Genomic DNA, 86,773 nt, shown 5'->3' on the forward strand with positions numbered 1-86,773 from the left:
GTGTGGGTGGGTTTCAGCCCCGGCCGACGACGGCCGGGGCTTTCGCATATCCAGAGGCGTATCCAGAGGGCAGGGGCAGGGGCAGGGGCGGCGTCACAAGGCACGGTGGGTGGGGTCCAGCGACGGTGGGGGTCTCAGGGGTGGCCGGTGGACCAGGCCGATGCCGAGGCCGACCTGAGGCCGACCATGCTGGGCGTGAGCGTCGGGGGAGCGGAGCGGGCGGGAGGGAGGACCGCAGCGAAGGCCCAGCGGAGCGGGCTTCGCGAGGACCGGACCTTCCGGCCAGCGCAGTGACCGACCCCAACCCACACCACGACCCCCCACCCACACACACCATGAGTTCCCCGCACACACATCACGAGGCCCCCACACACCACGAGGCCCCGCGCCATCACGCGTCCTAACGGCCCGGCCGCCCCGCGTCCCCGCGTCCCCACGTCCCATGAACACCCCGCGGCGAGACCGCGCAGATTGACGCTCACGCGGCCTACTGCCTTGTGAAAGGGCGGGTGTGGGTTCCCGTACGCTGAGGGTCGTGGAATATCGAGCCGTCGAGCAAGCGATCATGGCACGGGGAGTGGAGTGGGATTTCAGCCCCACTCTTGACCGGATCACCGCGCTGATGGAGATCCTCGGAGATCCCCAGAACTCGTACAAGGTCGTTCACATCGCGGGCACCAATGGGAAGACGAGCACCGCGCGGATGGTCGAGGCTCTCCTGCGCGAGCGTAACCTGCGGGTGGGCCGCTACACGAGCCCTCATCTGCAGTCGATGCGCGAGCGGATCGTGATTGACGGCGAGCCCCTTTCGGAGGAGCGGTTCGCCGAGGTGTACGAGGACATCGCCCCCTACCTGGAGATGATCGACGCCAAGGTGGGCAGGCTGAGCTTCTTCGAGGTGCTGACGGGGATGGCGTACGCGGCGTTCGCGGACGCTCCCGTGGACGTCGCGGTGGTAGAGACCGGCATGGGCGGCACCTGGGACGCGACGAACGTCGCGGACGGGACGGTCGCGGTCGTCACGCCCATCTCGCTGGATCACACCGACTACTTGGGGCCGGACGTCGCGACCATCGCCGGTGAGAAGGCCGGAATCATCAAGCCCAAGGCGACGGCCGTGCTGGCGCAGCAACCGCTGCCCGCCGCCGAGGTGCTGATGCGGCGGGCGGCGGAGGTCGGCGCGGTGGTGGCCCGCGAGGGGCTGGAGTTCGGCGTGCTGCATCGCGAACTGGCCATGGGCGGCCAGATGCTCCAGCTCAAGGGCCTGAAGGGTGTGTACGAGGAAGTGTTCCTGCCGTTGTACGGCGCACACCAGGCGGGCAACGCGGCCGGCGCCCTGGCCGCCGTGGAGGCGCTGACGGCCGGTGACGACCCGCTGGGCGAGGAGGTCGTACGGCCGGCGTTCGCCCAGGTGAAGAGCCCGGGGCGGCTGGAGGTCGTACGGCGTGGCCCGACCGTCCTGATCGACGCGGCACACAATCCCGCGGGCATGGAGGCGTCGGTCGAGGCCATGACCGAGGCGTTCGGGTTCACCAGGCTCGTCGCGGTGGTGGCCGTGATGGCGGACAAGGACGTGGACACGATCCTGGACCTGCTGGAACCGGTGGCAGAGGAGATCGTGGTCACCTGTAACTCCTCATCGCGCTCGCTGAGCCCGGACGATCTGGCGGCCCGCGCGGAGGCGGTCTTCGGCCCGGATCGCGTCCATGTGGAGGACCGGCTCGACGACGCCATCGACACGGGCGTCGCGCTGGCGGACCAGGGCGACGAGCTGGGCTCCGGTGTCCTCATCACCGGTTCGGTCGTGACCGCGGGAGACGCGCGCATCCTCCTCAAGGTCGCGAAATGAGCAGCGGCGTGTTCGAGGTCACCCCCGGCATGCGCCGGCTCTGCGCGAGCGTCCTCGGGATGCAGGCGATCGTCGTGGCGCTCATCAGCCCGGTCGCGATCACCATCAATCATGTGTCCGCCCCGCTCGCGCTGACCGTCGGGCTCGGGCTCGCCGTCCTGTGCGTGGTGGTCGTCGGCATGCTGAAACGCCCTTCCGCGTACATCGCGGGCACTGTGCTTGAAGTCCTGACGATCGCCACAGGATTCCTCGTCCCGGTCATGTTCTTCCTCGGGGTGATCTTCGCGGCCCTGTGGATAACTGCCATCTTCGTCGCTCGCCGTGTCGAAGGGACGACGAAGCGCTAAAGTCGGCAACCATGGCCGTCCCTCCCGTACCGCAGGCTCGGACCGCCGCGCCGGTCCGCGCCGTGCGCGTCCCTCTGCTGGTCGACGTCGTCATCGGGCTGCTCACCCTGGTGGCCCTTCCTCTGGCGCTCGTCGCCATTCCGAACACGATCTCCGTCGTGGCGGCGCTGCTGCCGCCGGGCGTGTCGCAGGTCGACATGATCCGCGCGCACGGCCTGGCGCTGCCCGCCATGCTGGTGACCGTGCCGCTCGCCGCGGTCGCGGTACGCAGGTTCCGCGCGGCCCCGATCCTCGTGGCGGGGCTCACGCTGCTCGCGCTCGCCGACGTCGCCGGGGGGTACACCGACACCGTCGCGCTGGTCGGCGTGCTGCGCGTGCTCCACGGAGTCGGCGCGGGCATGCTCGTGCCGGCCACGCTCGTCGCGGTCGCGGAGCGTTCCCGGCGCCGGGTGCTGCTGCCGATCTGGGCGGGCGCGCTCGCCGCCTCGTTGCTCACGGCCCAGGCGCTCGCCCTGTGGGCGATCCGCGACGTGACCTCCTGGCAGGTCACCCTCCAGCCGTACCCGCTGCTGACCGGAGTGGCGCTGGCCCTCGCCGCGGCGTACCTGGTGCTCTGGATGATCTCCGGTGACGGCGGGACGCAGGCGGAGGGGGAGATCCTGCCCGCGAGCCGGCCGACGTCGGCCGAGCGCGGGCGGCTCGCGCTGGCCATCGTGCCGGCGGCGGCCATCGCGGTGCTGGGCGTGGGGATCACCTTCGACTGGCCGCCGCGCCTGGTCGTCGCCGCCGCGGCGCTCGCCGTCGTGGCGATGCTGGGCCTCGCGGCGCTCGGCACGTTCGAGGGGCAGGGCGGCCGTACGCTCGCCTTCGTCAACGTCGCGGTCGGGCTGGTGGTGCTGCCGACGGCCGCGCAGATGACCTACATCGAGCTCGGCGGCCCACTGGGCGGCCCCGGCCTCAAGGGCCTGTGGGTGCCGTTCCTGGTGGCCGCGCTGACCGCGCTCGTGGCCGCCGTCCTCGCAGGCCGGGTGCCGGACACGTTCACGGAACGGATGACGGCCCTCGGTCTCGCGGCCGTCGTCGCGGGACTGTGCGCGACCTGGCTGCTGGTCCCGGCACCGTCCGGCACGCCGCTGGTGGTGCCGTTCGTGCTGCTGGCCGCGGGGTCGGCGGTCGCGTTGGTCGGCGCGTTCCGCACGGCGGGTCTGGGCTCGGCGATGCTGGGTCTGTCGCTGTGCTTCCCGGCCGTGCTCGCGGGCTTCCTGCTCGGCACCGGCATCCAGGTGAACCGGCTGCGCGACGCCGCCGAGACCGCGGGAGGCAACGGGAACGCCCTGGTCGAGGGGTTCATCGACGCGCTGCACATGTGGGCGCAGATCGGCGGTTTCGTCGTGGTCGGAGTGATCGTGCTCTCCGCCGTCCTGACCCGGAGGGCCGCCGCGCCGGGGGATGGTCCGGTGGTGATCCCCGCGCCGACGCCGTCTCCGGAGGAGGACGACGGCACCCCCGGGGACCCGGGGCCCGCCCGCTGACGACGCCGGCCGGCACCGCCGCGCCGGCGAGACCCGGCCTCGCCCGATCGGAGCGGCGTTCGCGGACCGGTAAGCTGCCGTTGCGTACGGAGCTCCCCAGCCGGAGCTCCCAGATGCTTGACGGGTGCGCCCGCGACCTGCACGGGTCACCGTACGGCGAGCACGACGCCACGTGAGCCTCAGCAACGACCTTAGGAGAACAGACCGTGTCCGAGCGTACGCTTGTCCTGATCAAGCCCGACGGGGTCCGTCGCGGCCTCGTCGGGGACGTCATCGGCCGCATCGAGCGCAAGGGCCTCAAGATCGTGGCGATGGACCTGCGCACGCTCGACGCCGAGACGGCCAAGGCCCACTACGCCGAGCACTCCGAGCGCCCGTTCTTCGGCGAGCTGGTGGAGTTCATCACCGGCGGCCCGCTGGTCGCGATGGTGCTCGAGGGTCCCCGGGCCGTCGAGGCGTTCCGCGCCCTGGCCGGCCTGACCGACCCGGTGAAGTCCGCGCCCGGCACCATCCGCGGCGACCACGCCCTGGAGATCGGCGAGAACGTCGTCCACGGTTCCGATTCGCCGGAGTCCGCCGCCCGGGAAATCAAGATTTTCTTTCCGGACCGTTTCTAGCCCTTGCCACACGAGAGGCCCCGGTTTAAACCGGGGCCTCTCGTGTTTTTCCAGGTGGTGACCGAGCTTAGGCGGGGGGAGGCCGGTTTTTCCGGGGGCTTGAGAGCGCGATGTGCCCAGTGATGAGCACGTGCCGTTACGATTCGAATGCGATGCGTCATCCCGCACACCCGCTGAACCCGGTAACCGCTAACCACCTGAAGGAAGGCTTCCTTCCGCATGGGCAGCAAGCTGACATTCCTGGGCCGTGACATGGCTGTCGACCTTGGCACGGCGAACACTCTCGTCTACGTCCGAGGGCGCGGCATCGTCCTGAACGAGCCGTCCGTCGTCGCCATCAACGTCACGACTGGAAAGATCGTGGCAGTTGGAATAGAAGCGAAGCGGATGATCGGGCGGACGCCCGGAAACATCGTCGCGATCCGTCCCCTGCGGGACGGTGTCATCGCGGATTTCGATGTGACCGAGCGGATGCTGCGGTACTTCATCCAGAAGATCCACAAACGCCGCCACTTCGTGCGTCCGCGCATCATCGTGGCCGTGCCGAGTGGCATCACCGCGGTGGAGCAACGCGCGGTGAAGGAAGCGGGCTATCAGGCAGGGGCCCGCCGCGTGTACATCATCGAGGAACCGATGGCGGCCGCGATCGGGGCCGGCCTGCCGGTCCACGAGCCGACCGGGAACATGGTCGTCGACATCGGCGGCGGCACCACCGAGGTGGCCATCATCTCGATGGGCGGCATCGTGACCAGCCAGTCGATCCGCGTCGGGGGTGACGAACTCGACCAGGCGGTCATCGCCTTCGCGAAGAAGGAGTACTCCCTGATGCTCGGGGAGCGCACGGCGGAGGAGGTCAAGATCGCCGTCGGGTCCGCGTGCGTCACGGGGGAGGACTTCCACGCCGAGGTGCGCGGCCGCGACCTGGTCAGCGGCCTGCCGAAGACGGTCGTCATCAGCGCCGAGGAGATCCGCCGGTCGATCGCCGAGCCGGTCAACGCGGTAGTGGACGCCGTGAAGTCGACGCTGGACAAGTGCCCGCCGGAGCTCTCCGGCGACCTCATGGACCGGGGCATCGCCGTGACCGGTGGCGGCGCCCTGCTGCGCGGCATGGTCGACCGGTTGCGCGAGGAGACCGGCATGCCGGTCCATCTGGCCGAGAACGCGCTCGACTCGGTCGCGCTCGGCTCCGGGCGGTGCGTGGAGGACTTCGAAGCCCTCCAGCAGGTGCTCGTGCCGGAGCCCCGCAACTAAGGAGCGTCATGAGAGACACCCGCCGCGCCCGTCTCATGCTCGGACTCCTCCTCGCCGTGGCGCTGATCCTCATCACCGTGGATCACCGGGCCGGGAACGACCACGTCCTCGGCCCGGTGCGCGGCTTCGTGGGCGCCGTGTTCGGGAAGGCCGAACGCGTCGGCGCCGCCGTGACCCGCCCGATCACCGGATTCGTCGGCATGCTGCGCGACGCGCCCTCGGCCCGCCGTGTCATCACCGACCTGCGCAAGGAGAACGCGCGGCTGCGGGACGAGGTGTCGGCGCAGCGGCTCGACCGGGCGCGGGCCGAGAAACTGGACCGCATGCTCGGGCTGGCGGGGCTCGGCCGCTACCGCGTGGTCGGGGCGCAGGTCGTCGCGCGGCGTACGGTGGCGGGGTTCGAGGACACGGTCGAGATCGACGCCGGCACCGCCGACGGGATCCGGCCCGACATGACGGTGCTGAGCGACGTGGGACTGGTCGGCCGCATCGTCCAGGCGGGCCCGGCCAGCTCGACGGTGGCCCTGCTGACCGACCCGGCCCTGTCGGCGGGGGCGCGGCTGGAAGGCGGCAACGAGCTCGGTGTCGTGAGCGGCCTCGGCGAGGCGGGCGGAGGCGGCAACCTCGTCAGGTTCCGCCTGCTCGACTCCACCGTGCCGATCGGCGTGGGCCGCCGGATCGTCTCGTTCGGTTCGCAGCAGAGCAGGCCGTACGTGCCGGGCGTGCCGATCGGCGTGGTCGAGCGGGTGGACAACACGCCGGGTGAGGTGACCAGGACGGCCTACGCGAGGCCCTTCACCGACTTCTCCGCACTGGACGTCGTCGGCGTGGTGATCGCGGCGCCGAAGCGTGATCCGCGCGACGCGGTGCTGCCGCCGAAGCCGCAGCCGCCGAAACCGGCGCGCGAGGACCGGCAGCGGCGCGGCGACGAGGGTCGCGGGCAGGGCCGCGCGTCGCTGGAGGCCGAGTGGGGGCTCGGCGACCGGGGCCGCGGCACGGGCGAGGGCAGGCCCGAGGCGGCGCAGGAGCGGCGCGGCCGGCACGGCACGCAGGCCGTGGACGGGGAGGTACAGGAGCCGGCCGTACAGGAGCCGCGCGCGGGGCGGGAGACGGACTCCGCAACGGCGCCTCGGCACGAGCCCCGGGAGAACGACGGTGCCGTGGCCGACGACGGCCGCGGCGGGAGGAACTGAACGATGGCCCGCAACCTCATCGCCGCGCTGTCGCTGTTCGTCGCCCTGGTCCTGCAGGTCAGTTTGGTGAACAGGCTGCTGTTCTCGTGGGCGCCGGACCTGGTGCTCCTGACGGTCGCCGCACTCGCGACCAGACGCGGGCCCGTGCCCGGTGCGGTGATCGGCTTCTGCGGAGGGCTCGCCTACGACCTGCTGCCGCCCTCCAACCACACACTGGGCGAGTACGCACTGGTCCTGTGCTTCCTGGGCTACGCGGCCGGCCGTGTGGGAGAGCGCCTGCCGCTGCCCGCGGTGGCGGCGTGCGCCGTGATCGCGCCCGGCATGGTGGCCGGTCTGGGCGCGCTGCTCGGCGCCCCGGGGATCACGTGGCCGGTGCTGGCCACGGCCTGGCCCCGGGCCGCGATCTGCAATCTCGTGGCCGCTCCGCTGGTGCTCCGGGCGGTCAAGGTCATGCACGGCGGCCATCGGAGGCGCGCGGGCGGTGGCGAGCTCGTGCCGAGCTGGAGACGGGGGACGGCATGACACGTTTGCGGGGGCGCCTGCTCGTCCTGCAGGTGCTGGTCATCGCCATGATCGTGGTGCTCGTCGTCCGGCTGTGGCAGGTCCAGGTGGTGCAGGGGTCGCGGTTCGTCACGGTCGCGACCGAGACGCGCACCCGCGAGGTGCGGGTCCCCGCCCTGCGGGGGGCGATCCTCGACTCCTCCGGCCGCCCGCTCGTGCGCAACCGTACGACGCTGGTGGTCTCCGTGGACCGCGGCCGGCTGGAGCGGATGCGGGACGGCGGCGACGCGGTGCTCCGTCGCCTGTCCGCCGTGCTGAAGGTGCCGCTGTCGAAGCTGAAGCAGGAGATCCGGGCATGCGGGCCCGGCGTCAGCCGCCCGTGCTGGCCCGGCTCGCCGTACACGCCGATCCCGGTGGCCAACAACGTCAACCCCCGGGCGGCGCTGCAGATTCTGGAACGCCAGGAGGACTTTCCGGGCGTCACGGCCGACATCCAGGCGCTCCGCGACTATCCGAACGGCAAGGACGCCGCCCAGCTCCTCGGCTACCTGCAGCCGGTGACGCAGAGCGAGCTGGAGAAGCGGGAGGGTCTCAAGGCCAACTACTCGGGTGTCGACCTCACCGGCCGCGACGGGCTGGAGCGGACCTACGACTCGGCCCTGCGCGGCGCACCCGGCCTGCGCAACGTCCAGGTCGACCGGATGGGCAAGGTCATCACGGTCAACCAGCAGTCCGACCCGGTTCCCGGCGACATCCTGGTGACCAGCATCGACGCCAACGTGCAGCGCATCGTCGAAAAGTCGCTCGACCAGGCCATGCAGGAGGTGCCGAACTCGGACGGCGCCGCCGGTGTGGTGCTCGACGTGAAGACCGGCCGCGTGATCGCGATGGCCAGCCGGCCGACGTACGACCCCAAGGTCTGGACGGGCGGCATCGCGGAGAAGGACTACCGACGCTTGCTGTCGGACAAGTCGGGCAAGCCGCTGGTGTCGCGCGCGATCGCCGGCGAGTACGCCCCGGGCTCGACTTTCAAGATCAGCTCGGCGTCGGCGATGGTCGCCGACGGTCAGCCGCTGCACGGCACCTACCAGTGCCCGGGTGCCTACACCGTCGAGGGCCGGTCGTACCCCAACGCGGGCGGCATGAGTCTCGGCGCGATCTCGCTGCACGAGGCGCTGGTCAAGTCGTGCGACACCGTGTTCTACCGGGCCGGGTACGAGGAGTGGCTGCGCGACGGCGGCAAGACGCCCAAGTCCAAGGTCAAGGAGCCGATGCCGAACATGGCGAAGGCCTACGGCTTCGGCCGCCGTACGGGCATCGACCTGCCGGGCGAGTCCGCGGGGCGCATCCCCACCCGGGGGTGGAAGCGCGACCTGTGGAACTCCACCAAGGACGAGATGTGCAGGCGGGCCAAGACCGGCTACCCGGAGATGAAGGACCAGAGCCGGGCCGCGTTCGCCAAGCGGCTGGCCCACGAGAACTGCGTGGAGGGCGCGATCTTCCACGCCTACGAGGCGGTCAACCTCTCGATCGGCCAGGGTGACGTGCTCGTCACCCCCCTCCAGCTCGCCCGGGCGTACGCGGCGCTGCTCGGCGACGGCAACGTGCGCAGCCCGCGGATCGGCTGGGCGCTGATGCGTCCGGACGGCACGCTGAAGCAGGAGATCCCGGTCCCAGTCGAGGGACACCTGCCGGTCAACGACGAGACGCGCGAGTACATCCGCAAGGCGCTCAGCGAGGTGCCCTCGGACGGCACGGCGGCGGGCGCGTTCCGCGGCTTCCCGTTCAACATCGTCAAGATCGGCGGCAAGACCGGTACGGCCGAGGTCTACGGCAAGGAGGACACGTCGTGGTTCGCGTCCTTCGCGCCCGCGGACAATCCGCGGCTGGTCACCGTGGTCATGGTGGCGCAGGGCGGCTTCGGCGCCTCGACCGCCGCGCCCGCCGTGCGGCGCATCTGGGAGGGCATCTTCGGCCTGAGCAAGGGGGACAACGGCAAGCCGGTCAAGCCGGCGCTTCCGGACGGCAAACCGGTGACGCGGCTGCCGGCCATCAGCCGCGACAACACGCAGTGAGGCGGGCCTGCCATGACTGAGGCCATCGGAATACGGCGGAGGTCGTTCGCGAGCCGGGTCGTCGGGCGGGGATCGGTCGTCTGGCGGATGGACTGGTTGCTGTTCGGGGCGGTGGTCGCGCTGAGCGCGATCGGCACGCTGCTGGTGTGGTCGGCCACCCGCACCTGGTCGTCGATCGAGCCGACGGGCATGGTCAAGAAGCACGTGCTCAACCTGCTCATCGGTCTGGCTCTCTACAGTGCGGTCGCGGTGACCGACTACCGCTGGCTTCGCACGTACGCGCCGGTCCTGTACGGCATCGCCGTCATCGGGCTGATCCTGGTCATCAGCCCGATGGGGTCGACGATCAACGGCCACCACTCGTGGATCCTGCTGGGCGGGGGCTTCGCCCTGCAGCCGGCCGAGCTGATGAAGCCGGCGCTGGTGGTGATACTGGCGCGGCTGCTGGCCCCGACGTCGGAGAAGGGGAAGACCAAGGACCGGCCGAGGGCCGCCGGTCTCGCGCTGTCCGTCGCGGCGGCGGGCGTCGCGGCGGCGCTGGTCATGCTGCAGCCCGACCTCGGCACCACCATGGTGCTGATGACGACGACCGGTGCGATCATCGTCTTCTCCGGGATACGCAAGCGCTGGGTCGTGGCCGGGGTGCTGCTCACGGGCCTCGGGGCGGTGGCCGTGTGGTCGCTGGGGCTGCTCAAGCCGTACCAGGTGGCCCGGTTCACCGCGCTCATCGACCCGTCCAGCGACCCGCGCGGCGTGGGGTACAACAGCACCCAGGCGCTGGTGGCGATCGGGTCGGGCGAGGTGTTCGGCAAGGGCCTGTTCCACGGCGGCCAGACCACGGGACGGTTCGTGCCCGAGCAGCACACCGACTTCATCTTCACCGTCGCGGGCGAGGAACTCGGTTTCGTCGGGTCGGTCACCGTGGTCGCCCTGCTCGGCGTGGTGCTGCTGCGCGGCGCGCGGATCGCCCGGATGTGCGGCGACCGGTTCAGCGCGCTCGTCTCGGCCGGCATCGTCGCGTGGCTGGCCTTCCAGACGCTCGTCAACGTCGGCATGACGATCGGCATCATGCCGATCACCGGTGTGCCGCTGCCGTTCGTCTCCTACGGCGGCACCGCGACGTTCGCGAACATGACGGCGATCGCCATCCTGCAGGCGATCCATCTGAGATCGCGACCGGTCTGACGTTCTCCGCGTTCCCCGTGTTCCCCGCATGAGAGCCGTCCGCAGGGTGCCGGATCCCCGCTCTCACTGGTGCCCGCACCGCGCGGCGAACACCATGGGAACGGAACAGGTTCGGGGGCTGAACGAACCCTTACGGAGGAACGGTGACTCCGGACGACGAGGCGCGGGAACGCCAGCGTGCCCTAGACCTGCTGCGCACGGCCTTCCCCGACTACCGGATCGTGTACGGCGGCGGGAGGTGGGCCGCCGCGGCCGCGGGCGACCCGCCGACGGTGTGGTTCGCCGAGACGCCGGCGAGCCTGTGCGGCCAGCTCTTCACGGCCCAGCTGCGCAGCGGCGGCACCATCACTCCTCTCCGCTCGGTGGAGAGGGACTCGCAGTGCGCGAGGTGACCGGTTCGTGACATGTACGGCGTTAGCGTGCGGGTGTCACCACTGGGAGAGCCGATGACGACACCCTCACGCGGCGGGGACCGGTCCGCCATCCAGATCGCCGGCGGCATCCGCGAGCGGACCCTCGCCGCTCTCGGTGAGCCGCCGACGACCGCGGTCTTCCACCAGATCGCCGACGAGATCCACCTGTGCTGCCCGCGGCTGGCCCGTTTCAAGTGCCTGCGGCTGGCGTACGGGTGGACGGTGGAGGAGGCGATCGAGCGCTTCCACGCGATGTGCGACCGCGAGCAGATCAAGCGCAGGGGACTGAGCGAGCGGTCCTGGCGGGAGTGGGAGGCCGGGGCGCGGCCCGACCGCGACTACACCGACCTGCTGTGCCGCCTGTTCGAGACGGGCCCGGTGCAGCTCGGGTTCGCCAAGGACTACACGCCGCCGGAGATGCGCGGCCCCGAGGCCTGGCGGCGGCGTACCGCGCCCGACCTGATCAGCGCCGCCGCCCGGGAGGCGAGCGAGCACGCCGAGCGGGTGGAGACGAGCGAGATCGGCGACAGCGCGCTCGAACGGCTGCGCACGCAGGTGATCTGGTTGTCCCGCCGGTACGTCTGGGAGGCGCCGCTGCCGCTGTTCGTGGAGATGCGGGCGCTGCAGGAGCAGACCCGCAGGGCGCTGGAGCGGCGCGTCCACCCGGCCCAGGCCGGCGAGCTGTTCTTCCTGGCCGGGACGTTGTGCGGGCTGATGGCCAACGCGAGCATGGACATGGGCCGCCGGGTGCCCGCCGACGACCTCGCCCGCGCGGCGTGGACGTACGGCAGGATCGCCGGGCACCGGTCCCTCATGGGCTGGGCCCGCGGCATGCAGGCGTCGGTCGCGCTGTGGGACCGGCGGTACGAGGACGCGGCGGGCTACGCCGAGGACGGCCTCACCCACCTGCACCGGGGCCAGGGCGGCGCGCGGCTGCACATGCTGCGGGCGCGGGCGGGCGCGATGCTCGGCCGGACCCGCGAGGTGGAGGACGACCTGCTCAAGGCGGCGGACGCCCGCGAGGCGGGCACCGGGGACGAGCTGCACGACGGGTTCGCCGGGGAGTTCGCCTTCCGGCCCGCCAAGCAGGCCTACTACACGGCGGTCACGCACCTGCACCTCGGACAGGCGGGCCGGGCGATCGAGCAGGCCCGCGCCGCGCTCGGCCTGTACGCGCGGGAGGACCGCCAGAACCGGTCGTACGGCTGCGAGGCGATGGCCGGGGCGCACCTGGCCGTCGCGCACCTGATGGAGGACGACCCCGGTGGGGCCGAGCAGGCCCTGACGCCGCTGCTGGCCCTGCCGCCGGAGCGCAGGATCGACAGCCTGGCCGAGACCCTGCAGTCCACGGTGCTGACCTGCACTCCGATGGTGCGGGGAGAGCTCGCCGAGCGGCTGGAGGCGTTCTGCGCGACCGGCCTGCCCCAGTCGGCCGCCCGGGCGCTGCCCGAGGCGCCGTCCGAGGCGCCGTCCGAGGCACTGGGCGGCGAGGAGGATCCGCGATGAGTGTCTCCACCGTCGCCGGCACCCCGCCCGCGCTCGCGGAGGCGTGCCGTCGGGCCGGGCTCAGCGCCGACGGCGCACGGTTGCTGCGCAGCTTCGCCAACGTGGTCTACCACCTGCCGGGCGAGGGGGTCGTCGTCCGCCTGGCGGAGGCCGGCACCCCCGGCAAGTACGACCGGCTGGTCACCTCGCTCAAGGTCACGCGCTGGCTGCACGAGCAGGGTTTCCCCGTCACGCTGCCGCTCGACGTGCGCCAGCCGCTGGCCGTCGAGGGCTGTCTGGCGACCTTCTGGCACTACGAGGACGGCGCGGACGACGGCGATCCGGTTCCGCTCGGCCGGCTGCTGCGGTGGCTGCACTCCCTGCCGCCGGTCCCGTTCGCGCTGCCGACCTATGATCCCTTCGGCCGCGTACGGCGGGCCGTACGGGCGAGCCTCGTGCTGGACGGCGAGGAGCGCGAGTGGCTGCTGGACCGGTGCGCGGCGCTGGAGGAGGCCTACTACGAGCGCGTCGAGTTCGCCCTGCCGTACGGGCTGGTGCACGGCGACGCGCACCGGGGCAACCTGATCCGCACCGCGGGCCGGATCCTGCTGTGCGACTGGGACTCGGTCAGCGCCGGGCCGCGCGAGGTCGACCTGGTGCCCACCCTGCAGGGCACCAGGTTCGGCCTGTCCGACGCCCAGCGGGACGGTTTCGCCCGCGCGTACGGATGCGACGTCAGGGACTGGCCGGGCTATCCGGTGCTGCGCGACATCCGGGAGCTCCAGACGCTGACGGCCGTGCTGCGCATCGGGCACCGCGACGACCGCGCGCACGCGGAGCTGCGCCACCGCCTGGCCTCGCTGCGCGCGGGCGACGACCGGATCTGGCACCCCTTCTGAGGCTGGAAGATCCGCAGGGGACACTCCCGGGAGCCGATACCCTGGAGGCATGTCTGTCGAGTCGTTGTTTCCCCGCCTGGAGCCGCTGCTGCCCAAGGTGCAGAAGCCGATCCAGTACGTCGGGGGCGAGCTGAACTCGACGGTCAAGGACTGGGACGAGGCGACCGTCCGGTGGGCCCTGATGTACCCGGACGCCTACGAGGTCGGCCTGCCCAACCAGGGGGTGCAGATCCTCTACGAGATCCTCAACGAGCTGCCCGAGACGCTGGCGGAGCGCACCTACGCGGTGTGGCCCGACCTCGAGGCGCTCATGCGGTCCGAGGGCGTCCCGCAGTTCACCGTGGACGGCCACCGGCCGGTTCGCGCGTTCGACGTCCTCGGGGTGTCGTTCGCCACCGAGCTCGGCTACACGAACCTCCTCACCGCGCTCGACCTCGCGGGGATCCCGCTGGAGGCGGTGGACCGCACCGACGAGGATCCGATCGTGCTGGCGGGCGGCCACGCCGCGTTCAACCCGGAGCCCATCGCCGACTTCCTCGACGCCGCCGTGCTCGGCGACGGCGAGCAGATCGCCATCGCGATCTCCGAGGTGTTGCGCGAGTGGAAGGCCGAGGGCTCGCCCGGCGGCCGTGACGAACTGCTGCTGCGCCTCGCCTCCACGGGCGGGGTGTACGTCCCGAAGTTCTATGACGTCGAGTACCACCCGGACGGCCGCATCAAGCGCGTCGTCCCCAACCGCGACGGCGTGCCGACGCGCGTGTTCAAGCACACGGTCATGGACCTCGACGAGTGGCCGTACCCGAAGAAACCGCTGGTCCCGCTCGCCGAGACCGTGCACGAGCGGTTCAGCGTCGAGATCTTCCGGGGCTGCACCCGGGGCTGCCGCTTCTGCCAGGCGGGGATGATCACCCGTCCGGTCCGGGAGCGGTCGATCACCACGATCGGCGACATGGTCGAGGCGGGGATCAGGGAGTCCGGCTTCAGCGAGGTCGGGCTGCTGTCGCTGTCCAGCGCCGACCACTCCGAGATCGCCGACGTCACCAGGGGTCTCGCCGACCGCTACGAGGGCAGCCAGGTCGGCCTGTCCCTGCCGTCCACCCGGGTCGACGCGTTCAACATCGACCTGGCGAACGAGCTGTCCCGCAACGGCCGCCGTTCCGGGCTCACGTTCGCGCCGGAGGGCGGGTCCGAGCGGATGCGCAAGGTGATCAACAAGATGGTCACCGAGGAGGACCTGATCCGCACGGTCACCACCGCCTACTCCAACGGGTGGCGGCAGGTGAAGCTCTACTTCATGTGCGGGCTCCCGACGGAGGAGGACGAGGACGTCCTCGGCATCGCCGACCTGGCCAAGAAGGTCATCAAGGCGGGCCGTGACGCGACGGGTTCGCGTGACATCCGCTGCACGGTCTCCATCGGCGGGTTCGTGCCCAAGCCGCACACGCCGTTCCAGTGGGCCGCCCAGTGCGACCACGAGACGGTGGACCGCCGGCTGCGCGCGCTGCGCGACGCCCTGCGCTCCGACAAGGAGTACGGCAGGGCCATCGGCTACCGCTACCACGACGGCAAGCCGTCGATCGTGGAGGGGCTGCTGTCGCGGGGCGACCGCCGGGTGGGCAGGGTCATCCGCGCCGTCTGGGAGGACGGCGGCCGGTTCGACGGCTGGAGCGAGCACTTCTCGTTCGAGCGGTGGATGGCGGCGGCGGACCGTGCCCTCGCCGACGAGCCTGTCGACGTGGACTGGTACACGACGCGCGAGCGGGACGAGCACGAGGTGCTGCCCTGGGACCACCTCGACGCCGGTCTCGACCGCGAGTGGCTCTGGCAGGACTGGCAGGACGCGCTGGGCGACGTGGAGGTCGAGGACTGCCGCTGGACGCCCTGCTACGACTGCGGCGTCTGCCCCACGATGGGGACGGAGATCCAGATCGGCCCCACGGGCAGAAAACTGCTGCCACTCACCGTGATCTGACGCTCACGGCCTATCCTGAAAGACGATCGACCGACACCGGAAGGACGACGGAACTCTGAAACCCGTTCCCGACGGGCCCGCGCCCGAACCCACGGTGCAGCGACTGCGTGTGCGCTACGCCAAGCGGGGCCGCCTGCGCTTCACCAGCCACCGCGACATCTCCCGCGCCGTCGAAAGGGCGGTGCGGCGAGCCGGCATCCCGGTGGCCTACAGCGCGGGCTTCAGCCCCCACCCGAAGATCTCCTACGCCGGCGCCGCCCCCACCGGAGTGGCGAGCGAGGCCGAGTACCTCGAGATCGGGGTGAACCGGCCGTGTGACCCGCGGCGGGTTCACGACGACCTCGACGCCTCGCTGCCGCCGGGACTGGACGTGCTCGACGTGGTGGAGGCGCGGGACGGGAACCTGGCCGACCGGCTGGAGGGCTCGATGTGGGAGCTGCGGCTCCCCGGAGCCGATCCGGGCGAGGCCGAGCGGGCGGTGAAGGAGTTCCTGGCGGCCGGCCGGGTGGAGGTCGAGCGCCTGACCAAGAAGGGAATGCGGCGATTCGACGCCCGCCAGGCGGTGCGTTCGCTCGCCGTAGTGGAGGGGCCGGGAATTACGGCAGGTCAGGAGACCGTTCAACCGTGTGTCATACTTCGTATGGTTGTTCGGCACGAAACACCTGCCGTCCGGCCCGATGACGTGCTCATGGGTCTGCGTCTCGTGGCAGGCTTCGCGCCGCCGTCACCCGCAGCGGTGACCAGGCTGGCGCAGGGGCCGCTCGACGCGACCGGTGAGCCCGCCGACCCGTTCGCCTTCGACCGGGCAGGCGGAGACCGATAAGACTTGCCGCCGAGGCGCCGACAGGAAGCCCGGCGGACCGCGAGAGACGAGAGCCTTCGCGCGGCGCGGCAACGTGCCCGGAGGCTGACGGGAGAGCGCCCGCATGCTCGACAACGAGCCCACTGACGGGGCTGTGAGCCTTGACGGTGATACGACAACAGAAGAACGCGGCCAGGCCGGGGGAGACGCGGTTTCCTCCGGTCCGTCCGGCGTGTCCGCGACGCCGCGCCGCCGGTCGGCGAGCCGGCCGGCCGGGCCCCCGCCCGAGCCGGACGACCTGCCGCCGCCGGTGACCACGGTGGTCGCCGCCGACGTCCCGGTGACCGCCGAGCCCGCCGACGAGACCTCCGCGCCGCCCGCGCAGGAGGAGCCGGTCGCGCAGGAGGAGCCGGTCGTGAAGGAGCGGCCCAAGCGGGTCACCCGCCGCCGCACCAAGACCGCCGAGGCACAGGTCACGGAGACAGCGGTCACCGAGACGGCCGCCGAGACACCGGCCGCCGAGACGGCCGTTCCGGAGGCGGCGACCGGGGACGACGAGCCGGCCGCGCCGGCCCGGCGTCGCCGCAGCCGCAAGAGGACCGAGGAGACCGAGCCGTCCCCGCAGCCGGAGCAGGCGGAGAAGACGGCGCAGGCCGAGGACACGCCACAGGCCGAGGAACCCGCCGCCCCCCGGCGGCGCCGCCGCGCCCGCGCGGAAGAGCCGACGCCGGAACGATCCAGGGCGATGCACGCCGCCGAGGCCGAGGTCGCCGCCGCGCTCGGGCTCAACCTCCCCGACGAGGAACCGCTGGACGACGAGCCGCTCGACATCGAGGACATCGACATCGAGGAGGACGGCGGGCGGCCGGACGTGGTGGCCGACCCCTTCGGGCTGTCGGCGCCGCAGCCGTCCGTGCCCTCGGTGACCTTCCAGGCGCCGTCGGCGCTGTTCCAGCCGATCTTCCAGGCTCCCGACCCGTTCGCGGTGCCCGCGCAGAGGCCCGCGTCGCCCGCCGCAGAGCCGGTGCCGGCGGAGGACGAGGAAGCCGAGGAGGCGGAGGAGGCGACCGAGTCCGGCGACGACGAGTCCGAGGCCGACGGCGGCACCCGCAGGCGGCGCCGTCGTCGCGGCGGACGCGGCCGGGGCGCCCGCACCAGGGACACCGAGGACGGCGAGGAGTCCGAGGACGAGGGCGAGGAGCCGCAGGCCGCGTCGGGCGACGAGGAGGACCGCGAGCAGGCGGAGGACGACTCCGAGGGCCAGACCGGCACCCGGCGCCGTCGCCGTCGTCGCCGCCGCGGCACAGAGGAGGCCGAACTGGCCCCCGACGACCCGCCGAACACCGTCGTCCGCATCCGGGCGCCCCGCGCCACCAGGTCCACCTCGGTCGACGAGGTCCAGGGCGTACGGGGATCGACCCGGCTGGAGGCGAAGAAGCAGCGCCGCCGCGAGGGCCGCGAGCTGGGCCGCCGCCGTCCGCCGATCATCACCGAGTCGGAGTTCCTGGCCCGGCGCGAGTCGGTCGAGCGGATCATGGTCGTGCGCCGCCAGGGCGGCCGCACCCAGATCGCGGTGCTCGAGGACGGCGTCCTCGTCGAGCACTACGTCGACCGTGAGTCGAGCCAGTCGTACGTCGGCAACGTCTACCTCGGCAAGGTCCAGAACGTGCTGCCCTCCATGGAGGCGGCGTTCGTGGACATCGGCAAGGGCCGCAACGCCGTGCTGTACGCCGGCGAGGTGAACTTCGACACCGCGGGGCTGGAGGGCCAGCCCAAGCGGATCGAGGCGGCGCTGAAGTCCGGGCAGTCGGTGCTCGTCCAGGTCACCAAGGACCCGATCGGCCACAAGGGCGCCAGGCTGACCTCCCAGGTCAGCCTCCCCGGCCGCTACCTGGTCTACGTGCCGGACGGCTCGATGACCGGCATCAGCCGCAAGCTCCCCGACAAGGAGCGGGCCCGGCTCAAGCAGATCCTGCGCAAGGTCATGCCGGAGAACGCGGGCGTCATCGTGCGCACCGCGGCGGAGGGCGCCTCGGAGGAGGAGCTCAGCCGCGACGTGGCCCGGCTGTCGGCCCAGTGGGAGAACATCCAGCGCAAGGCCAAGTCGGCCAGCCCGCCGGAACTGCTGTCCGGGGAGCCCGACCTGACCGTCCGGGTGGTCCGCGACGTCTTCAACGAGGACTTCAGCTCCCTGGTCGTCGAGGGCGACGAGGCGTGGACGACGGTGGACGAGTACGTCCGCTACGTCGCCCCGCACCTGGCCGAGCGCCTGACGAAGTGGGATGAGGAGACCGACGCCTTCTCCGCCTACCGGATCGACGAGCAGATCGCCAAGGCGATGGAGCGCAAGGTGTGGCTGCCGTCCGGCGGCTCGCTGGTGATCGACCGGACCGAGGCGATGACGGTCGTCGACGTCAACACCGGTAAGTTCACCGGGCAGGGCGGCAACCTCGAGGAGACCGTCACCCGCAACAACCTGGAGGCGGCCGAGGAGATCGTCCGTCAGCTCAGGCTGCGGGACATCGGCGGCATCATCGTGATCGACTTCATCGACATGGTGCTGGAGAGCAACCGCGACCTGGTGCTCCGGCGACTGCTGGAGTGCCTGGCGCGGGACCGGACCAAGCACCAGGTGGCCGAGGTCACCTCGCTGGGTCTGGTGCAGATGACGCGTAAGCGGGTCGGCCAAGGCCTGCTGGAGGCGTTCTCCACGCCGTGCGACTGCTGCCACGGGCGCGGGATCATCGTGTCGACCGAGCCGGTCGAGGCGAAGCCCGAGCCGCGTGGCACGCAGGGCAAGATGGCCGTCGAGAAGGCGGTGGCCGAGAAGCTGGCGGCCAACGAGGGATCGGTGGCCGCGGCGTCGGGCTCGGCACGCGAGAGCGTCACCGACGCCATCGACGCCGATCCCACCAACTCCGACGAGGGCGACGGCTCCGCGCCGGCTTCCCGGGGACGGCGACGTTCCCGCAGGAAGACGGCGGAGTAACGACTTCGTCACCCGGCGATCCGCTCGGTTCGACCTGGGTACCGGATATCCGGTACCCTAGGCAACCGGTGCGCCCGGTGTCGGCGTGCCTGGCTTCGCGCGCCTGCCCGGATCGCCGGTCGTGTAATCGACAGCAGCTGGATGCGGGGCGCGGCATCTCAGCATTTAGCCAGTAGAAGGGTTCCGCGGTGTACGCGATCGTTCGTTGCGGCGGCAGGCAGCAGAAGGTCTCCGTCGGGGACGTCCTCGAGGTGGACAAGGTCGCCGGCGAGGTTGGCTCCTCGGTGTCGCTGCCGGCGGTGCTCGTCGTCAACGACGGCGATGTCACCACCGACGCAGCCACGCTTTCCCGGTTCCAGGTGACCGCCGAGATTCTCGGCGAGACCAAGGGGCCGAAGATCCGGATTCTGAAGTACAAGAACAAGACCGGATACAAGAAGCGCCAGGGTCACCGTCAGCGGTACACCCAGGTCAAGGTCACCGGCATCAACCCCGGACAGTAGTTTCCCGGGGGACGACCCCCGCTTACCCCCGAAAGGGAGTGAATCATGGCACACAAGAAGGGCGCTTCGTCCACCCGGAACGGCCGTGACTCGAACGCTCAGCGCCTCGGTGTGAAGCGTTTCGGCGGTCAGCTGGTGAACGCGGGCGAGATCATCGTCCGTCAGCGCGGCACGCACTTCCACCCCGGCGACAACGTCGGCCGTGGTGGCGACGACACGCTGTTCGCCCTGGCCACCGGCCGGGTGCAGTTCGGCACCAAGCGCGGTCGCCGCGCGGTGAGCATCGTCCCGGCCGCGGAGTAGATCCGCCCCGGACACCAGTAAGCAGCGCGATGAGGCGGATCGAGCATTCGGTCCGCCTCATTCGTTTTTCATACGGCAGTTAGGGGGAGCGGCTGATGGCCGACTTCGTGGACCACGTCGTCCTGCACATCAAGGCGGGTGACGGGGGCAACGGCTGCGCCTCCATCCACCGGGAGAAGTTCAAGCCGCTGGGCGGGCCCGACGGCGGCAACGGCGGACGCGGTGGCGACGTCCTCCTGGAGGTGGATCCCAACACGTCCACCCTGCTGGAGTACCACCACCGGCCGCACCGCCGCGGGGGCAACGGCAAGCAGGGCATGGGCTCCAACCGGGACGGCGCCAACGGGGAGGACATCGTCCTTCCGGTGCCCAACGGCACGGTCGTGAAGGACGCCAGGACCGGCGAGGTGCTGGTCGACCTGATCGGAGCCGGCACCCGGTACGTCGCCGCGCAGGGCGGCTTCGGCGGTCTCGGCAACGCCGCGCTCGCCAACGCCAAGCGCAAGGCCCCGGGTTTCGCGCTGCTCGGCGAGCCGGGCGACGAGGCCGAGATCGTGCTCGAACTCAAGACGGTCGCCGACGTGGCGCTGGTCGGGTTCCCCAACGCGGGCAAGTCGTCCCTGATCGCGGCGCTCTCCGCGGCCCGGCCCAAGATCGCCGACTATCCGTTCACGACGCTCATCCCCAACCTCGGCGTGGTGACGGCGGGCGAGACCGTCTTCACGGTCGCCGACGTGCCGGGGCTCATCCCGGGGGCGTCCGAGGGCCGGGGTCTCGGCCACGAGTTCCTGCGGCACGTCGAGCGCTGCTCGACGATCGTGCACGTGCTCGACTGCGCGACGATCGAGCCCGGGCGCGACCCGGTCACCGACTACGAGGTGATCGAGGCCGAGCTCGCGGCGTACGGGACGCTGCAGGACCGGCCGCGGCTGGTCGCGCTGAACAAGGTGGACGTGCCCGACGGCCGGGACCTGGCCGACATCGTCACGCCCATGCTGGAGGAGCGCGGCCTGCGCGTCTTCGAGATCTCCGCGGCCAGCCACGAGGGCCTGCGGCCCCTGGCGTTCGCGATGGCGGAGATGGTGGCGGCGGCCCGGGCGCAGGCCCCGGTCGAGGAGCCCACGCGGCTGGTCATCCGGCCCAGGCAGCTCGGCGAGACCGGCTTCTCGGTGCGGCGCGTCGACGAGAACCGCTTCCAGGTGACCGGCGAGAAGCCCGAGCGGTGGATCCGGCAGACCGACTTCTCCAACGACGAGGCCGTCGGCTACCTGGCCGACCGCCTCGAACGGCTCGGGGTCGAGGAGGAGCTGATCAAGGCCGGTGCGGCGGCCGGCGCCGAGGTGATCATCGGCCCGATGGAGGGCGGCTACGTCTTCGACTGGCAGCCGTCGCAGGGCACGGAGGCGACCATGGGCCCGCGCGGCACCGACGCGAGGCTCGGCTGATCGGGGAGACGGCGTGACAGGCAGGGAACGGATCCGCGAGGCCGCGCGGCTGGTGGTCAAGGTGGGGTCGTCGTCGCTGACGACGTCCCGCGGCACGATCGACGTCGACCGGGTGGACGCGCTGGTCGACGTGCTGGCGGCCCGGCGCAAGACCGGCACGCAGATCGTGCTCGTGTCGTCCGGCGCGATCGCCGCCGGGCTGGGGCCGTTGGGGCTGCGCGACCGGCCAAAGGACCTGGCGACCCAGCAGGCGGCCGCCTCGGTCGGGCAGGGCGTGCTGGTCGCCCGCTACACCTCCTCCTTCGCCAGGTACGGCCTGCGGGTGGGGCAGGTGCTGCTGACGGCCGACGACATGATGCGCCGCATCCACCACCGCAACGCCCAGCGGGCGCTGGCCCGGCTGCTGGAGCTCGGCATCGTGCCCGTCGTGAACGAGAACGACACGGTGGCCACCGACGAGATCCGGTTCGGGGACAACGACCGGCTCGCGGCGCTGGTGGCCCACCTCACCCACGCCGACGGGCTGGTGCTGCTGTCGGACGTCGACGCGTTGTACGACGGCGACCCGCGCAAGGACGGCGCCACCCGCATCGCCGAGGTCCGCGGGCCCGAGGACCTGGAAGGCGTCGAGCTGGGCACCTCCGGCCGGGTCGGCACCGGCGGCATGATCACCAAGGTGGAGGCGGCCCGCATCGCGACCGGGGCGGGCGTCCCGGTGGTGCTCACCGCGGCGGCGCACGCGGCGCAGGCGCTCGCGGGGACCGACATCGGCACCTGCTTCCACCCGGGGGGCCGGCACCCCGGCACCCGGCTGCTGTGGCTCGCCCACGCCACGACCGGCCGGGGCCGCCTGCACCTGGACGCCGGCGCGGTCGAGGCCGTGGTCGGGCGGCGCAAGTCGCTGCTGCCCGCGGGCGTCGTGAAGGTCGAGGGCGACTTCGCCGCGGGCGACCCGGTCGACCTGTGCGCGCCGTCGGGGGCCGTCGTCGCCCGGGGTCTGGTCAACTATGACGCGGGGGAGATCCCCGACCTGCTCGGCCGCTCCACCCGGGAGCTGGCCAGCACACTCGGCCCGGAGTACGAGCGCGAGCTGATCCACCGGGACGACATCGTGATATTGGAGCCTGTTCACCACCACAAGTGACGGAGCGCGAGGCAATGTCTGAGGCAGAGGAATTTCTGAAGGTCGCGCGGGCGGCGCGGGACGCCGCGACGGTGCTCGCGCCGATGCCGCGCGCGCCGAAGGACGCGGCGCTGCGGGCCGTGGCCGACGCCCTTGAGGCCGCCACGGACGAGATCGTCGCGGCCAACGCCGCGGACGTGGACCGGGCCAGGGAGAACGGCACCTCGGAGGCGATGATCGACCGGCTGCGGCTCGACGCCGACCGGATCGCCACGATCGCCGCCGCCGTCCGTCAGGTGGCGGACCTGCCCGACCCGGTCGGCGAGGTCGTGCGCGGCGGCACGCTGCCCAACGGCCTGGAGCTGCGTCAGGTGCGGGTGCCCCTCGGCGTCATCGGCATCATCTACGAGGGCCGGCCCAACGTGACCGTGGACGCGGCCGCGCTGTGCCTCAAGAGCGGCAACGGCGTGCTGCTGCGCGGGTCGTCCAGCGCGTACTCCTCCAACACGGCGCTGGTGCGCGTCATGCAGCAGGCGCTGGCGGCGACCGAGGTGCCGGCGGACGCCGTGCAGCTCGTGCCGGGCCAGACCCGCGAGTCGGTCAAGCACCTGATGCGCGCCCGCGGCCTGGTCGACGTGCTGATCCCGCGCGGCGGCGCCTCGCTGATCAACAGCGTGGTCGAGGAGTCGACCGTGCCGGTCATCGAGACCGGAGTGGGCAACTGCCACGTGTACGTGGACGCCGACGCCGACATCGACACCGCTCTCAAGATCCTCGTGAACGCCAAGGCGCAGCGGCCCTCGGTGTGCAACGCGGCCGAGACGCTCCTCGTGCACTCCGCCATCGCCGACGAGTTCGTCCCGAAGGCGCTGACGGCGCTGAAGGACGCGGGCGTCACCGTCCACGGGGACGAGCGGGTGCGAGCCTACGGCGCCGACGTCGTGGCCGCCACCGAGGAGGACTTCACCACCGAGTACCTCTCCCTCGACATCGCCGCCGCCGTGGTCGACTCGCTGGACGACGCCGTCGCGCACATCCGCAGGTACGGCTCGGCCCACACCGACGCCATCGTGACCCGTTCCCAGCAGGCCGCCCGCAGGTTCGTGGCGACCGTGGACTCGGCGGCGGTCGCGGTGAACGCCTCGACCCGCTTCACCGACGGCGGGGAGTTCGGCTTCGGGGCGGAGATCGGCATCTCCACCCAGAAGCTGCACGCCCGCGGCCCGATGGGGCTGCCGGAGCTCACCTCCACGAAGTGGATCTACACCGGCGAGGGTCACATCCGCGGGTGACGCTCAGACGCGCGTGAGCACGGGACGCGAGCCGAGGCCCGCGTCCCTGGCCCGCAGTGCGGCGTCCACCCGGCTCGGCGCCTCCAGCTTCGTCAGCACGTTGCTCACGTGGTTGCGCACGGTCTTGGTGGCCAGGCACAGCTCGCGGGCGATCTCGGCGTTGGACCTGCCGTCGGCCAGCCGCTCCAGGATCTCGTGCTCCCTTTGGGTGAGGCCGGGAAACGGGCTGCGGGGCGGCGGCGTGGTGAGACGGTCCAGGAGCCGGGGCGCCAGCCCGCCGCCGAAGACCATCTGCCCGAGGGCCACGGACCGGACCGCCGCCGCGATCTCCGCGGGCTTCGAGTCCTTCAGCAGGTAGCCGTACGCGCCGGCGCGCAGCGCGCCCAGGAAGCCCGCCTCCCCGTCGTCGTCGCCCAGCGCGAGCACCCGTACGGCGGGGCAGCGGCGGCGCAGGGAGTCGAGCCCGTCCAGCATGGCCAGGTCGACCAGCAGCACCCGCGGCGACAGCCGTACGCACAGGCGGAGGGCGTCGAGGTCGTCGCAGGCGGTGCCGGCGACGGAGAGGCCGTCCGCCTGCGCGGCTTCCTGCTGCAGGGCGAACCGGATCCCCTCGACGAACAGGGGGTGGTCGTCGGCGATCACGACGGTGATCGCGCCGGAGGAGTCAGTCATCGTTTATCTGTCTTCGTCTCGCCGATGGGGAGCGCGGCCCTGCGGTCCGGCCGTGGTCGTCGTGGACAGACTGCCGGGGCGGGCTTGTGAGCCGGTTGGCAACGGCTTGTATGCGGCATCGACGGCGCGCCTCCGCCGATTCGGGCGGCCGGACCGCTATGGTTGGCGCTCCTATGGCTGGACGTCTCGGGCGGGTCGGCCCCTACACGCTGCAGGAGCGGCTGGGCCGGGGTGGCATGGGTGAGGTGTACCTCGCCGTCGGCCGCCGGGGCGACCGCGTCGCGGTGAAGATGCTCCGCGACCCCATAGAGAACGATCCGGACGCCCGGTTACGCCTCGAACGCGAGGTCCGGGCGCTGCGCCGGGTGGAGAGTCCGTACGTCGCCCAGGTGCTCGACGCCGACCTGTCCGGCGACCGGCCGTACCTCGTGATGGAGTACATCGAGGGGGAGAACCTCCTCGACGCCGTACGTCGGCGCGGGCCGCTGCAGGAGTCCAGGCTCATCGCGCTGGCGCATGGCCTCGCGGCCGCGCTGGCGATCATCCACGCGGCCGGGGTCGTGCATCGCGACGTCAAGCCGGCCAACGTCCTGCTGGGCGAGGACGGGCCGGTGCTGATCGATTTCGGCATCGCCCAGGTGCTCGACGCGACGCGGGTCACGATGACCGGCACGTTCCTCGGCACGCCCGGCTACTGCGCGCCCGAGGTGTTCTCGGACGAGACGGTGGGGGAGCCTGCCGACGTCCACGGCTGGGCCGCCACCGTGGCGTTCGCCGCCACCGGACGGCCGACCTTCGGGCGGGGCACGGCGGAGTCGCAGATGTACGCCGTGCTGAACGGCAAGGCCGATCTCGTGGGGGTCCCCGCGGCCCTGCTGCCGCTGGTGCGCGCGGCGCTGCACCGCGACCCGGCGCGCCGTCCCACCGCCGCCCTGCTCGCCGACCGCCTGTCCCGGCTCGCCCGGGTCAGCGAGACGTCCACCGCCGAGCGCGTCGCCGACAGGGTCGCCGACAAGGTCGGGGCGGAGGCTGTCGCGCGGGTCCGCGCGGAGGCGCCCGCGCGTACGGCGGCGGGAAAGACCGCGGAGCCGGCGGCCAAGGGCCAGGCCGCGGAACGTCCACGTGGGCGCGGCGGGACGGGTACGCAGGCCCGGCCCACCGGCGGCCGTGCGGACACGCACGCGCCCGAGGGGGCGCTCGGCATCCCCACGGGGAACGCGGCCCTGGTCCTGGTCGCCCTGCTGGCCGTCCCGTGCGTGGTGGCGTCGGTGGTCTACCCGCTCGCGACCTTCGCGATCACGGCGGCCTTCGCCGTGGTGACCAGGGCCGTGTGGACCAGCCACTGGCTGGTGCGCAGCCGCAGACCCGGCCGCGCCCGCGCACTCCTGCGCGCGCTGGCGTTCCCGCTCACGCTGGCGGGTTCGCTGCTGTCGGCCGTCGCGTGGCCGGGGCTGCCCGCCGCCGCGGCGGCGTTCGCGGCGCTGTGGGCGGGCTCTGGGGCGCGGCTGGAGCCGGAGTGGTGGACGCGGCCGGTGCCCGTCACGATCGCCGGCGTCGCGTTCGGCGTCGTCAGCGGCGCGATCATCGGCCGGGAGATCGAGCGCGCGGGAGCGGCCATTCCCGGCCTGCGGCGGGAGGGCCTGCGCGCGCTCGCCGTCCTGGGCGGTTTCGTCGCGCTCTGCGCGGCGGCCGTGCGCGTCGTGGCCTTCTTCTTCTGACGGTCGCGGGCAGGCCGCGGGCGCGTCCCGGGGTCAGTTCTCGCGGCGGGCGAAGCGGTTGAAGATGCGCTCGCCGGCGTTGACCGCGCCCTCGGCGACGTCGCGCAGCACGCCGATGAACGGGTCCTGCGACTGGGCCCAGGACTCGCGGTAGGAGTTGGCCGCAGCCTTGATCTCTTCGGTGATCCTGGCGTTGGCGTCGTCCTCCCGCCGGGGGTAGTCGCCCGCGATGATGCGCTCGTACTCGCCGCTGCGACGCCACCGGTCGAGCTCGGCGACCCGGGTCACCGCGAACGGGTGGGTCGTGCCGAGCATGTTGAGGACCTTCAGCAGGCCGTCCCGCACGTCGCCGGCGGTGTCGTACTCCCTGGCCTGGTCGAGGAACGCCTCGATGTTCATCTCGTGCAGGCGCGAGCCGCCGGCGAGCTTCATGAGCGCCCGCAGCGCGGCGTCGGGGTCCTGCCCGGCGAGCAGGCCGCCGCGGTCGGCGGACATCTCCGCCTTGCGCTGCCATTCCTCCAGGGCGGCGACGATGACCCGCAGGCCGATGTAGCCGAGCGGGATCCAGGCGACCCGCGTGGCCAGGCGGGTCAGGATCGCGAGCATCGTGCCGTAGACGGCGTGGCCCGACAGGATGTGCGAGGTCTCGTGGCCGATGACGAAGCGCAGCTCCTCGTCGTCCATCAGGTCGAGCAGACCCGTCGAGACGATGATGAACGGCTCGTCGAAACCGATCGCCATCGCGTACGCCTTCGGGTCCTGCTGCACGTAGATCTCGGGGATCTTGTGCAGGTCGAGGATGTAGGCGCTGTCGCGGCCCATGTCGTGCAGGGCGCGGAACTGGGTGTCGGTGGTGCGCACCGCGGAGGCCAGGAACATCAGACGGAGCCGGCGCTCGCTGAACAGGCCGGACGTGCGCTTGAGCACCGCGTCGAATCCGGACAGCGAACGCATCGCGACCAGGGCGGAACGGTCGGCGGGATGCTCGTAGGCTCGTGAGCTGATGCCGGTCAGCTGCACGCGGTTGCGATCGGGAGTGGTCATGTCCCGCATGCTATGTCTCACGGGCCGGACGCGCGCGGGACGCCGTGAGGAGCCCGGGCCGTCAGGCCAGGGGCCGGTTCCGGATGTGGTCCGGTAGGCGCGTTATCGTCCGTGCATGCGAAACGGGACGGCGATCCGGCGACTGGGCGTGATGGGCGGGACCTTCGACCCGATCCACCACGGCCACCTGGTGGCGGCCAGCGAGGTGGCCCACCACTTCGATCTCGACGAGGTGGTGTTCGTCCCGACCGGCCGGCCCTGGCAGAAGGCCGAGCAGACCGTGTCCTCGACCGAGGACCGCTACCTGATGACGGTGATCGCCACCGCCTCGAATCCCCGCTTCTCGGTCAGCAGGGTGGACATCGACCGGCCCGGCCCGACGTACACGATCGACACGTTGCGGGACATCGCCGCGGTGTACGGCCCGGAGGTGGAGCTGTACTTCATCACCGGTGCCGACGCGCTCGCGCAGATCCTCAGCTGGCGCGACGTCGACGAGCTGTTCACCATCGCGCACTTCGTCGGCTGCACGCGGCCCGGCCACACGCTGCAGGACCCCGGCCTGCCGGCGGGCAAGGTCAGCCTGGTCGAGATCCCGGCCCTGGCGATCTCCTCCTCGGAGTGCCGCGACCGGGTGGCCGCCGGGGAGCCCATCTGGTATCTGGTCCCCGACGGCATCGTGCAGTACATCAACAAGCGCCATCTGTACCGCGATCCGGAGTCCTGACGGCTCGCCGCCGTTCCCGCAGGCCGTACGTCGCGGCGAGCGCGCCGGCGAGCGCCGCCGCGTACAGCACCGGACGGTAGGAGGTCAGGGCCAGGAGCCCGGCGCCGAGCGCCATCCCCACAGCGGTCGGGACGAACAGCACGGTGTTGGCGGTGGCGGACACCGTGGCCAGCAGGTCGCGGGGTGTGATCCGCTGCACGGCGGTGAAGGCGGCGACCAGCACCCAGGGCAGGCCCAGCCCGGACAGCAGGCTCGCCGCCGCCACGACGGGCTCCCAGGGGGCGGCGCGCAGTGCCACCGAGACGGCGAAGAGAAGCCCTCCGGCGGCGGACAGCCGCGCCTCCCCGGCCCGGCGCAGCACCGGGCCCGCGATCAGGCCGCCGAGGACGGTGCCGCCGCCCTGGATCGCGGACAGCACACCGGTGAAGCCCGGTTCCCGGTGCAGGCCGTGGTCGACCACGGCGAAGACGGCCGCGCCGTTGACGCCGGAGGCCAGCATCAGCACCGCGCCGGACAGCACGAGGCGGCGCAGGAGCGGGTCGCCGAACAGGAAGCGCGCCCCGTCCGCCGTCCGGGCCGCCCAGCCGCGCGTCGCAGGGGCGCGCGACCCAGCTGTGCCCGGCAGGCGCAGTGAGCCCAGCAGCCAGGCGCCGGCCGCGAAGGTGGCCGCGTCGAGCGCGACCACCGCGTCGCCGCCCGCGACGGTGAACAATCCGGCGCCGAGCAGGGGCGCGGCGAGTCGGGTGCCCTCCGACGCGCTCATGCGCAGCCCGTTGACCGCGGGCAGCAGCGCCTCCGGCACGGCCGCGGGCAGGACGGCCGCCTCCGCCGCGTCGAGCAGGACGAAGCTCACGCCGTACAGCACCAGCACCGCGAACAGCAGCCAGACCTGCGCGGGGGAACGGACCAGGAAGAGCAGGCAGAGCGTCGCGCCCATCACGACGTTCGTCCAGATCAGCACGGGCCGGGCGCCGAGGAGGTCGACCAGCGCGCCGAGGGCCGGCCCGGCCGCCGTCGGCGCCCAGAAGCAGAAGGCGGCGAGACCGGCGAGGCTGTCCGACCCGGTCAGCGACTTCACCCAGATGCCCGCGACCAGGGACATGGCCATGGTGCCGAAACCGGAGACCACGACGGCGCTCAGGTAGCGGCGGGCGTTGCGGTCGGCGAGAGCGGCTTTCACGACGATCGATGATCGCCGCAAGCAACCCCCAAGTCAATGCTTGGGGGTTGTGATGGTGTTTACTTTCCGCCATGACGGAGGCGGATCCCAAGCTCAGGGCGCTCGCGCATCCGGTGCGGCTGCGCATGCTCTCTCTGATGTGGGGCGCGCCCATGTCGGCGGCCGAACTGTCCCGTGAGCTGGGCATCTCGCACGCCCTCGCCAGCCACCACCTGCGCTGCCTGGACGACGCCGGGCTGACCGAACTCGCCGACGTACGGGTTCGGCGCGGCGGCCGGGAGCGCCGCTACCGGGCGGCGGGAGGCACGCCGCTGACCGAGCAGCGGGACGATTTCCCGCTGCTCGCCGAGGCGCTGGCGCGATCGCTGTGCGAACGTGCCGGGCGGCGGCGCGCGGACGAGGAGGGGGTGACGGCCGACGCCGAGCTGTGGGTCGAGCCCGAGCTGTGGCACGACGTCCGCGGCAGGATTCTCGCCGCGATCGTCGATCTGCACGAGGGCGCGGCGGCCCCCCGCACGCCGGGCACCATCCGGGTCGGCGCCACTGTCGCGGTCTTCCCTCTGGTGGAATCCACGGGCTCCGGAGGACGTTGAAATCCTGATCCCGGGCATAACACCGGAATCGACAGGGTGTGCCGGTAGGGTCTTGGCCGGGAAAGCCGGTTGTGGGGGACACGTCGACTGTGCACCCTGGAAAGAGCCCGTCAACGGAGGACAGAACCGAATCGTGACAGCATCCGAGAGATCGATCCAGCTCGTGCGGGTGGCGGCCGAGGCCGCCGCCGAGAAGCTGGCCGACGACATCATCGCCTACGACGTGAGCGAACAGCTCGTCATCACCGACGCCTTCCTCCTCTGCTCCGCCTCCAACGACCGCCAGGTCCGCGCGGTCGTCGACGAGATCGAGGAGCGCCTGCGCGTCGAGGCCGACGCCAAGCCCGTACGCCGTGAGGGCGAGCGGGAGGGCCGCTGGGTCCTGCTCGACTACCTCGACATCGTGGTGCACGTGCAGCACGAGGAAGACCGCAACTTCTACGCGCTGGAGCGCCTGTGGAAGGACTGCCCGTCCATCGAACTGCCGGAGAGCGTCAAGCGCGTGGCCGAGCAGCGCGGGCACGGAGCGGCCCGGTGACGAACGCCATCATCGGGGCGGCGCGATGAGCCGTCGCGTCGTCTGCCTGCGGCACGGGCAGACGCTGTGGAACGTCGAGAAGCGCTTCCAGGGGCACACCGACATCGCGTTGGACGAGACCGGCATCGCGCAGGCGGCCCGGGCGGCCTCCCTGCTCGCGGCGCTGCGGCCCACCATGCTGGTCTCCTCCGACCTGCGGCGTGCCTACGACACCGCGTCGGCCCTCGGCCGGCTCACCGGACTCGACGTCGCCGTGGACAAGGATCTGCGCGAGCGCGGCGGCGGCGAGTGGGAGGGCCTGACCCGCGACGAGATCAGGGCGGGCTGGCCGGTCGAGTACGAGGCGTGGGAGGCCCCGGGCGGCGAGGACGTGGCGCACGTCGCCGACCGCGTCGCCGACGCGGTCGGGCGCTGGGCGTCCCGCCTCGACGAGAACGGCCTGCTGGTCATCGCCTCGCACGGCGCCGCGCTGCGGCTCGGCATCTGCCGGCTGCTCGGGCTGCCGCAGGAGCTGTGGTCCGCGCTCGGCAGCCTGGGCAACTGCTCGTGGTCGGTCCTGGAGGAGGGCCGCCGCGGCTGGCGCCTGCTGGAGCACAACGCCGGCACGCTGCCGGAGCCGATCAGCAGCGACGACAGCCCGGCCGCCACCGCCGACGCCTGATACGGGTGTGACCGGTGACAATTAGGTAAACGGAAGGGCATACCTATATGCTCTCCGAGCGCCGCGCCGGGAGCACCCGGAGCGGTGGCAAGGGGCTATAGCGCAGCTGGTAGCGCACCTCCATGGCATGGAGGGGGTCTGGGGTTCGAGTCCCCATAGCTCCACACACCATGGCTGGAACTTTCAGGCCCGTCTCTCGCATGACCTGCGCTCCCGCCCAGCGCCTCACCGTGGACGTTGACTCACCTCTGGCCGCCGTCTGACTCTTCCGGCGTGAGACGTCACAGTGCCCTCCTCCTCGCGGCCGCCGTGGTGGGCTCGACCGTCACGGCCCCCGCCCCGGCGCACGCGGCGGCGTGGGAGACGGTCGTCGACACCGGCTCGTTCGCCGGCTACTCCGCCCTGGAGTCGGAGTGGAAGTACCTGTATCCGTGGGGGTCCGACCACAACGGCTCCGCCCGGATGTACGGCTCGTCCAGCGACCACAACCACATCTCCCTGTCCGGCGGGGTGCTGACGCTGACGGCCACCAGGATCACCTGGGACGAGGGCACGAGCACCGCCAACCCGCATCCGGCGATCCACTACCACTCCGGCGCGATCCACGCCCGGGACCAGGTCGTGGTGAACGACCAGTTCCCCAACTGGGAGGTCAAGGGAGACTTCCAGGCGCCGTCGTCCCGGGGGACCTGGCCGGCGTTCTGGCTCACCGGGGTGAACAGCTGGCCGCCCGAGAGCGACATCCTGGAGTTCAAGGGCGACAGCCGCAACTGGTTCAACACGTTCCGTACCTCGTCCGACGTGGACAGCACGGTCGTGGGCGTGTCGTCCCCCGGTTCCTGGCACACCTACCGGGCGTGGATCACCAAGGTGAGCGCCACGGACGTGGACATCCACTACTACGTCGACGGCCAGTGGAAGGCCGTCCACCACGCCCGTGGCTTCGTCGGCAAGCCGATGTGGCTGATCGTCAACCTTCAGATGGAGGGCTCGTCCGGCTCCCCGGGCCCGAGCGCCGCCACGTACTACCGCGCCCGCAACGTCTACGTCGGCCGCTCCCGCGCCTGACGGAGGGTCACAGGCTCTTGAGATAGGCGAGCGACGGCATGAAGAAGTACTCGCCGCCCTTCATCGTCACGGTCTGGGGGACCTGCCGCTGGGGCGCGCTGAGTTTCGTGCCGCCCCACGCCTTCGGATAGCGCACCTTGACGTCCCGCTTGCCCTGGCCGATCACCGGGTCGTGGCCGGTGCCGCCGGCGGGGAAATCGGGATTGTCGGCCCAGGTCTGCTGGGTGAACTCGAACTGAGCCTGCAGGCTGGAGTTGAACGCCATGAACAGCAGGCCCACCCCGCCCGTCGGCCTGGTCTGCGGGGCCGCGTCGTCCCACGGCCTGTCGGTGCGCCTGCCGTACGTCTGGCCGCGCCGGGCCATCATGACGCCGAGCGCGCGCTCCAGCCCGCCGTCCCGTGAGTCGCGCGGGTTGGCCTTGCGGATGTGCGCGCTCACCGGGCACTTCGACCCGGGGTCGTCGCGGTAGCTGAAGTCGTTCTGCACCGGATGGCCCTCGGAGCTCGGCTTGCCGTGCAGCCGCAGCGGCGTGCCGTTGCGGAACCGGCCCACCAGCATCGCGCCCGCGAGCGGCCGGTCGTCGCCCTTCAGCCCCAGCGCGTCGGCGAGGGCCTCCTCGGCCTCGCGGAACGCGCGGACGTTCTGCTCCAGCTTGCGCAGGACGAGATAACTGCCGAAGTGCCGGCTCGGGTGCGGGGCGAGCGGGTCGGCGACGAGCACGTGGCTGAGCGGGAAGAACGGGTTCCAGTTGGTGCCGGGCTCGGCGGCCACCTGGTCGGCGAGGAACAGCGGCTGGCTGCGGCCGTCCACGTAGCCGAAGTGCTCGATGCCCCGGCCCTGGGCGTCGCGCAGGCCCTCGCCCTTCTCCTCCCCGACGATCTTCGCGGTCTTCGGCAGCAGCGCGAGGACCCGCGTGCGGGTGGCGGCGACCGGCTCGGGCGTGGCGTCGCCGATCAGCACGATCGCGTGGATCTCCTCCTGGTAGTGCTTCTCCCAGGCGCCGACGGCGGGGTCGCTCAGCGTGTCCTTACGCCGCTTCATGCCCGATTTGAACGCGTTGTCGGTGAATTTCGTGGTGGATTCGCCCAGTTTGAGATAGCCGGGCTTGCTGATTCCCACGCCCACGTACGGCGTGCCGGGCTTCTTCGAGCGGTTGAAGTCGCGGACCTCCTCCAGATGCTTCCTGGCCGATTTCATGAGCGGCACGAGGGAGCGCAGGAAGCGCCTGCCGTCCGGGCCGTCGCCGAAGCGCACGAGCAGCAGGGACATGCTTTCCCGTACGTGCCCCTGCAGGATGTTCGGCTGCAGGTTGTCGAGCATCGCCTTGGTGTCGGCGTCGAGTTTCGCCGAATCCCATGCGAGCGGTTTCCCGTTGGACAGGTCGACCGGCATGTCGATTCCTTCCCCGTAGTGGAAATGTCGGGCCCCCACCGATAAGAGTCATCATCCACGGAAAAGGTTCCCTGCGCCCCGACTTTCCCTGTGCGAGACGCGCCAGGTCAGGCCTATTCCGCACCACGGGGGTAGTGATCGGTCATGACGAAGAGACGGCCTGTCGGCGTTGAAGAGGAGTTCCTTGTCGTCGATCTCGAGACCCGGCGGCTGACGCCGCTGGCGGAGTCGATGCTGGAGCGGCTGCCGGACGAGGGGTTCGCGGCCGAGCTGCAGCGGTCGGTGGTGGAGACCAACAGCACCCCGATGGAGGACCTGGCCGACGTACGGGCCGAGATCGTGCGGCTGCGCCAGGCGCTCGTGTCGGCCGGCGAGCCGCTGGGCGTGGGCGTCATCGCCTCCGGCACGACCCCGATCACCGGCATCGAGGGCTACACGTTCACTCCCGGGGAGCGCTACCGCTACCTGTGGGAGTCCTACCGGTTCCTCGCCGAGGAGCAGCTCATCTGCGGGGCGCAGGTGCACGTGGAGATCGACGACAGGGACGTCGCGGTGCTCGCCGCCCAGCGCGTGGAGGCGTGGCTTCCCCCGCTGCTCGCGCTCAGCGCCAGCTCGCCGTACTGGATGGACGAGGACAGCGGGTACGCCAGCAGCCGGGCGCTGACCTGGCAGCGCTGGCCGACGGCCGGGCCGCTGGGCCCGTTCGCGGACGCGGCCGATTACGACAGGACGGCCGAGGACCTGGTTGCCTCCGGCGTCATCGAGGACCGCGGCATGGTCTACTTCGACCTGCGGCTCAGCGCCCACGTGCCGACCGTGGAGATGCGCATCTGCGACTCCTGCCCGCTCGCCGACGACGTGGTGCTGCTCGCCGGGCTCTTCCGCGCACTCATGACGAGGGAGATGGAAGCCGTGGAGCGGGGCGAGCCGCCGGCCGGCGAGCAGCGCCTGGCGCTGCTGCGGGCGGCCAACTGGCGGGCGGCCCGCGACGGGCTGGAGGGCGACCTGCTGTCGCCGGTGACGAGCAGGCCCGAGCCGGCCCCGCAGCTCGTCACCTGGATGCTGGAGGAACTGCGGCCGACCCTGGAGGAGCTGGGCGACTGGGAGATCGTCTCGGAGCTCGCCGACGCCGCGCTGCGCCGGGGCAGCTCCGCCTCGCGCCAGCGGGGGGCGTACGCGGTCAACGGGAAGCCGGAGGACGCGGTCGACCTGCTCCTCGCGGAGACCCGGCAGCGCTAGGAGGCCGTGCGGCAGGGCGGGCATGCGGGCCGATACCCTACTGGCCATGTCACTGGCCATGTCTGCGATCCCCGCCCCGAGCGCGGCATGAACGGCGCGTATTCCGGCTGGCTGATCGGCGCGGCCCTGCTGCTGGCATTGGCCGGCGCCGTCACCGCCGTACGGGACCGGCCGATGGGGCCGGTGCTGCTGGCCGGGCTGGGACTGCTGGAGCTGGCCGTGCTCGCGCAGGCGGGTTTCGCGCTCGCCGGGCTCGGCCACGTCGCCGAGAAGGCGACCTTCATCGGCTACCTGGCGGGCACTGTGGTGATCCCGCCCGCCGCCATGTGGTGGGGCCGTGCGGAGCGTACGCGCTGGGGCCCGGTGGTCATCGCCGTGGCCGCCTTCACCGTGGCCGTCATGACCGGGCGGCTGCTGCAGATCTGGAACGCGGGCGCATGAGCGCTCCTTCCGGCACCGGGCCTGGGCGCGTGCTCGTGGCCGTGTACGGGATCTTCGCGCTGGCCGCGACGTCCCGCGCCGCCGTGCAGATCGCCACGCGCTTCGCCGAGGCGCCGCTGGCGTACGCGCTGTCGGCGTTCGCCGGAGTGGTCTACATCGTGCTCACGGTGGCGCTGGCCCGGAACGCCCGGCGCCTGGCGGTGGCCGCCTGCCTGGTCGAGCTGGCCGGGGTGCTGGTCGTCGGCACGCTGAGCCTGGCCGACCCCGCCGCGTTCCCGCACGCGACCGTGTGGTCCGGGTACGGCAGCGGGTACCTCTTCGTGCCGCTCGTGCTGCCCGTCGTCGGCCTTCTCTGGCTGCTGCGCGGCGTCCGCCGCTCGTAACGGCTTTCTCGGGAAGCAGCGGGAAGCAGGGAACAAATGAGAGCGATGAGGGCTTTGGTATGGTGCTAATCGTAGGATGACTGGATGAGGGGAAGTGTTGCGGCGATGAGTGCCGTCGAGACGCGGAGGGGCGTCCTGCGAGCACCATGGAGAGCGCCATGGGGAGCACGGCGCGGATCGATGGCGTGGCTGATCGCCGGGGGTATCGCCCTCGCCGCGTTGAACCTGCGCACCGCGGTGACCAGCGTGGGGACCGTTCTCGACGAGGTGAGCACGGGCCTCGGCATGTCGGGGGCGATGACGGGGCTCCTCACCACGCTGCCGGTGATGAGCTTCGCCCTGTTCGGCGCCCTGACGCCGGCCATGTCCCGCAGGATGGGGCAGCACAGGCTGCTGCTGGCCGCGATCGTCCTGCTCGCGGCCGGGCAGGCCGTGCGCTCCCTCGTCGACTCGGCCGTGCCGTTCATGGCGGCCAGCACGGTCGCGCTGGCGGGCGGCGCGGTCGGCAACGTCGTCATCCCCGCACTGATCAAGAGGCACTTCCCGCGGCGGGCGGGTGCGATGACCACCGTCTACTCGACGGCCCTTGCGGCCGGGACGATGGTCGCCGCCGCCGCGACCGTTCCCGTGCAGCAGGCCGCGGGAGGCAACTGGCACGTGGCACTCGGGGTGTGGGCGGTCCTGGCCGCCGTGGCCGTGATTCCGTGGCTCGCGCTCAGGCGCGGTGAGCCGGAGCGGCGCGACACCTCCGTGAGGGCCGGAGCCGACGGCCTCCTGCGCAGCAGGCTCGCCTGGGCCGTGGCCGGTTATTTCGGCTCGCAGTCGCTCATCGCGTACGTGATGTTCGGCTGGCTGCCGCTGCTGCTGCGGGACAACGGCTACACCGCCGGGCAGGCCGGTCTGGTCCTCGCCGTGTTCACCGGGCTCGGCATCCCCGTCTCCATGGCGGTGCCCGCGCTGGCGACCCGGCTGTCCGGCCAGCGCCCGCTGGTGGTCGCCTTCGCCGTCCTGTACGCGGTGGGCTTCGCGGGCCTGCTCACCGGGCAGGCGCTGTGGGCGTGGTCGATCCTCGTGGCCGTCGGCGGGGGCACGTTCCCGCTCGCGCTGGCGATGCTGGCCATGCGGACCCGCACCGCGGCGGGCACCGCCGCGCTGTCGGCCTTCGGGCAGAGCGCCGGATACCTCATCGCGGGTGCGGGGCCGATCACGTTCGGCCTGCTGCACCAGATGAGCGGTGGGTGGGTGCTGCCGTTCGGCCTGCTGTTCGCCGCGCTCACCGTGCAGGTGGTCACCGGCTGGTACGCCGCGGCCGACCGCGTGCTGGAAGACGAGACTCCGGCCGCGCCCGGCGTGCGGCGCGACGACCACGTCTCGCGGGGCGTGCGCGACCTCGTGGTGGGGCGGATGCGACGGTCGGCCGACAAGGCGCGGCGTGCGCGGTCGGGCGACGGCGTCACGGCGGCCCGGCCGCGCCTGACCCGTCCGGCCGGACGGCGCGGTGCGGGCCGAGGAGATGATCGTCGCAGGTCGGCCTCCCGCTGAGGCCGCGCACCCGGGTTTACCTCTCCCTCTCGGGGCAGGCGTAGGTGCTAGAAACCCACGAGAGAAGGAGAAGGCATGAGCTCGATCGAGCAGTCCGTCGACGTGAATGTCCCGATCCGCACCGCGTACAACCAGTGGACGCAGTTCGAGAGCTTCCCGGAGTTCATGGAGGGCGTGGAGTCGGTCAAGCAGATCGGCGACACGCGCACCGACTGGGTCGTCGAGATCGCGGGTGTCCGCCGGGAGTTCGAGGCGGAGATCACCGAGCAGCACCCCGACGAGCGGGTGGCCTGGCGCTCGGTGGACACGCCGCGCCAGGCCGGCGTGGTCACCTTCCACCGGATCGACGACAACACCACCCGCGTCACCCTGCAGATGGAGTACGACCCCGAGGGCTTCCTGGAGAAGGCCGCGGACGCCCTGCAGATCGTCCGCATGCGGGTCAAGGGCGACCTGGAGCGTTTCAAGACCTTCATCGAGTCGCGCGGCGGCGAGACCGGTGCCTGGCGCGGCGAGGTTCCCGGCCCGCATCAGCAGGGCGGCATGGGCACCGGCGGGTCCGGCACGGGGTATGACATCGGCGAGCCGATGCCGCCCCGGACCGTGAACCCCGAGTATCCGCGCGAGACGCCCCTGCCGCCGCCCGGCACCGGCCCGATCCCGCCCGCTCCCGGCACGGGGCCCGTCCCCGGCACCGGCCCGCTGCCGCCGCGCGACACGCCCGGTCCGGTGATCTGATCCAGACATCGCCAAAGCCCATCTCCCGCAATCCGGGAGATGGGCTTGTTATTTACAGGAGATCGGAAATTTATTTCGCCATGATATGATCGGAAAATACTCTTATAGCCTCACGGGTGTACCCATTGATTTGCTCGAAAAGGGATGCCGCCCGTGTGCTACGAATCCAATGCCGTGCCGCCCGTCTACGGCTCTCCGCGGACGACCGTGACGTCCGGGCGTGTCGTCCTCACGTCGGCCGACGGGGCGAGGTTCGCGGCCTTCCTGTCCCGCCCCGGCCGCCGGTCCGGTCCGGCGGTGCTCGTCCTGCCGGACAACCGGGGGCTGTCGGGATTCTACGAGCGCCTCACCGAGCGGCTCGCAGAGCAGGGCCACACCGCTCTGGCGATCGACTATTTCGGGCGTACGGCTGGTACCGGCCCCCGACCCGACGACTTCCCCTTCATGGAGCACCTGGGCAGGGCGTACAAGGACGGGCTTTTCGCCGACATCGCCGCGGGCGCCGCACACCTGCGCGCCGAGGGATGCGAGGAGGTCGTCTCGCTCGGTTTCTGCTTCGGCGGCAGGCTCGCGTTCATGGCGGCCCGGCCCGGCTTCGGGCTCGCCGGCACGATCGGCCTGTACGGCTATCCGGACGTGCTGTTCGGCAACCCCGGCCCCACGCAGATGGCCGGAGAACTGCGCGGGCCGATCCTGGGGCTGTTCGGTGGCGCCGACGAGGGCATATCTGCCGAAGTGGTGAGCGCGTTCGGCGAGGCGCTCGACGGTGCCGGGGTGGCACACGAGTTCGTCACCTATGCGGGAGCGCCCCACAGCTTCTTCGAGCTGGGCCGCCCCGAGCTGGCCGAGGCCTGCGCCGACGCCTGGGCGCGCATCCTGGGCTTCCTCGCCGCCGCGGAGCGTCCGGGAAAGCGGACAGCCCGAGGCGACCTGACCTCGCCTCGGGCTGCCACGATGCAAGACTAAGCCTTCCTGCTCCGGCCGCGCGCACCGGCACCCCCGAAAGTGCCTAAACGGTGATGCGGTGAGCCGCTTGGGCGCGCTACCGTGCCCGCATGACATTGATCGTCTCTCCGCCGCCCGCCCGCTAGCGGGCGGCGTCCTCCGGTGAGCCGGGCCCGGGCGGCCCGGCCGGTGGCTCCTGCCCGCGTACGGGAATCGGGCCCACCTCACTGGAGAGACGTCAATGAACCACGCTCCAGCCCTGTCCGTACGGCAGGGCCTCGTCTACGTGTCCACCGCCGCGGTCGCCTGGGGAACCGGGGGACCGGCGGGGGCGATGCTGCACGGCGCGGGACAGCTGAGTCCCGTCGCCGTGTCATTCTGGCGCTTCGCCTGCGGCGCGGTGCTCTTGCTCGCCATCGCCCGCAGCCGCCCCTCCTGGCGAGCGGTGCTGCTCGTCGGCCCCGCGATGGCGGTCTGCCAGGCCGCCTACTTCGCGGCGATCGCCCAGGCCGGGGTCGCGGTCGCCACGATGATCACGATGGGCGCCACCCCGCTCCTGGTGGCGGCCGGTGGCCGCGTCTTCCTGGGCGAGCCGCTGGGCCGCACCGCCCTGGGGTGCGCCGCGCTCGCCGTCTGCGGCCTCGCCATGCTCGTGGGAGGGGCGGACGCGGTCACCCCGGCCGGCGCCGGCTACTCACTGCTGTCGGCGGCGGCCTACTCGCTCGTCACCCTCACGACCCGCCGGATGCCCGCCGACGGCGTGGCCGTGTGGGGGTTCGCCGGGGGCGCGGCCTGTCTGCTCCCGCTCGCCGCCGCCGGAGGGCTGTTGCCCGCCGGGCACGCCGTGACCAACGTGCTGCTGCTCGGCTACCTGGCGGCCGTGCCGACGGCGCTCGCGTACGGGCTGTTCTTCGCGGGGCTGCGGGTCGTCGGCGGAACCACGGCGTCGGTCCTGTCCCTGATCGAACCGCTCGTCGCCGCCGTCATCGGCGTCGTGCTGCTCGGGGAGCGCGTGTCCGCCGTACAGGCGGGCGGCGCGGTCGTGCTCCTGTGCGCCCTCGCCTGGCTCGCCCGTGGTGAGCTCCGCGGTGAACCGGCGGGGGCGTCACGGCAGGGTGATGCTACCTGTTAGCGATACCATCTCGTGAGTGGTCCGCATACGCGGTCACCAGGCGGAACGTGCTTCACAAGGCTCGGGACGCAACACAGTGATCATGTCAGTATTGACAGGGTCGCTGTTATCGCAAACACTCAGGAAACCTGACGAACGAGCGGGGACGCGGCGGATGACGAAAGTCCGGCCTGGAGAGAACCCGGCCGAACGCCCCAGGGCGGCGGTCATGGAGGACGTCGCGGAGCTGGCGGGAGTGTCGGCGATGACGGTGTCGAGAGTGCTGAACGCCCCGGAGAAGGTACGCCCGGAGACCCGCGCGCGTGTCCTCGCGGCGGTCCGCGAGCTGGACTACCGGCCCAATTCGGCGGCGCGGGTCCTGGTGACCGGCCGCTCGGGCGTGCTGGGGGTCGTCTGTTTCGACACCACGTTGTACGGCCCGGCCTCCACGTTGTTCGGCATCGAGCAGGCGGCCAGGGACAGCGACTACCTCGTCAGCATCGCCAGCCTGCCCGCGCTCAACCGCAGGTGGATCACCAGGGGGATCGACCGCCTGCGGTCCCAGTCGGTGGACGGCGTCATCGTCGTCGCGCCGCACGAGTCGGCCGCTGAGGGGCTGCGGAACCTTCCCCCGGGGCTCCCGGTGGTCGACGTCGGCGGCGGATCGGACCTGCCGGTGCCGGTGGCGGCGGTGGACCAGTCCGCCGGCGCCGCCCGCGCCACCCGCCACCTGCTCAGTCTGGGCCACCGCACGGTGTGGCACCTGTCGGGTCCGCCCAACTGGATCGACGCGAACGGCCGGGTGGCGGGCTGGCGGTCGGCGCTGGAGGCGGAGGGCAGGGAGGTCCCCGAACCGCTGGTCGGCGACTGGACCGCCCACTCCGGCTACGAGATCGGCAAGCGGCTCGCCCGCGAGCCCGACGTGACCGCGATCTTCGTGGCCAACGACCACATGGCGATGGGCGTGCTGCGGGCCCTGCGGGAAGCGGGCCGGCGGGTCCCCGAGGACGTGAGCGTCGTCGGGTTCGACGACGTCCCCGAGGCGGCCTACTTCTGGCCGCCCCTCACGACCGTACGGCAGAACTTCGGCGAGGTCGGACGGCAGGCGTTCCAACTCCTGCTGGACCGCATCGCGGGCGCGGAAGGCGAGGCGAGACGCATGGTGGAGCCCGAACTCGTGGTGAGGGAGAGCACCGGCGTGAGCCCTTGAGAGAGCTTCCGCCCGGCTCGCTCGCGAGCCGGGCGGAAAACCGCGTCCCGCCGGTCTAGGCCCCCGGCGGGACGCGTGTAACACGCCTTCCCCTGCGGATCGTCCCATACGCGGGCTGTCGGTTGCGCCGCCCGCTGCGGTGATCGGACACAGCGAGGAACGGCGGCAGGCGTGTCCACGCCTGCCGCCGCTCACGGGTGGAGGCCGCCCCAGGCGGCGGGTCTTACGGCTTCACCTCCAGAGTGAGGGTGGTGGTCGACGGCCGGAAGCGGGCGTCGCCGGAGTAGGAGACGGTGAGCTCGTGAGTGCCGGCCGGCAGGTCGAGGCCGAGCTCGGTCTTGCCCTGGCCGCCGGGGTTGAGCGTGCCCTCACCGAGGATCGTGGCGCCCTCGGACACGGTCACCTCGCCGGTCGCGCCCGCCGGGTCCACGCTGTAGTGAACCTGGACCTTCTTGCCCTGCTTCACCTGCTTGGGCGAGGCGTGAGCGGTGACGGTGGTGTCGGCCCGGGTGTCCTTGCCGAGGCGGATGAACGTCACCGAGTGGGCGGGGAAGTCGTAGGTGAACGACTCGGAGAAGCCGCTCACCTCCCGCTCGAGGGGGGCGACTCTCGTGGGCTCGGTGAGCGAGTTCACCGCTGCGGGGTCACCGGTGAGCGAGGTGACGACGGCCTTCGGTGCGATCTTGGCGTTGCCGAGGTCGACCGTGCTGCGCACGGCGGTGTCCTGGACGTTGACGGCCTTGATCACGACGTCGCCGGTGTCGCTGTCCTTCGAGACCACCTGGTAGAGCGGCTCGACGGAGGCGTTGTCGATGAAATCGTTGATCTTCTGGCCGTCCAGCCAGGTGGTGATGCGCCGCCCGGCGACCTGAATCTTGATCTTGTAGTCGCGGCCGGTCTGGACGGTCGTGCCGGAGGTCGCGATCGACGACTTGGCGCCGTTGGTGGCCTTCTCGATGGCCGACTGGGTGTTGTTCCAGCCGCCGATGTTCCACCAGTAGTAGTTGCCGGTGTCCTTCGCGCCGAACATCACCAGGAAGCCCTCGGCGCCGCCGGTCTTGCGGGCGGTGAGCTCCAGCGTGTAGTTGGACCAGTCCGTCGAGCCGGCCGTGGACCGGGCGTCGGTCACGTTGGCCGACTGGACGTACGCGCCGTCCTGCACGCCCCATGTCCCCTGACCAGGGGTCCACTTGCCCGCGCCGTTCGAGAAGTCGTCGCCGAACAGGACCGTGCCGTCGGCTCCCGTCACCTTGACGTCGTCGTAGCGGACCTGGGTGCTCCAGGAGCCGAGGCCGATGGCGCCCTTGATGTCGTCCACCGGCAGGGGGCTCGCCTTGTACGTGCTCGGCAGCACGGTGTCGCCCACGTTGCGGGAGAACATGCGCTGCACGTAGTAGCTGGGCGAGCCGTACACCTGGTCGTTGTCGAACCAGATGAGGTCCGGTGTCCAGTTGACGTAGTCGACGTTGGACAGCAGCGGCGCGTACGACGCGAGCTCGACGACGTCGGAGTTGCGCTCGATGCCGGTCAGGTACGACGCCTCGGTCAGCGCGTTCCAGTACGTGTTGCCCTTCGAGGCGTACTCCCCGACGAACACGTGCGGGCCGTTGCGGTCGTAGGTGTCGTAGCGGTGGTTGTTGGCCAGGAACCAGCTCGGGTCGTTGTAGTAGTGCTCGTCGACCAGGTCGGCCTTCTGGTCACGCGCGAACTGCCACATGCGGTCGAACCAGGTGCCCTGGGAGGTCTGTCCCGAGTTCGAGAGGATCTTGATGTCCGGGTACCTGGCCCGGACCGCGTCCGCGAACTTGGGGTAGTTCGTGAAGAACTCGTTGTAGATCTCCTCGTTGCCGAGGCCGATGTATTTCAGGTCGAACGGCTTGGGGTGCCCCATGGCGGCCCGCTTGGAGCCCCAGGTGGAGTCGGCCGGGCCGTTGGCGAACTCGATGAGGTCGAGCGTGTCCTGGACCCAGCGCTGCAGCTTGGCCTCGTCGGTCAGCGGCCGGTTCTCGTTGCAGCCGTTGACGCCCACCGACAGGACCGGCAGCGCCTCGGCGCCCAGGTCCTCGGCGAACTGGAAGTACTCGTAGTAGCCGATGCCGTACGTCTGGTTGTAGCCCCAGAAGTTGAAGTTGGTCGGCCGCTCCTCGACCGGACCGAGCGTCTCCTTCCACTGGTAGATGCGGCGCCGGTCCTGGTTGAGCGAGTACGGGTCGTAGGTGCCGACGTTGGTCACGCAGCCGCCGGGGAAGCGCAGGAAGCGCGGCTTGAGCGCCGCGATCGTCTCGGCGAGGTCCTTGCGCATGCCGTTCGGGCGGCCCTTGAAGGTGTCCTTCGGGAACAGCGAGATCATGTCGAGGTCGACCCGGCCGGAACCGCCGGCCAGCACGACCAGGCGTGCCGCGTCGCTGGTCTCGCTCGCGGTGATCGTCGCGGTGTACTTCTTCCACTCGGCCGACTGCGCGTCGATCGTGGCGGTGCCGTACACCTTCGAGCCGTCGGCGTTCTCGATCGCCGCGGTGATCGGGCCGCCGCTGGTACGCCGGGCGAACAGCGACAGGTCGTACTCCTTGCCGGCCTGCACGGCGATGCCGCTGTTGAAGCCGGCGTTGCGCACGCCGACCCCGGTGCCTGAAGTGGCGATGTCGAGCCGCAGGAAGTTGCGGTTGTCGCTGTTCAACGGCTGGTCGCCGGAGACCGCGGCCGTGCCGGCCGCGCCTCCGCGCTCGACCTTGGTCCACGCGGTCAGGCCGTTGTAGCTCCGGTTGTCGACCGAGTTGAACTCGAAGGACCGGTTCTGTACGAGCTCGGCGTACAGGCCGCCGTCGGCCGCGTGGTTGATGTCTTCGTAGAAGATGCCGTACAGGTTGGGGCTGACCTTGGTGCCGGCCGCGGCGGTGTCCACCTTGAGCGCACCGACGTCCTTGGCATAACCCTCGACCTGGAACTTCGTTCCCTTCGCGGTGGCGACGAGCGTGCCGTCGCTGACCGCGACCTGCTTGTCCCCGGCGGACAGGTACACCTTGCCGCCACCCGCGTCACGCAGCTGGAACGCTCCAGCCGTGGCGCCGAGGCGCAGCGTGGAGTCGTCGGCGACGCGCAGGTATCCCTCGCCGTTCAGGTCCTTGAGTGCCACCGTTCCGGCGCCCTTGTCCTCGGCGGTGAGCGCGAGGCTCGTCATGCCCTGGGCGTCGGAGACGGTCACCTGCCCGTCCTCGGCGGCCGACAGGTACGGCGTGGCGCCGGCCGCGCGCAGCGTGAACGGCCCGGACGGCACGACCGTCCTGCCCTCGGCCGTCTTGACGGCGAAGTAGTCGAAGTCGGCCGCGATCGGCGTGCCGTTCTGCGCGGACAGCGCGAACAGGCCGACCTGTTTGACGTCGAGCGCGGCGGCCACCTTGGACGCCTGCACCCAGGTGGAGCCGTCCCAGTAGGCGCTGGTGAACTCGTCGCCCGACCTGGTCAGCTTCAAAATCTCGCCGGTGGAGCCGGGGCGGCTCGCGAACGCCGCGGTGAAGGCGGCCTTGACCTCGGTGTCGGTCTCGATCACATTGCCGCCGGAGAATCCGACGTGGGCGAGGCCGGCGCGGACGTAGTTGTCCCAGTCCTGCCAGGCGAAGATGCCGGCGCTCTGGTAGTCGAGCGCCACCGGGGCGCTGAACTTCGCGACGACCTCGAAGTCCCCGGCGGGGACGTCCATGAGAAAGATGTTCTTGGCCGAGTTGTCGGTCTGGTAGGTGTCGCCTTTCAGGGAGTGGAGGCGCAGGCTGCCGGGCCGCTCACTCAGCGACCACTGTGTGTTGTCGGGGTTGAGGACCTGCCAGTCGGGACCGAGCGCGGCGGCGTCGAACTGGTCGACGGTCGCGCCCGCGGGGATCGGGTCGGCGGTTTCGGCCTGAGCGGGCGTCGTGGAGAGCACGCCGCCCACCGCGCCGCTGAGAACGGCCGCCGATAAGGCCAGTGACCAGGCCTTTCTGCTCATATGGGGGGCTCCTCCGAGTTCTGTTAGCGCTAACATCGGCGGATGGCCGCAGGGTGAGCGCTAACAAGCTGGATTCGGCCACCAGTTAAGAGCCCTATGGCATGTCCGTCAATAGGACGTTAACGCGATGTTTCGGTGTGACCGGACCGTAATCGGCCGCCTCCTTGACGAGAGGTCGTGTTAACGCTCACAGTCTTCCCAAGCAGTTGAGAGGAGCGCCAGTGGGACCCAATGTCGACCGCCGTCCGCCAGTCATGGCCGATGTGGCCAGGCTGGCCGGGGTGTCGCACCAGACGGTCTCGCGGGTGCTCAACGACCATCCGAACGTCCGCGCCGAGACCCGCACCCGGGTCATGCGGGCCATCGACCAGCTCGGTTACCGCCGCAACCTCGTCGCCCGGGCACTGGTCACCAAGCACTCGCGCACGCTGGGCGTGGTCAGCTTCGACACGACGCTGTACGGCCCCGCGAGCACGGTATACGGAATCGAGCAGGCCGCGAGAGACGCGGGCTACTTCGTCAGCATCGTGAGCCTGCGAACCATCGACAGGGCCGGCGTGAACGACGCGATCGGCTACCTCGCCGAGCAGGGAGTGGACGGCATCGTCGTCGTCGCTCCGCAGCGTTCGGCGGCCCGGGCGCTCGACGACCTGCCGGCGGGCATGCCCGCCGTGGCCGTCGAGGGCTGGCATCAGGGCGACGTCTCCGTGGTCAGCGTCGACCAGGTGGAGGGCGCCAGACTGGCGACCTCGCACCTGCTCGAGCTCGGGCACGAAACCGTCTGGCATGTCAGCGGCCCGGCGGACTGGCTGGAAGCCGAGGGGCGGATCGAGGGCTGGCGCGCGGTACTGACCGCCGCGGGGCGGCCCATCCCCGGCACGCTGACCGGTGACTGGAGCCCGCGATCGGGTTATCAGGCCGGCAAGCAGCTCGCCGCCATGGCCGGCGACGTCACCGCGGTGTTCGTCGCCAACGACCAGATGGCGCTCGGCCTCCTGCGCGCGTTCACGGAGGAGGGGGTGAAAGTCCCCGAACAGATAAGCATCGTGGGCTTCGACGACATCCCTGAGTCGGAGTTCTTCTCCCCGCCGCTCACCACCATCAGACAGGACTTCGGGGCCGTCGGCAGGCGCAGCATCGACGTGCTGCTCAGGCAGATCGAGTCGGGCGAGCCGCTCCCCCATGAGCGTCTCGTCGTGCCTCCCCAGTTCGTGTTCAGGGGAAGCACGGCCGCGCGCTAGCCGTACGGAGACAACGAATAATCAGCGCTGCGCCACTGAGGTGTTAGCGCTATCAGAAATGAAAGGATCCCAGAGTGTTGAAGAGGATCTCGGCACTGATCCTGGCCGGCGCCACGGCCCTGACGATGGCCGGTTGCAGCAGCGGCGACGACGGCTCGACGTCGGCGGGCGGCTCGTCCGGAGGCGACGACAAGCTCGTCATGGGCTTCGCCCAGGTCGGCGCGGAGAGTGGCTGGCGTACCGCCAACACCAAGGACATCCAGGAGTCGGCCAAGACCGCCGGCGTCGAGCTGAAGTTCTCCGACGCTCAGCAGAAGCAGGAGAACCAGATCAAGGCCATCCGCTCCTACATCCAGCAGAAGGTCGACGTGATCGCCTTCTCGCCGGTGGTGGAGTCGGGCTGGGACACCGTCCTCAAGGAGGCGCAGAACGCGAAGATCCCGGTCATCCTCACCGACCGGGCCGTGGACTCCAAGGACACCAGCCTGTACAAGACCTTCCTCGGCTCGGACTTCGTCGAGGAGGGGAAGAAGGCCGGCCAGTGGCTGGTGGACCAGTACAAGGACAGCAAGGACGACGTGAACATCGTCCAGCTGGAGGGCACCACCGGCTCCGCGCCCGCCAACGACCGCAAGTCCGGTTTCCAGGAGATCATCTCCGCCGATCCGAAGTTCAAGGTCATCGCTTCGCAGAGCGGCGACTTCACCCGCGCCAAGGGCAAGGAGGTCATGGAGGCCTTCCTCAAGTCCAACCCCGACATCGACGTGCTCTACGCGCACAACGACGACATGGGCCTCGGCGCCATCGAGGCGATCGAGGGTGCGGGCAAGGTGCCTGGCAAGGACATCAAGATCATCACGGTCGACGCGGTCCACGACGGCATGCAGGCCCTCGCCGACGGCAAGATCAACTACATCGTCGAGTGCTCCCCGCTGCTCGGCACCCAGCTCATGGACCTCGCCAAGAAGGTCGTCAAGGGTGAGCAGGTGCCCCAGCGGGTGGTGACCGAGGAGACCACCTTCACCCAGGAGCAGGCCAAGGAGGCCCTGCCCAACCGCAAGTACTGATCGGGTTCCGGGCCGTCCCCACGCGGGGGCGGCCCTTCCCACGAGGACGAGTCACGAGAACGAACGATCCGGAGGGGCGCGCCGTCGATCTGGACTGAGGGGTGCGCGGGTGCGAAGCGACCAAGCGCGACGAGGAGGCGTTTCATCGCGCGCCTCCGGCACGACCCAGGCGGATGTGAGCGCCCCGATGGTGAGCGGGAAATACAGAGGAGAGAGGGGCGCCGCATGGCCGCACCCGCGCCGATCCTGCGGATGAGCGGGATCGGCAAGCAGTTCCCCGGCGTGAAGGCACTGGACGGCGTCGACTTCCGGCTGCTGCCGGGCGAGGTCCACGCCCTGATGGGGGAGAACGGCGCCGGTAAGTCGACCCTGATCAAGGTGCTGACCGGCGTGTACGACATCGACGCCGGCGAGATCGAGTTGGAGGGCAGGCGCGTCGTCTTCCACAGCCCGCTCGCCGCCCAGCAGGCGGGCATCAGCACCGTCTACCAGGAGGTCAACCTCTGCACCAACCTGTCGGTGGCGGAGAACATCTTCATCGGCCGCGAGCCGCGCCGTTTCGGCCGGATCCAGTGGCAGAAGATGCGCCGCCGGGCGGCGGAGATCCTCGCCCGCCTCGAACTCGACCTCGACGTGTCGGCCCCTCTGTCGTCGTACTCGCTGGCGATCCAGCAGATGGTGGCGATCGCACGCGCGGTGGACATCGACGCGAAGGTGCTCATCCTCGACGAGCCGACCTCCAGCCTGGACGCCGGGGAGGTCGCCCAGCTCTTCCGGGTGATGCGCCGCCTCAAGGAGGAGGGCATCGCGATCCTGTTCGTCTCGCACTTCCTCGACCAGGTCTACGAGATCTCCGACCGGATGACGATCCTGCGCAACGGCAAGCTCGTAGGGGAGTACCTCACGAGCGAGCTGAGCCAGGTCGAGCTGGTCGGCAAGATGATCGGCCGTGAGCTGGCCGACCTGGAGAAGCTGGAGGGCCGCCCGCCGGCCCGCGAGGCCGCGCCGTTGGTGGAGGCCGTCGAGCTGGGCCGCTCCGGGGCGATCGAGCCGTTCACGCTCACCATCCACGAGGGCGAGGTCGTCGGCCTGGCCGGGCTGCTCGGCTCGGGCCGTACGGAGGTCGCCCGGCTGCTGTTCGGGGCCGACCACGCGGGCACGGGCACGTTGCAGATCGGCGGTGAGCAGGTCAGCTTGCGCACGCCCCGAGCTGCGGTCTCCCGGAAGCTGGCCTTCTGCTCGGAGAACCGGCGGGCCGAGGGGCTCGTCCCCGACCTCACCGTCCGCGAGAACCTCATCCTCGCCCTGCAGGCCGCGCGCGGCTGGACCCGGCCGATCCCGCGGCGCAAGCAGGACGAGTTGGTCGACAAGTACATCGCCGCGCTGAACATCCGCCCGGCCAACCCCGACCAGCTCATCAGGAATCTCAGCGGCGGCAACCAGCAGAAGGTGCTGCTGGCCCGCTGGCTCATCCTGGAGCCCCGCCTGCTCATCCTCGACGAGCCGACCCGCGGCATCGACGTCGGCGCCAAGGCCGAGATCCAGCGCCTGGTCGCCGAGCTCTCCGACGGCGGGATGGCCGTGCTGTTCATCTCCGCCGAACTGGAGGAGGTGCTGCGGCTCAGCCACAAGGTCGGCGTGCTGCGCGACCGCAAGCTGGTCGCCCAGATCGACAACGACGAACGCCTGACCACCGACAGCCTGACGGAGACGATCGCGAGCGGAGCTCGGTCATGAGAGGGTTCCTCAAACATCGCCTGTTCTGGCCCCTGGTGATCCTGGTCGCGCTGCTGGCGCTGAACCTGTTCTTCACCGACAACTTCTTCAAGGTCCAGATGAAGGAGGGGCACCTCTACGGCAGCCTGATCGACATCGTCCGGTTCGGCGCTCCTCTGATCCTGGTGTCGCTCGGCATGACGCTCGTCATCGCCACCAGCGGCATCGACCTGTCGGTCGGTTCCGTCGTGGCGATCGCCGGCGCCCTGGCCTGCCTGCGCATCAGCGACCTGTCGGACCAGAAGTCGGTGTCCGGCGTGCTCGGGGCCGTGGGCCTCGCGCTCGTGCTGTCGGTGGTCCTCGGCGCGTGGAACGGCTTCCTCGTCGCGGGCATCGGGATCCAGCCGATCATCGCGACGCTGATCCTGATGGTCGCCGGGCGCGGTCTGGCGCAGCTCATCACCGACGGCCAGATCACTACGGTGAACAGCTCGCCGTACAAGCTGATCGGCGGTGGTTACTGGCTGACGCTGCCGTTCGGCATCATCATCGTGGCGGTGGTCCTCGCCCTCACCGCGTTCCTCACCCGGCGGCTGGCGCTGGGCCTGCTGATCGAGTCCGTCGGCGGCAACGCCGAGGCGAGCCGGCTGGCCGGCATCAGCGCCCGCGGCGTGCTGATCACGGTCTACGCCTTCTGCGGGCTGTGCGCCGGCATCGCGGGCCTGATGATCAGCTCGAACGTCTCCAGCGCCGACGGCAACAACGCCGGCCTGTGGATCGAGCTGGACGCCATCCTCGCCGTCGTCATCGGAGGCACCTCGCTGGCCGGCGGCCGGTTCTCCCTGAGCGGCACCGTGCTGGGCGCCCTCATCATCCAGACGCTGACCACCACGATCTACTCGATCGGCGTTCCGCCGGAGACCACGTTGCTGTTCAAGGCGCTCGTGGTGACCGTGGTCTGCCTGATCCAGTCCCCGGCCTTCCGCGCGAAGGTCTTCCAACGCCGCATGCGCCCGGTCGAGGCGCGCCCGGCGACCGAAGAGAAGGTGAGGGTCTCGGCGTGACGAGCATCACCGGCCTGCCGGGCCTGCATCGCACGGTCCCGCAGAAGTACATCCCGGTCCTGGTGACCGCGGGCCTGTTCGTGGCGATGTTCGTGGCGGGAGGCATCCGCTACGAGAACTTCGCCACCGGGCAGATCATCCTCAACGTCTTCATCGACAACGCCTTCCTGCTGGTGGTCGCGGTCGGGATGACGTTCGTCATTCTCACCGGCGGCATCGACCTGTCGGTCGGGTCCGTCGTCGCGCTCTCCACCATGATCGCGGCGAGTCTGCTGAAGGACGGCTGGCCGGCGTTGGGGGTCATCGTCCTGGTGCTGGTGATCGGCGCGGTGCTGGGCCTGGGCATGGGCGCGATCATTCACTACTTCGAGATCCAGCCGTTCATCGTCACGCTGGCCGGGATGTTCCTCGCGCGCGGCCTGTGCTACACGATCAGCACCGACTCGATCCCGATCGAGAACGAGACGTTCACCGCGATCGCCCAGACGCGGATCGGCCTCGGCGGCGACCTGTCGGTCTCCCCGAGCGCGCTGATCGCCGTCGTGGTCGTGCTGATCGCGGCGTTCGTGCTGCACTACACCCGGCTCGGCCGCAACGTCTACGCGACCGGCGGCAGCGAGCAGTCGGCGCTCCTGATGGGCCTTTCGGTGGCCCGCACGAAGATCTCCGTCTACACGATCAGCGGCTTCTGCTCCGCCCTCGGCGGCCTGCTGTTCGCCTTCTACTCCCTGTCGGGCTACGGGCTCGGCGCCGTCGGCATGGAACTGGACGCGATCGCGGCGGTCGTCATCGGCGGCACGCTCCTCACCGGCGGCAGCGGCTATCTGCTCGGCACCGTGCTCGGCGTGCTCGTGCTCGGCCTGATCCAGACGATCATCAGTTTCGAGGGCACGCTGAGCTCGTGGTGGACCAAGATCTTCATCGGGGTGCTGCTGTTCGCCTTCATCCTGCTGCAACGGCTGTTCTTGGGTGGCTCACGCCGTTGAGCACCGCGACACACCGACGATGCATCTATAGATTTGGCAAAGATGCAGGTCACATCAGTGCACTTTGGGCCGATTTGGTAGGTTCTGTGAACCCACTCCCTCCAATGGCAGCAGCCGCACCCAGCTCTGCCGCGCCCTCACTAACAAGGAGAAGCACATGAGATTGGCACGTATCGGGGGCGTGGTGTCCGCCATCGCGGTCGCCCTGACCATGACGGCCTGCGGCTCCAGCCAGAAGACGGTGGACGCCGAGGCCTCGGCGTCCACGGCCGCCGGCAACGCCGGCGCCCTGATCGGCGTCACCATGCCGACGAAGTCGTCCGAGCGCTGGATTCACGACGGCGACAACGTCAAGCAGCAGCTCGAGAAGCTGGGCTACCAGGTCGACCTCCAGTACGCGGAGAACGACATCCCGACCCAGGCGAACCAGATCGAGAACCAGATCACCAAGGGCGCCAAGCTCCTGATCATCGCCTCGATCGACGGCACCGCGATCACCTCGCAGCTGCAGCAGGCCGCGGACAACAAGATCCCGGTGATCGCCTACGACCGGCTCATCCGCAACAGCCCGAACGTCGACTACTACGCCACCTTCGACAACTTCAAGGTCGGCGTGCAGCAGGCGACGTCGCTGCTGAAGGGCCTCGGCGTCGAGGACGGCAAGAAGGGGCCGTTCAACGTCGAGCTGTTCGGCGGCTCGCCGGACGACAACAACGCGACCTTCTTCTGGAACGGCGCCATGTCGGTGCTGCAGCCGAAGATCGACGACGGCACGCTGGTGATCAAGAGCGGCCAGACGGACTTCAAGCAGGCCGCCATCCTCCGGTGGGACCCCGCCACCGCGCAGAAGCGCATGGAGGACATCGTCACCAAGACCTACACCGGCGACACCAAGATCGACGGCGTGCTCTCCCCGTACGACGGGCTGTCCATCGGCATCCTGTCGGCGCTGAAGAGCTCCGGCTACGGCAAGCCGTACCCGATCGTCACCGGCCAGGACGCCGAGCTTCAGTCGGTCAAGTCGATCATCGCCGACGAGCAGTACTCCACCATCTTCAAGGACACCCGCAACCTCGCTGAGCAGACCGTGAAGATGGCCGACGCGGTGCTGAAGGGCGAGAAGCCCGAGGTGAACAACGAGAAGGACTACAACAACGGCGTCAAGGTCGTTCCGTCGTACCTGCTGGACCCGGTGATCGTCGACAAGGGCAACTACAAGGACGTCCTCGTCGGCAGCAACTACTACACCGAGGACCAGCTCAAGTAGGGGATCCGGGCCCGGGGAGGCGTCTCCCCGGGCCCTCCCTGAGCGAGGGGCATATGACCGAGCACATCTTGCGGATGAGCGGGATCACCAAGACGTTCCCGGGAGTGAAGGCGCTGCAGGACGTCAACCTGTCCGTGCGGCGGGGCGAGATCCACGCGATCTGCGGCGAGAACGGCGCGGGCAAGTCGACGCTGATGAAGGTGCTGTCCGGGGTCTACCCGCACGGCGAGTACGAAGGTGAGATCACCTTCGAGGGCAGGCGCTGCGAGTTCGGCGGCATCCGCGACAGCGAGCACGCGGGCATCGTCATCATCCACCAGGAGCTGGCGCTCAGCCCGCAGCTGTCGATCGCCGAGAACATCTTCCTGGGCAACGAGCGCGCCAAACGCGGCGTGATCGACTGGAACCGCACCAACTACGAGGCCGGCGAGCTGACGAAGCGGGTCGGCCTGCGCGAGAATCCGACGACGCTCATCTCCGACATCGGCGTGGGCAAGCAGCAGCTCGTGGAGATCGCCAAGGCGCTGTCGAAGGAGGTCAAGCTCCTCATCCTCGACGAGCCGACCGCGGCGCTGAACGACGACGATTCGGCGCACCTGCTCGACCTGCTGCGCGGGCTCAGGGACGAGGGCATCACCTGCGTGATCATCTCGCACAAGCTCAACGAGGTGATCGCCATCGCCGACGCCGTCACGATCATCCGTGACGGCCGCACGATCGAGACGCTCGACATGGCCGGCGACGACGTGACCGAGGACCGCATCATCTCCGGCATGGTCGGCCGCGCTCTCGACAACCGCTTCCCGGAACGGGAGCCGGCGATCGGCGAGGAGGCGTTCCGGATCGAGGACTGGACGGTCTACAGCCCCAGCCAGCCCGGCAGGAAGGTGGTCGACGGGGCCTCTCTCAGGCTGCGCCGCGGGGAGATCGTGGGGCTCGCGGGGCTGATGGGCGCCGGACGCACCGAACTGGCGATGAGCGTGTTCGGGCGGACGTACGGGACGCACATCTCCGGCCGGATCTTCAAGGACGGCAAGCCGATCGAGATCCGCACCGTCCAGGACGCGATCAAGCACGGCATCGCCTACGCCACCGAGGACCGCAAGAGGTACGGCCTCAACCTCATCGAGGACATCAAGCGGAACGTCAGCGCCGCCGGGCTCAGGGGCCTGTCCCGGCGCGGGTGGGTCAACGAGAACGAGGAATTCCGCGTCGCCGAGCAGTTCCGCAAAAGCATGAACATCAAGGCGCCCGGCGTGAACAGCGTCGTCGGCAAGCTGAGCGGCGGCAACCAGCAGAAGGTCGTGCTCTCCAAGTGGATCCTGACCGAGCCGGACGTGCTCATCCTCGACGAGCCCACGAGGGGCATCGACGTCGGTGCGAAGTACGAGATCTACACGATCATCAACCGCCTGGCCGACCAGGGCAAGGCCGTACTGATGATCTCTTCTGAGCTGCCTGAGCTGCTTGGCTTGTGCGACCGCATCTACACCCTCTCCGAGGGGCGCGTCACCGGGGAAGTGCCGCGCGGGGAAGCCACGCAGGAACGCCTCATGTATCTCATGACCAAGGGACAGGAGTAGCTCGAATGAGCAGCATCACGCCCGCCGACGTACAGGTCGGCGCCATGGGCGACGGGGGATCGCCACGGCAGCCGGGACGGGTGTCGCTCGGCGGACTGTCGATCAACCTGCGCTCGAGCGGTATCTACATCGCCTTCGCGCTGATCATTGTGCTGTTTTCGGTGCTGACCGACGGCGCGTTGCTCCAGCCGCAGAACATCTCCAACATCATCGTCCAGAACTCCTACGTCCTGATCCTCGCGATCGGGATGATCCTGGTCATCATCGCCGGGCACATCGACCTGTCGGTCGGCTCGGTGGTCGCGGTCACCGGAGCGCTGGCCGCCGTGCTCATGGTGAACATGGGCATGCCCTGGCCGCTGGCCCTGCTGGTCACGATCATCGCCGGTGGGGTGATCGGGGCCTGGCAGGGATACTGGATCGCGTACTTCGGCATCCCCGCGTTCATCGTGACTCTGGCCGGCATGCTGCTGTTCCGGGCGCTGACCCTGACCGTGCTGGGCAACCAGGGCATCGGCCCGTTCCCCGACCAGGTCCGCACGCTGGCGAACGGCTTCACCGACGGCTACCTCGGCAACGTCGGCCTCGGTCCGCTCGGCGGCGCGGACCTGTTCAGCCTGTTGATCGGCCTGATCGCGATCGCCGGCATGGTCGTGGCGCAGTGGCGTACGCGCAATGCCCGGAAGGGCTACGGCCAGTCGGTCGAGCCCGTTGCGCTGTTCGCGCTGAAGATGGCCGCCGGAGCCGCGCTGATCCTCTTCGTCGTGGTGCAGCTCGCCCGTTTCAAGAACCTGCCATGGGTGCTGGTGCTGCTGGCCGTGCTCGTGCTGGGATATTCGCTGATGGCCAATCGCACGGTGTTCGGCCGGCAGATCTACGCGATCGGCGGCAACCTGCAGGCGGCCGTGATGTCCGGTGTGAAGGTCAAGTCCGTCGTCTTCTGGATCTTCGTCAACATGGGCGTGCTCTCGGCCATCGCCGGCGTCATCTTCGCCGGCCGGCTCAATCAGGCGGGTCCCACGGCGGGCAACAGCTTCGAGCTGGACGCGATCGCGGCGGCCTTCATCGGCGGCGCTGCCGTGCAGGGCGGCGTGGGCAAGGTCGTGGGCGCCATCACCGGTGGTCTGATCATGGCGGTCATCAACAACGGCATGTCCCTGATCGGCTCGCCCAGTGAGCGGGTCATGCTCGTCAAGGGCGCCGTCCTGCTCGCCGCCGTGGCGTTCGACGTGTGGACCAAGCGCAGGGCAGGTGCCTCACGCTGATCGAATAGTCGCCGACAGGAAACCTATCGAGGGCAGGATCGACGCCTGGAGCACCGCTCCGCAGCACGCAGGTCGTCATCGCATCGAGGTGCTGGTGAGATCAGCGCGGGACCCACCGCGACGAGCGCCTGCTCCTGAGAGCCGGCTTGGTGGTGAGGCCGAGGCCCCTGGACATGATCCGGATGCCCCACAGTCCCTGGAGTTCAATGTGAACGCTAACAACAACCGCTATGTCATCGGCGTCGACTACGGCACGCTGTCCGGGCGTGCGGTCGTGGTGCGGGTGAGCGACGGCGAGGAGGTGGGCGGCGCCGTCCACGAGTACGCCCACCGCGTGATCGAGGACGCGCTGCCGGGCTCCGGCGTCCGTCTCGGCCCCGACTGGGCCCTGCAGTCGCCGGCCGACTGGATCGACGTGCTTCGGCACGCCGTGCCGAAGGCGCTGGCCGCCGCCCAGGTCCCGGCCGAGCAGGTGATCGGCATCGGCACGGACTTCACGGCCTGCACGATCCTGCCCGCCACCGCCGACGGCCACCCGTTGTGCGAGGAGCTCCCCGAACGGCCGCACGCCTGGCCGAAGCTCTGGAAGCACCACGCGGCGCAGCCCCACGCCGACCGCATCAACGCGCTGGCCGCCGAGCGCGGCGAGCCGTGGCTGCCGCGGTACGGCGGCAAGATCTCCTCCGAGTGGGCCTTCGCCAAGGGCCTGCAGCTGCTGGAGGAGGACCCGGAGCTGTACGACCGGGCCGACCGCTGGATCGAGGCGGCCGACTGGATCATCTGGCAGCTCACCGGGGTGGAGACCCGCAACGTCTGCACCGCCGGGTACAAGGCCATCCACCAGGACGGCGGCTATCCGTCCGAGGACTTCCTGGCCGCGCTCAATCCCGCCTTCTCCGGTTTCACCCGCAAGCTCGGCCAGGGTCTCGCTCCGCTCGGCGGCCTCGCCGGTCAGCTGACCGCGCGGGCCGCCGAGTGGACGGGGCTGCCCGAGGGCATCGCGGTCGCGGTCGGCAACGTCGACGCACACGTCACCGCCGCGGCGGCCGACGCCGTGCGGCCGGGCCAGATGGTCGCCATCATGGGCACCTCGACCTGCCACGTCATGTGCTCCGACCAGCTCGCCGAGGTCCCCGGCATGTGCGGCGTCGTGCGCGACGGCATCGTCCCCGGGCTGTGGGGCTACGAGGCGGGCCAGTCCGCCGTCGGCGACATCTTCGCCTGGTACGTGGACAACTGCGTGCCCGCGTCGTACGCCGAGAGGGCGGCGGAGGCGGGAGTCGGCCTGCACGAGTACCTGACCTCCCTCGCCGCCGAGCAGAAGGTCGGCCAGCATGGGCTGGTCGCGCTCGACTGGCACGGCGGCAATCGCTCGGTCCTGGTCGACCACACCCTGTCCGGCGTCATCGTCGGGCAGACGCTCGCCACCCGCCCGGAGGACGTCTACCGCGCGCTCATCGAGGCCACCGCGTTCGGCGCCCGGACGATCGTGGAGACGTTCGAGGCGTCGGGGGTGCCGGTCGAGGAGTTCGTGGTCGCCGGCGGCCTGCTCAAGAACCACTTCCTCATGCAGACGTACGCCGACGTGCTGCGCCGCCCGCTGTCGGTGATCGGCTCCGACCAGGGGCCGGCCCTCGGCTCGGCGATCCACGCCGCCGTCGCGGCGGGCGCCTACCCCGACATCACGGCCGCCGCGGCGGCGATGGGCAAGCGCGACGCCGCCGCCTACGTGCCCGACGCCGGGCGGGCCGACGCCTACGACCGGCTGTACGCCGAATATCGCAGGCTGCACGACCACTTCGCGGACGGTGGCATGCTCCACCGGCTCCGCGCGATCAGGAACGAGGCCAGTGCATGATCGATGACCCGCGCTCGATTCAACGGCTGCGCGAAACCGTTTGCAGACTCCACGCCGAGCTGGTCCGGTACGGCCTGGTGGCGTGGACGGCGGGCAACGTCTCTGGCCGGGTGCCCGGCGAGGACCTGTTCGTCATCAAGCCCAGCGGCGTGTCGTACGACGACCTGACCCCCGAGTCGATCGTGGTCTGCGACCTCGACGGCAACCTCGTCGAGGGCGACCTGGCCCCCTCCAGCGACACGGCCGCGCACGCCTACGTCTACCGGCACATGCCGGAGGTGAACGGCGTGGTGCACACCCATTCCACGTACGCCTCGGCGTGGGCGGCCCGCGGTGAGGCGATCCCGTGCGTGCTCACCGCGATGGCCGACGAGTTCGGCGGCGAGATCCCCGTCGGGCCGTTCGCGCTCATCGGGGGCGACGACATCGGCAAGGGGATCGTGGCGACCCTGACCGGGCACCGCTCCCCGGCCGTGCTCATGCAGAACCACGGCGTGTTCACGATCGGGGACTCGCCGAAGGCGGCGGTGAAGGCCGCCGTGATGTGCGAGGACGTGGCCCGCACCGTGCACATCTCCCGCCAGCTCGGCCGGCCGCTGCCCATCGCGCAGGCCGACGTCGACAGCTTGTACGACCGCTACCAGAACGTCTATGGACAGAGGAGTCACCTGTGAGGCTATGGTTTCTGACCGGCAGCCAGGGCCTGTACGGCGAGGAGACGCTGCGGCAGGTGGCCGAGCAGTCCCAGCGCATCGCCGAGCAGCTGGGCGAGGCGCTGCCGTTCGAGCTCGAGTGGCGGCCCGTGCTCACCGACGCGGCGGCCATCCGCCGCGTGTGCCTGGAGGCCAACGGTGACGACGACTGCATCGGCCTGATCGCGTGGATGCACACGTTCTCCCCGGCCAAGATGTGGATCGCCGGGCTTGACGCGCTGCGCAAGCCGCTGGTGCACCTGCACACGCAGGCCAACGTGGAGCTGCCGTGGAGCTCCATCGACATGGACTTCATGAACCTCAACCAGGCCGCCCACGGCGACCGCGAGTTCGGCTACATCCAGACGCGCCTCGGCGTGCCGCGCAAGACCGTCGCCGGGCACGTGAGCGACCCGTCGGTGGCGGGGCGCATCGCCACCTGGGCGCGGGCGGCGGCGGGCCGGGCGGAGGTCGGCTCGCTGCGCCTGGCCAGGTTCGGCGACAACATGCGGGACGTCGCCGTGACCGAGGGCGACAAGGTCGAGGCGCAGCTGCGGTTCGGGGTGTCGGTGAACACCTACGGGGTCAACGAGCTGGTCGAGGCCGTGGACGCCGCCGCCGACGCGGACGTGTCCGCCCTCGTGAAGGAGTACGAGGACCTCTACCGGATGGCGCCCGAGCTGCGCGCGGGCGGAGAGCGGCACGAGTCGCTGCGTTACGCGGCCCGCATCGAGCTGGGCCTGCGGCACTTCCTGGAGGGCGGGGGCTTCAAGGCGTTCACCACGAACTTCGAGGACCTGGGCGGGCTGCGCCAGCTCCCCGGCCTGGCCGTGCAGCGGCTGATGGCCGACGGCTACGGCTTCGGCGGCGAGGGCGACTGGAAGACCTCGGTGCTGCTGCGCACGCTCAAGGTCATGTCGGCGGGCCTGCCCGGCGGCACCTCCTTCATGGAGGACTACACCTACCACCTCACGCCGGGCGAGGAGCTCATCCTCGGCGCGCACATGCTGGAGGTCTGCCCGACGATCGCGGCCGACACCCCCGCGTGCGAGATCCACCCGCTGAGCATCGGCGGGCGGGAGGACCCGGTGCGGCTGGTGTTCGACGCCGCCCCCGGCCCCGCCGTGGTGGTCGGTCTGTCCGACATGGGCGAGCGGTTCCGCCTGGTGGCCAACGCGATCGACGTGGTCGCGCCGCCCGAGCCGCTGCCCGCCCTGCCGGTCGCCCGGGCCGTGTGGCGCCCCCGGCCCGACCTGCGCACCTCCGCCGAGTCGTGGATCACGGCCGGCGCCCCGCACCACACCGTGCTCTCCTCGGCGATCGGGTCCGAGGAGCTGACCGACTTCGCCGACATGCTCGGCGTCGAGTTGCTCGTCATCGACGAGGCGACCACCTCCCGCCAGTTCGTCAAGGAACTGCGGTGGAACCAGGCCTACTATCGGCTCGCGCAAGGATTTTGATGCTCAGCAGGTTCGTGATGGGCGGCCTGGCCGCCCTCACGCTCGGAGCCGGGGCGCTCGTCCCGTCCGCCGCCTCGGCGGCCGACGAGGGCCTCGCGCTCTGGTACAAGCTCGACGAGACCTCCGGCACGGTGGCGGCCGACTCCTCCGGCAACGGCAGGAACGGCACGCTGAACGGTGACGCGAGCTGGGGCGACGGCCTCCGGCTCGGCGGCACGAACGGGTACGTCAAGATGCCCGACAACCTCATGCGCGGCATGACCTCGATCACGGTCGCGCTCGACGTCTGGATCGACCCCACGCAGGCCACGCCGTACTTCGTCTACGGCTTCGGCAACTCGAGCGGGTCCAGCGGCAACGGCTACCTGTTCACCACCGGCGACACCTTCCGTACGTCGATCGCGTCGGGCAACTGGTCGACCGAGCAGAACGCCAACGCCGGCGTCAACCTGCCGCGCGGCGGCTGGCAGCACATCGCGTACACGCTCGGCGGCGGCGTCGGCGTGCTGTACCAGAACGGCGACGAGGTGGCCCGCAACACCGCCGTCACGCTCACCCCCGGTTCGATCGGCGGCGGCACGACCACGGCCGACTACATCGGCCGCTCGCTCTACTCGGGCGACAAGTACCTCAAGGGCAGGGTCAAGGACTTCCGCGTCTACGGCCGGGCCCTCGGCGCGTCCGAGATCGCCCAGCTCGCGGCACCGGTCAACGCCGAGATCGTCAAGCAGGACGCCGCGGCGCTCGACCTCGGCGACACCGGCGCGGTCCGGTCCGACCTGACGCTGCCGGCGAAGGGCGCGTCCGGGTCCACGATCACCTGGGCCTCCGGCGATCCGGCGGTCGTCAGCGCGACCGGCGCCGTCACCCGGCCGCCGGCGGGCGCGCAGGACGCCCACGTCACGCTCACCGCCACGCTCACCAAGGGCACGGCGACGGAGACGAAGACGTTCGACGTCACCGTCGAGGCGATCTACACCGACAAGCGGGCCGTCGAGACCGACGCCGGCAAGCTCGTCGTGCACAACATCGACGACGTCCGCGGCAACCTGACGCTGCCGACCGAGGGCGAGAACGGCACCACCATCACCTGGCGGTCCACCGAGCCGGACACGCTCGGCGAGACCGGCGAGGTGAACCGTCCCGCGCCGGGCGCCAAGGCCGTGAAGGTGAACCTCAAGGCGACGATCTCGCGCGGCAGGCACCAGGCCGTGCGGATCTTCAAGCCCGAGGTGCCCGCGCTGCCAGCCAAGGAGCCGTACAAGGGCTACCTGTTCGCCTACTTCACCGGTGAGGGCTACTCGGACGGCGAACAGATCTACAACGCGCTGAGCAAGGGCGACGACCCGCTTCACTGGCAGGAGCTCAACGGCGGCCGGCCGGTCGTCACCTCCGACGTCGGTGAGAAGGGCCTGCGCGACCCGTTCGTCATCCGCTCGCCCGAGGGCGACCGGTTCTACCTGATCGCCACCGACCTCAAGATCTACGGCAACGGCGACTGGGACCGCGCGCAACGCCGCGGCAGCCGCTCGATCATGGTGGCCGAGTCGACCGACCTGGTGCACTGGACGAACCAGCGGCTCGTCCAGGTCTCCCCGCCCGAGGCCGGCAACACCTGGGCGCCGGAGGCGTACTACGACAAGACCCTCGGGGCGTACGTCGTGTTCTGGGCGTCCAAGCTGTACGGCAACCCGCAGCACACGGGGGACACCTACAACAAGATGGTGTACGCGACGACCCGCGACTTCTACACCTTCTCCGAGCCGAAGATCTGGAAGGACCCGGGCTACTCGGTCATCGACTCGACGGTGATCGAGCACAACGGGACCTACTACCGCTTCACCAAGGACGAGCGGAACAACAGCTCCTCCAGCCCGTGCAGCAAGTACATCATCGAGGAGAAGTCCACCTCGCTGACCAGCACGAACTGGGACTTCCTGAAGGAGTGCATCGGCTCCGGCGCGCTGTCGCGCGGCGAGGGGCCGACGATCTTCAAGTCCAACAGCGAGGACAGGTGGTACCTGTTCATCGACGAGTACGGCGGCCGCGGCTACGTGCCGTTCGAGTCGACCGACCTCGAGAAGGGCGAATGGACCGTCCCGGCCGACTACCAGCTGCCGAGCCGTCCGCGTCACGGCACGGTGCTGGGCGTCACGCAGGCCGAGTACGACCGGCTGCTCTCCGTTCTCGGCTGATCCGGGCCCTCGGCTGATCCGGTCCCGCTGATCACACGGGCCCTTCCCCCGCGGGGGAAGGGCCCGTTTCCGCGCGTCAGGCCGCCGGCCGGGACAGCGATCGGGAGGCGAGGGCGGCCCGGGCCGCCGCGAGCGCGCTGTTGACCGAGACCTCGGCCAGCAGGCCCGGTGCGGCCACCTGGTCACCGGCCAGCCAGACGCCGTCGCCGCGCTCGACCGCCGGGCGGTCGTGCCACGAGGCGCCGGGCAGGTCGAGGGCGCCGGTGCGGCCGGCGGCGACCGACTCGCGGCGCCAGGTGACCCGGTCGCGCCAGCCCGGCAGGGCGAGGTCGGCGATCCGTTCCAGCCGTGCGAGCGCCGTCCCCTTCGCCTCACCGGGGCGCATCGGCAGCTCGAGTTGCACCAGGCTCTCCCCGCGGGGGGCGAGCGACCGGTCAGGCAGCGAGTAACGCTCCAGGAACCCGCCCTCGTCCAGATCGCTCACGAGGAACAGGTCCCGGGGGTGCGCGCGCAACCCGAGGTCGAGGAGGACTCCCCGGCCGCTCTCCCAGCGCAGCGAGTCGTCGCCCAGCAGGCCGCGGGCGGCGTCGAGCGAGGTGGCGACGATCACCTGTCCGTCCGGCAGCCGGTCCACCCTCGACCCGGTCTCGACGCGCACGCCCAGATCGCGGGCGTACGCCGCCATCCGGTCGATCATCCGTCCCCAGCCGCCGACCAGATACCGCACGGCCGGATACCGCGGGGCCGCGACGCGCAGGAGGCGCTCCCAGACGAACGCGGCCGACAGTCTGCCGGGATCGGCCTCATAGGTGACCACTCCTGTCGCCCCGGCGGCCACCCGGGCGGCCTCCTCGCCGAAGTGGCGCGTGGCCCAGGACCCGAAGTCCTCCTCCACCGGCGCCCGAAGGCCGCGCCGGGCGGCCATCCGCAGCAGTGTGGCCGGGGGCCGTCCGGTGAGCCTCCCGTCGCGGCGGAACCGTGCCCGGAGCAGGTGTCCCGGCCGGGGCAGCGCGTACGGCCGGACCAGCCTCCGTTCGTCCAGCCACCGCCACGGCAGACCGTCCGCGTAGAGGGCGTGGACGCCCTCGTTCGCGACGTACGGCGCGGCGGTGGACCGGGCGCGTCCGCCGAGAGCGTTGTGCGCCTCGTGCAGGACGACGGACGCGCCGCCCTCGGCGCAGGCGATGGCGGCGGTCAGCCCGGCGAGCCCGCCGCCCACGATCGTGATGTCTTCTCTCATGCACTCCCGGACGCGTCCGAGACCCCGAGCCGTGACATCTTCTCGGGGTTGGCGATGAGATAAACGGTGTCGACCAGTCTGCCGGTGATCACCAGCGAGACGACCGTGACGGGCCGGCCGTCCAGCCGGGCGACGATCGCGGGCCCGCCGTTGACTTCGGCGATCTCCAGGTCCATCTCCACGCCCGGGGGAGCGCCGATGGAGGCCAGGAAGCGCCGGCGGCCCTCCGGGCTCGCGATGGCGAGAAGGAACCGGGCGACCGGCACGGCCCCGGCCAGCTCCCGCAGCGGCGCCCGCGCCTTGCCGCCGCCGTCGCCGACCAGACGGACGTCCGCGGTGAGCAGCGCCGTCAGGGCCTCTACGTCCCCTTCCTCGCAGGCCGCGACGAAGCGCTCGGTGATCGTGCGCCGCTCGCGCCGGTCCACGTCGAAACGCGGCCTGCGTTCGCGCACGTGATCGCGGGCGCGCCGGGCGAGTTGCCGTACGGCGGGCTCACCCCGGCCGAGGAAGCCGGCGATCTCGGCGTGGGAGAAGCCGAACGCCTCCCGCAGGACGAACACGGCCCGTTCCAGCGGGGACAGCGTCTCCAGCACGACGAGGAGGGCCAGTTCGAGGCTGTCGGCGCGTTCGGCGGGCTCCGCGGCGTCCGGCGCGGTGACGACGGGCTCGGGCAGCCAGGGCCCGACGTACGCCTCCCGCCTGGCCCGCACCCGGCGCAGCCGGTCGATGGCGAGGTTGGTGGTGACGCGCACGAGGTAGGCCTTCGGGTCGGCCACCGACGTTGCGTCCACGTCGGCCCAGCGCAGCCATGCCTCCTGGACCACGTCCTCCGCGTCCGCGGCGCTCCCGAGGATGCGGTACGCCACGCCGACGAGCAGGCTCCGGTGCGCGGTGAAGACTTCGATGGTCATGTCATGCCAGACGTATCATGCCCACCGTTGTGTGACGTCGGCTCGTCCGGTTACCACCCTCGCGCGGACTCCTATACACTGACTGCGTCGCAAGGGGCTATAGCGCAGCTGGTAGCGCACTTCCATGGCATGGAAGGGGTCTGGGGTTCGAATCCCCATAGCTCCACCACACTCGAAGGGCGGTCGATCGACCGCCCTTCTCGCGTCTCAGGGGAACGTGTCTCAGGGCACGCCGAGGAGGCGGAGGACCGCCGTGGTGGCGGCGGCGAGGACGACGACCAGGGGGAACGGCGCCTTCCGCAGCGTGAGGATCCCGGCGGCGAGCACCCCGGCGAGCCGGGCCCATCCGGCGAAGCCGTGCCCCTCGGTGAGGGCCGAGGTGGCCACCAGGGCGACGAGCAGCACGGTCGCGGTGACGGACAGCAGGTGACGCAGGCGTCCCGGCAGCCGGAGCCTGTGGTGCAGCGCCGGGCCGGCCAGCCGGAACGCGTAGGTGCCGGCGGCCAGCGCGAGGATGGCGATCAGGGGCATGAGACCTCCGAACCGGTGGGGGTCCGTACGGTGAGCACGAGACCGGCCAGGGCGAGCAGCACCGGCAGGCCGGCGGGCAGGAACGGCGTGGCCGCCACCGCGACGGCCGCCCCGAGTAGGGCGGCGTTCCGCACGTTCCGCACGTTCCGCTCGGCTCGCTCGGCTCGCTCGGCTCGCTCGGCTCGCCCGGTGAGCGAGGGCAGGACGAGGGCCAGCAGGACCGCGGGGAAGGCCGCGTCGAGGCCCAGAGCGGTCGTGTCGCCGATGCCGCGCCCGGCCAGCGCGCCGAGCACGACGGCCGCGTTCCAGCTGACGAACAGACCGAGCCCGCAAGCCCAGAACGCGGCGTGACGCCGGCGGGGATCGCCGTCGCGCACCACGAAGGCCACCGCCTCGTCCGTCATGAGGTGGGCGCCGGCGAGACGCGTCCACCACCTGCCGCCGAGGACGTCGCCGACCGCGAAGCCGAACGGCAGCAGGCGTGCGTTCAGCACCAGACCGGCCGCGACGGCGGCGATCGGGGCGCCGCCCGAGAGCACCACGCCGACCGCGGCGAACTGGGCGCCTCCGGCGAACACCAGCAGGGACATGACGACCGGCACCCACGGAGGCAGGCCGCCGGACACGGCGATCGCGCCGAACGCGGCGCCCACCATGGCGTCGGCGAGGCAGACCAGGGCGATGTCGCGGAGGGTGCCGCGATCGAGTGTTCGCCATATCGAATGCATGTCCAGTAGAGTGAACAGAGATGGTGGGGTTCGTCAAGTCGAACATTTGGAAGCGTGGAGTGAACACGTGGTTGAGAAGGCGTCCTTCGACCTGATCGCGCTGATCGCGGCGTCGATCCGCCGGGAGCGTGAACGCGCCGGTCTGTCGCTGACCGAGCTGGCGAAGCGGGCGGGCATCGCCAAGTCCACGCTCTCGCAGCTGGAGTCGGGCGCGGGCAACCCGAGCGTGGAGACCCTGTGGGCGCTCGGGGCCGCGCTCGGCGTGCCGTTCAGCCGCCTGGTGGACCCGCCGCGCACGGTCGTCCAGGTCATCAGGGCGGGGGAGGGCCCTGCCACCTACTCCGAGCAGGCCAGTTACGGGGTCACGCTGCTCGCCTCCTGCCCGCCGCACGCCCGGCGTGACCTCTACCGCATCGCGGCCGAGCCGGGCCCGCCCCACAGGTCGGACCCGCACCGGCCCGGTACGACGGAGCATCTGGTGATCGGGACCGGCCGGGCGTCGGCGGGGCCGGCGGAGGAACCGGTGGAGCTCTGGCCGGGGGACTACGTCGTCTATCCCGGAGACGCACCGCACGTCTTCGAGGCGCTCGAACCCCGCACCACCGCGGTCATCGTCATCGAGCACATCTAGTTGACAACGATCTTTGACACATTCGCTGGCCGAAAAGCCCATTTGGCCGGGGAATGCCTTGACTTGTTGGGGTTCAGCCCCCTATCTAGAAGGAGGCAAAGACGGCTGATCATTAACGGCGGCGACGATGACAATCGAATCAGGACCGGACAATCCGCGTCAGGAGTACCGCGCCATCCAGGCTGAGGCGTTCAATCGCATCGGCGGCCGGTACGACGAGGCGTTCCCGCACAAGGAAGGCCAGGTGGCCGCCGGTGAATGGCTGATCAAGCAACTCAAGCCGGGGTCGCGGGTCCTCGACGTGGGCTGCGGCACGGGCGCGCCCACGGCCCAGCAGTTCGCCGACGCGGGCTGCGAGGTGACCGGCATCGACATCTCCCCGGTCATGCTGGACCTGGCGCGGAAGAACGTGCCGATCGGGACCTTCCTCGAACGCGACGTGCTCGACCTCGACGACTCGCTCGGCGTGTTCGACGCCGCGACGGCCTTCTTCAGCCTGCTGATGCTGCCGCGCGCCGAGATCGAGCAGGCGCTTCACAAAATCCACGCCGTGCTCGCGCCCGGCGGCCTGTTCACGCTGAGCATGGTGGAAATCGACCTCGACGACGTGCCTTTCCAGTTTCTCGGCGCGCCGGTGCGGGTGACCGGATATCTGCGCGACGAGTTGCGCGAGGTCATCGAAGCCGCCGGTTTCAGCGTGCTGTCGGAGAATCACCTTTCGTATGCTCCGGCGACCACCCAGGCGCCGCCGGAAATCCAGCTGTTCGTCAACTGCCGGCGCGACGACAAATTCTGAGCGGCCACACCCGTGTCGGGAGACGGGGAACCGCTCGCCGTGCTGAGTGATGTCAGTGGGATCGTCCGTGCCATCGGCGAAAGCCCGGGGCCGGAGGAGGCGACGAGGGTCCTCTGCGAGGCGGTCGTGCCCGGCCTGGCCGACGCCGCCGCGGTCTACGTGGACGGCACCGTCTGTCAGCGGGTCGATCCCGACGGACGGCTGCCGCCGCGCTGGACCGGCGACGGCATCCGTGAGGCGGCCCTGCTCGACGGGCACCTGCTCGCCGTGCCCCTCCGCGCGTACGGCGCGCCGGTCGGCTGCGCGCTGCTGGCGCGCGACGCCCGGCGGCCGCCCTTCGGCGAGGCCCACGTGCTGGCCGCCGGGCAGTTCGCCGTGCCCGCCGCGCTCACGATCTTCCATGGGCGGCGGGACCGGCAGCAGGACGAGACCCTGGAGATCCTCCAGCGCGGGATGCGCCCGGGCGACCCGCCCGAGCTGCCCGGGCTGGAGATCGCCTACCGCTACAAGCCCGCCGCCGAGCGGGTGGGCGGCGACTGGTACGACGTCATCCCTCTCCCGGGCAGCAGGGTGGCGCTGGTCGTCGGCGACGTGATGGGACACGGGCTGGCCGCGGCGGCGGTGATGGGCCAGCTCCGCACGGCCGTGCAGACCCTGGCCTCGCTCGACCTGCCGGCCGAGCAGGTGCTGCACTCGCTGGACGAGATGGCCCAGCGGCTGGCCGCGCAGACGCTCACCACCTGTGTCTACTGCGTGTACGACCCCGTGCTGCGCAGGTGCACGATCGCGAGCGCCGGGCACCTGCCGCCGATCCTGCTGGGGCCGGACGGCAAGGCGGAGGTCCTGTCGCCGCCCCGGTGCCCGCCGATCGGGCTGGGCCGTACGCCGTTCGAGACGATGGAGATCGCGGCGGAGGACGGCAGCATGCTCGTCCTCTACACCGACGGGCTCGTGGAGGAGCGCGGGCAGGACATCGGGCTGAGCGTGGAGTCGCTGCGCCGCAGGCTCGCGAACGGCACCTCGATCGAGGCGCTGAGCGACGACGTGCTGTCCGCCGCCAGGACCGACGACGTCACCGTGCTCGCCATCCGGTTCCGCGGCATCCCCAGCGAGCACGTCGCCCAGTGGCTGCTGGAGCCCCAGCCGACGACGCCGGGGCGCGTGCGCGGCCTGGTCCGCCGGACGCTCGACTCGTGGGGTCTCACGCGGCTGATCCCGGTGGCCGAGCTGCTCGCCGGCGAGCTCGTCACCAACGCCGTACGGCACACCCAGCGGCCCATCACCCTCAGGCTGCTGCGCACCGACCATCTGTTGTGCGAGGTCAGCGACGACGACCACCGGCTGCCGGTGGTCCGCGAACCCGGCCCGCTCGACGAGGACGGCAGAGGGCTGTATCTGGTCAGCCAGCTCGCCGAGCACTGGGGGACCAGCCGGGTGGCGGGAGGCAAGACCGTCTGGTTCTCACTGGCGATTCGCTGACGCCCGCGCCTGCCGAGACCTTCTCGGTTACACCCACGCCGCGAAAGTCCTATACACTGGCCACGCGCCGCCTACGCGGCGTGGGTAAGGGGCTATAGCGCAGCTGGTAGCGCACTTCCATGGCATGGAAGGGGTCTGGGGTTCGAGTCCCCATAGCTCCACCGTGACTGAAGCACCGCAAGAGCCGTCCTCCAGCCGGAGGGCGGCTCTCGGCGTTTCGACGGACGCCGAGACGGTCTCCGGCATCTACGGATATCTCGCCGAACGTGGCGTGAAGATCTGGATCGACGGCGGCTGGTGCGTCGACGCCCTTCTGGGCAGGCAGACGAGAGAGCACCCCGACCTCGATGTGGCGCTCGCCCGCGAGGACGAAGAGCGGTTCATCGAACACATGACGGACCTCGGATACACGAAGAGGCGCGACGACAACGACACCGCCTGGAACTACGTCGTGACCGATGACCGGGGCCGCCGTGTCGACGTGCACGTGTTCGAGTACGACGAGACCGGCAGGAACGTATACGGGATCGAGTACCCCCACGGCTCGCTGACGGGCGAGGGCACAATCGACGGCCGTACCGTGGCCTGCGTCGCGCCGGAATGGATGTTCGCCTTCAAGACGGCGTACCCCCCTGCCGAGAAAGACCTCGAAGACGTCCGCGCACTGAGTGAGACCTTCGGCTTCGAGATACCGCCAACCCATCGGTGACATGGTCACACCCGTGCCGGGTAGAGGCGGGTGTCATGAAGAGGATCCTGCAGCTCGTCGTCACCCGCTGGCTGGCGCGTACGCCGATCGGGATGGTCGTGCTCGGCCTCGGCTGGCTGTTCATGCGCAAGCGGCGGGCCCGCAAGCAGCAGCCCGCGCAGAATCCGGCGCAGAATCCGGCGCTCCGCGAGCCCGGATGCCGGTCGGGCAACCCCTACGCCCGGCGCGGTCCCGCCGCCGGCAATCGCCGGTGAATCAGCCGAGCACGGCGGGCGTGCGGAACGTCTGCCGGTAGACCAGGGGGGACACCCCCACGGCGGCGTGGAGGTGCTGGCGGAGTGAGACCGCGCTGCCGAACCCGGCCTTCCTGGCGATCGCGTCCACCGGCAGGTCGGTGGTCTCCAGCAGGTGCCGTGCGTGCGCGATCCGCTGCCCGGCGAGCCACCTGGCCGGGCTGAGGCCGGTCTCCTCCCGGAACCTGCGGGTGAACGTCCGCACGCTCATGCGGGCGTGCGCGGCCAGGGCCGTCAGGTTGACCGGCTCCTCAAGGTGTTCGAGCATCCACGCCCGGGTCGGTGCCGTGGTCGTCCCGGCGGGGTCGGGCAGCGGCCGCTCGATGAACTGGGCCTGGCCGCCCTCCCGGAACGGCGGGGTGACGCACCGGCGGGCGGTGCGGTTGGCCACCTCGCTGCCGTGGTCGCGCCGGATGACGTGCAGGCACAGGTCGATCCCCGCCGCCACGCCCGCCGAGGTCAGCACGTCGCCGTCGTCGATGAACAGCACGTCGGGATCGAGCCGTACGCGGGGGAACAGTGCGCGGAAGGCCGCGGCGTTGCGCCAGTGCGTCGTCGCCGGACGCCCGTCCAGCAGGCCCGCGGCGGCCAGCACGAAGGCGCCGGTGCAGATCGAGATGAGCCGGGCACGCCCGGCGACCCCCCGCAGCGCCTCGCGCACCTCCCCGTCGAACGTGCCGTTCTCCAGCGCCGCTCCGCTGTGGATGCCCGGCACCACCACCGTGTCCGCCGTCGCGAGCACGCCGAGGTCGTGGTCGGGGACCACGCTGTAGCCCGCCTGGCTCCGCACCGGGCGGCCGCCCGGGGTGCAGGTGACGACCTCGTACAGCGGGCCGGGGTCGCGGGCGGCCCAGAACACCTGCCCGGGGATGCCCAGGTCGAGTGTGGCGAAATCGTCCAGGGCCAGTACGGCGACGCGGTGCACAGCCGGATGCATGGCCCGATTCTTTCACATGTTGGCCTCTCGGCCACTGTCCCCGATGGCGGACACAACAGGATGATGCTCGCCATGAAGTCGCTGCATCGTGCCTGGATCGTCGCCGCCGTCGCCTTCGTCGCGATCATCGGAGCGGCGGGGTTCCGCGCCTCGCCGGGCGTGATGATCACGCCGCTGGAGGACGAGTTCGGCTGGACGAGGGGCACGATCTCGCTCGCCGTCTCGGTGAACCTCATGCTCTACGGGCTGTGCGCGCCGTTCGCGGCGGCACTCATGGACCGCTTCGGCATGCGCCGCGTCGTCTCCTGCGCCCTGCTGCTGGTGGCGGTGGGCAGCGGCCTGACCGTTCTCATAACCGCGAGCTGGCAGCTCGTCGCGCTCTGGGGCGTCCTGGTCGGGCTGGGCACCGGCTCGATGGCGCTCGTCTTCGCCGCCACGCTGACCGACCGCTGGTTCGTACGGCACCGCGGCCTGGTCACCGGAGTGCTCACGGCGGGCGGGGCGACGGGACAGCTCGTCTTCCTGCCGGTGCTCGCGCACCTGGCCGAATCGCAGGGCTGGCGGTGGGCCTCGGTCACGGTGGCGGCGGCCGCGCTCGCCGTCGTCCCGCTCGTGTGGTTCCTGCTCAGGGACACTCCGGAGGAGCTGGGCCTGACCGCGCTGGGCGCGACCGAGCCGGTCGTGCGCACATCGGGCAGGGGGGCCGCCGCGCGGGCCGTACGGGTGCTGCGGGACGCCGCCCGCACCCGGCGCTTCTGGTATCTCGCGCTCGGCTTCGCCATCTGCGGGGCGAGCACGAACGGCCTGGTCGGCACCCATTTCATCCCGGCCGCCCACGACCACGGCATGCCGGAGACCACCGCCGCCTCTCTGCTCGCCGTGATCGGGGTCTTCGACATCGCCGGCACCGTCTTCTCCGGCTGGCTGAGCGACCGGGTGGACCCGCGGCTCCTGCTCGTCGTCTACTACGGGCTACGCGGGCTGTCGCTGCTGGTCCTGCCGCAGCTCTTCGCCGCCACGGCCGAGCCGAGCATGCTGGTCTTCATCGTCTTCTACGGCCTCGACTGGGTGGCCACCGTGCCGCCGACCGTCGCCCTGTGCCGCAAGATCTTCGGCGCGGACGGCGCCGTGGTGTTCGGCTGGGTCTTCGCCTCCCACCAGGTCGGCGCGGCCGTCGTCGCCACCGTGGCCGGGCTCACCCGCGACCACCTGGGGAACTACGACCTGGCGTGGTACGGCTCGGGCGCGCTGTGCCTGCTGGCCGCGCTCTTGTCGTCCCGTATCGTCACGCGTGTCCGGGACCGCCGCGATGCTGCGATCCTTGTCGGGTGACCGAACGCGTTCTTCCCCTGGTCGTACGCATCGAGCGGGCCGCGCCGCCGCGGCGCACCGACGCGCTGGAGGCGGCCGCGACGGCGGTGGTGCGCCTGCTGGACAGTGCCGGGAACGGGGGACAGTGGCCGCAGGAGGTCGCCGAGTGGCAGGACGGCCGGATCAGGAAGGTCGTCAGGCGGGCACGCGGCGCCGAGTGGCGGCGTGCGCTCGCCCTGCCCGGCATCACCGTCGCCGTGGGCACGGCCGAGGTACGCGTGCATCCTCCCGTGCCGCTCGACGGCTGGCCGCGCGACCTCGCCAGGCTCCAGGTGTCGGGCACCGAGCTCACCGACGACGTGGCGCCGCCGGAGGCGGGCCCCGATGACGTGGTGCTCTGGATCAATCCCCGTCTGGAGATGACGGCGGGCAAGGCGATGGCTCAGGCGGGCCACGGCGCGCAGTTCGCCTGGTGGGGCGCGGGCGAGGCGGACCGGGCGACCTGGCGCGGGCGCGGCTTCGCCGTACGGGTCAGGACGGCCGCCCCCGGAGGGTGGGACGCGCTGGCCGCGAGCGGGCTGCCGGTGGTCAGGGACGCCGGGTTCACCGAGATCGAACCGGGCTCCGCGACGGTCGTGGCCGACGCGCCGTGGCTGCGGGTGGGCGTTCCCGAAGTGTGATGGGGAAGGCGCCCGAAATAGCGGGATTTGCCGTACGCTCCCGATCGTGTCACCTGGGGATCACGGGACGAAGGCCGTCCCCTCTTACTTAGCGGCCGAGGCCGAGACCACTCCGCTCCCGAAGATCACGGTCCCTGAGCCGGTGCCGCCGGCGAGTCCTCCCAAGAAACTCGGGGACTTGCCGATGCGGGTGGTCTACAAGGTCGTCGCGGTCGCGGCGGGGGTCGCCGTGCTGGGGGCGGGCGCGGCCGTCGTGCTGCTGAACCGGGACGACCCCGCCACCACGGCCGCCGCGCCGCGTCAGTCCGCCGCGGTCGGCCTGCTCTCGGCCGAACCGTTCCCGTCCGCGTCGAGCGCCGCCGCGCCGGCCGCGGGCGCGGTGGCCACGCCCGGTCTCAGCCCCCTGTCCAGTCCCGCCGCGAGTCCGGCGGCCAGTTCAGCGGCCAGTCCGGGCGCCGTGGATCCGGCGCTGGCGGCGGCCCTGAAGGATCCCCGTGTGCCCGCGCTGCCGAAGGCCGACCGCCGGCTTCGCGGCCTGCCCGGGCGGGCGGCCGCCACCCGCGGCCTGGTCAAGGACCGCCGCTCCGGCGTCGCCCTGGCCCGCTTCGCGAAGGAGTGGGCGCTTGTCACGCCCACGCCGTTCGCCTCCCGCCAGTTGCTGCCCAGGGTGAAGGGCGCGTCGTACCGGGGGATGGTGGTCTCCTGCCCCGTGCCGATCCCGGAGCAGGAGACGCTGCGCGACACCGCGTTCCTGGCCGCCCGGTGGACCCTGAACCACCACCCCTCGGGTGCCACGATCACCTGGACGGCCTCCCAGCCCTTCAAGGCGGGCAAGCGGAAGGGCTGGCTGCTGGGTTACACCGTGCACTACACGCTCAAGGGCAAGAAGCGGGTCTCCGCGGCGGCGCTGGCCCTCGTGGACGTCCCGGAGAAGAAGCCCGCCGTCGTGTTCGTCACGATCCCCGACGGCCAGAAGAAGCGCTGGCACGACATCAACACGGTGATGTCGTCGGTCAGGGCGCTCTGACCCAGCGCTCGGCTCGGTGTATCGGCTCAGTGCTCGGCTAGGACGATCACGGAGTCGCCGGGGGCGAACGTCACCGGCCGGGAGCGGTCCGGGTTGAGCACGATGCCGTAGTGGGGCGGCTCTCCGGCGTTCGCCGCCAGGCGGTAGCCGATCGCGGTCTCGCCGCGCCGCAGGGCCGACTCCACGATCGTGCGGAAGGCGACGGGCACGCCGGTGGTCACGTAGTTCTCCACGGGCCGCGGGTAGACCTCCGAGCCCGCGGAGTCGAACAGCTGCCCGAAGACCTCGGCGAGGTGCGGGTTCTCGGCGAGTTGCGCGAGCAGCAGGCCGATCACGGTGTCGCTGATCACGATGTCGTCGGCCTCGGTGACCTCCGCGAGCGCGCGGTTGTTCTCGTCGTGCATCTCGCTCACGATCGAGTACTTCTCGCCGAGGGTCGCCTGCATGTCGCGCAGCTGCAGCAGCGTCATCAGCGTCCGGGTGTCGGCGTGGCGCGGGTCGTGCCGGTCGTCGGAGAGCACGATGACGTGCTGGTAGACGCCGACGCCGAGGGACTCCAGGGCGTACCTGTCGGTGGCGTCGCACTCCTTGACGTTCACCGCCAGGTTGGCGAGGTGCGCCAGGCCGATCCCCGCGCCGGGGTGGTCGCTCGCGACGTCGAGCACCGATCCGGGGGTCACGTAGCCGTCGAGGTGGCGGACGATCCGTGCGGCCCGGTCGTTCCAGCCGAGCATCAGCGTCCGCTCGGCGACCCTCTCCGGGGCGCACGCGGCCACGATGTGCCGTTCCTCGGCGGGTGCGGTGCCGTTCGCCAGGCGGATGAGCGAGTCGTCCTGGGCGAGCACGACGAGCTCGTCGGACGTCCCGATCACCGTGTCCGCCGGCGGGTTGAGCGCCACGCCGCCGGACGTGCGCAGGCCGAGGACGGTCGCGGTCGCGTACGCGTCGAGGGCCCGGCCGTACGACCGGTCGGCGAGGGACGGGTCGCGCCGCAGGTAGATCTCGCCGCCGTCGAAGTTCAGCAGGTCCATGCAGACGACGGACATGCCGGACTGGCGGGACGACTGCACGATCAGCCGGGCGGCGATGTCGTCGCTGTCGACCAGGTGGACGCCCGGCCCGCCGGCCAGCCGGGCGGCGGCCATGTTGCGCGAGGAGGCGACGGCGGCGACCACGGGAGGGTGGTCGCCGGCCCGCTTCGCCAGCGCGAGCAGGGTCTTGATCACGTGCGCGTCCGGGTCGTCCTTCTCGGGGGACAACACGACGATCGTGCGCGCCGTGTTCAGGCTCAGCAGATCGAGATCGGTCGGTTCGGTGGGCCGGCCGGTGCGGCAGACCAGCCGCGTTCTGCCGGTGTCTCCCACCCGCGCCCGGATGGCGTCCTCCATGGCCGGCTTGTCCTTCTCGGCCAGGACCGCGATGACCGAGCCGTGCTGGCTGGCATGCGCCTTCACCAGTTCGGAGACGATCGTGTAGAGCTGCTCGGACCAGCCGAGGATGACGGTGTGACCGCTCTCGATGACGCGCGAGCGGCCCTTGCGCAGCTCCTCGATCTTGCCGCGCAGGCCGGCGGAGAGCACGCCCACGAGGATGCTGACGATGAAGATGCCGCCGAGGGACGCACCCAGCATGATGGCGAGGAAGGGCGCCGTACCGGCGTCCCCGGCGATCTTCCCCGGGCTGAGCGCGTGCATGAGCGCAAGCCACAGCACGCCCGGCCACCCGTGGTACTTGAGTGCCTCGTCGGGGGTCAGCCACACCGTCAGTGCGCTGACCACCACGATGAGCCCCAGCGACACCATGGCCAGCCAGCCGATCAGGGCGGCCGTGCCCCTGGCCATCGTGTTGTCGAACCAGTAGCTCAGGCGCTCCTTGACCGTGGGTTTTGACACCGGCTCCCCCGTCTTTATCGGCAAACGCCAGACATAGTAGAAGCGACTAGGCTTCACCGTGTGACGGATCTGATACTCGCCTCCGCTTCGCCCGCCCGCCTCGGTGTGCTGCGGGCGGCCGGGCTCGATCCGAAGGTGATCGTCAGCGGCGTCGACGAGGACGCGATCACGGCCGCTACGCCCGAGGAGCTGTGCCTGAAACTGGCCGTCGCCAAGGCGGACGCCGTCGCCGGATCGCTCGGCGACGGCATCGTGATCGGCTGTGACTCGGTGCTCGAACTCGACGGCGTCGCCTACGGCAAGCCGGGGACGCCCGAGGAGGCGGTGCGCCGCTGGCACATGATGCGGGGCAGGACCGGCCGGCTGCTGACCGGGCACAGCGTGGTCGACGTGTCGAGGGGCCGCGGGGTGTCCGAGGTGGCGGCGACCGTGGTGCGGTTCGGCACGCCGTCCGGCGAGGAGATCGAGGCGTACGTCGCCAGCGGGGAGCCGCTCCGCGTGGCGGGGGCGTTCACGCTCGACGGCCTGGGCGGCTGGTTCGTGGAGGGCATCGAGGGCGACCACGGCAACGTGCTCGGCATCTCACTGCCCCTGCTTCGCCGCCTTTTCGCCGATCTGGATGTGCCGGTGACGACCTTGTGGCGCTAGCCTGCCCGCCATGAGTGGCATCGGGCGGCCCGCCGGACGGCGCGGCGTCGGCGGTTTCGCCGAGGGAATCGGGTTCTGCTTCCGGGGTCTCGGGTGGGTCGCCCGGCATCCCCGCTGGTGGTTGTTCGGGTTGATCCCGGCGCTGATCGCGCTGGTGCTGTACGCCCTGGCGCTGGTCTGGCTGGGCACGCACGCCACCGACGTGGCGGCCTGGGCGACGCCGTTCGCGGACGACTGGGGCTGGCGCGACACCTTTCGCACGCTGGTCGGCGTGATGATCTTCGTGGTGGGTCTCGCGCTCGCCGTGCTGACGTTCACCGCGGTCACGCTCATCATCGGCGACCCGTTCTACGAGAAGCTGTCGGAGAAGGTCGAGGAGGATTGCGGCGGTCTTCCCGGCGGCGACCAGCCCTTCTGGTCGTCCCTGTTCCGGTCGATCCGCGACAGCCTCGTCACGCTCTGGTATGTCCTGCTGTTCACGGTGCCGCTGTTCGTGCTCGGCTTCGTGCCGGTCGTCGGGCAGACCGTGGTGCCCGTGGTGGGGGCGTTCGTCTCCGGGTTCTTCCTCACGGTCGAGCTGACCGCCCTGGCGATGGAACGCCGGGGCCTGCGGCGCAAGGAGCGTTTCGCCCTGCTCCGGTCGAACATGTCCGCCTCGCTCGGGTTCGGCGTGCCGCTCTTCCTCTCGTTCATGGTGCCGCTCGTCAGCGTCGTCGCGATGCCCGGCGCGGTCGCCGGCGCCGCCATGCTCGTCCGCATGCGTCTGGCGCCGGCGGCCGTACCGGAAGGTCAGGCCAAGGACACGAGACCGGCGTAGCCGGCGTTCCACATGTCCTCGACCCCGTCGGGCAGCAGCAGGACGCGGTCGGGACGCAGGGCCTCCACGGCGGTCTCGTCGTGGGTGACCATCACGACGGCGCCCTGGTAGGAGGCGACCGCGGCCAGCACCTCCTCCCGCGACGCCGGGTCGAGGTTGTTGGTCGGCTCGTCCAGCAGCAGCACGTTGGCCTGGGAGCAGACCAGGGTGGCCAGCGCCAGGCGGGTTTTCTCGCCGCCCGACAGCACACCGGCCGGCTTGCCCGCGTCGTCCCCGCCGAACAGGAACGAGCCGAGGATCCGGCGCGCCTCGCCGTCGCTCAGGTGCGGCGCGGCGGCGACGAGGTTCTGGGCGACGGTGCGCGCCGGGTCGAGCATGTCGTGCTCCTGCGCGAAGTAGCCCAGGCGCAGACCGGGCCCGTGCACGACGCGGCCCGAGTCGGGGCGTTCCCGCCCGGCGAGGATCCTCAGCAGGGTGGTCTTGCCGGCGCCGTTGAGGCCGAGGACGACGAGCCGGCTGCCCCGGTCCACGGCCAGGTCCACACCGGCGAGCACCCGCAGGTCGCCGTACGCCTTGGTCAGGCTGATCGCGCCCAGCGGGGTGCGGCCGCAGGGGGCGGGCTCGGGCAGCCGGATGCGGGCGACCTTCTCGGCGCGGCGGGCCGGCGCCACCTCGGCCAGCATGCGGTCGGCCCGCCGCGCCATCTCCTTGGCCCGCACGGCCGTCGACTTGCCGGCGCGCATCCGGTCGGCCTGCGCGTGCAGCGCCGCGGCCTTGCGCTCGGCGACCGCCCGCTGCCGGGCGCGGCCGCGCTCGACGGCGTCGCGGTCGGCCAGATAGGTGCGCCAGCCGGTGTTGTGCACCTCCAGCGAGGCCCGGCCGGGGTCGAGATGCCAGATCCTGTTCACGGTGTCGTCCAAGAGCCCGGTGTCGTGGCTGATCAGGACCAGCCCGCCGGTGCGGCCGGCGAGGAACGACCGAAGCCAGGCGACCGAGTCGGCGTCGAGGTGGTTGGTGGGCTCGTCGAGCAGTAACGTGCCGTGCCCGGCGAACAGGATGCGGGCGAGTTCGACCCGGCGGCGCTGCCCACCGGACAGGGTGCCGACCGGCTGGGCCATGACCCGGTCGGGCAGGCCGAGCCCGGCGGCGATGCGGGCGGCCTCGGCCTGCGCGGCGTACCCGCCGCGGGCCTCGAACTCCGCCTCGGCCCGGACGTAGCGCCGCATCGCCTGCTCCCGCAGGGCGGGATCGGCCATGGCCGCTTCGGCGGCCCGCAGTGCGCGCTCGGCCTCGTCGAGGCCCCGGGCCGACAGGACGCGGGCGGCGACGGTGAGGGACGGGTCGGCCGCCGCGGGATCCTGCGGGAGATAGCCGACCGGGCCGGTGCGGGTGATGGTGCCCGCGGCCGGTCGCAGTTCGCCGGCCAGGGTCTTCAGCAGGGTGGTCTTGCCGGCGCCGTTGCGGCCGACCAGGCCGACGCGGTCGCCGGGGGAGACGTGGGCGGTGACGCCGGACAGCAGGAGACGGGCGCCGACGCGCACGTCGACACCGCGAAGGGTGATCATTGATTGACGCTCCGGAGAAGCTCAAGGACACACGGGTGGCGTGGAAGCGGGTGTCCGAGCTAGGAGATCCGGGGCAGAGACATGGTGCCGAGTGTAGGCCGAGCGCTCTGTCCGGTGCCAACGGGTTTCCTGCTGGCCTGCTGGCCTGCTGCCCGGGTGCCCGGTCGTCCGGTTGTCCACAGGAGGACGGCTGTCCCCAGAACGCGCTTCGGCGGTCTTGGGGGTGCGACCGTCCGGCGAGGCTTGCGGCCATGACGATCCCGAAGCTCGTGCTCTCCTCGCCGGCGGACATCCTCGCCGCCGTGCCCTATCTCGTCGGGTTCCATCCCGCCGACAGCCTCGTCGTGACCGGCTTCGCCGGCCCGGAGGTGCGGCTGACGACGCGCTGGGACCTGCCTGCCGCCTCCGATGACCTCGACCGGCTGGTCGCGCTGCTGCGCCGCGAGTCGGTGACCGCCGCCTTCGTCGTCGGGTACGGCCCCGGCGCCGCAGTGACCCCCGCCGTCGACACGGTGACCCGGTTGCTGCGTGCCGAGGGCATCCGGGTGACGGAGAGCCTCCGGGCCGAGGGCGGGCGCTACTGGTCCTACTCCTGCGGCAGCGCGACCTGCTGTCCCGCGGAGGGCACGCCGTACGACACCGAACGCAGCCGTGTCACCGCGGAGGCCGTGATGCACGGGCTGGTGGCCCTGCCCGACCGGAGCAGCCTGCGGCGATCGGTCCAGCGGTCCGACGGGGCGGCGATGCGGCAGGCCACCCTCCGTGTGATGGCCGATCTGCGGGCGTTGCCCGAGCCCGGAGGCCCCGCCGCGGACGAACTGGCCGCGCGCTTCGTGGCCGAAGGGCTGGCACGGGTGCGCGGAGCCCTCGGCCTGTACGACTCCGGGGGCCGGCTGGACGACGAGGGCGCCGCCCGGCTCGGGCTCGACCTCGCCGTGGTCAGGGTGCGGGACGAGGCGTGGGCGTTGGTCGACGACCGTGACGCGCACATCGCGTTGTGGCGCGACCTCACCCGCCGCCTGGAGCCGGGCCACGCGGCGCCCGCGGCCTCACTGCTGGCGGCCGCCGCGTGGCATCGGGGGGAGTGCGCACTCGCGGGGATGGCGCTGGAGCGGGCGCTCGCCGCCGACCCCGGCTATTCGATGGCGCTCCTGCTCCGGCAGGCCCTGACGTACATGATGTCCCCCGCCATGCTCCGCGACCGCATGCCGACGCCGGAGGAACTCGACGACGAGATGGGCCGTCCCCGGGCGATCTGGCTCGCGCCGCTGCGCGCACTGCTGGCCCGGGACCTGTCCGAGCCGGCGCCGGTGCCGGACGGCCGTCAGACGGGGTCGCCGTCCTGAGCCCGGCGGCGCTCGTTGTAGGCCCGCATCCGGGCGGGGTAACCGGTGAGCTGCACGTCGTAGACCGGGAGAGCGAGGTCCCTGGCGACCTTGGCGATCACCGCGGGAGACCCGACACGGCGGCGGGTCCACTCCCCGTCGTGGGCGACGGCCACCGCGGTCGTGTCGGTCGCGAAGGTCTCGGGCTCGACGTAGAACTCGACGCCACGCCGCGTCTTGGCGAACTCGATGAGGGTCTCGATGTCGGCGTCGGTCGCCTCGCGGTCGAACTTTGCCACGCGGGCGCCCCGTCGCCGCCGGAGCCCATAGCGATCTCGCCATCTCATAGTGCTTGTATACATCGCCGTGGATCACGATGGCGTTAAGGGAACGGTCTCGGGGCGATGTCGGGGATGTCCCTGATGCCGCCGGGCGCGTAACCGGCACAAGATGGAGGCAGACTCGAAGAGAGCCGAGCAGTCGACGTGACGGAAGGCGATGCGTGATGCCCACGGCAGTCACACCACCCTGGCAGGGCCGTGCCCCTATGCCACACCCTCAGCTGCGCGTCACAAATCAGGACCGCGAACAGGTGGTCGAGCACGTCAAGGCGGCCTACGCCGAGGGCAGGCTCGACAAGTACGAGATGGACGAGCGCCTGCACCTGGCGATGACCGCGCGCACGCACGCCGACCTCTTGCCCATCATGAACGACCTGTACGGGACCCGCCCGGCCTACGTGCCCCGGCCGCCCTCGTACCACGCGGCCGCGGCCCCCGACGGGGGAGACCGGGTCGGGGCGGCGGCCTCGCACCTGTTCGGGCTGCTGGGGTTGTTCATCATCGGCCCGCTGTTGATGATGGTGACCGCGGGGCGGACGTCCCCCTACATCAGGAGGCACGCGGTGGAGTCGCTGAACTTCCACCTCACCGTGCTGGGGGCGAGCGTGCTGCTGCCGATCACCGTCGTCGGGCTCGTCCTGGTGCCGGTCGTCTGGGTCGTCGGGCTGGCCCTGTGCATCGTCGGCGGGGTGTCGGCCCTCGCCGGCACCGAGTTCCGCTACCCGCTGACCATCCGCCTCGTGAAGTGACTGACGTCCGGAGCGGGGCGCCCGGTCAGGGCATGAGCACGCGGACCGCGGCCACGGTGTCGGCCTCCTCGGGCCGCTTGTCGGGCCGGTAGCGCAGCACCCGCGCGAACCGCAGTGCCATGCCGCCGGGGTAACGGCTCGACCGCTGCACGCCGTCGAAGGCGATCTCCACGACCAGCGCGGGCCTGAGCGTGACGACGTAGTCGTCCGCCGGCCCCTCCGCCAGTCGCAGGAACTGCTCGGTCTGCCAGGTCAGCAGTTCGTCGGTGAGGCCCTTGAACGTCTTGCCGAGCATCACGAAGCCGCCGGTCTCCGGGTCGTAGGCGCCGAGATGCAGGTTGGACAGCCAGCCCCGGCGCCGTCCGCTGCCCCATTCGGCGGCCAGCACGACCAGGTCGAGCGTGTGCCGCGGCTTGACCTTGATCCAGCCCGCCCCTCGCCGGCCCGCGGCGTACGGCGTGCGCAGCGACTTCACCACGACGCCCTCGTGGCCACGCCGTACGGCGTCGCCGAAGAACGCCTCGGCCTCGTCGGCGTCGGCCGTGACGAGCCGAGGCGTGATCAGCTCGGCCGGGACCGCGGCCTCGAGCGCGGCGTGCCGCTCCGCGTCGGGCAGGTCGAGCAGGTCGGCGCCGCCCACGCGCAGGGCGTCGAAGAAGAAGACGGTCAGCGGCACGGTCGCGCGCACCGACGCGACGTCGGTCCTGCTGGCCACCCGGCCCGAGGTGACCTGGAACGGCTCGGGACGGCCGTCCGGGCGCAACGCGATGACCTCGCCGTCGAGCACGAGATCGGTCCCGGGCAGGCCGAGCACGGCCTCCACCAGCTCGGGGACCTGGGCGGTGATGTCGTCGAGCGTGCGGGTGAAGACGGAGACCCGGTCGCCCGACCGGTGGGCCTGGACCCGCACGCCGTCGAGCTTCCACTCCACCGCGGCGGGGACGCCGGCCTTCTCCAGAGCGGCGGTCACGCTGGGCGCGCTCTGCGCGAGCATCGGCGCCACCGCACGCCCGACCTCCAGGTGGAACGCCTTCAGCTCCGCGACGCCCCCGCGCAGCGCGGCCGCGCCCACGGCGGGCAGCGAGCCGCGCAGGGTCAGGGCCCGGCGCACCTCGGCCGCGGGCACGTTCGCGGCCAAGGCGATCGCCTCGATCATCACGCCGTTCAGCGCCCCCTGGCGCAGCTCGCCCGTCAGCAGCCGGTGCATGAACGACTGCTCCTGGCGGGTGAGGGCGCCGAACAGCTCGCCCAGCAGCTCACGGCGCGCGGCCTGCGAACCGGCGCCGGACTGGGACTTGACGCGTTCGAGCAGCTCGTCGACCCGGGTCAGGGTCGCCGTGGCGACCTGGCGCGGTTCGGAAAGGTCGGACAGGCTGCGCCAGCCCACCCCGATCTGGCGCTGCGGCAGCTCACCCGACAGGTACGCGATGGCGATCTCGGCCTCGTCCGCGCCCACCCTGCCGAGCAGCTCGGCGAGATGCCTGATCTTGGCGAGCCGCGCCGAGTCCGCGGCGACGGCCGCGGAGGTCCTGGCAAGGTCGATCAGCAACACACCGTAATCCTGCCTCACCGCAGCGGCAGATGCCCAGGCCGGGGGTCGGAGACCAGTGCCGCGACCGCCGGAGTCCGCCCGGAAGGAGCGGTGTCCAGAGTGGGTGGGGCGACAACGCGGCGAGGTGCCGCTCTGGTCGACGCGACGGGGCGAAGGTTGGCGGGAGGGGCACTAGCTGTAGTGGCGCAGGCTCGGCCACAGGTCCCGCCAGAGGCGGACGGGGTCGCGGCAGACCGTGATCGGCACTCCCTGCTCCTCGCCCGGCATTCCGCTCAGCCTGCCCGCCGGGGCGCAGCCGGCGAACGCGGCGCCGAGACGGGCGGGCGGGTAGCCGACGGACACGACCACCCGGGTCCCCTCCGGCGGCGGCCCCCACCACCACAGCTCGTTGTGGCCGCTGTACACCCGGGGCAGCCCGAACTCGCCCGCCCAGCGGCGCAGCGCGCCGGCCTCGCCGTAGTTCGCCGCGAGCAGCACCGCCCCGGCGCGCTCGGCGGCGGGGAGGCCCTTCACCACCCGGGCCGTCTGCGCCGCCACGTCGCGCATGCCCACCGACTCGCGGGCCACCTCGTTGACGGCGGCCACGGGTGTTCCCCCGAGTGACGCGGCCGGGACGACCGGCAGCGCCATCACCACCGCGACCACGGCGCCGACCGCCAGTGCCGCGGCCAGCGCCGCCCGCCACCGCCACCCGGCCGCCGTGACGCAACCGGCCGCGAACAGGTAGAGCAGGAACGCGCCGGTGTAGTCGGGGCGGCCGCCCGAATACAGGATCAGCGCGCAGGCCACGGGATAGGCGATGGCGAGCGAGCGGACCCGCCGGTTCCGCCACAGCCGCAGCCACCCGGCCACGCACACCACCGCCTGGACGGGCCCGAGCAGCACGATCTGCAGAGGGAAGAAGGCCGCGCGGTTGTCCGCGCCCTCGTCGACCCGCAACGCCTGGGCCATCTGGAACTGGGGCCAGTCGTGTGTGGCCTGGTAGACCAGGTTGGGCGAGGCGATGGCCAGGGCCAGAAGGGCGCCCGCCCACAGGCGCCTGTCCCGCAGCACCTCGCGCGGACCGGCCACGAGGACGCCCAGGCCGACGCCGACCAGCAGCACCACGATCAGATCGCGGTTGTACGCCGCGATCCCGCACAGCGCTCCCGTCCAGAGCCAGTAGCGCCCGTCACCCCTGAGCAGCACCCTCAGCAGGCACAGCGTGACCGCGCTCCACAGCACGAGGTCGGGGGTGAGGGTCAGCAGCGCGTGCCCGGCCACGAGAGGCAGGACGGAGGTCGCGGTCCCGGCCGCGGCGAGGATCTGGGCCGCGCGGCCGCCGCCCAGCTCACGGGCGGCCAGCGCGACGAGCACGACCAGAGCCCCGGTGCACAGGGCGGGGACGATCCGCAGCGCGACGACCGTGTCCCCGAAGAGCGTCGTGGACAACCGGGCGATCATCGGGGTCAGCGGCGGAGTGTCGAAGTATCCGAGCCGCGGCCGTTCGCCCAGCATGCGGAAGTACAGCTCGTCACGGTGGTACCCGTACCACGGGCTCACCGCGAGGAGCACGGCCACGGTCGCGGCGGCGATCGCGGCCACGGCCCGGGGCGGTGCGGCGAGCGGCCCGCCCGCCCGGTCACCCCCGCCGGTTGCCGGCGTGCCGGTGATCGCCTGTCCGTCCGCGGTCACGCCGGCCTCCCGGAAGCCGGCGTTCGCAAGGGGCCGCCTCTGGAGCCGTGTTTCGGGAGGGCATCGTCCACGCGGCCATCATCCTCGAAGCGCTCCGGCTCGCCTACCCCCGGATAGGCGCCTTCCGGTGTCCGGTCAGCCGACGCCGAGCAGGTCGACGACGAAGATGAGCGTCTCACCGGGCTTGATGAGGGCGCCCGCGCCGCGGTTGCCGTACCCGAGGTGCGGGGGGATCGTCAGGCGGCGCCGCCCGCCGACCTTCATGCCGGCCACGCCGCGGTCCCAGCCGGCGATGACCCGGCCGCCGCCGAGCGGGAACTGGAACGGCTGGCCGCGGTTCCAGGATGCGTCGAACTCCTCACCCGTGGAGAACGCCACCCCGACATAGTGGACGGTCACGTTCTGCCCGGGCTTGGCCTCCGGCCCGTCCCCCTCGACGAGGTCGACGATCTCCAGGTCCGCGGGCGGCGCGCCCTCGGGAAAGTCGATCTCGGGCTTCTCCAGTGCCACGTGGGCCTCCTGTTCTTCCAGTGCCGGAAGTTCCGACCGGCTGACGACTCTACCGGTGACGGCCGACACGACGACGCCTTCCCCACGCGGCGTGGGGAAGGCGTCGCGACTTCCGTGGACGACGGGAGGAGGTTACGGGCGAGGGCCTCGCGAGGCGCCCGCCCGGTCGTCGTCGCGTACCTCCTCGGCCCGGGGTTCGGACTCCGGGAAACCGGTGGCCTGCGGCGCCGTGTCGCCAGTGGTCACCGGTGACGTGGTGGCGGGACCGGCCGACGGCGGACGCTGGACGACGACGGTGTCGGCCGGCTGCACGCCGCCCTGCAGCAGCGCCTGGGCCTGGTCGAGCATGGGGGAGGCGACCAGCACGTCGTAGCGTCCGGCGACGATCGAGCTCCTGGACGAGAAGTCGCGCGTCCCGCCGGTGAAGGCGTGGCTCGTGAAGCCGAAGGCGGCGCCGGCGATGGCGCCCCAGAGGATCGACCACAGCACCAGCCCGATGAACGAGGTCGTGGTCGAGGTGAACAACCCGAGGAACAGGCCGACGACGAGTCCGAACACCGCACCGGTGATCAGGCCCGACAGTGCGGCCCTGCCGTTGGTGAGCCGCCCGGTGACGGTCTCCTCCAGGCGCAGGTCGCTGCCGACGATCGCGGTGTTCTCCACCGGGAACCCGGCGTCGGACAGGGTGTCGACGGCGCGCTGCGCCGCCGTGTAGTTGTCGTAACTGACCAGCAGCCGTCTGTCGACCGCCGGACTGACCGGCTCTCCGGCCGGGGAGTACTGCATGATCGCCTCCGCGGGGTAGTGCGGTCGGTACACGAACGCACTACCCCGACAGAGCCCGATATTCCTGTGCGGAACAGGGGGAGTCACCAACTCTGGTGAAGTGGCATGCCCTCGCTGTAGCCGGAGGCGCTCTGCACGCCGACCACGGCCCGCTCGTGGAACTCCTCCAGCGTCGTGGCGCCCGCGTACGTGCAGGAGGAACGCAGACCGGCCACGATGGCGTCGATCTGGTCCTCCACACTTGGCCGCGCCGGGTCGAGGTACATCCGCGACGTCGAGATGCCCTCCTCGAACAGCGCCTTGCGGGCCCTCTCGAACGGCGAGTCCTCGGCGGTGCGCAGCCGTACGGCACGGGCCGAGGCCATGCCGAAGTTCTCCTTGTACTTCCGCCCGTCGGGGGCGGTGCGGGTGTCGCCGGGCGACTCGTACGTGCCGGCGAACCACGAGCCGATCATGACGTTGGAGGCTCCCGCGGCGAGCGCGAGCGCGACGTCGCGGGGGTGGCGCACGCCGCCGTCGGCCCACACGTGCCGGCCGAGGCGGCGGGCCTCGGCCGCGCACTCCAGCACGGCGGAGAACTGCGGCCGTCCCACGCCGGTCATCATCCGGGTCGTGCACATCGCGCCCGGACCCACGCCGACCTTCACGATGTCGGCGCCGGCGTCCACGAGGTCGCGTACGCCCTCCGCGGTGACGACGTTGCCGGCCGCGACCGGCACGGAGGGATCGAGCGCGCGTACGGCCCGCAGCGCCGAGATCATCTTCTCCTGGTGGCCGTGCGCCGTGTCGACCACGAGCACGTCGACGCCGGCGTCGAGCAACTCCTTGGACTTGGCGGCCACGTCGCCGTTCACCCCGACCGCCGCCGCGACGCGCAGCCGGCCGCGCGCGTCGAGGGCGGGCTGGTAGAGGGTGGAGCGCAGCGCCCCGGTGCGGGTGAGGATGCCGACCAGGCGGCCGTCCTCGTCCACCACGGGCGCCAGCCGGTGGCGGCCCTCGTGCAGCGCGTGGAACGCGGCCTGCGGATCGACGCCGCGCGGCAGCGTCTGCGGTGAGGCGGTCATGACCTGGGAGAGCTGCGTGAACATGTCGACGCCGTGGCAGTCGGCCTCGGTCACCACGCCGACCGGCCGGTTCTCCCAGTCCACGACGATGACCGCGCCGTGCGCGCGCTTGGGCAGCAGGGTGAGCGCCTCGCCCACCGTGTCGTGGGCCGTGAGCGTGATGGCCGTGTCGTGGACGAGGTCGCGGCTCTTCACCCATTCGATGACGTCGGCCACCACGTCGATCGGGATGTCCTGGGGGATGACGGTGATGCCGCCGCGCCTGGCGACGGTCTCGGCCATGCGGCGGCCCGCGACGGCCGTCATGTTGGCGACGACGAGGGGGATCGTGGTGCCGGTTCCGTCGCCGGTGGACAGGTCCACCGCGAGACGCGACCCGACGGAGGAACGGGACGGCACCATGAACACATCGCTGTACGTGAGATCGTAGGGCGGCGTCACATCATTGAGGAATCGCACGTTTGTCCAGCCTACGTTGTGAGCGGGTCATACCCGGCATTCCCGGCCGCCGCCGGAACAGACCCGGACACGGGATACATTGACCTCGCCTGAGAGGAGAGCATGTGATCATCGTTGACCGTCCGGAGACGCTCGTCGTCGGCTTCGCCGTGCGGACGACCAACGCGGCGGAGGCGGACCCGGCCCGCGCCCAGTTGCCGGGCCTGTGGGCCCGTGCCGGAGCGCCCGGCGCCTTCGCGCACGTGCCCGGCCGGGTCGACGAGAACCTGTACGCCGTGCTGACGGACTACGAGAGCGACCACAACGGCGCCTACACCCAGATCGTCGGCGTGGCCGTGCGTACGGCCGCGCGGCTGCCCGAGGGCATGGTCGCCGTGCGGGTGCCCGGCGTGCCCGCGCTGCTGTTCGAGGCGCGGGGGCCGATGCCGGGGGCGCTCCTCGATGCCTGGCAGCAAGTGTGGAAGCACTCGGAGTCGGGCCTCACCCCGGCCCGTGCCTTCACCACCGACCTGGAGATCCACCACCCCGGGGGCGTCGACCTCTTCGTGGCCACGCTGCCGTCGTTCGGGGATCCGACCGGGCCCATTCCGCCGGTTCAGGCCACGCCCGCCTGACCTCCGGCCTCGTCGTCCAGGTCCTCGTCGAGGTCGTCGTCCGGCGGCGGGTCGGGCAGCCGCCACCCGGCGACCAGCAGCGGCAGCAGGAAGTGGGTCCACCACAGGGCGAAGACGCCGAGGAAGACGGCGGCGCCGGGGATGTGCGCCTT

77 protein-coding genes and 3 tRNA genes are annotated in these 86,773 nt (G+C 71.2%); 62 read left to right on the plus strand and 18 right to left on the minus strand.

Annotated features, from left to right (window positions below; genetic code table 11):
- Positions 1–565: 565 nt before the first annotated feature.
- The 20 genes from HHX41_RS24270 to HHX41_RS24365 all read left to right on the plus strand — a co-directional run bounded on the left by HHX41_RS24270 (position 566) and on the right by HHX41_RS24365 (position 23,776).
- Entirely contained in the window at positions 566–1,849 is a 1,284-nt protein-coding gene (locus tag HHX41_RS24270; protein ID WP_182907975.1) for a folylpolyglutamate synthase/dihydrofolate synthase family protein, read from the plus strand.
- A complete protein-coding gene (locus HHX41_RS24275) occupies positions 1,846–2,196 on the plus strand; it encodes a DUF4233 domain-containing protein (RefSeq protein WP_182907843.1) in 351 nt (116 codons plus the stop codon). The genes HHX41_RS24270 and HHX41_RS24275 overlap by 4 nt, the downstream gene beginning before the upstream one ends.
- An 11-nt stretch (positions 2,197–2,207) precedes the next feature.
- On the plus strand, positions 2,208–3,728 hold the full coding sequence (locus HHX41_RS24280) for a hypothetical protein (protein ID WP_182907844.1): 1,521 nt from the start codon (positions 2,208–2,210) through the stop codon (positions 3,726–3,728).
- A 206-nt stretch (positions 3,729–3,934) separates the two neighbouring features.
- Positions 3,935–4,345: a nucleoside-diphosphate kinase gene (gene ndk, locus HHX41_RS24285; protein WP_169984812.1), complete on the plus strand. Its 411-nt coding sequence runs from the start codon at positions 3,935–3,937 to the stop codon at positions 4,343–4,345.
- A 219-nt stretch (positions 4,346–4,564) separates the two neighbouring features.
- A complete protein-coding gene (locus HHX41_RS24290; RefSeq protein ID WP_169984810.1) occupies positions 4,565–5,596 on the plus strand; it encodes a rod shape-determining protein in 1,032 nt (343 codons plus the stop codon).
- Positions 5,597–5,604: 8 nt separating this feature from the next.
- Positions 5,605–6,789, plus strand: a complete 1,185-nt coding sequence (gene mreC / locus HHX41_RS24295) for a rod shape-determining protein MreC (protein ID WP_182907845.1) — start codon at positions 5,605–5,607, stop codon at positions 6,787–6,789.
- A gap of 3 nt (positions 6,790–6,792) precedes the next feature.
- Complete coding sequence (mreD, locus tag HHX41_RS24300; protein WP_182907846.1) at positions 6,793–7,311, plus strand: rod shape-determining protein MreD; 519 nt, start codon at positions 6,793–6,795, stop codon at positions 7,309–7,311.
- Positions 7,308–9,365, plus strand: coding sequence for a penicillin-binding protein 2 (gene mrdA / locus HHX41_RS24305; protein WP_169984797.1), 2,058 nt, complete (start codon positions 7,308–7,310; stop codon positions 9,363–9,365). Before mreD ends, mrdA begins: the two co-directional genes overlap by 4 nt.
- Positions 9,366–9,377: 12 nt before the next feature.
- Positions 9,378–10,550 carry a rod shape-determining protein RodA gene (rodA, locus tag HHX41_RS24310; protein ID WP_182907847.1) on the plus strand — a complete coding sequence of 391 codons (1,173 nt, stop codon included), beginning with the start codon at positions 9,378–9,380 and terminating at the stop codon, positions 10,548–10,550.
- A gap of 143 nt (positions 10,551–10,693) precedes the next feature.
- Complete coding sequence (locus HHX41_RS24315; RefSeq protein WP_182907848.1) at positions 10,694–10,942, plus strand: hypothetical protein; 249 nt, start codon at positions 10,694–10,696, stop codon at positions 10,940–10,942.
- Positions 10,943–10,996: 54 nt separating this feature from the next.
- Positions 10,997–12,469 carry a hypothetical protein gene (locus tag HHX41_RS24320; RefSeq protein ID WP_182907849.1) on the plus strand — a complete coding sequence of 491 codons (1,473 nt, stop codon included), beginning with the start codon at positions 10,997–10,999 and terminating at the stop codon, positions 12,467–12,469.
- The gene (locus HHX41_RS24325; protein WP_169984789.1) at positions 12,466–13,347 is read left to right on the plus strand and encodes a phosphotransferase enzyme family protein; all 882 of its coding nucleotides are present in this window, start codon (positions 12,466–12,468) and stop codon (positions 13,345–13,347) included. The genes HHX41_RS24320 and HHX41_RS24325 overlap by 4 nt, the downstream gene beginning before the upstream one ends.
- Positions 13,348–13,396: 49 nt before the next feature.
- Positions 13,397–15,319, plus strand: a complete 1,923-nt coding sequence (locus tag HHX41_RS24330; protein WP_182907850.1) for a TIGR03960 family B12-binding radical SAM protein — start codon at positions 13,397–13,399, stop codon at positions 15,317–15,319.
- 94 nt (positions 15,320–15,413) lie between these two features.
- Entirely contained in the window at positions 15,414–16,142 is a 729-nt protein-coding gene (locus HHX41_RS24335; protein ID WP_169984786.1) for a TIGR03936 family radical SAM-associated protein, read from the plus strand.
- 103 nt (positions 16,143–16,245) lie between these two features.
- A complete protein-coding gene (locus tag HHX41_RS24340; RefSeq protein ID WP_182907851.1) occupies positions 16,246–19,110 on the plus strand; it encodes an Rne/Rng family ribonuclease in 2,865 nt (954 codons plus the stop codon).
- 188 nt (positions 19,111–19,298) lie between these two features.
- A complete protein-coding gene (gene rplU / locus HHX41_RS24345; RefSeq protein ID WP_030505848.1) occupies positions 19,299–19,613 on the plus strand; it encodes a 50S ribosomal protein L21 in 315 nt (104 codons plus the stop codon).
- A gap of 45 nt (positions 19,614–19,658) precedes the next feature.
- On the plus strand, positions 19,659–19,916 hold the full coding sequence (rpmA, locus tag HHX41_RS24350) for a 50S ribosomal protein L27 (RefSeq protein WP_030505847.1): 258 nt from the start codon (positions 19,659–19,661) through the stop codon (positions 19,914–19,916).
- Positions 19,917–20,011: 95 nt separating this feature from the next.
- Positions 20,012–21,361 (plus strand): GTPase ObgE, encoded by a 1,350-nt coding sequence (gene obgE / locus HHX41_RS24355; RefSeq protein ID WP_169984781.1) that lies wholly within the window; start codon positions 20,012–20,014, stop codon positions 21,359–21,361.
- Positions 21,362–21,374: 13 nt separating this feature from the next.
- Positions 21,375–22,505 (plus strand): glutamate 5-kinase, encoded by a 1,131-nt coding sequence (proB, locus tag HHX41_RS24360; protein WP_310742154.1) that lies wholly within the window; start codon positions 21,375–21,377, stop codon positions 22,503–22,505.
- A 14-nt stretch (positions 22,506–22,519) separates the two neighbouring features.
- Positions 22,520–23,776: a glutamate-5-semialdehyde dehydrogenase gene (locus HHX41_RS24365; protein WP_169984779.1), complete on the plus strand. Its 1,257-nt coding sequence runs from the start codon at positions 22,520–22,522 to the stop codon at positions 23,774–23,776.
- 3 nt (positions 23,777–23,779) lie between these two features.
- Here the strand turns inward: HHX41_RS24365 and HHX41_RS24370 are convergent, their stop codons facing one another.
- Complete coding sequence (locus HHX41_RS24370) at positions 23,780–24,448, minus strand: response regulator transcription factor (RefSeq protein WP_182907852.1); 669 nt, start codon at positions 24,446–24,448, stop codon at positions 23,780–23,782.
- A 173-nt stretch (positions 24,449–24,621) separates the two neighbouring features.
- Here HHX41_RS24370 and HHX41_RS24375 point away from each other — a divergent pair, with 173 nt between their 5' ends.
- Positions 24,622–26,166 carry a serine/threonine-protein kinase gene (locus tag HHX41_RS24375; RefSeq protein ID WP_182907853.1) on the plus strand — a complete coding sequence of 515 codons (1,545 nt, stop codon included), beginning with the start codon at positions 24,622–24,624 and terminating at the stop codon, positions 26,164–26,166.
- Positions 26,167–26,199: 33 nt separating this feature from the next.
- Here HHX41_RS24375 and HHX41_RS24380 read toward each other — a convergent pair whose 3' ends face one another.
- Positions 26,200–27,219 (minus strand): M48 family metallopeptidase, encoded by a 1,020-nt coding sequence (locus tag HHX41_RS24380; protein WP_169984773.1) that lies wholly within the window; start codon positions 27,217–27,219, stop codon positions 26,200–26,202.
- Positions 27,220–27,325: 106 nt separating this feature from the next.
- On the opposite strand from HHX41_RS24380, the gene nadD reads away from it, so the two are divergent.
- The gene (gene nadD / locus HHX41_RS24385) at positions 27,326–27,937 is read left to right on the plus strand and encodes a nicotinate-nucleotide adenylyltransferase (protein ID WP_182907854.1); all 612 of its coding nucleotides are present in this window, start codon (positions 27,326–27,328) and stop codon (positions 27,935–27,937) included.
- On the opposite strand, the gene HHX41_RS24390 is transcribed toward nadD, so the two are convergent.
- Positions 27,900–29,117, minus strand: coding sequence for an MFS transporter (locus HHX41_RS24390; protein ID WP_182907855.1), 1,218 nt, complete (start codon positions 29,115–29,117; stop codon positions 27,900–27,902). The genes nadD and HHX41_RS24390 overlap by 38 nt on opposite strands.
- 71 nt (positions 29,118–29,188) lie before the next feature.
- Between HHX41_RS24390 and HHX41_RS24395 the strand changes: the two genes are divergently transcribed.
- The 5 genes from HHX41_RS24395 to HHX41_RS24415 all read left to right on the plus strand — a co-directional run bounded on the left by HHX41_RS24395 (position 29,189) and on the right by HHX41_RS24415 (position 31,977).
- Positions 29,189–29,710 (plus strand): winged helix-turn-helix domain-containing protein, encoded by a 522-nt coding sequence (locus HHX41_RS24395; RefSeq protein ID WP_182907856.1) that lies wholly within the window; start codon positions 29,189–29,191, stop codon positions 29,708–29,710.
- A gap of 133 nt (positions 29,711–29,843) precedes the next feature.
- Positions 29,844–30,248 (plus strand): ribosome silencing factor, encoded by a 405-nt coding sequence (rsfS, locus tag HHX41_RS24400; RefSeq protein WP_169984765.1) that lies wholly within the window; start codon positions 29,844–29,846, stop codon positions 30,246–30,248.
- A 25-nt stretch (positions 30,249–30,273) separates the two neighbouring features.
- Entirely contained in the window at positions 30,274–30,909 is a 636-nt protein-coding gene (locus HHX41_RS24405) for a histidine phosphatase family protein (RefSeq protein ID WP_182907857.1), read from the plus strand.
- A 91-nt stretch (positions 30,910–31,000) separates the two neighbouring features.
- Positions 31,001–31,073 (plus strand) — tRNA-Ala (locus HHX41_RS24410).
- 109 nt (positions 31,074–31,182) lie between these two features.
- Positions 31,183–31,977 (plus strand): family 16 glycosylhydrolase, encoded by a 795-nt coding sequence (locus HHX41_RS24415; RefSeq protein ID WP_182907858.1) that lies wholly within the window; start codon positions 31,183–31,185, stop codon positions 31,975–31,977.
- Between the two features lie 7 nt (positions 31,978–31,984).
- Here the strand turns inward: HHX41_RS24415 and HHX41_RS24420 are convergent, their stop codons facing one another.
- Positions 31,985–33,370, minus strand: a complete 1,386-nt coding sequence (locus tag HHX41_RS24420; protein WP_182907859.1) for a peroxidase — start codon at positions 33,368–33,370, stop codon at positions 31,985–31,987.
- Between the two features lie 144 nt (positions 33,371–33,514).
- Between HHX41_RS24420 and HHX41_RS24425 the strand changes: the two genes are divergently transcribed.
- The 8 genes from HHX41_RS24425 (at position 33,515) to HHX41_RS24460 (ending at position 40,979) form a co-directional block, all read left to right on the plus strand.
- Positions 33,515–34,609 (plus strand): glutamate--cysteine ligase, encoded by a 1,095-nt coding sequence (locus HHX41_RS24425; protein ID WP_182907860.1) that lies wholly within the window; start codon positions 33,515–33,517, stop codon positions 34,607–34,609.
- Between the two features lie 87 nt (positions 34,610–34,696).
- On the plus strand, positions 34,697–35,050 hold the full coding sequence (locus HHX41_RS24430; protein ID WP_182907861.1) for a hypothetical protein: 354 nt from the start codon (positions 34,697–34,699) through the stop codon (positions 35,048–35,050).
- Entirely contained in the window at positions 35,047–35,433 is a 387-nt protein-coding gene (locus HHX41_RS24435; protein ID WP_169984755.1) for a hypothetical protein, read from the plus strand. The genes HHX41_RS24430 and HHX41_RS24435 overlap by 4 nt, the downstream gene beginning before the upstream one ends.
- A gap of 180 nt (positions 35,434–35,613) precedes the next feature.
- Positions 35,614–36,975, plus strand: a complete 1,362-nt coding sequence (locus HHX41_RS24440; RefSeq protein ID WP_259401266.1) for an MFS transporter — start codon at positions 35,614–35,616, stop codon at positions 36,973–36,975.
- 75 nt (positions 36,976–37,050) lie between these two features.
- Positions 37,051–37,713: an SRPBCC family protein gene (locus tag HHX41_RS24445; RefSeq protein ID WP_169984751.1), complete on the plus strand. Its 663-nt coding sequence runs from the start codon at positions 37,051–37,053 to the stop codon at positions 37,711–37,713.
- A 153-nt stretch (positions 37,714–37,866) separates the two neighbouring features.
- A complete protein-coding gene (locus HHX41_RS24450) occupies positions 37,867–38,679 on the plus strand; it encodes a dienelactone hydrolase family protein (RefSeq protein WP_182907862.1) in 813 nt (270 codons plus the stop codon).
- 220 nt (positions 38,680–38,899) lie between these two features.
- On the plus strand, positions 38,900–39,790 hold the full coding sequence (locus tag HHX41_RS24455; RefSeq protein WP_182907863.1) for a DMT family transporter: 891 nt from the start codon (positions 38,900–38,902) through the stop codon (positions 39,788–39,790).
- Positions 39,791–39,944: 154 nt separating this feature from the next.
- On the plus strand, positions 39,945–40,979 hold the full coding sequence (locus HHX41_RS24460; RefSeq protein WP_259401267.1) for a LacI family DNA-binding transcriptional regulator: 1,035 nt from the start codon (positions 39,945–39,947) through the stop codon (positions 40,977–40,979).
- A gap of 223 nt (positions 40,980–41,202) precedes the next feature.
- Here HHX41_RS24460 and HHX41_RS24465 read toward each other — a convergent pair whose 3' ends face one another.
- Entirely contained in the window at positions 41,203–44,958 is a 3,756-nt protein-coding gene (locus HHX41_RS24465) for an alpha-L-arabinofuranosidase C-terminal domain-containing protein (RefSeq protein WP_182907864.1), read from the minus strand.
- A 254-nt stretch (positions 44,959–45,212) separates the two neighbouring features.
- Between HHX41_RS24465 and HHX41_RS24470 the strand changes: the two genes are divergently transcribed.
- The 12 genes from HHX41_RS24470 to HHX41_RS24525 all read left to right on the plus strand — a co-directional run bounded on the left by HHX41_RS24470 (position 45,213) and on the right by HHX41_RS24525 (position 61,352).
- The gene (locus tag HHX41_RS24470) at positions 45,213–46,199 is read left to right on the plus strand and encodes a LacI family DNA-binding transcriptional regulator (RefSeq protein WP_169984841.1); all 987 of its coding nucleotides are present in this window, start codon (positions 45,213–45,215) and stop codon (positions 46,197–46,199) included.
- A gap of 74 nt (positions 46,200–46,273) precedes the next feature.
- Entirely contained in the window at positions 46,274–47,266 is a 993-nt protein-coding gene (locus HHX41_RS24475) for an ABC transporter substrate-binding protein (protein WP_310742155.1), read from the plus strand.
- Positions 47,267–47,491: 225 nt separating this feature from the next.
- The gene (locus tag HHX41_RS24480) at positions 47,492–49,003 is read left to right on the plus strand and encodes a sugar ABC transporter ATP-binding protein (RefSeq protein WP_182907865.1); all 1,512 of its coding nucleotides are present in this window, start codon (positions 47,492–47,494) and stop codon (positions 49,001–49,003) included.
- The gene (locus HHX41_RS24485; RefSeq protein ID WP_182907866.1) at positions 49,000–50,046 is read left to right on the plus strand and encodes an ABC transporter permease; all 1,047 of its coding nucleotides are present in this window, start codon (positions 49,000–49,002) and stop codon (positions 50,044–50,046) included. Before HHX41_RS24480 ends, HHX41_RS24485 begins: the two co-directional genes overlap by 4 nt.
- Positions 50,047–50,051: 5 nt before the next feature.
- On the plus strand, positions 50,052–51,032 hold the full coding sequence (gene yjfF / locus HHX41_RS24490) for a galactofuranose ABC transporter, permease protein YjfF (RefSeq protein WP_396705401.1): 981 nt from the start codon (positions 50,052–50,054) through the stop codon (positions 51,030–51,032).
- A 157-nt stretch (positions 51,033–51,189) separates the two neighbouring features.
- Positions 51,190–52,299 carry a multiple monosaccharide ABC transporter substrate-binding protein gene (gene chvE, locus HHX41_RS24495; protein ID WP_169984738.1) on the plus strand — a complete coding sequence of 370 codons (1,110 nt, stop codon included), beginning with the start codon at positions 51,190–51,192 and terminating at the stop codon, positions 52,297–52,299.
- 53 nt (positions 52,300–52,352) lie between these two features.
- On the plus strand, positions 52,353–53,882 hold the full coding sequence (mmsA, locus tag HHX41_RS24500) for a multiple monosaccharide ABC transporter ATP-binding protein (protein WP_182907867.1): 1,530 nt from the start codon (positions 52,353–52,355) through the stop codon (positions 53,880–53,882).
- Positions 53,883–53,887: 5 nt separating this feature from the next.
- The gene (mmsB, locus tag HHX41_RS24505) at positions 53,888–55,147 is read left to right on the plus strand and encodes a multiple monosaccharide ABC transporter permease (RefSeq protein ID WP_220504387.1); all 1,260 of its coding nucleotides are present in this window, start codon (positions 53,888–53,890) and stop codon (positions 55,145–55,147) included.
- Between the two features lie 208 nt (positions 55,148–55,355).
- Complete coding sequence (gene araB / locus HHX41_RS24510) at positions 55,356–57,005, plus strand: ribulokinase (RefSeq protein ID WP_182907868.1); 1,650 nt, start codon at positions 55,356–55,358, stop codon at positions 57,003–57,005.
- Entirely contained in the window at positions 57,002–57,679 is a 678-nt protein-coding gene (locus HHX41_RS24515) for an L-ribulose-5-phosphate 4-epimerase (protein WP_182907869.1), read from the plus strand. Before araB ends, HHX41_RS24515 begins: the two co-directional genes overlap by 4 nt.
- On the plus strand, positions 57,676–59,157 hold the full coding sequence (araA, locus tag HHX41_RS24520) for an L-arabinose isomerase (RefSeq protein WP_169984730.1): 1,482 nt from the start codon (positions 57,676–57,678) through the stop codon (positions 59,155–59,157). Before HHX41_RS24515 ends, araA begins: the two co-directional genes overlap by 4 nt.
- The gene (locus HHX41_RS24525; RefSeq protein WP_182907870.1) at positions 59,157–61,352 is read left to right on the plus strand and encodes an immunoglobulin-like domain-containing protein; all 2,196 of its coding nucleotides are present in this window, start codon (positions 59,157–59,159) and stop codon (positions 61,350–61,352) included. The genes araA and HHX41_RS24525 overlap by 1 nt, the downstream gene beginning before the upstream one ends.
- Positions 61,353–61,428: 76 nt before the next feature.
- Here HHX41_RS24525 and HHX41_RS24530 read toward each other — a convergent pair whose 3' ends face one another.
- On the minus strand, positions 61,429–62,592 hold the full coding sequence (locus HHX41_RS24530) for an NAD(P)/FAD-dependent oxidoreductase (protein WP_182907871.1): 1,164 nt from the start codon (positions 62,590–62,592) through the stop codon (positions 61,429–61,431).
- Complete coding sequence (locus tag HHX41_RS24535) at positions 62,589–63,503, minus strand: RNA polymerase sigma-70 factor (RefSeq protein ID WP_182907872.1); 915 nt, start codon at positions 63,501–63,503, stop codon at positions 62,589–62,591. Before HHX41_RS24535 ends, HHX41_RS24530 begins: the two co-directional genes overlap by 4 nt.
- A gap of 93 nt (positions 63,504–63,596) precedes the next feature.
- Between HHX41_RS24535 and HHX41_RS24540 the strand changes: the two genes are divergently transcribed.
- A tRNA-Ala gene (locus tag HHX41_RS24540) sits at positions 63,597–63,672 on the plus strand.
- Between the two features lie 53 nt (positions 63,673–63,725).
- Here HHX41_RS24540 and HHX41_RS24545 read toward each other — a convergent pair.
- Positions 63,726–64,034, minus strand: a complete 309-nt coding sequence (locus HHX41_RS24545; RefSeq protein WP_182907873.1) for an AzlD domain-containing protein — start codon at positions 64,032–64,034, stop codon at positions 63,726–63,728.
- Positions 64,025–64,762, minus strand: coding sequence for an AzlC family ABC transporter permease (locus HHX41_RS24550; protein WP_182907874.1), 738 nt, complete (start codon positions 64,760–64,762; stop codon positions 64,025–64,027). Before HHX41_RS24550 ends, HHX41_RS24545 begins: the two co-directional genes overlap by 10 nt.
- Positions 64,763–64,829: 67 nt before the next feature.
- Here HHX41_RS24550 and HHX41_RS24555 point away from each other — a divergent pair, with 67 nt between their 5' ends.
- From HHX41_RS24555 to HHX41_RS24580, 6 genes are all read left to right on the plus strand, one after another.
- Positions 64,830–65,393, plus strand: a complete 564-nt coding sequence (locus tag HHX41_RS24555) for a helix-turn-helix domain-containing protein (protein WP_310742157.1) — start codon at positions 64,830–64,832, stop codon at positions 65,391–65,393.
- A 244-nt stretch (positions 65,394–65,637) separates the two neighbouring features.
- Entirely contained in the window at positions 65,638–66,189 is a 552-nt protein-coding gene (locus HHX41_RS24560) for a class I SAM-dependent methyltransferase (RefSeq protein WP_211592537.1), read from the plus strand.
- Between the two features lie 39 nt (positions 66,190–66,228).
- Positions 66,229–67,668 carry an ATP-binding SpoIIE family protein phosphatase gene (locus HHX41_RS24565; protein ID WP_182907876.1) on the plus strand — a complete coding sequence of 480 codons (1,440 nt, stop codon included), beginning with the start codon at positions 66,229–66,231 and terminating at the stop codon, positions 67,666–67,668.
- Positions 67,669–67,756: 88 nt separating this feature from the next.
- Positions 67,757–67,829, plus strand: a tRNA-Ala gene (locus tag HHX41_RS24570).
- Positions 67,830–67,831: 2 nt separating this feature from the next.
- Positions 67,832–68,377: a nucleotidyltransferase domain-containing protein gene (locus tag HHX41_RS24575; protein ID WP_220504388.1), complete on the plus strand. Its 546-nt coding sequence runs from the start codon at positions 67,832–67,834 to the stop codon at positions 68,375–68,377.
- Positions 68,378–68,412: 35 nt separating this feature from the next.
- Positions 68,413–68,631, plus strand: a complete 219-nt coding sequence (locus HHX41_RS24580) for a DUF6203 family protein (RefSeq protein WP_182907877.1) — start codon at positions 68,413–68,415, stop codon at positions 68,629–68,631.
- Position 68,632: 1 nt separating this feature from the next.
- On the opposite strand, the gene HHX41_RS24585 is transcribed toward HHX41_RS24580, so the two are convergent.
- Complete coding sequence (locus tag HHX41_RS24585; protein ID WP_182907878.1) at positions 68,633–69,607, minus strand: GlxA family transcriptional regulator; 975 nt, start codon at positions 69,605–69,607, stop codon at positions 68,633–68,635.
- 72 nt (positions 69,608–69,679) lie between these two features.
- Between HHX41_RS24585 and HHX41_RS24590 the strand changes: the two genes are divergently transcribed.
- From HHX41_RS24590 to HHX41_RS24600, 3 genes are all read left to right on the plus strand, one after another.
- On the plus strand, positions 69,680–70,939 hold the full coding sequence (locus HHX41_RS24590; protein WP_182907879.1) for an MFS transporter: 1,260 nt from the start codon (positions 69,680–69,682) through the stop codon (positions 70,937–70,939).
- Positions 70,936–71,598: a peptidyl-tRNA hydrolase gene (locus HHX41_RS24595; RefSeq protein ID WP_310742158.1), complete on the plus strand. Its 663-nt coding sequence runs from the start codon at positions 70,936–70,938 to the stop codon at positions 71,596–71,598. The genes HHX41_RS24590 and HHX41_RS24595 overlap by 4 nt, the downstream gene beginning before the upstream one ends.
- A 178-nt stretch (positions 71,599–71,776) precedes the next feature.
- Entirely contained in the window at positions 71,777–72,625 is an 849-nt protein-coding gene (locus HHX41_RS24600) for a hypothetical protein (protein WP_182907881.1), read from the plus strand.
- A gap of 26 nt (positions 72,626–72,651) precedes the next feature.
- Here HHX41_RS24600 and HHX41_RS24605 read toward each other — a convergent pair whose 3' ends face one another.
- A complete protein-coding gene (locus HHX41_RS24605; RefSeq protein WP_182907882.1) occupies positions 72,652–74,517 on the minus strand; it encodes a CASTOR/POLLUX-related putative ion channel in 1,866 nt (621 codons plus the stop codon).
- A gap of 60 nt (positions 74,518–74,577) precedes the next feature.
- Here HHX41_RS24605 and HHX41_RS24610 point away from each other — a divergent pair, with 60 nt between their 5' ends.
- Together HHX41_RS24610 and HHX41_RS24615 are read left to right on the plus strand one after the other, a co-directional pair.
- Complete coding sequence (locus tag HHX41_RS24610; protein ID WP_310742159.1) at positions 74,578–75,165, plus strand: Maf family protein; 588 nt, start codon at positions 74,578–74,580, stop codon at positions 75,163–75,165.
- A gap of 10 nt (positions 75,166–75,175) precedes the next feature.
- Positions 75,176–75,982, plus strand: a complete 807-nt coding sequence (locus HHX41_RS24615) for an EI24 domain-containing protein (protein WP_182907883.1) — start codon at positions 75,176–75,178, stop codon at positions 75,980–75,982.
- Here the strand turns inward: HHX41_RS24615 and HHX41_RS24620 are convergent.
- Complete coding sequence (locus HHX41_RS24620; RefSeq protein WP_182907884.1) at positions 75,955–77,547, minus strand: ABC-F family ATP-binding cassette domain-containing protein; 1,593 nt, start codon at positions 77,545–77,547, stop codon at positions 75,955–75,957. The two genes, HHX41_RS24615 and HHX41_RS24620, sit on opposite strands and share 28 nt — an antisense overlap.
- A 251-nt stretch (positions 77,548–77,798) precedes the next feature.
- On the opposite strand from HHX41_RS24620, the gene HHX41_RS24625 reads away from it, so the two are divergent.
- The gene (locus tag HHX41_RS24625; RefSeq protein WP_182907885.1) at positions 77,799–78,893 is read left to right on the plus strand and encodes a DUF4192 domain-containing protein; all 1,095 of its coding nucleotides are present in this window, start codon (positions 77,799–77,801) and stop codon (positions 78,891–78,893) included.
- Here the strand turns inward: HHX41_RS24625 and HHX41_RS24630 are convergent.
- Positions 78,872–79,219, minus strand: a complete 348-nt coding sequence (locus HHX41_RS24630) for a hypothetical protein (RefSeq protein WP_169984690.1) — start codon at positions 79,217–79,219, stop codon at positions 78,872–78,874. The genes HHX41_RS24625 and HHX41_RS24630 overlap by 22 nt on opposite strands.
- Before the next feature lie 200 nt (positions 79,220–79,419).
- Between HHX41_RS24630 and HHX41_RS24635 the strand changes: the two genes are divergently transcribed.
- Positions 79,420–79,962, plus strand: coding sequence for a DUF1707 and DUF4870 domain-containing protein (locus HHX41_RS24635; protein WP_182907886.1), 543 nt, complete (start codon positions 79,420–79,422; stop codon positions 79,960–79,962).
- 25 nt (positions 79,963–79,987) lie between these two features.
- On the opposite strand, the gene HHX41_RS24640 is transcribed toward HHX41_RS24635, so the two are convergent.
- From HHX41_RS24640 to HHX41_RS24660, 5 genes are all read right to left on the minus strand, one after another.
- Complete coding sequence (locus tag HHX41_RS24640; RefSeq protein WP_182907887.1) at positions 79,988–81,514, minus strand: ATP-dependent DNA ligase; 1,527 nt, start codon at positions 81,512–81,514, stop codon at positions 79,988–79,990.
- A gap of 171 nt (positions 81,515–81,685) precedes the next feature.
- Positions 81,686–83,188: a glycosyltransferase family 39 protein gene (locus HHX41_RS24645; RefSeq protein ID WP_182907888.1), complete on the minus strand. Its 1,503-nt coding sequence runs from the start codon at positions 83,186–83,188 to the stop codon at positions 81,686–81,688.
- A 135-nt stretch (positions 83,189–83,323) separates the two neighbouring features.
- Positions 83,324–83,698: an FKBP-type peptidyl-prolyl cis-trans isomerase gene (locus tag HHX41_RS24650; RefSeq protein ID WP_079316111.1), complete on the minus strand. Its 375-nt coding sequence runs from the start codon at positions 83,696–83,698 to the stop codon at positions 83,324–83,326.
- A gap of 132 nt (positions 83,699–83,830) precedes the next feature.
- Complete coding sequence (locus HHX41_RS24655; RefSeq protein ID WP_182907889.1) at positions 83,831–84,517, minus strand: general stress protein; 687 nt, start codon at positions 84,515–84,517, stop codon at positions 83,831–83,833.
- Between the two features lie 50 nt (positions 84,518–84,567).
- On the minus strand, positions 84,568–86,007 hold the full coding sequence (locus tag HHX41_RS24660; RefSeq protein WP_182907890.1) for a GuaB1 family IMP dehydrogenase-related protein: 1,440 nt from the start codon (positions 86,005–86,007) through the stop codon (positions 84,568–84,570).
- Between the two features lie 104 nt (positions 86,008–86,111).
- Between HHX41_RS24660 and HHX41_RS24665 the strand changes: the two genes are divergently transcribed.
- A complete protein-coding gene (locus HHX41_RS24665) occupies positions 86,112–86,621 on the plus strand; it encodes an effector binding domain-containing protein (RefSeq protein WP_169984684.1) in 510 nt (169 codons plus the stop codon).
- The last annotated feature ends 152 nt before the right edge of the window (positions 86,622–86,773 follow it).

The sequence above is a fragment of the Microbispora sp. H13382 genome (assembly GCF_014161445.1).
Lineage (GTDB): Bacteria > Actinomycetota > Actinomycetes > Streptosporangiales > Streptosporangiaceae > Microbispora.

Bases quoted from the DNA above. Each gene is read 5' to 3' on its own strand.
- HHX41_RS24440 (WP_259401266.1), top strand. From the start codon at position 35,614: ATGGCGTGGCTGATCGCCGGGGGTATCGCCCTCGCCGCGTTGAACCTG.
- HHX41_RS24280 (WP_182907844.1), top strand. From the start codon at position 2,208: ATGGCCGTCCCTCCCGTACCGCAGGCTCGGACCGCCGCGCCGGTCCGC.
- HHX41_RS24420 (WP_182907859.1), bottom strand. From the start codon at position 33,370: ATGCCGGTCGACCTGTCCAACGGGAAACCGCTCGCATGGGATTCGGCG.
- HHX41_RS24340 (WP_182907851.1), top strand. From the start codon at position 16,246: ATGCTCGACAACGAGCCCACTGACGGGGCTGTGAGCCTTGACGGTGAT.
- HHX41_RS24370 (WP_182907852.1), bottom strand. From the start codon at position 24,448: ATGACTGACTCCTCCGGCGCGATCACCGTCGTGATCGCCGACGACCAC.
- HHX41_RS24375 (WP_182907853.1), top strand. From the start codon at position 24,622: ATGGCTGGACGTCTCGGGCGGGTCGGCCCCTACACGCTGCAGGAGCGG.
- HHX41_RS24580 (WP_182907877.1), top strand. From the start codon at position 68,413: ATGAAGAGGATCCTGCAGCTCGTCGTCACCCGCTGGCTGGCGCGTACG.
- HHX41_RS24470 (WP_169984841.1), top strand. From the start codon at position 45,213: ATGGCCGATGTGGCCAGGCTGGCCGGGGTGTCGCACCAGACGGTCTCG.
- HHX41_RS24320 (WP_182907849.1), top strand. From the start codon at position 10,997: ATGACGACACCCTCACGCGGCGGGGACCGGTCCGCCATCCAGATCGCC.
- rpmA (WP_030505847.1), top strand. From the start codon at position 19,659: ATGGCACACAAGAAGGGCGCTTCGTCCACCCGGAACGGCCGTGACTCG.
- mreC (WP_182907845.1), top strand. From the start codon at position 5,605: ATGAGAGACACCCGCCGCGCCCGTCTCATGCTCGGACTCCTCCTCGCC.
- mmsA (WP_182907867.1), top strand. From the start codon at position 52,353: ATGACCGAGCACATCTTGCGGATGAGCGGGATCACCAAGACGTTCCCG.
- HHX41_RS24425 (WP_182907860.1), top strand. From the start codon at position 33,515: ATGACGAAGAGACGGCCTGTCGGCGTTGAAGAGGAGTTCCTTGTCGTC.
- HHX41_RS24525 (WP_182907870.1), top strand. From the start codon at position 59,157: ATGCTCAGCAGGTTCGTGATGGGCGGCCTGGCCGCCCTCACGCTCGGA.
- chvE (WP_169984738.1), top strand. From the start codon at position 51,190: ATGAGATTGGCACGTATCGGGGGCGTGGTGTCCGCCATCGCGGTCGCC.
- HHX41_RS24455 (WP_182907863.1), top strand. From the start codon at position 38,900: ATGAACCACGCTCCAGCCCTGTCCGTACGGCAGGGCCTCGTCTACGTG.
- HHX41_RS24585 (WP_182907878.1), bottom strand. From the start codon at position 69,607: ATGCATCCGGCTGTGCACCGCGTCGCCGTACTGGCCCTGGACGATTTC.
- mmsB (WP_220504387.1), top strand. From the start codon at position 53,888: ATGAGCAGCATCACGCCCGCCGACGTACAGGTCGGCGCCATGGGCGAC.
- mreD (WP_182907846.1), top strand. From the start codon at position 6,793: ATGGCCCGCAACCTCATCGCCGCGCTGTCGCTGTTCGTCGCCCTGGTC.
- HHX41_RS24460 (WP_259401267.1), top strand. From the start codon at position 39,945: ATGACGAAAGTCCGGCCTGGAGAGAACCCGGCCGAACGCCCCAGGGCG.
- HHX41_RS24485 (WP_182907866.1), top strand. From the start codon at position 49,000: ATGAGAGGGTTCCTCAAACATCGCCTGTTCTGGCCCCTGGTGATCCTG.
- HHX41_RS24365 (WP_169984779.1), top strand. From the start codon at position 22,520: ATGTCTGAGGCAGAGGAATTTCTGAAGGTCGCGCGGGCGGCGCGGGAC.
- mrdA (WP_169984797.1), top strand. From the start codon at position 7,308: ATGACACGTTTGCGGGGGCGCCTGCTCGTCCTGCAGGTGCTGGTCATC.
- HHX41_RS24515 (WP_182907869.1), top strand. From the start codon at position 57,002: ATGATCGATGACCCGCGCTCGATTCAACGGCTGCGCGAAACCGTTTGC.
- HHX41_RS24290 (WP_169984810.1), top strand. From the start codon at position 4,565: ATGGGCAGCAAGCTGACATTCCTGGGCCGTGACATGGCTGTCGACCTT.
- HHX41_RS24550 (WP_182907874.1), bottom strand. From the start codon at position 64,762: ATGCATTCGATATGGCGAACACTCGATCGCGGCACCCTCCGCGACATC.
- HHX41_RS24435 (WP_169984755.1), top strand. From the start codon at position 35,047: ATGAGCGCTCCTTCCGGCACCGGGCCTGGGCGCGTGCTCGTGGCCGTG.
- HHX41_RS24380 (WP_169984773.1), bottom strand. From the start codon at position 27,219: ATGCGGGACATGACCACTCCCGATCGCAACCGCGTGCAGCTGACCGGC.
- HHX41_RS24405 (WP_182907857.1), top strand. From the start codon at position 30,274: ATGAGCCGTCGCGTCGTCTGCCTGCGGCACGGGCAGACGCTGTGGAAC.
- HHX41_RS24625 (WP_182907885.1), top strand. From the start codon at position 77,799: ATGACGATCCCGAAGCTCGTGCTCTCCTCGCCGGCGGACATCCTCGCC.
- HHX41_RS24620 (WP_182907884.1), bottom strand. From the start codon at position 77,547: ATGATCACCCTTCGCGGTGTCGACGTGCGCGTCGGCGCCCGTCTCCTG.
- HHX41_RS24275 (WP_182907843.1), top strand. From the start codon at position 1,846: ATGAGCAGCGGCGTGTTCGAGGTCACCCCCGGCATGCGCCGGCTCTGC.
- HHX41_RS24635 (WP_182907886.1), top strand. From the start codon at position 79,420: ATGCCACACCCTCAGCTGCGCGTCACAAATCAGGACCGCGAACAGGTG.
- HHX41_RS24545 (WP_182907873.1), bottom strand. From the start codon at position 64,034: ATGCCCCTGATCGCCATCCTCGCGCTGGCCGCCGGCACCTACGCGTTC.
- HHX41_RS24270 (WP_182907975.1), top strand. From the start codon at position 566: ATGGCACGGGGAGTGGAGTGGGATTTCAGCCCCACTCTTGACCGGATC.
- HHX41_RS24590 (WP_182907879.1), top strand. From the start codon at position 69,680: ATGAAGTCGCTGCATCGTGCCTGGATCGTCGCCGCCGTCGCCTTCGTC.
- HHX41_RS24430 (WP_182907861.1), top strand. From the start codon at position 34,697: ATGAACGGCGCGTATTCCGGCTGGCTGATCGGCGCGGCCCTGCTGCTG.
- obgE (WP_169984781.1), top strand. From the start codon at position 20,012: ATGGCCGACTTCGTGGACCACGTCGTCCTGCACATCAAGGCGGGTGAC.
- HHX41_RS24630 (WP_169984690.1), bottom strand. From the start codon at position 79,219: ATGAGATGGCGAGATCGCTATGGGCTCCGGCGGCGACGGGGCGCCCGC.
- nadD (WP_182907854.1), top strand. From the start codon at position 27,326: ATGCGAAACGGGACGGCGATCCGGCGACTGGGCGTGATGGGCGGGACC.
- HHX41_RS24445 (WP_169984751.1), top strand. From the start codon at position 37,051: ATGAGCTCGATCGAGCAGTCCGTCGACGTGAATGTCCCGATCCGCACC.
- HHX41_RS24465 (WP_182907864.1), bottom strand. From the start codon at position 44,958: ATGAGCAGAAAGGCCTGGTCACTGGCCTTATCGGCGGCCGTTCTCAGC.
- HHX41_RS24530 (WP_182907871.1), bottom strand. From the start codon at position 62,592: ATGAGAGAAGACATCACGATCGTGGGCGGCGGGCTCGCCGGGCTGACC.
- HHX41_RS24325 (WP_169984789.1), top strand. From the start codon at position 12,466: ATGAGTGTCTCCACCGTCGCCGGCACCCCGCCCGCGCTCGCGGAGGCG.
- rodA (WP_182907847.1), top strand. From the start codon at position 9,378: ATGACTGAGGCCATCGGAATACGGCGGAGGTCGTTCGCGAGCCGGGTC.
- HHX41_RS24480 (WP_182907865.1), top strand. From the start codon at position 47,492: ATGGCCGCACCCGCGCCGATCCTGCGGATGAGCGGGATCGGCAAGCAG.
- HHX41_RS24615 (WP_182907883.1), top strand. From the start codon at position 75,176: ATGAGTGGCATCGGGCGGCCCGCCGGACGGCGCGGCGTCGGCGGTTTC.
- HHX41_RS24330 (WP_182907850.1), top strand. From the start codon at position 13,397: ATGTCTGTCGAGTCGTTGTTTCCCCGCCTGGAGCCGCTGCTGCCCAAG.
- HHX41_RS24535 (WP_182907872.1), bottom strand. From the start codon at position 63,503: ATGACCATCGAAGTCTTCACCGCGCACCGGAGCCTGCTCGTCGGCGTG.
- HHX41_RS24395 (WP_182907856.1), top strand. From the start codon at position 29,189: ATGACGGAGGCGGATCCCAAGCTCAGGGCGCTCGCGCATCCGGTGCGG.